Origin of the sequence: Enterococcus sp. 10F3_DIV0382 (genome assembly GCF_002140245.1) — a bacterium.
Taxonomy (GTDB): Bacteria; Bacillota; Bacilli; order Lactobacillales; family Enterococcaceae; genus Enterococcus_B; species Enterococcus_B lactis.
Map to the genome: position 1 here is coordinate 106,612 of NZ_NGMF01000002.1, position 115,343 is coordinate 221,954.

The window sequence follows — 115,343 nt, forward strand, 5'->3', positions numbered from 1 at the left end:
ATATTGATGGAGAAGATGTATCGAAGTTAAGTAAAGAAGAATTGCGAGAAGTCCGTCGTCATAAAATCAATATGGTTTTCCAAAACTTCGGTCTGTTTCCACACCGAACGATCTTGGAAAATACAGAATACGGGTTAGAAGTCCGTGGTATACCTAAAGAAGAACGACAAGAAAAAGCAGAAAAAGCATTAGAAAATTCTAGTCTGCTTTCATTTAAAGACCAATATCCTAATCAGTTATCTGGTGGGATGCAGCAACGGGTCGGCTTAGCCAGAGCTTTAGCGAACGATCCTGAGATCTTGCTGATGGACGAAGCGTTCTCGGCTCTTGATCCGCTGATCCGACGAGAAATGCAAGACGAATTACTGGACTTGCAAGCCAATGTTCAAAAAACGATTATTTTCATTACCCATGATTTGAATGAAGCTTTACGGATTGGGGACAGAATCGCGTTAATGAAAGACGGCGAAATCATGCAGATCGGAACAGGTGAAGAAATATTGACCAATCCAGCAAATGATTACGTACGTGAATTTGTGGAAGAAGTCGATCGTTCCAAAGTGCTTACTGCTCAAAACATCATGGTACCTGCATTGACGACGAATATCGAATCTGATGGACCAAATGTCGCATTGACAAGGATGCGTAATGAAGAAGTCAGCATGCTGATGGCTGTTGACCGAAAGAGACACCTGAAAGGAATCATTACTGCAGATCAGGCGTTAGAAGCTAGGAAGCAAAAACGTCCATTGATCGACTTCTTAGATGAAAATGTGACGGTGATCGGAAAAGACATGGTTGTAAGTGATATTTTCAATATTATTTATGATTCACCGACTCCGCTTGCAGTTGTAGAGGATGGAAAATTAAAAGGTGTCGTCATCCGAGGTAGTGTGATTGAAGCATTAGCAGAAACAAGCGAGGTGAGTGAACATGAATAATCTATTAAACTATCAATTACCAGTGGCAAACTGGGTAGAAAATATCACAGAATGGTTTACGACAACTTTTTCTGGCCTATTTTCATTTTTACAAACGATCGGACAGGCAGTGATGACGGGGATTACAAATTTACTGTTAGTGATTCCAGCGCCTTTGTTTATCTTGTTATTGACGATAGCAGCTTTCTTTATCTCTAAGAAACGTCCAGGACTTACGTTGTTCACGTTGATTGGTCTATGGTTTATTTATAACCAAGGTCTATGGAATGACTTGATGAATACTGTCACACTTGTTCTTTTATCTAGTGTGATCTCAATCATCATAGGTGTACCGTTAGGGATCTTGATGGCAAAAAGCAGTAAAGCTCAAAGCATCATCAAGCCGATCCTTGACTTTATGCAGACGATGCCAGGATTCGTTTATTTGATTCCAGCAGTTGCATTTTTCGGTATTGGGATGGTGCCAGGGGTATTTGCCTCAGTCATCTTTGCTTTGCCACCAACCGTTCGCTTTACGAATTTAGGGATTCGACAAGTACCGAAAGAGTTGGTAGAAGCTTCTGATTCATTCGGGAGCACAAGTCGTCAAAAACTATTCAAACTAGAATTGCCTTTAGCTAAAAGTACGATCATGGCAGGGATCAATCAAACAACGATGCTGTCACTTTCAATGGTCGTTATTGCCTCTATGATCGGTGCACCCGGCTTAGGACGGGGAGTATTGTCCGCTTTACAAAGAGCACAAGTCGGGAATGGATTTGTCAACGGGGTTGCATTAGTTATCTTAGCGATCATCATTGACCGTTTTACGCAGCATTTGAATCAGCCAAACAATAAGAAAGTTGCAGGAGCTGCAACACAAAAAAGTAAAAAACGTCAAGGATTGATCATTGGTGCTGTAGTAGTAGTGATCTTAGGTGCGATTGGTATAGGAAGTTTTTCTTCTGCCAAAGAAACAAAACGTATCAACTTGTCTTATGTCGAATGGGATACAGAAGTTGCTTCAACAAATGTAGTCGGTGAAGTATTGAAACAAATGGGCTATGATGTAACGATGACACCGCTAGATAATTCAATCATGTGGAAATCTGTTTCAAATGGCGAGTCAGATGCCATGGTTTCAGCTTGGCTACCTAAAACTCACGGTTCACAGTATGCACAATATAAAGATCAAGTCGAAGACCTAGGTGCCAATTTGACAGGAGCAAAAGTCGGTTTAGCAGTACCAGCCTACATGGATGTAAATTCGATCGATGAGTTAACCGATCAGGCAGGTAAGAAAATTATAGGAATTGAGCCAGGAGCTGGGGTAGTTACGGCTGCTGAAAACACAATCAAAAAATATGACAACTTGAAAGACTGGAAAGTCGAGACATCTTCTTCAGGAGCAATGACCGTTGCACTAGGACAAGCAATCAAAAAACACGAACCAATTGTAGTTACAGGATGGACACCTCATTGGATGTTTGCCAAATATGATCTGAAATACTTGGAAGATCCTGAAAACGGAATGGGAAGCGAAGAGCAGATCCATACGATGGTTCGAAAAGGATTGAAAGAAGACCAGCCAGAAGCTTATAAAGTATTAGACAAATTCCATTGGTCAGAAAAAGATATGGAAAAAGTCATGTTGGAAATCAACAATGGAAAAGATCCACAGCAAGCAGCAAAAGACTGGATCAAAGAGAACCAAGAATTAGTCGAAAGCTGGAAAAAATAAAAAAGGCGGAAACAAAATAAATGGAGCTTCCAAAATTGGATCAAAAATCCAGTTTTGGAAGCTCCATATTCGTCTGTCTCTTTTTTTGTCTATAAAAAAGAGAATGCGCAGTTCATCTTCGAAACGTCCGAAGACGCCGACAAACTACCATTCTCGTGGGTTTGGCACCCAATGGGCCGTGAGGGGCTCGAACCCGCGACCCGCTGATTAAGAGTCAGCTGCTCTACCAACTGAGCTAACGGCCCATACAAAAAGTACTTAATAATAGTAGCACTAAGAATTTTAAAATGCAAGACTACATTTAAAGAAAATCAGAAAAATCTTTACTTCCTTATAGGAAATCATTCATAGATTATTCACATTTGCTCGTTACTATATAAGCATACCAACAAACAAAGTTCTTGCAAGAGAACAAACCCTAACACTTTTTTCATTTTTTACTCCTTTCCCGCCGTCTCCCCGGCGGGTCTCCTGTTCTTAACGATAAAAGACAAGAAGGCTTGGCCTTCTTGTTTTTTTGCTTTTATAAAATTCCATTAATTAAATCATCTAGTTAAAACAACTAGATTGAATGTTTATTATAACTCTGGTATCATGTTAATGAAATGAAAAAGGAGCGGTTACGATGGAAAAAATGCGTCAGCAATTAATGGAGTGGGGAAAAGAACTGGAAACATTTCGTCTGCCTCACTGGGAAGAGCTCCCCGACCTAGAACTTTATATGGATCAAGTCAGAACGTTAGTTGATCGTTATCTTTCACCTGTGATACAAGGAGAAAAGCATCCATTGCTGACCTCCTCTATGGTAAACAACTACGTTAAACTGGGATTGATACCAGCACCAGTTAAAAAAAGATACAACAAAGAACATGTAGCATTTTTACTTGCAATCACTACATTGAAACAAGTATTGACTATTCCTGAAATCAAAGAAGGAATATTGTTCCAAGGAAAAACAGTGGGGATTCGTGAAGCTTATAATCTATTCTGTGATGAACAAGAAGCAGCTGTATGGATGGTCAGCCAATTAGCACAGGGCAAATCCCATCCCAAAAAATTCGACCAAGCGACCCCTGTAGAATATATTGCTGTAAGAGCAGCAACTTTATCGTTTGCAATGAAACTTCTTGCGGAAAAAACGATTGTTCTAGAATCCGAATACTTAAAAGAGGAGAAAACAAATGAAAAATGATAAAATCGCGATTTTAGTAGATTCTGGTACGGACGTGCCAGAAGAATTGATAAAAAAATATGAGATGTACATGATTCCTTTGAAAATTATTTATAAAGATCAGGTATATACAGATAAAATAGATATTACACCTGAAGAAATCTATCAACGTTTGCCAGAGGAAATTCCAGGTACATCTTTGCCTGACGGCGAGTCGATCGCAGAAATCTTTGAGCAAATCAAAAAAGATGGTTATGAAAAAGTACTTGCGGTAACGATTTCCAGCGGATTGAGCGGGACGTATAACGTAGTTCGTTTGATTGCAGAACAGCAAGAAGAATTGGAAGCGTATGTACTAGATACGAAAAATATCGGTATTGGTGCGGGTTTTTCTGCAATACAAGCAGCGAAATGGTTAGAAGAAGGTGTCGAGTGGAATCAGCTGATCAGTAATTTGAATGAATTAGTCGAAAGAACAAAAGTTTTCTTTAATGTTGCGACATTGGAATATCTCCAAAAAGGTGGACGGATTGGTTTGGTTGCTTCTATTTTAGGAACCGCTTTAAAGCTTAACCCAATCATCTCCTGTAATGATGAAGGAATCTATTACACAGTAGGAAAAGCTAGAGGACGTAAAAAAAGTTTGGATAAGACGGTTGCTTACGTCAAAGAAAAAATCGGCAATGCCAAGGTTTTTAACTTAGCCGTGGCCCACGGTGATGCGAAAGAAGAAGCGATTGAAATGGAAGCGAGGCTCAAAAGAGAGTTCCCGCAAGCAAACCAAATCTACTTTGGTCAAATTTCTCCGGCATTAGTAGTCCATACTGGTCCGGGATTATTAGGTGTCGGCGTACAAGTTTTAGAAGGATAAATCAAAAAAGGAAAACAGTGAGTTTAAAATCAGTGTTTTCCTTTTTTTATTGAAGTTAGAACAAAAAAAGAAAGTATTTTGCACTCCCATGTTAATTTTCTCTTTTGTTTTATAGGCAAAGATGAAACAAAACCAGAAATACGGTATAATGAAAAGGTGTGACAATAATATATAAGAGGTGGCTCTTTATGAAAAAAGTTTTAGTTGTCGATGATGAGAAGCCGATTTCGGATATCGTCAAATTCAATTTAGCCAAAGAAGGCTATGATGTTTATACTGCATATGATGGGGAAGAAGCCTTGGAAAAAGTTGCTGAGGTAGAACCTGATTTGATTTTACTTGATTTGATGCTACCTAAAATGGACGGCTTAGAAGTGGCTCGTGAGGTACGCAAAACTTATGATATGCCGATCATTATGGTAACAGCCAAAGATTCTGAAATTGATAAAGTCCTAGGCTTAGAGTTAGGCGCCGATGATTACGTGACCAAGCCATTTTCCAACCGAGAATTAGTTGCACGTGTCAAAGCAAATCTTCGTCGTGGTGCCACGGCTGCGAAGGAACCAGAAGAGGCAGCACCTGCTGAATTGACGATTGGTGATTTGACGATCCATCCAGAAGCTTACATGGTGACGAAACGAGGAGAAACAATCGAGTTAACACATCGCGAATTCGAACTACTCTTTTACTTGGCGAAGCACCTTGGACAAGTGATGACAAGAGAACATTTATTACAAACGGTTTGGGGTTATGATTATTTTGGAGATGTACGAACAGTGGATGTAACTGTACGTCGTTTACGTGAAAAGATCGAAGATAATCCAAGCCATCCAAATTATTTAGTGACACGTCGTGGTGTCGGTTACTATTTGCGTAACCCAGAACAGGAGTAATTGGATGAAAAGAAAAGTCCGCTTTTTTCGATCAGTCAATTTTAAGATCGCTATTACCTTTATTCTGATTTTATTGATCTCGATCGAAATTATTGGTGCCTACTTTATACGTGGTTTAGAACGTTCCACGATCAATACATTTATTAAAGATATGAATCAAACGGTGGAATCATTAGCAACAACAATCAGTCCGGAATTGAATCGAAAAGATAATGCAGATGATGAAGAGGTAAATGCGAATATCAAGAGATTTATTGAAAACAGTGCGACTAGCGATATCATCGAAATACGGGTCGTTGACGAAAAAGGGATCATCCGAGGAACAACCGATGTCAATGAACAAAGCGCTGTGGGAAAGAAAAATGATTATGTCGATATCAATGATTTCACAACTAAACGGTATGTTGCTTTAGATAACGACGATAAACGGGTGAATATCAATGTTCAACCGATCCTGTCCCCGACCGGCGATGCCGTTATCGGGGCTCTTTACGTCAAAAGTAATATCGAACAAAAATATTCGGAAATCAATAATACAGCAGTCATTTTCTTTACTGCCTCACTGATTGCTGCGTTTATTTCAATGATCGTCTCCGTTTTAGTGGCTCGTTCGATTACTCAGCCAATCGGTGAAATGAGAGAACAAGCCATTCGAATCGCTAGAGGAGACTACAGCCGGAAAGTCAAAGTGCATGGACAAGATGAACTAGGGCAGTTGGCTGATACCTTCAATCAGTTAGCTGAACGTATCGAAGAAGCTCAAGATACAATGGAGGCTGAACGCAATCGGTTGGATAGTGTGCTGTCTCATATGACAGACGGCGTCATCGCGACAGATCGCAGGGGGAAAGTCATTACAATTAATGATATGGCTGTTTCCTTGCTAGATGTCAAAAATGAGGAAGCAATTGGACAATCGATTTTGACACTTTTGGATATCGAAGAAGAATATACCTTGCGTAAATTATTAGAAGATCCAAACGAAATGGTACTTGACCGTTCAACCAGTACATTGGAGAGCGATCAGATGATCTTACGAGTAGACTTTTCCATGATCCGTCGTGAATCAGGTTTTATCAGCGGATTAGTAGCTGTCTTGCATGATGTGACAGAACAAGAAAAAACAGAACGGGAACGCCGTGAATTCGTTTCTAATGTTTCCCATGAGCTTCGTACACCACTGACAAGCATGCGCAGTTATATCGAAGCATTGAGCGAAGGTGCATGGAAAGATGAAGAAGTAGCGCCAAATTTTTTGAAAGTAACATTGGATGAAACAGATCGGATGATTCGAATGATCAATGATCTCCTGAATCTATCTCGCATGGATACAGGAAATACCCAGCTTCAATTAGAGTATGTCAATTTTAACGAGTTAGTGAATTTTGTTCTTGACCGTTTTGATATGATGGTGGGAAACCAAGAAAAAAATTATAAGATCCGTCGTGAATTCACGCAAAGAGATCTTTGGGTCGAAGTAGATACAGATAAAATCATCCAAGTAGTCGATAATATCATGAATAACGCGATCAAGTATTCACCAGATGGGGGAACAATCACTTGTCGCTTATTAGAAACGCATAATAACGTGATTTTAAGTATTACCGACCAAGGATTGGGGATTCCTAAAAAAGATCTGAACCGTGTGTTCGAACGATTTTATCGAGTAGATAAAGCACGTGCAAGAGCACAAGGTGGGACAGGACTTGGATTAGCTATTTCTAGAGAAGTAATCAAGGCGCACCGAGGCGCTATTTGGGCAGAGAGCAAGGAAGGAAAAGGATCGACTTTTTATATCTCGCTGCCATACGAACCTTATGAGGAGGAATGGTGGGAATGAGAATTTCTGAAAAAGTCGTTCGCGTAGGACTTATTTTGATGGTTGCATTAAGTTTATATTTCTCTTATGCCATCTGGCTGAGTCCAGCAGGGAAAAGTTCGATCAGCGTCGATGAGACAAACACTCAAATGATCGAGTCTCAAAGCAATCGGAAAACTTCTGAAGTTTTTCTTCCGCTTCATGTCACATGGCACCATTCGGGAATGATTCAAGAAACCAACAGTGAAAATCTCGTGTACCGATTGCAATTGATCATCGATAAAGCAAGATTCGGGAAGCTTTCTGAAGTCGTTTCGGGAGATGAATCACAATTCGAACAAGTGAAAAATCTGTCATCTGGTTTCGAGTTGGCCTATAATGCGCCTTTTTTGCTAAGAGAATATAAGGAAGCATTTGATTTAGATGTAGACGTCTCGAATTTGGCAAAAGAAAGCGAAAATATGTATTTTACTAGAATACAATTCGATCAAGGAAACAAAAAAATCCGATTTTTGAATTATTCGAACCACCTTGTATATGAAGCGAATATTTCATTGAATTGGGAGGATATCAACAAAGAATTAACAGCAAACGACACGAAATGGACAGAAATGTCAACAGAACCGTCGACGATCGACACCCAATATGCTACGAAACATTCAATCAAGTTGAAAAAGTATAGCTATATCCTTTCGCAGCAACCCTATACACTTTTTAGAAATGCTTTTTTCCAGAAACCAGATAGCGTGAAGAATAATGATGAAAGCAATGAATTGATTTTTTACGGTGGGAATGAAACGATGTCTATCCATTCGGAAACGCAAGTAGTTGATTTTCGAGGAGAGCTGCCAGAGAAAAAAGAAAATGCTAGTGTATTTTCTGAAAGTTTTCCCTATATTAGCAAATTAGGCAGTTCTTTAGGGAATCTCAGATATTTTGACCGCAGTGACAATACCATCGATTACCGGATCTTCGTGGAAGGCTTCCCGGTTTTTGGGACGGACAGCAGAGGACAAATTGGTGTGGAAGTTGGCGGTGAAACGAACGGTTCGGTGCAAGTGAATATCCAAACCAGTTTGAATACGATTCAAGTACCGATACCTTCAGATGAAGAAGTAGAACTTGCAAGTACGAATGAAATCATCCAGCAGCTGGAAGCTAAGGGAGCAGATAGCAACAAGATTGGTTCAGTAATCGTTGGCTATACATGGCAAAATGTTAAAGAAACGAATCGCGTCGTTGATCTCTTACCTGAATGGTATGTGAAATATAAAGATAACTGGTATTCAGCTAACGACCTTCTGGAAAAATTACCTGGATTGGAGGCGAATTAATTGGATTTTAAAAAAATCGAATGGATATTTTTCGTCGCTTTTTTAGGGTTGAATGTGTTTTTATTCAGCAGTTATCATGATGCGGTATACCAAGAAAACAATGTTATTCGTTCTGATCAGACTGAATCAATCCAAAAACGTCTGGCTAGTGACGATATCACTTATACGGGGAAGATTTCTTCTGAGAGCAAGCAAGGCTATTATCTTAGCGCGGAACAGACCAATCTTAGCACTTCATTAGCAAATTATCGCAAGGCTGGTAAAAGCGGATTGTTGGAAAGTGGCGTGTTTTTAGACGGCGATGTTTTGACAAAATCCTTATCCAGCTCAGAAGCTGAAAAGAACGTGATTGATCCAGATAAGATCCGCAGTTCTTTGGAAGATTTTTTAGCTAACAAAGACAATATTTTGTTCGGTAATGAGTATGTGTATACGAAAAACTTTTCTCATTTAGAAGAAGAACCACTAGAAATCCAAGCAAGCCAAGAGTATGAAGGTATTCCGTTCAATGATGATACAGCAAAAATCGTTCTTTCTTTAGAAAAAAACGATAACGATTATAGTATCACGAAATACATGCAGACGCATTTATCTGATATCGAACAGCTGCGTGAAAAGACGGAACTGTATACAGAAGAGGAAGCAATCAATACATTGTACATCAATAACAAAATACCAAGAGGATCAAAAATCTTATGGCGTCAACTAGCTTATTCCTGTATTCTGAAAGTCCGGGAAAAAAATGTGTATGTTCCTGTTTGGCATGTAGCGATTGAAACAAGTGATAAAGTGGTTCAAATCGAGAGCGTCAACGCTTTCAGCAATACGATCGTGACAAACAACACTGTACCAAAAGTGGAAGATCAATAAAAAAGCGAGTATAATGAAAAAAGTTTACAAAGTAAGAAGGGAAGTAGGAGTCAAATGGCTGAAGAAAAACCAGCTTTTAAAATCAGTATCCTAGCAAGTGGAAGTTCGGGTAATTCACTTTATATCGAAAGTGAAAAAAAACGGCTTTTGGTCGATGCAGGACTTAGCGGTAAAAAAATCACTTCCTTGATGGCTCAAATTGATCGGACACCGGACCAATTAGATGGAATACTTGTGACGCATGAACATCGAGACCATATACATGGTGTAGGTGTCTTAGCTCGTAAGTATCATTTGGATGTTTTTGCCAATCAGCAGACTTGGGAAGCGATGAAGCCACTGATTGGGAATGTACCAGTGGAACAAAAACATCTATTTGAGATGGGAAAAGTAAGAACATTCGGCGATATCGATATTGAGAGTTTCGGCGTCTCCCATGACGCAGCAGCTCCGCAATTTTATCGTTTCCATAAAGAAAACCATTCATTCGTCATGTTGACGGATACCGGATACTGCAGTGATTACATGCGAGGTGTCATTGAAAATGCCGATGGTTATTTGATGGAAAGTAACCATGATCTTGAGATGTTACGCATGGGACCTTATCCGTGGAATCTAAAACAGCGTATTTTAGGAGATAGAGGGCATCTTTCCAACGAAGATGGTGCACTTGTCATGACTGATGTGATCGGTAATCGGACCAAACGAATCTATCTTGGTCATCTTAGCAAGGAAAACAATATGAAAGAACTTGCTCATTTAACGATGGAAACTGTTTTGAAAGAAAAAGATTTTGGTGTTGGACATGATTTTGAAATCTATGATACAGATCCAGATGAAGCAACTGAGCTATTTTCGATTTAAACAGTGTAGTCAATAAAAAATAAAAACAGAAGATAAAATCAATCAGTGTTGGTTTTATCTTCTGTTTTTATTTTTTCAGATCATTGACAAAACAATCGTATTATCGGCTGACTACACTGATGTGCTGTTTTTCATGTGGTTTATCCAGTATCTCATCTACTAATGCAATCGCGTAATCTGCCATGCTGATCGTACTGTCGCCAGCAGCGTTTCTTTTTAAATAATCATCACTTAATAAATAAGTGCCTGTACGCTTGCCGTGTGGATCAAATAAAGAAGCTGGACTGATATAAGTCCACTGTAGATTTTTAGATTGTTTCAATTTTAACAATCCTTCGTACATATTGAAAGCTGTTGGATAGAAGGGTGCATTTTTAGGTACTTGGTCAATCATACGAGTCGTCTTTTCTGTATCTAAGAATAACGAAGAGGCACCCCCAACGACAATTAAGCGTGTATCGGTTCCTTCAAGTATCTCAATCAAATGGGACAAAGAAGTTTGATGCATTTCTTCTTTTCCTTTAGGAGCGTTGAAAGCATCAACGACAACATCAAAAGATGCAAGGTCAGTAGCTGTCAACTCAAATAAATCCTTTTGTATAAACGGAACATCTGATGGTAATTTTTCTGGATGACGCACAATTGCCGTCACATCTAAATCTCTGGATAATGCTTCGTCTAAAATAAATGAACCTGCATGACCAGTAGCGCCAATGATTGCGATTTTCATAAAAAAACCCCCTTTTTTATTCCTGTCCATTGTAAGAGGTTACTGGATATTCGTCAAAGCGTCCGTTTTTTGAAAAGCTTAGTGCGCATTCCTTTCATGGTTCGTGATCATTGGGTATAGTTAAATTAAGAAAACTAGTTGATCAAATAGAAGATGAAGGAGATAAGAAATGAAAGAGTGGTTAGATCGTGCCTTTTTACCAATGGTAACATCTGTTGTGAATCTTAGACCCTTAACTGCTTTACGTAATGGAATGACTTATACGATCCCGATAATTATAGTTGGCTCACTGTTTTTCTTATTTGCTCATTTTCCTGTAGATTACATCGCTCGGTGGATAGATAAAACAGGATTTTCTATGTATTTTACACAAGTATACCAGGCTACATTTGACGTGATAGCCTTTTGGATCGTTTTTGCTATTGCGTATGCTTATGCAAAAGAAGAAAACATCGATCGCTTGCCAGTCGGGATGACAGCCTTGTCTGCTTACCTACTACTTATTCAGCCACTTAATGTTCAGGTAGAGATAGATAATATTTGGACAGGCGGTGAAGGGATACTAGGAGCAGTTGCTACTGGGCTCCTCATTGGATGGGGCTATGCACGTTTAGCAAGATTTGCGAAAGGGTGGAGGCAAAATGGGAAGATTCCTGAAAATGTTTGGCAGTCTTTTACTTCATTGATTCCAATACTTGCTATAGTCACTTTTACGCTTATAGGTTCAGCGGTTTTTCAACAGTTGTTCGGGATGACTGTCATTCAAGGAATATGGACGTACGTCCAACTTCCGATCCAATCGTTGATAGACACGTTATTCGGTGTGCTTTTATTAGGTTTTTTTGTCCCGTTTTTATGGCTATTTGGTCTTCATGGATCTGCGATGGTCAATGGGTTGGTTAGTCCGATCTTACAAGCAAACTCATTAGCAAATGCAGAAATCTTAGCCTCTGGAAAAGAATTGACTGTGGCAAATGGCGGGCATATCGTTACTCAGCAATTTCTTGATCAATTCATGACTGTTACCGGAGCAGGTTTGACGTTAGGGGCTGTATTTTTTATGACGTTTTTTGCGAAATCCAGGAAATACCGAGAATTAGGAAAACTTTCACTTTTACCAGCCTTTTTCAATATCAATGAATCGATTATTTTTTCCACACCGATCGTGATGAACCCGATGATGGCTGCTCCTTTTATTTTCGCGCCGATCCTCTCAGGATTGATTACCTATTCCGCTTTATATTTTGGATTCGTTCCTTTATTTACAGCGGTCCAAGTTCCTTGGACAACACCGCCGATCCTCTCGGGTTTTTTAGTAGGCGGAGTGCCTGCAGCGATTTTACAAGGTATCGTGCTGGCAATTAGTTTTTTCATTTATTTCCCATTTTTGAAAAAAATAGATTCTGCAAACTTCAAAAAGGAAAGACAGACAAAAAATGATGGAACAGCAGAAAAGATTATCGACTAAAAAAACAAAAATACTCCTGTCGCTTTAGATTGGAAAAATCACCAATCTAGGATGACAGGAGTATTTCTAATCATGTTTATACCAGTCCTTTTTGGACAGCTAATTGAACAAGAACAACTAATGTGTTCATTCCTACGTGTGTGATCATCGATGTCCAGATCCGACCAGTCGCTTTGTACTCTAGGCTGAAGAAGAAACCTAAGAAAAAGTAAATTAGCAAATGACCGTCATTATGAGCAAACGCAAACAGCAAAGAGCTGACCACTGCCCCAACCCAAAAATTTGAATACCGACTGATGATCCCTAGTATGCTGCGGCGGAATACGAATTCTTCCATGATTGGTCCGGCAACAGTTGTCGCCAAAATAAAAGCAGGTGCTTCCATGATCATCTGGATGATATTTTGTGTATTCTCAGAAGGGGTTGCTTCGCCAAACAATATAGATTCCAACATGACAGCGATGCTTTGCAGAATCAATGCGACAAAGATTCCAACTAATCCATAAATAACGATCTTTGGAACAGAAGCTTTTTTTACTGCTGATTCGATTGCTAACGGTTCACGTTGCTTAAAATAAAAAATAGCTAGGATAACTGCGCCCAGTATATACATGACTGCAGTTGCTGTGATCAATTCAGACGTAGATTTTACAAGTCCTATCGAAGCTAAGATCAAGGGTGAGATAAAAATTAGACCATAGCAAAAAATGCTGAGGAAACTATATTTTTTTAAAGACATGTAATTCCTCCTTTAAGGGATAACAAGCATGCAAGGCAAGCTTTTATCGGTTGATTTTAATTATATCATAATTTCAATAAACAACTGTCAGAATAAAATTTCTTTTCTTTGATTTAAAAGCTTGCAAAAAAGAGGGAGAATGAGTATTATTAAAAATGTAGGTTAGCACTCGAAGGTTAAGAGTGCTAACGGATTAAAAAAAGAGTTATCGGAGGGATTTATCGTGTTAAAACCATTAGGTGATCGCGTCATTATCGAAGTCGCAAAAGAAGAAGAAAAAACTGTCGGAGGAATCGTTTTAGCTTCTGCAGCTAAAGAGAAACCCCAAACTGGGACAGTCGTTGCAGTCGGTGAGGGCCGTTTGTTGGAAAACGGTGAAAAAGTTCCTGCCGCTGTGAAAGCAGGCGACCAAGTTATGTTCGAAAAATACGCCGGTACAGAAGTAAAATACGAAGGAAAAGAATATCTGATCGTCGCAGGAAAAGATATCATGGCGATTGTTGAGTAAATTTTGAAGATAGAAAAAATAATCAAAAATAATCGATGAGGTGAATCAATCATGGCAAAAGAATTGAAATTTGCAGAAGACGCACGCGCAGCTATGTTACGCGGGGTAGATAAATTAGCAGATACAGTGAAAGTAACATTAGGACCTAAAGGCCGAAATGTCGTACTAGAAAAATCTTACGGCTCTCCATTGATCACAAATGATGGTGTGACGATCGCAAAAGAAATCGAGTTAGAAGATCATTTTGAAAACATGGGTGCAAAACTTGTATCAGAAGTAGCATCAAAAACAAATGATATTGCCGGTGACGGAACAACGACAGCAACTGTTTTGACACAAGCAATCGTTCGCGAAGGTTTAAAAAATGTAACTGCAGGTGCTAATCCTCTAGGCATTCGCCGCGGGATCGAATTGGCAACAAAAGCCGCAGTGGAAGAGTTGCATAATATCTCAACTGTTGTTGATTCAAAAGAAGCCATTGCACAAGTAGCAGCTGTTTCTTCAGGTTCTGATAAAGTTGGACATTTGATTGCTGATGCAATGGAAAAAGTTGGAAACGACGGTGTCATCACAATTGAAGAATCAAAAGGAATCGAAACAGAACTAGATGTTGTAGAAGGTATGCAATTTGATCGTGGTTACTTATCACAATATATGGTAACAGATAACGACAAAATGGAAGCTGTTCTAGAAAACCCATATATCTTGATTACAGACAAAAAAATCTCTAACATCCAAGACATTCTGCCATTGTTAGAACAAATCTTGCAACAATCACGTCCATTATTGATCATTGCTGACGATGTAGATGGCGAAGCATTACCAACGCTTGTTTTGAACAAGATCCGCGGAACATTCAATGTAGTAGCTGTAAAAGCTCCTGGCTTCGGTGATCGTCGTAAAGCAATGCTTGAAGATATCGCTATTTTGACAGGTGGTACAGTAATTACTGACGATCTAGGTCTAGAATTAAAAGATGCAACAATCGAAAACTTAGGAAATGCGTCTAAAGTTGTTGTAGATAAAGACAATACAACGATCGTAGAAGGTTCAGGAGAAAAAGAAGCCATCGAAGCGCGTGTGCAATTAATCAAAAACCAAATTGCTGAAACAACTTCTGATTTTGATCGCGAAAAATTACAAGAACGCTTAGCTAAATTAGCAGGCGGTGTAGCTGTTGTTAAAGTCGGTGCAGCTACTGAAACAGAATTAAAAGAATTGAAATTACGTATTGAAGATGCATTGAATGCTACACGTGCCGCAGTAGAAGAAGGAATGGTCTCAGGCGGTGGTACAGCTCTAGTGAATGTTATCAGCAAAGTTTCTGCTGTAGAAGCAGAAGGAGACGTGGCAACAGGTATCAAGATTGTTGTTCGTGCCTTGGAAGAACCAATTCGTCAAATCGCTGAAAACGCTGGTTATGAAGGATCAGTGATTGTTGATAAATTGAAGAACGTAGAACTAGGTACTGGATTCAACGCTGCTACTGGAGAATGGGTAAACATGGTTGAAGCAGGTATCGTAGACCCAACTAAAGTAACACGTTCTGCCTTGCAAAATGCCGCTTCCGTTTCTGCCTTGTTATTAACAACAGAAGCAGTCGTTGCAGATAAACCAGAACCAGCAGCACCAGCAGCTCCTGCAATGGATCCATCAATGATGGGCGGTATGATGTAAGAAAAGCACCTTGCTTATCTAGCGTAGCCCATTATTTGAGGAAGATAGATAAAAAAGTAGAAAAGGAAGCAAAATATTTCCTTTTCTACTTTTTTTGTATATCCATTCATAATAATTGTTATTTAAAGGGTATCATTTGCTTTTGCGAGTAGTTGGAAACTATACTATTTATAAAGGATCATGCATATTTTTTGAATTTGCATAGTTATTTATTTTATCTGCTAAAAACAGATAGCCAGATAGGAATAACTATGCTATATTTATAATATCATTATAATGTATTCGTATTCAAAACGGGGCTTCGGTAACAATAAAAACAGGAGGAGAAAAAATGAATGGATTAATGAGTTGGATGGAGAAGTATATTTTGCCAGTTGCAACGAAAATCGGGTCGGAGAAACACTTGGTTGCATTGAGGGATGCTTTTATTGGTACGATGCCAGCTACGATGGCAGGAGCAATTGCTGTTTTACTGAACGCATTTATGCGGGATTTTCCGAATACGTATCTAGGTGAAGGGAATGCGATCACGACATTTTTTACCCCAGTCATTGGCGTAAATGGATTGATCTGGAATGGTACTTTAGCTATTATGGCAGTGGTCTTTGCCTTATCACTAGGAGCGAATCTAGCGAAAGCCTATGAGGTCGATCCTGTCTCAGGAAGTATTGTTTCTCTGGTTGCGTTTATTATTGGCTTACCCGATGCAGCAACAGCGGTGTTGACATTGCCCGAGAAGCTTTCGCAAGACGCAGCAGATTTGATTACTTCTGCAGGTGGTGTGATTGCTGGAACGCCAGACGGAGGACAAACGTTATCAGTAGGCGCATGGGGCTATTTTAATTTTGGTAAATATATGGGTGGGTCTGGTTTGTTCACTGCTATGATCTTTGGATTTATTTCTGTCATTATTTTTGCGATTCTGATCAAGAAAAAGATCATCATACGGATGCCGGATGCTGTGCCACCTGCTGTAGCAAGAGCTTTTGCGGCGATTATTCCTGCATTAGTTTCTTTATACGTCGTTGGTGTGATTAATTATATCTTTAGACAAACAGCTGGTGAGCCGCTGATTGACTGGATTTCTGAAGCCATACAATCTCCTTTGATGAACTTGTCACAAGGTTATGGAGCGGTCTTTATCATTGTTCTTCTTGTGCATGTTCTTTGGTTTTTTGGTCTTCACGGCACAAATATCATGTCACCTGTTTTGCAGACCTTATATGGTACCGCGATGGTCGAAAACACGAATGCCTTTCAAAATAATGAGCCCATCCCTTTCAAATGGGTGGCAGGTTCTTTTGAAGCTTTTGTCTGGCCGGGAGGAGCTGGAGTCACGCTGGTGTTGATAGTTATGATTTTATTTTTATCTAAACGGGCAGATTATAAAACGGTAGGAAAGTTAGGGATTGCACCAGGAATCTTCAATATCAATGAACCAGTGATGTTTGGTCTTCCTGTTGTGTTGAATCCGCTGTTGATGATTCCGTTCATCTTGGCACCTCTTGCGACTGCAACGATCGCCTATTTTGCCACGATGGCCGGGCTTGTTCGTCCGGTTGTAGTAAATGTGATTTGGGTCATGCCAACGATTATCAGTGGATTTTTAGCTACTGCGGGAGATTGGCGAGCCATCGTTTTAACAATCGTTAATTTAATAGTAGCTGCTTTAATCTGGGCGCCATTTATTTTAGCAGCAAACCGCTTAGATCCAAATTTAGGTGAACCAGAGGAATAGAATTTTTCTATTGCAAAACAAATTCCTTGATATGAGACGCGTTTCATACACTATACTCAAAGTATCAAAAGGAGGGCTTGCAATGAATACCTATGTAGAGATAACAGATGGCACAACGAACAAATATTTTTATGCGTTTGTCGAGTTTAAGGGATCCATATTAACGTTGTACAGTTTTCAAGGGCTGAATAAGAATATAGTAAAAGAAATACCAATGAATGAAATCGAAACGTTGACAAAAGATATATATTGGGGTGGACAGCGGATCAGTTTTTCTCATGATGGAAAAATGTATCAGTTTTTTGAATGCGGTCCAGCTGTGGTAGACTATTTACAAGAAAATCTTTTTGTATAGGTGGCGAAGCAGCAGTGGCAAATATTCGAGATATCGCAAAGCTCACAGGTTATTCAGTTTCTACTATTTCACGTGTGATCAATGGACATCCATATGTAGATGAGGAAAAAAGGAAAGAAATACTTGCGGTCATGAAAGAAGTCGATTATATCCCTAATGCAAAAGCCAGACAGTTGAGTTATGGAAAAACGAAAAGTATCGGAGTAATCTTGCCTTATACCAACCATCCGTACTTTGATCAGCTGATCAGTGGGATCATTGAAGAGGCGTTTGACTATGATTACAAAGTGACGCTTTTACCGACGGGTTATCAGAAAGAAAAAGAGCGAAGCTATCTTGAAGAATTTGCAGCTAAAGCGTTTGATGGATTGATCATCACATCTCGTGCCAATACACTAGAAGATTTGCTAGATTATCAAAAATATGGTCCTCTAGTTTTTTGTGAAGAAATCAAGGAAAAACAGGCAAGTTGCGTCTTTATTGATCGAGAACAATCGATTACAGAAGGTCTTTCTTATTTGAAGCAGCAAGGGGTAAAACGATTGGGCATCACATTGGGGCGAAGTGGCAGGCTGAGTTATAATTCAAAGATTACTTTGCAACTATGTCGTCGACTTTTTCCGTTTTTTGATGAGTCACTTGTTTTTTGGGATTGCATAGATGCAGAGAAAGGAAAACAAGCAGGTATCTTTTTTAAAGACCATAGAGTTGATGGGGTCTTTACAAATTCGGATATGGTCGCAGCAGGCATCTTGCAAAGCTATCTGCAAGATAAGGTACCAGTGGTGATTGGACGCGATAATTTGCTGATCAGCGAGCTTCTTGGCTTTCCAACGATTGATCACCATCTGGAAGCTTGCGGAGAAATGGCTTTTCAATTGTTTCTTACAGAAAAAAAGGATAAAGTGAAAATACCTTACACGTTTATTCAGCGCTGAATTTTGGCAAAACACTTGTAAAAAATGAATCAGACACCAAATGTTAGTATAAAAAATCTAACTTTGGTGTCTGATGTTTTGTTGTTCGGTCGTTTTTGTCGGATCATGTAAACTGTTATGCCTTTTTTTGGATGATTTCATTTAATGCTTTTGCTGCACCATGACCACTTCGTTCGTCATAATATGCAGTGAATCGTTCATCGGCTTCGTACATCATCCCTAATCCTTTATGCGCTTCCGGCTGATATTCAGACCAGCTGTAAGATAACCACTTTTTATGAGCTTGAAAGATGCGATCTGCTAAGTTTTCATCTGTAGGAGCTTGTAAATAAAGAGTGAGATCAGCTAAAATCTGCTTTTCAACAGTTTGCATTTCTTCATACGTTTCTTTATCCATATTCATCCATTTTTCGTTGGATGCTGTAACCTTTTCTTCCCCGTATTTTTGTCGAATCTCTTGTCCATAAGTTTCTTCATTTTCTTTCAATTTTTGTTGTTTGAACCCTTCAAATTTTTCTTTATCACTCATTTTTCTTCCTCCTTCGTATCTATCAAGTGTTTGTTGGACAGTTGCCAAGAGGATGTCGATTTGTGCCCGTTTTTCTAGAAGCATCTGCTGATGTTCGATTAAAGCTTTCTGGTGGTCAAAATGCGGATTATCTAAGATTTCTTGAATATCCTCCAACTTGAATGCCAACATTCGATAAAATAAGATATGTTGCAGACGATCGACTTCTTTTTTGCCATAAATCCGATAACCTGAGGAATTGATCCTAGCTGGCTTTAGCAGTCCAATCTCATCATAAAAGCGCAAGGTTCTCGGACTGACTCCTGATATCTCTGACATTTTCTTTATCGTGTATTCCATTATTTTTCCTCCTGACAAATGTAAGCATAATCCTTTACGTAACGAGAAGGTCAAGAAAAAAGTGTATTTTTTTCTCATAAAATTATGTTATACTATTAAGTGATAAAAGGTAAATCCTTTTGTTTTTAAAGGTTCAATTGTAACCGATTCCTTAATGTTGGGAACAACGGGGAATATATGGGATTGAATCTAAATCGACTATATAGAAAAGAGGAATGAGATGAAGCTAATCGAAACACCTGTGAATAGTAATTTAAATATTAAGACATTTTATCCTAAAGTAGTAGAATTCTTTTTTGGGAATACGGCCATTAATTATTACAAATTATTTTCGTTAGATCGGACACAGTTGCTGCTAGTGGACACATATGACAAAAAGCAAGTTGTGATGATCAATACGAAGAAAAAAATCACAAGGCAAGAAATCGACTATGCGATTCATCACGTTTTAAAAATGACACGGGAAGATGTCAAAGTCCATATAGGAGTGAAACAGGAGCTGGAACGTGCCGGAATACAATTCAAACGTCCAAATAAAGATATTGTAGTTGTTGAACAAAAAAATACGATGGATTGATGTCCTAACGACTAATCATCTTTATACTAAATCGCTCCATCTTTATGATGTATACAGTAAAAAAGAGGTTGCGAAAAAGCTGTTCTGCATCAAGTAATAAGAACAGCCAAACAAAAATAGTTCGTCATATTTTTTGTTTGGTTGGGCTTATTACCACAGATGCAAGCTTTTGAGCACCGTTTAAGGAAGAGGTTGTGAAAACAGCGTTTTGACCTGTGTATTAGAGAAACAAACGGAAAAATAGTTCCTCATATTGTGCCGTTTGTTGAGCTAATACCGAGGAGTTGGCAGGAGAACACCGTTTATTTGGGAAAAGGGACTGTGACAGACTTTTGTCGCAGCCCTTTTTTGCAATCCAATTATACGAACAATTGTGGTTTAATTGACGGCAGCTTTTTTCTTTCAGTTTTTTTTAAAAGCAAGTGAAACTTCTTATTTTCATGAGTTTTTTTCAATTCAAGGTACAACTTGACATAATCTGTCTTTCCTTCCAAAAAATTCACTACATAATAACTTCTATCCGTTTCTTTGGGCATAAGATGTACAGAAGAGACAATCAGAAAATCAATGGGTTGTATTTCTTCATAGGATAATTCCTTCAGTTCGATAAAGGACAAGTCTTTTAAAAAATTCTTGATATCTTGGGTAAAAAAATAATTCGTTTCCATCACTAAAGAAACTTGTAACTTAGTTGAATTTTCATTGTCCTCGCAACATTGCAAAGTCAGCCATGCAAATATTTCAGCTAAATCGTTGCAGCAAATAGAAAGCCATTGATAATTATGTCGCCGCCCCATCTTATTCAAGAAGAAGGTAAAATGCTCTTTTAAATAGTAATAACTTGATGACTTCTTTTTATGAAAATAATTCATTAGAAAGAAGAGTGTCGGAACACGCTTTGGAAAAAGATAATAACAAAAAAGAATATTAAATAAATGAAGGTGAACAATTTGATTGTGTTGAAAAACACGGTCATCAGGAAAAATCTCAGTTTGCCAATAATTGTCAAGTTCTTTCAATAATGAAGAAAGCAACTGTCCTTTTTTGTCGAATATGTCTAAAGCTTCATTAAGAGTAGGATTCTCATATTGAAAGGTCGGTGCATAAAACACCATAAATTGTGCAAAACGAAATTCACTATCTTGATGAGAGGAGGGAATAGAAAAATGTTCACCAAAAAGGCATTTTATTCGATGATCATTACTAAAAACTGCTTCGCTATAGCGAGGGTCATCCTCTACATAGTGACCTTGTGCAATCCGCTGAGTGGTAATCCCAGCAAAAAGACAAACTTCTTTTTTTCCTACGAAACTCCAATTTAAAGATGTATGCTTAGTAAGTTCAGCCAATTTTTTTAATAACTCAGATTTTGAGACGTAAAAAGCATAATCTTCATTTCCACGAGAAGCTGCCCAAAGAATATTGAATAATATCAAGCGAATCAAGCGTTCGTCTCCTTTGAAAGATAATTGACTGCGATTAAAAATGACATCGAATTCCTGTACATAATCGGCTAATGACTGCAGATGCCGCATAGCAGAAGCACGACTAATGAAATTTTCTTGGCAGAATTCCATCAGATTTTTCTCTGGATAGAAAAGAGAAGATTTGATTGCGCGATAAGGGAGGCTCTGCTGGATAAGATAGGAATAATAATAATCATAGTTTAAATCAGTTGGCAGGTTCTGGTTGATCTTGTTTTTTGACAATAATTTGAATCCAGAAAAGCAAAAGTCATCAAATTCATTCTCCATTTCATTCAATATATTTTTTACGACACTAGAAGATAAATCAAGTTTTTTACTGATTTCTTTGATAGTTAATTCATGTTGCTCCTCCAATAGATGAAAAATTGCTAACTTGCGGCGTTCTTTCTGGGTAAACACAATATTGAAAAACATAGGACCTCCTTTTTGATTGCTTATTTCTTTAATTAATTAAAAATACAAATATTTTATAAACTATTATTCAACTCCAGATCATTTCTAGATACCTCTTCATTTTTCTTTATATCCGCTTAAATTATATTTTTCTCATTTTTTTGGTTTTATTTCCTTTTTATTGTCTCAAATTTGAACGATAAATACAATTTATTTGAGAAAACACTTCCATTGTTTATAGATTAATGTTTTTTTATTAAGTTGATTGCTACCTTTTATTATGTATTTAATGGATGTTTACGGTATTTTTTTTGTTATTATATTTTTTAGCACCCTCTTTCTAATGTGTTTGCAATCTTATTTTAATTAAGTTAAATTTTAGTTATCGGATAAAAGATGAGAACGACTATATCGGAGCTTTTTGAAAAAATCTCACTAATATTCAAGAAGGGGAAGAGAGGAAATGAAAAAAACGAAAACTGTCTCGCATTATGGCAGTGTAGTTTTTATGGTTGCTGTCCTATTTTTATCGCAACTTGCGGGACTGTCGCAGATCACTTTTGCCAAGACTGAGTCTGAAAAAGTAGTAGCTGATGAACATGCGAATATTGTGATCGATTACGAAATGGATGAGGAACTGAAGCAGATACAATGGAGTATGACATATGAGAAGCATGCAAAAGATGAAGCTGAATATCAAATGCAATTTAAGCTGGAAATAGTTGAACACGAAGGATTATTACTTAGAGAAAGCATTCAGGAAATCGAACGTACCTTTGGAAAAGTAGGACCAGTTGATGAGGAATGGTACTACGCAGGTGATTTTTCTTCGGAGAATGAGAGAATTGAAATCATTTTTAAAAGCCACATAGTAGAAGAGTATAATCAATATCATCTAAAAATCACGCCAAGGCTAATGAAACAAACAGAGGATGAATTAGTAGAAGTCTTGATCGGAGACCAAGAAGAATATACTGTCGTGGTAACTTTACCAGAAAATATCACAGCATCTGAAACACAAGAAACAAGTGAGCCTTCTCCAGAGATTTCTAAAGAAGTAGAATCAGCAGAAATCCCAATAGACGATTCAATAGAAGAATCAAAAGCAGAAGCGGAAGAAGTCGGAGTCTATGCAGCTCCTAATATGTCAGATCCTACTCTAAATGGGGCCTACGATGATGCGATTCCGCTAAATAGTTTGTTTACGATCCCTGACTATTTAACGATTGTACGAAATGTTCCAAATTTTGTGGACAATAACAAAAGTATCCAGATGACGCCAAATCATATTTTAACTGCACTTTACAATCGAGGACATATGGTTTCAAAGAGTCAAAATACGATCAGATTTTCAAACTTGATAAGAGATATCCGGTTCACTAGCTATATGTATTTTGATACGGACACAGAAGGGATCTCCTTTTTCTTACATGATGGGAATCCTACGAGTTTGTTATACAGCCGACGAGGAATCCACAACAAATATGATCCCACTGTGGTTATGAACCATGACGCAAAAGCACTGGGTGCCTATAAACATAAAGATCCTATTGGTCTATTTGACATTGATCGGCACATGGCAAATGCAATGGTCCTTGAGTTCGATAATCAAGTATCTACAGGTCCATTAGGAAATCGAGATAAATTTGGAGATCAAGGTCTTTCTGGTGCACATATTGCAGTGGCTCCTTCCGATAGTCCTGCTACCAAAACTCTTATAAAAGATTTTGAAACAAATAATGCCTTTGTGACAGGTAGTTGGTGGCAATTGGATGTCAACATTACTCCAACAGGGATCCTTCGCTTTTTGATGACAGATTTACGAGACGGCGGATATGGAACAACAACAGGCGAGATCAATATCAATGACTATTTTTCCAATCTCCAATCAAAAAATCTTTATTGGGGATTTGCTGCGACGGCAACTTATACTAAAGATAATTACACGACATTGTTTATGACAGAGCCAAATTTTGATATTCAAGGTGAACTAGTCCATGAGATAACGATGCAAGGACAAGGGGGAGCAGAAAATGTGAGTGGTCAGACAGTTGCTGCGGATACAGAGTTGGAACATACGGTTACTTTTTACAACGAAGAGGGAGACGGTAGTATATTCCTTACTCCTAGTAATGATAATGGTCTCTCGATTTTAACTTCTGATCTGGAAGAAAGTAAATCGAACCCTTTCAAATTTACGGATATGGTCCCGATAAGTGAGTATCAGCCTTATTTTACTTATCAAACTATAAGTAATAATGACGAGATCATAGAGCATCGAGTAAATGCGATGTATGATGACTCTCTACAACGCTTTTATCCAATAGAAACTATCGAGATAGAAGTAGGTACAGTATTGAAGTTGAATTATAAAACAAAAGTAAAAGCAGAATTCCCTGGGTATGAGGATCATGATGTCTATGAACGAGTATCCTTCAGGGGAAGAAGTCTTTCTCCAACAGGCAGTTACTATGATACACAGGTGGAACAAGCCGTTCAATATGCGATCCAGCGTGAGCCCAATACCCCACCGGAATTAGCGAATCTAAGAACGGTAGATGGACAAATGGCTGAGAAAACTACGTTTACTGATTTCAAAGAGCGATTTCGTTTTGCTTTTGATTATGGTGACGGTGATTTGGACCGTTTGTATTATAGTGTGTGGATCAATGGAGAAGTTCTTACCGAAAATCAAATGCTCCTCAATGCACGAGAAGAACTTCAAACACTTAGATCAGCAGCATTCACGATCGACATAAAAGATCTAGAGGGGGTCTTTCAACGAGGTGAAAATACGATTACTGTAACGCTCACTGATAATCGTATTGATGAACCGCTTATTTTGGAAGAGAGTTTTCAGGTGGAAGGTTATCTGGGATTTGAATTCGTGACAGAAGAATACAGCTGGAAGTATGCTCGATCACAATTGCCAATGAACAGACAAGCACAAGCACGTGAAGAAAGGATGCGTGTTGTTACTAGAAACACATTGAATACATCGGATTCATATAAAGTAACCGTATCTGCTGAAGAACTAAATCATGTGGATATGCAACATGCGATTAGTGAAGGGTATCTTGTGTTCAAAAATGAAATGGGAGAAATCGCACTTTCTGCTTTAACACTGGAAATTGATAAGGTTTATGAATTTTCACAAGAAGAAGGCTTGTTACTGCGCCTAAACAGTCAAGATAGAACAGGAGTATATTCTGGAACGATCACGTGGAAAATTGAAGATGTGTTATAGCAAGAAGCTAGCTTTGAAAGGGGGGGATCGTATGGCTGGCTAGATACTAGAAAAAAAGTGGAAAGGAGAAAACAATGAAATCAAAAAACCGATACTGGATGATTTCTGTTCTTCTTCTACTCCTGTTCTCGTTATCGATGCCAGTGGTGAATGCTGCTACCCAAGCTGGTGAAACGCATGCAGTCATAGAAATCAATGAACGGGAGATAGGAAAGCAGACTGAAAAGGGAGAAGAAAAACAGAAAAGCAGTTTTCCAGAGGCAAATGAAGCAAAGGCAGGATTGATTTCATTTGTTGGGACGCTGTTGATTATCGGCGTTATTTTAGTCTATCGTCATCAAATACGTGGAGGCGAAAAACATGAAAAATAGATTTTCGCTAGCGTTATGGAGTGCATTATTCATAGGAATGTTTAGCTGTTCTTCTGCTGTTCACGGACAGACCGAGGGTGCGACTTCTCTGAAAATCGTTCCTTTGAATGAACAATTTCCACGGATGTTATACATTGATGATTTACTGTTCGTATCGCGCTATACAGATGAACACAATCAAATCCATCGAGAGAGCAACGATTTATCGATTACCTTTCTTGATTCTCGAAAAGAGAGCACAGAATGGCAACTACAACTGAAAACAGAAGACTTCCGTTGTAAAAAAGATGGCCATCTTTTGACTGCCGATTATCAATTAGGCAGAGGAATGTTCAGCGGAAAGAACGAAGAAGCTGTCAAAGGATTGGAAGCTTTCGAATATGATCACCAAGATGCAGGAAAAGAGTATCGTACGATCATCCAGTCAACAGGAAACAAAGAACGTGGAATCGTTACATATACGATTCCTGGCGAGCAGTCAACACTCACTTTTCCTGAGGGGACATCTAGTGGTCATTACTACTCGAAACATTATTGGCGATTTGTGAATGCAGAATTTTGATGAGAAAAAAAGGAGGACAAAAAATGAAAAAATTAGTAGGGGTTTTAAGTACAAGTGCGATGTTATTTACATGTTTTGCACCAACAGTCATGGCAGCAGAATTTGGTGAACCAATGGATGGAACGACTAGAGTGGAGATTACTGACTTTTTAGTAGTGGATGATCTTCCAACTTACCCAGGGATTTTTACACTCGATGATGTTCCTGATATCGATTTTGGTGAACATACGGTGGCGCAAATCAGCGCAAATACAACTGTCAATGGTACTTTTGATGGCGCATTGCAAGCTTCCGATTTTCGTCCGCTAGAAGCCAGCAAAACAGAAGCTTTAGAATTGATCAGCGAATACACTGGTGTTGAAGATACAACAGAGCTGACAGCAGCTTGGGAGAATGCTGTAGTTGCGGGAGACTGGGTATTGACAGTCAGTGCAACAAACTTAACAGATGATATTGCTTCTGCTCTTACGATCAATGGAGAAAATGTATTAGAATCTGCAACAACTCTTCCGATATCTTATGTTTCCGGTACATTTGATCATATAAATGAGCTCACATCAGAAGCGCCAACACTAACAGTCAAAGCGAATACACCGGTTGGAGAGTATACTGGTACAGTTACTTACACAGCAGTGGATTCGATCTAACAGCAGTATTTCAAGTAAAATAATTTGTTTTACTTGTAAACAACCGCAAAAGGATGGAGCGGATAAGCTAACTCCATCCTTTTTACATAAAATGGAGGGATGAAAAGTGAGACGACATTTAGTATTGGTTTTGATAACTTTATTAATACAGCTAGTTTTTCCTGGAATCGTCGTTTTTGCTGATGAAAATCATGGAGCAGACTATAGTGTCCATCCTATTTTACCGGACAATCAGCGAGAAGGACGTTCATTCTTTGATTTACGAGTAGAACCTGGAACAAAACAGACATTACAGATCCAGATCAATAATTTTTCTGATCAGGAGCAAACGTATTTTATCAATGTCAATACAGCTCAGACAAACGGAAACATAGTGATTGACTACGGACAAAATGAATTACCAGAGGAGTCAATCGTTCAGCAACCCATCTGCACATTGGTCGATTATCCAAAAGAAGCAGTGATCCCAGGGAATAAAGCAGGAGTCGTTACTTTAGAAGTACAAGCACCTGATACTTCCTTTGATGGAATCTTATTAGGCGGGATCCAAGTGAAAAAAGATTTTTCAGCTGAAAAAGAAGAAAGTAATCAGCCTTTTTTTAGCCAATACGCTTATGTGGTTGGGTTGATGATGAGCGCAAATGACAAGGAAGTTGTGCCGGATCTGAAGTTGAATGAGGTACGTTCCGAAGTGATCACCAACAATGCTGGTGTGGTTGCTGTGCTAGAAAATCCTCAACCAATCAATATCAAGGGAGTGACCGTTGAAGCAACTGTTCATTCAAAAGGACAGGAAGAACCGATAATGACACGAAAAATCGAAAATGGTGGTATTGCTCCTGAATCAGTTTTTGCTATGCCTATTTATCATGGGGAAGCTGGAAATACGAAACCTTTAGAATCGGGGGATTATCAACTTTTAGTCGAAGCACAAGATGAGACAGGGCAAAAGTGGTTGCTGACAAAAGACTTTACGATTACGAAAGAACAAGCAAACTCAGTCAATCATGAGGTTTTTACTGTAGAAAATAATACAAATTCTTTGTTGTATATCATTATCGGGGCCCTAGCAGCGGTTCTTTTAGTCGGTGGTTTCTATGTATATCGCAGAGGAAAGAAATTCCGCAGAAGGTGATTCATATCGAATATTAAGTGAAATCTGGTTTATAAGAAGTAGCAAAATTAAGAGTAGGGGCTGTGACAAAAGTCTTGTCGCAGCCCTTTTTTCCGGATAAACGGTGCTCAAAAGCTTGCATCTGCGGTAATAAGCCCAACCAAACGAAAAATAGGAGGAGCTATTTTTGTTTGGCTGTTCTTATTACTTGATGCAGGACAGCTTTTTCACAACCTCTTTTTCAGAAAATAATGAAGATTTCTTTTCCTATCAATTTTTTTTGTTATAATGGGTAGGAAATGAAAACTTGCCAAGAGGAGTAATACAACATGAATAATACTTACCCAGACGACAGTTTGACGCTGCATACGGATCTATATCAAATCAATATGATGCAGACATACTGGGAATTAGGTCGAGCTGATTTACATGCTGTTTTTGAATGTTATTTTCGAGAAATGCCTTTTAGCCACGGGTACGCGGTTTTTGCAGGATTGGAACGGTTAGTCAATTATTTAGAGAATCTGACGTTTAGTGATTCCGATATTGCTTACTTACGTGGCTTAGAAGTCTATCCTGAGGGTTTTTTGGAGTATTTACAAAATTTTGAATTTAAAGCAACGGTTCGTTCTGCTCGTGAAGGTGAATTAGTTTTTGCAAATGAACCATTGATCCAAGTGGAAGGTCCTTTGGCACATTGTCAGTTAGTAGAAACAGCACTGTTGAATATGGTCAATTTCCAAACGTTGATCGCGACAAAAGCAGCTCGCATCAAATCTGTGATCGGAGAAGATCCGCTCTTGGAATTTGGGACTAGACGAGCGCAAGAATTGGATGCGGCAGTTTGGGGAACTAGAGCGGCATATATCGGCGGAGCAGATGCAACAAGCAATGTACGTGCTGGAAAGATATTTGGGATACCAGCTAGTGGGACTCATGCGCATTCGTTAGTCCAATCTTATGGAAATGATTATGAAGCATTTATGGCGTATGCTAAAACCCATAAAGACTGTGTGTTCTTAGTCGATACTTATGATACGTTGAAATCAGGTGTGCCAAGTGCAATCCGCGTAGCAAAAGAATTAGGTGATAAAATCAACTTCCAAGGCGTACGTATCGACAGTGGAGATATGGCCTATATATCTAAGCGTGTTCGGGAACAATTAGATGCAGCTGGATTTACGGAAGCAAAAATTTATGCTTCGAATGACTTAGATGAAGCAACGATTTTGAATTTAAAGATGCAAAAAGCTAAAATTGATGTATGGGGTGTCGGAACAAAACTGATCACCGCTTATGATCAGCCAGCCCTTGGTGCAGTATTCAAACTAGTATCAATCGAAGATAGCGAAGGAAATATGGTGGATACGATCAAGTTATCAAGCAATGCGGAAAAAGTGACAACTCCAGGAAAAAAACAAGTATGGCGTATTACTCGAAACGCTGATGGGAAATCTGAAGGAGACTATGTCACATTATGGGATGAGGATCCTCGAGAAGAAGAAGCTATCTTTATGTTTCATCCAGTGCATACGTTTATCAATAAAACTGTTCGGGATTTTACCGCTCGCCCCGTTTTACAAGATATCTTTATCGAAGGAAAAAGAGTATACGAACTACCCGTGCTAAACGAAATCAAAGAATATACAAAAGAAAATCTAGATTCACTGTGGGAAGAGTACAAACGAGACTTGAATCCGCAAAAATATCCGGTCGATCTATCTACTGAATGCTGGAACCATAAAATGGCTACGATGGAACGAATGAAAAAAAGTGTAGCAGAACTTCATACAGAAGCATAGGAGGAGAATAAATGAGCCTGCAAACAGAAATCATCCATGAATTAGGTGTCAAACCAACAATTGATCCAACAGAAGAAATTCGTAAAAGTATTGATTTTATGAAAGCTTATTTGAAAAAATATCCGTTTCTTAAAACCTTTGTATTAGGTATTAGCGGTGGTCAAGATTCTACTTTAGCAGGTCGTTTGGCGCAACTAACGATGGAAGAAATGCGTGAAGAAACGAAAGATGAAAGCTATCAATTTATCGCTGTTCGTCTTCCTTATGGTGAACAAGCAGATGAAGAAGATGCAAAAGCTGCTCTTGACTTTATCCAGCCCGATGTTAGTCTGCGAGTAAATATCAAACCTGCTGTTGATGCACAAGTACAAGTATTAAGTGAAGCAGGTGTGGAAATCAGCGATTTTAACAAAGGAAATATCAAAGCACGACAACGAATGATTACACAATATGCCGTAGCCGGAGAAAGAGCAGGAGCTGTATTAGGGACAGATCATGCTGCAGAAAACATCACTGGTTTTTTCACGAAATTTGGTGATGGAGGAGCCGATATCTTACCATTGTTCCGTTTGAACAAACGGCAAGGGAAACAATTGCTTCAAGCATTGAATGCACCGGAAAAGCTATACACAAAAATTCCGACTGCAGATCTTGAAGATGGAAAACCAATGATTGCGGATGAAGTCGCACTAGGTGTTACGTATAACGAAATCGATGATTATCTAGAAGGAAAAGAAGTTCCCGCTCAAGCACAAGAAAAAATCGAAGCGTGGTGGAACAAGACGCAGCATAAACGTCATTTGCCAATTTCTGTTTTGGATGATTTTTGGAAATAACAATAAAATAAAAAAACAGCCGTCCCTTCATAGGGATTGGCTGTTTTTGCTTTATAAAATAGAAAAGAAAACTATCAGCTGTAGTAAACTTTTAATTTGATATCTTGGTCGTAATTACCGAATCCTTTACCAAATAAAGTACAGCCACCTACATGTTCGGCATCTTCTTTCACTTCGATTCGCAAATGCCAAGTATCTTGATCTTTAGGGATGTCGTTGATCGTGATGTCTGACAAAGGTTCCCCATTCATATTTGTCAAATGTTTGGTGATTCGGATCGTCTTCAGCAAGCCGTATTGATTAAGATTATCTGGATACCAATCAGGCGTATATTTCCCGCGGATATCAGCAAAATCTCCAGGGCTCGTCCATGTTCCTAGCTCTACGCCATTTAGGCTGAAAGTGATATCGGAAGGCCAATTGTCATTTGAAAAAGGAAATTCAGAAGAAATTTCCACAGAAACTTCCAACATTTCTAATGTATCCTCTGCATTCAAAAAATTAGGTGACTGATACTCGACAAACCCGCTGGTAAACCAGAGGATACGAGCATCCATCCTTCGAGGATCCACAAAATAGCGTGGTTCATCCACTTTTCCGATAAAGTCATGGATCGTCGCTAAACCACATGTCGGTTCAATTGCATAATTCGTATAGTGACCAATAGGTATCGATGTTTCTTTCGTGTCAAAAGCATTGAATATTTTTTCTGGGAAACTGATATCTATTTTATCGACACGAAGGCTCGAAATTTTTTGTTGTCCTATTTTCTCTGTTTTGATGATGTTCGCTTCTTCTAACTTTTTCACGTGCATCGTCGTGATCGCGCTGCTTACTCCAAGTTCTTTTGCCAAATCTTTGACATTCATCTTCTTTTTGGAAAGCAACTGAATGATCCTGATTCTTGTCTTGCTAGCTAATGCTTCATATACCGGTAAGGATTCTTCGTTTATTTGTAGTTGCATATATATCACCGCTTAAAAGGTTTTTCTTCTATATTAACATATTTATTAATGAAAGCTATATTGAATTATTTGATTTAATCGTAATTAATATTTACATTAATTATAATGGGGGAAAATAAATAGATTTAACATTTTTATTATTGACAACGCTTTCAACGGGGTGTATTATTCATGTATAAATTAAAGGAGGTCAGTTATGGAAGCCACAATGTTGATTAGTAGTGTCAAGCGTGTAGGCAAAGTTGATCCGCGGTTGTATAGTTCATTTATTGAACATATGGGACGAGCGGTATATGAAGGGATTTATCAGCCAGATCATCCATCAGCTAATGAAAGTGGATTTCGCCAAGACGTCATTCACTTAGTAAAAGAATTGAACATTCCCATGATTAGATATCCTGGTGGAAATTTTGTGTCAGGATTTCGTTGGGAAGACAGTATTGGTCCCATAGCAAGTAGACCCAAAAGGTTGGATTTAGCTTGGCGGACAATTGAAACGAATGAAGTTGGGATTCATGAATTTTATAACTGGTGTCAGCATGTAGGGGCCGAAATCAATATGGCTGTCAATCTGGGTACTCGTGGGGTAGATGCAGCTCGTAATTTAGTCGAATATTGTAATTTTCCTAAAGGAACTTATTGGAGTGATTTAAGGTGTTCGAATGGTCAAGAGAGCCCTTTTGGAATTAAGACATGGTGTTTAGGGAATGAAATGGACGGTCCTTGGCAGATTGGTCATAAAACAGCAGAAGAATATGGACGGTTAGCAGCGGAAACGGCTAAGGCGATGAAACTCGTAGATGATTCAATTGAGGTGGTTTTATGCGGAAGTTCTAATCGGCAAATGCCTACATTTGGTGATTGGGAGTTAACAGTCCTTGATCAAGCATATGATCAAATAGATTATTTGTCTCTTCATCAATATTATGGCAACCAAAAAAATGATCTTTCTCATTATCTTGCACGTTCCTTGGACATGGATCGGTTCATTTCTGAAGTGACAGCGATGTGCGATACAATCAAGGCGAAGAAACATAGTAAGAAGCAGATCAACCTGTCCTTTGATGAATGGAATATTTGGTATCATTCAGCGGAACAAGATGAGCAAGCAGCGCCTTGGCAGATTGCTCCTCCTTTACTAGAAGATAACTATAATTTTGAAGATGCATTACTATTAGGCTGTCTATTAATCACTTTATTGAAACATGCAGACAGAGTAAAGATAGCTTGTCTTGCTCAATTGGTAAATGTTATTGCACCAATCAGGACAGAAACAAACGGAGAAGCTTGGAGACAGACGATTTATTATCCATTTATGCAAGCTGCTATGTATGGACAAGGAGAGGTGTTAAGCCCACAAATTCATTCAGTAAACTATGCGACGGAAGATTTTGAAGAAGTGCCGTATTTAGAAAGTGTAGCAGTAATAAATGACAAAGAACTTGTCATATTTGCAGTTAACCGTGGAGAAGAAGAAATGAATCTAACTGTTCGCTTGTCTGAATTATCAGTAGCAGGAGTGATTGATTTTTCTGAAATGAGTGGGTTTGATACGAAAGCAACCAATCTTCCTAAAAGTGAACAAGTAAAACCAAGTCATTCAACGAATGTAAAAGCTGAAGATGGGAAAATCAATTGTTTGTTGAAACCGCTATCTTGGAATGTAGTCAGATGTTATTTATCAGATGAAGGAGGAACAAAAAATGAAAGGTAAAAAATGGTTAATTGGCTCTTTATTGGTAGTTGCAACAGGTATTTTAGGTGCTTGTGGTGGCGGAAGTTCAGCAGAATCTGATTCTGATAAAGAAGTGACTTTGACTTTTTGGAATGGGTTTACTGCATCTGATGGGGAAATATTGCAAGAAATCGTTAATGAATTTAATAAAACAAATGATAAAAACATCAAAATTGAAATGGATATCATGACTTGGGCCAATTTGAATGAAAAACTTCCTACAGCGATTTCTTCTAAAAAGGCACCTGACTTTATTGCATTAAATTATCCAGATTTTGCACAGTATGTAGAAAACGGAGCGGTACAACCATTAGACGATTTCTGGGAATATGATGGAGTAGATAAATCTGATTTTAAAGAAACGGCTGTTGAATTAGGTCAAGTAGAAGGTAAACAGTATTTTGTCCCCATGCAGGTACAAGGAATGTATATGTATTGGAATAATGATTTGTTTAAACAAGCTGGTTTAGACACTGAACAACCACCTACTACTTGGGAAGAATTGACAGAAATGGCACCACAATTAACTGATAGTAGTAAAAATGTATCAGGTTTTGTCTTCAATAAGGATGGAACTGCACCATTATATAACTGGATGTTAGCAAATGGCGGTAAATTAGTGAACGATGATTATACTAAGTCTGAATTTGCCTCTCCTGAGAACCTTAAAACGTTAAAAGCGATCCAAAAAATGATTCATGTAGACAAGACTGGCCCAGAATCGATTTCTGGCGCCGAAATGGACAATTTAATGAATGCTGGTCAACTAGCCATTGAAATCAATGGGCCATGGTTAAATAACGGATTGAAAGCAAACGAGATTGATTATAATGTGACTACCTTACCACAAGGGAGTGACTCGGACAAAAAAACAGCTATTTTAGATGGCGTAGGATATGCCATTCCGGCAAGTACAGATAATAATAAAAAAGAAGCTATCTATGAGTTTTTGAAATATTGGAATACAACTGAAATTGGTAAAAAATGGAGTATCGAAAATGGGTTTCCTGCCTACTTGGATTCAGTAGCAAAAGATGAAGAAGTCAAAAATGATCCTATTGTTTCTGAATTATCGAAACAAATGGACTATGCAGAGCCATATTTACCAGGTTTTACCCAAATCTCTGCGATTAATAACGATATCATCAACCCATTGATTGAAAAATTATTAGCGGGAGAAGACCCTGAGAAACTCATGAACGATGCAGATGATGCCATCAATCAATTATTGCAAAAATAGTACAGACCTTTATATAGGATAGACTGTTAACAAGATACAGATATCTGAATGATCGACGTAGTGTTTGCAGATAGGTGTTATTGCAGAAATCACAGCGATCGTTCGGATATCTTATTCAGATTCGATTAAACCAAGCTCGTATATTTTATCAAAATGAAAGATGAGGTGGACTATATGAACGGATTCACCAAATATTGGAATCGCCCTGAACGTGCTGCGTATTTGTTTTTGACTCCATCTTTTTTAGTTTTATTATTATTTACTGTCATACCGCTTTTAGGAACATTTGCTATTAGTTTTACAGATTTGAATATTTTCTTTACATCAAGAAATTTTGTAAGTTTTGAAAATTTCACACGTATATTTAGTGATGAACGAGCAGTTAATTCGTTGATTCATTCTTTATATTTTACCGTACTTGAAACGCCAACACAAATTATTGTTGGTTTATTAGCAGCAGTAGCATTATCTAAAAATACCAGATTCAATCGGTTTTGTCGTTCAACGTTTTACATTCCAGTTATTTGCTCATTGACGTCAATTGCGATTATTTTTTCTATGTTACTTGATCCGAATGTAGGGGCGATTCCTTACTTGTTTTCACAAGTCGGCTTGCCGATTCCTCAATTTTTTCGCGATCCAACTCTTGCCATGCCAACTGTAGCCATCATGACTGTTTGGAAGAATTTTGGTGTTACTATGACGATTCTCTTGACTGCTATTCAGGGAATCTCTCCCTCTTTGTATGAATCTGCTCAAATGGATGGTGCAACAAATCGGCAGCAGTTTTTTAACATTACACTACCTCAGATCGTTCCCTCCTTAGGTTTTTGTGTTTTAACGAATCTGATTGGTTCGATGCAAGTGTTTGACCAAGTATATGTTGCAACCGCTGGTGGCCCACAATTTAAGACAGAAACAGCTGTTCAATATATTTACAGTCGAGGATTTACAGCACCTTATGAATTGGGCTATGCATCAGCATTGTCTTCGGTTTTGTTTATCATTGTTGCAACTATAGCTATCTCCACTAATGTGTACATGTCACGGAAAGAAAAACAAATGAAATAGGAGGGAACTCTGTATGGCACCAGAAAGCTCGATTACAGTTACTGTGAATAAGAGGAAAGCAGTTAGTGGTAAAAAAATCATTCGAACGATTAGTATGCTAATTATATTGTTTGTTATTGCTTTTCCTTTTTTGTGGCTGATTATTTCTTCTTTTAAACACGAAAAAGACATTATCTCATTTCCGCCTAGAATATTTGCAGACAGCTATACCCTAGATAACTATATTAAGGTTTGGACAACGATCCCTTTATTAGATTACATCAAAAATACAGTAATTTTTGCTGGAGGGACAGTGATTACTTCTGTATTCTTTGATTCTCTTGCGGGGTACGCATTTGCTCGTATGCGTTTCAAAGGGAAATCAGTTTTGTTCTATTTCGTTTTACTGACAATGATGATCCCATTCCAAGTCTTCATGATTCCTCTATTTATTGAAGTCAATTTGCTTGGCATGCTTGATACTTATGCAGGTTTAATCATTCCTCGTATGACAACTGCATTTGGTATCTTCATGATGCGCTCCTTTTTTATCACTTTACCAGATTCTTTGGAAGAGGCAGCACGCATTGATGGACTAAGTGAGTTTAATATTTTTTTGAAAATCATGTTGCCATTGAGCAAACCTACTCTTTTATCATTAGGGATTTTCACGCTGATGAATAGTTGGAATGACTTGCTTTATCCATTGATATTGACAAGTAGTTCAAAAATGAGAACTTTACCAGCAGGGCTAGCTTTATTTACGGGGCAGAACATTTCTTTCTATGGACCTGTAATGGCTGGAACGGTTATTTCAATGTTGCCATTACTAGTGGTTTATATTTTTGCACAGAAATATTTTGTTCAAGGAACAGCTATGTCTGGAATGAAAGAGTGAGGAAGATGAAAATAGTTGAGACAAAATTTTATGGACAGTTGATTGTGGTTTCTGATTACATCTTATTAGGAATTCTCTGGGTAATCGTGTGTTTGCCGGTTATTACTATCGTGCCTGCTACATGTGCTGTTTTTTATGTAATGGCGCAATGGAAAGGTAAGGAATCAGGACACATCATTTATTTTTTCTTTCAAGGAATGAAGCAACATTTTGGTAAGAACTTGTTCCTTAGTATGTTAACGACCGTTATTTATTTTCTTGTTAATCAATTATTAGAAGAACAGACAATCGGACTTTCAATTAGTGGATATGTAGTTTCACTTATTTATTCCATGTTTCTTTTATCCTGGGTATATGTGATTTCTGAAAATAAAGATACTTCGTTTCTACAAATTTTTGAACAAAGTACATGGAAAGTATTTTTTGATTTTTTGAGAAATATTCTTTGTTGCGCTTTGTTATTAGGTTTTGTACTACTCATATTTCTTTTTCCTCCGTTTATTTTTATCTTTGCTGGTGGCGTTTGGAAACTTGTATCTATTATCTTGACTATAGGAAATGAAAGGTAGGGAAAGCTGTTGGACGAAGAAATAAAAGTAAAAATCAGAGAGGATTTTACAGTAGGAGAGATCAGTTCTCGGCTGTTTGGCTCATTTGTTGAACATATGGGAAGTGTCGTCTATACAGGGATTTATGAACCGAGCCATGAAACAGCTGATGGTGACGGGTTTAGACAAGATGTCCTCTCTTATGTAAAGGAATTGGAATTAGGTGTCATTCGCTATCCTGGAGGGAACTTTACATCTGGTTATGATTGGTTGGATACTATAGGTAGGAAAGAACGGCGACCAAAAAAGATTGATTTAGCATGGCGAGGTATAGAACCAAATTCTTTTGGAATCCACGAATTTTTTAAATGGATCAGTCATGTACAAGCGGAACCGATATTCACAGTGAATTTAGGAACAAAAGGAATCGATGAAGCAAAAAATTTAGTAGAATATTGTAATTTTCCAAAAGGAACCTTCTGGAGTGATTTGAGAATAAAAAACGGGCAAAAAAAACCTTTTGGCGTTAAATTATGGTGTTTAGGGAATGAGCTAGATGGGCCATGGCAAGTGGGTGCTAAGAGTGCTTATGAATATGGTAGGTTAGCAAATGAAGCCTCGAAAGTCATGAAGTTAGTAGATGATTCAATTGAAACAATCTTAGTTGGAAGCTCTACGCCACGTTTACCATCGTACCCTGAATGGGATCGTATCGCATTAGAAGAAGCATATGAGAACGTAGATTATTTAGCTTTGCATAACTATATTGACAAGTATGATGAAGAAGACTTGACTAAACCTCCTAAAAATGAGCGTGATGATACAGCGACATACCTGGCAAAAGCTTATCGATTCGATCGTCAAATTGAAGAGATCGTTGCTACTTGTGATTATGTAAAAGGATATTTGAGAAGTGAGAAAACAATGTATCTAGCGTTCGATGAATGGAACGTACATGCCCAACCGGAAAAAAGACACAGGGATTTTGAAATCGGTAGTCCCATTGATTGGTGTTACTTTACTATGGAGGATACATTATTATTTGGTTCATTAGGATTGGCTATTTTACGACATGCAGATCGCGTAAAGATTAGTTGTCAATCATTGTTAGTAAACACAATACCTTTAATACTAACAGATGCTAAAGGCCAAGCATGGAAGAATCCAACTTACTATGTGATGCAACACTTATCGAAATATGCTAAAGGTCAAGTATTGGAACAACAAATCATTTGCCCTGTTTATGATTGTGAAAAGATAAAAAAAGTTCCTTATGTAGACAGTGTGGTCGTAGATAACGGCAATCAACTGACTATTTTCTTGATTAATCGCACTAATGAACAACAAAATGTAACGATTGAACATGATTTTAATTTGCTAGATCAAGGAGAGCACTACACATTGACCAGTAGTGATCTATTGGACAAAAATACACGTGAAGAACCAGAAAAGATAAAACCTGAAATAAACTATTTTTCAATAGAAAAACATGACGAGTTAAATGTAGGGATAGAAAAATACTCTTGGAATGTAATTAGAATAAAGAAAATGTGAGGAAATTTGTTATGATGAAGACACTTTATAATAATCCTATCGTTCAGCAACGGGCAGATCCTTGGGTATATAAACATACAGATGGTTATTATTATTTTACAGGATCGGTTCCCGGCTACCAAGTGATTGAATTAAGAAGGGCAAAGTCACTGAATGAATTAGAACATGCTGAAAGCCTGATTGTATGGCAGGCTCATGAAGAAGGACCGATGAGTGAATTGATCTGGGCACCTGAAGTCCATTATATCAATGGAAAATGGTACATTTACTTTGCTGCAAGCAATCATAAAACCATACGTGATGAATCCCATCATCACCGCATGTTCGTACTTGAAAATCAGCATATGGATCCAATGAATACAGATTGGATAGAAAAGGGACAAATAAAAACGAAAAGGGAAACTTTCAGTTTAGATGGAACAACTTTCTCTTCTCAGGGAAAGCTATATTACGTGTGGGCTCAACAAGATCCTGAAATTGCTGGGAATTCTAATCTTTATCTATCCGAAATGGCTAATCCTTGGACGTTAAAGGGAGAGCAACTCCTCCTTTCTATACCTGAGTATGAATGGGAAAAACGGGGTTTTTCAGTAAATGAAGGTCCAGCAGTCCTTACTCGTAATGGGAAAATATTCATTACGTATTCTGGTAGTGCAACGGATGAAAACTATGCCATGGGTCTGCTGTGGGCTGATGAGCACAAGAATCTTTTATTAAATGAATCATGGCATAAATTATCGGAGCCAGTATTCGTTTCTTCTGAAAAAAATAAGCAATTTGGGCCTGGTCACAACTCGTTTACGATTTCAGAAGATGGATGCTTTGATATTTTGATTTATCATGCTCGACCAGAGAAGAACCAAAAAGGGGATCCATTAGACAATCCCAATCGGCACGCGAACGCGCAATGCTTTACGTGGAATGAGCAAGGATTTCCAGAATTTGGTGAACCTGTACCGTATGACTTATGAGAACAATAAACCTTGATTTTTGCTTGAATAAACCTTACAGACTCGTTATGATATATGTACGTACAAATAAAAAGGGGCAAGGTAAATGGCAAAATATCAAGACATTGCAGATGAGATAAAACAAAAGATCCTTCATGAGGAATACGAAGTAAATACAACCATTCCTTCAGAATTCAAGCTGCAAGAAATATATGCCGTCAGCAGACATACGATTCGGCAAGCAATCGCTGTGTTGGTAAATGAGGGCTATCTGCGTAAAGAAAAAGGATCGGGCACATATGTAGATGACAGCTATAAGAAAGAAAAAACACCATTGAACAGAACAAAAACGATCGGTGTCATCACCACATATCTCTCTGATTATATTTTTCCGTCGATTATCCGAGGAATCGAAAACGAATTACGAGAATCTGGGTATTCATTGCTTTTAGCCAGTACGAATAACGATCACGAATTGGAGAAAGAGTGTTTGAAGAAAATGATTGCTTATGGAGTAGATGGTTTAATCGTTGAGCCTACGAAAAGTAATCAGTATAACCCAAACTTAGCACTTTATGTTGCTTTGAGAGAAAAAGGCATTCCGATGGTGATGATCAATGCTGCTTATGAAGAGTTAAATGCCTCTTATATTTGTTTAGATGATGTGAAAGTCGGTTTTATGGCAGCAGAATATTTGATAAAAAAAGGACATCAACGTCTGTTGTTCATCACAAAAATCGACGATCTTCAAGGAAAATACAGGATGAAAGGTTTTATCAGCGCGTGTGAACAGTATAATGTGCGATTTTTGACAAAAGATATCATTACTTTCACCACGGAAACACGAGAAACAATTGCTGAAAAAACAGTACAACGGTTGAAAGAAGAACAAGCTTTAGATGGCATCATTTGCTATAACGATCAAATAGCTAGTTTATTGCTAGATAAGTTGACAGAAAATGGCTATCATATTCCAGATGACCTATCGATCGTAGGAACAGACGATTCTTCTTTAAGCCATTTAGGAAATAAAAAATTGACAACATTGACTCATCCAAAAGAAAAGTTGGGACAAGATGCCGCACGGTGGATCGTCACAACGATTGAAAAAGGACAGGCACAGCCGAATATTCTTTATGAGCCTGTACTAGTTGAACGGGAAACAGTAAAAGAAAACGAAAAATAAGAGACGGGTTTTTACCGCCTCTTATTTTTTATATCAATTTGGGGCTGTGACAAAAATCATCAAACATGAGAAACTGTTTTTTGAACTTGGTCCTTGTGACTCGAAACTAAGCGGTTCCTTCTTATTTCTTGAAGCTGACCACTTCTGTCACGATCACTTTAAGAATGATGGATAGAAATACGTTTAGGATAAGTTTTTTTAGATGCACTTTGTTCGATTCCCTCTAAAGATTTCCCACGAGTCTCCGGTACGATCTCTTGAATAAATAAAACTCCTAAAAAGCAGATGATCCCAAAAATACCAAAAACGATTTCTTGAGACATAGAAGCAGTCATCACAGGAAAAAACAAGCCGACTAGGAAAGAACCAATCCAATTAAAAGAAGAGGCTAGGCCAGATGCTCGCCCGCGGACAGCTAATGGGAATATTTCGCCTACGATTACCCATGTCAGTGGAGCCCATGTGCAAGAATAAAATGCGACATAAATACATAAAAACAAGAGAATTAACAACGAATTTGTATGAGCATCCAGTACAGTTCCTAAAACAGCTGGTAGGATGAAAGAAAGTCCCATCACGCTACCGCCTATTTTCAATAAAGTTCGCCGATTGAACTTGTCTGCAATAACCAAAAAGAGCAAAGAACCAGCAACTAAAATGATTCCTTGGATGATCGGCCACATCAATGCATCGCTCGCTGCATGCCCAGTCGCTTTTTCTACGATCAGCGGAATATAGTAAAAAATAGCATTAGCTCCTTGAAATTGCTGGAATACTGCTACACCAATACCGGCAATAACTAACGAACGATACTTTTCTAAAAACAAAGTATGCCAAGAAGTTACGGTTGTCTTTTCTTGTTTGACATTCAGCTGGATTTGTTCGAATTCCTGTTCAGCTTCGTATTCTCTCCTTCTAGAATTTCGAGAAGGCGGCTGATCAGATTTTGTAAGCAATCTCATTCTATAACTTATGTACGTACAAAACAAGCGTTTTTTATTATATTCTTGAAAATAACCACTTGACATGTACGTACAAAAGTATACAATAATCATTGTAAGCGCTACTAAAAAAGACGGTTTGATCAGGTTTGACGAGAAGGAGGGAGTTAAATCATTATGAAGGAAGTAAATGCGCAAAGTATGTTAGATGTCATAGATGGTCGTACATCTTTAGGAATTGAGTTTGGATCAACTAGAATCAAAGCTGTATTGATTGATTCATCTTTTACTCCTATTGCCGCTGGTAGTTATGAGTGGGAAAACAAACTAGAAAATGGTATCTGGACCTATTCATTAGAAGATATTTGGAAAGGACTGCGCGTCAGTTACCGAAAAATGGCAGCAGAAGTATTCGAAATCTATGGCGAGAATCTTACAACGATCGGGTCGATTGGGTTCAGTGCAATGATGCACGGTTATCTAGCTTTTGATAGCAAGGAACAGTTACTAGTACCATTTCGTACTTGGCGGAATACAATCACTGAAGAAGCAGAACGAATATTAACGGAAAAATTCCAATACAATATTCCGCAGAGATGGAGTATCGCTCATTTGTATCAAGCTATCTTGAATAAAGAAGAACATGTGAGAGAAATTAATTTTTTGACAACGCTTGCAGGATATGTTCATTGGCAGCTTACTGGTGAGAAAGTACTAGGCGTAGGAGATGCATCAGGCATGTTTCCTATCGATCCTTCAACGAAAACCTATCATCAAGAAATGAAAAATATTTTTGGTCAGTTAGTCGAAAAAGAGCATGTAGCGATTGATTTGGATCACATTTTGCCTAAAGTTCTAGTAGCAGGAAAAGAAGCTGGCAAGTTAAGCGAATCAGGGGCTTATCTGATTGACCCTACGGGAAACCTGAAGCCAGGAATCCCGATTTGTCCGCCAGAAGGAGATGCAGGAACCGGTATGGTCGCTACGAATAGTGTAGCCAAACGCACAGGGAACATTTCGGCTGGTACTTCCGCCTTCGCTATGATCGTATTAGAAAAAGAACTAGAAAATGTCCATCCGGAAATCGACATGGTCACTACACCTTCAGGAGAACTAGTAGGCATGGTTCATACGAATAACTGCTCTTCGGATATCAATGCTTGGGTCAGTATTTTTGAAGAATTTACCAATTCTTTGGGTATGGAGATAAGCAGAGATAAATTATTCACGGTATTATTCAATAAAGCGCTAGAAGGCGATACGGATTGCGGGGGATTACTTTCTTATGGTTATTTTTCCGGTGAAAACATTACAGGAGTAAATGAAGGAAGGCCATTATTTGTACGTACACCAGGTAGCCGTTTTGATTTAGCGAATTTCATGCGAATCCATTTAGCCAGTGCTTTTGGCGCAATGAGAATCGGAATGGATATATTGAAATCTGAGGATGTCCAAATTGATCGTTTAGTGGGGCATGGGGGGATTTTTAAAACACCAGAAGCTGGACAGCGGATTCTAGCATCTGCTATGGAGGCACCAGTTACAGTGATGGACACAGCCGGAGAAGGTGGAGCGTGGGGGATCGCGTTATTAGCAGCCTATATGATAGATCAGCATGGGAAATCTTTAGAAAACTTCTTGGCAGAAGACGTGTTTGGACAAGACCAAGGAATCACCATCACACCTTCAGCAGAAGAAATAGCAGGCTATCAGATATTTATGAGTCGTTACCGTGAGGGGATCGACATTGAAAAAACAGCGATTCATCAATTGCAAGAAAAAGGAGTGATAGAAAATGCTGGAACAACTGAAAGAAGAAGTATACCAAGCAAATCTTGACTTGCCTAAACACGGACTTGTCAAATATACATGGGGAAATGTGAGCGCTTTTGATCCTGAAACACGATATTTCGTTATCAAACCTAGCGGGGTCAGTTATGAAGAGATGACAGCAGACGACATGGTCGTTGTGGACTTGGACAATCATATCATTGAAGGTAAACTCAATCCCTCTTCGGATACGCCTACTCATGCTGTTTTATATCGTTCATTTCCTCAAATCGGAGGAATCGTCCATACTCACTCGACATGGGCGACGATCTGGGCACAAGCAGGATTGGATGTTCCTGCGATGGGGACGACGCATGCAGATACTTTTTATGGATCGGTACCTTGTGCTCGATTTTTGACACAACAGGAAATCGACAGCGGGTACGAATATGAAACAGGAAAAGTTATCATAGAAACATTCAAAGAACGCAAAATTGATCCCTTAGCAATTCCAGGGGTACTTTTACACGGACACGGTCCATTTACTTGGGGGAAAGATGCGCAAAGTGCAGTAATGAACGCAGTCGTACTAGATGAAGTATGCAAGATGAATTTATTTACCAGACAGCTTAATTCATTTTCAGAAGAGCTGCCTCAACGGATTTTAGATAAACATTATTTACGAAAACACGGAAAAAATGCGTATTACGGACAACACAAATAAAAGGAGTGGCTAATTATGTTGAATATTGGAGAAAAAGAATTTTGGTTTGTTGTAGGATCACAGCATTTATATGGGGAAGAAGCACTGCGAGAAGTAAAGAAACATGCACAAGAAATGGTTGATGAATTGAATGAAAACGGCCAATTGCCTTATCCTATCCGCCTTCAAGAATTAGCAGTTACCGCTGACACGATCACAAAAATCATGAAAGAGGTCAATTATCGAGAAGAAGTAGCAGGTGTGATCACTTGGATGCATACTTTCTCACCAGCAAAAATGTGGATCCGTGGGACAAAGCTTCTACAAAAACCATTGCTTCATTTAGCTACGCAATATAACGAAAGCATTCCTTGGAAAACGATCGATATGGATTTCATGAATTTAAATCAATCCGCTCATGGTGACCGCGAATATGGGTTCATCAATGCTCGATTAAATAAACAAAATAAAATCGTCGTTGGCTACTGGAAACGACCTGAGATTCAAAAAGAGATTGCTGATTGGATGGATGTTGCAGTAGCCTATAATGAAAGTTTTGGAATAAAAGTGGCTCGTTTTGGTGACAACATGAGAAACGTGGGTGTCACAGAAGGAGACAAAGTGGAAGCACAGATTCAATTTGGTTGGACTGTTGATTATTTTGGTATCGGAGATCTTGTACAAGTAATCGATCGCGTATCAGACGAAGAAGTCGAACAATTATTTGAAGAGTACAAGGAATTGTATACCTTCGACTATGGTGATTATGAAGAAAAGACATGGGAAGAACATGTAAAAGTACAAGCTCAGCAGGAAATCGGTATTCGCCGTTTCTTAGAAGAAGGAGGCTATAACGCTTTTACGACTAATTTTGAAGACCTTTATGGAATGAAACAACTGCCTGGACTAGCTGTACAACGTTTGATGGCAGAAGGATACGGTTTTGCTGGGGAAGGCGACTGGAAAACTGCAGCGATTGATCGGTTGCTGAAAATCATGGCTCGAGGAAAAGATACAGGATTCATGGAAGATTATACTTACGAGCTAGCTAGTGGCCAAGAAGCAATCTTGGAATCCCATATGATGGAAGTAGATCCGACGCTTGCTGCGACGAAACCAAGAATCGTTGTTTCTCCTTTATCAATGGGAGATAGAGAAGATCCGGCGCGTCTTGTATTTGATGGGAAAGCAGGAGAAGGGGTAGTCGTATCGATGGCAGACTTCGGTACGCATTATAAACTGCTGATCAATGAAGTAGAAGCCTTTGAACCCACAACTGAAGCACCTAATTTGCCTGTTGCACGTGTGCTATGGAAAACTAAACCGAATTTCCATGAAGGTGTCCATTCATGGATTCAGGCAGGTGGCGGTCATCATACCGTTGTCTCGCTAAATCTAACAACAGATCAAATTGAAACATGGGCAAAATTAGTTGAGTTGGAAACCGTTGTTATTAGATAAAAAGAGGTTGTGAAAAAGCCGCTTAGTTTTAAGAAAAAAGAAGAGATTGACGAAATTTGCTTTTCAACTTTTTTGAAATTTTGTCTTATTATCAATGTTAGCTAACTGAACACCATTTATCAAGAAATCTCACCCACAATATTTTGCTCTCAAAAATAAGGCTTATGGCAGTAACTTGCCATGGCCTTATTTTTATCGCTAAGCCTACTCTGCTCTAGCTGCTATTTTTGCTTCTAGGAAGTCAAATGGTAAACAGTTGTCTAATTGCAGTAATTTCGAGATACTTGTTAGTAAGGAGGGGGTTTTATGTATCACGTTCATTTGATTGATGCTATTCCAGAACAAGAGATAGAAAAGTTACAAGGGGAATATTTCAAAATAATAGATGATTTGCCAGCCGAAGGAATAGTCATTCGTAGTACGAAAGTGAAAGATGAATGGCTTACACCAGATTTGCTAGCAATTTCAAGAGCTGGTGTTGGGGTGAACACGATCAACGTTGAAAAAGCTTCTGAAAACGGGACGATCGTCATGAATACACCAGGCGTAAATGCTAATGCAGTAAAAGAGCTTGTTTTGTGCTGTTTGCTCTTATCTTCCCGTCCGATAATCGAAGCAAGTCGTATGGTACAAACACTAACAGGTCCTAATATTTTAGAACAGGCAGAAAACAAAAGAAGTACTTATGTGGGACGAGAATTGCAAGGCAAAACCATCGGTCTTCTTGGTCTTGGCGCGATAGGCACAAAAGTAGCGCTAAGTTGCTATGGCTTAGGGATGGATGTCTTGGGTTATTCTATCCGCGATGCCCAGTTGGATTATGTTCGGCAAGCAGATTTAGAAACAGTTCTTTCTACCTCGGATTACATCGTAGTCATGCTGCCGTTGACAGAAGATACAAAAGGATTGATCAATCAGGCGAATATAGAAAAAATGAAAAAAGATGCTGTACTTATCAATGTAGGAAGAAGTGAAATCGTTGATAAATATGCTGTTATGCAAGCATTGGAAAAACAACATCTGGCCAAATACGTGACTGATTTCCCAGAAGAAGAGTTCTTAGAAAATGACCGTATACTTATGTTGCCTCATCTAGGGGGATCGACTCAGGAAGCTTTGGCAGACAGCGGACGTTTGGCAGTTGAAGCCTTAAAAGATTATCTTTTGTTCGGTACGGTTAGAGAAGCGGTCAATTATCCATCCGCACGAATGTTTTTCCAAGCGCCGTTTCGATTCACTATATTTTATCAAAAGAAAGCCAATATATTAGCAGAGATATTTTCTCTGCTGAATAAGAACGAGCTAGTGATCGCAGATATATCGCGTAATCATAAGAATGAGCATGTCTACATATTGATTGACATAGACAGTACTGATTTTGAACAGCTCAATCAAGTGAAACAACAGCTAGAAAAAATTTCTGGAGTACGAAAAGTCCGCTTATTAAAGAAACCAGAAAGGTCATAAAGAAAGAGAATATTTGGATTTCATTAATTCTTCTTTTCGTTCTTTACTTTCGAATTTCGTACAACTAAAATAAGAGAAACAACATTCTTTTGTTGATAGAAATGAAGGAGCAAGCATTTGAAAAGATATATAAGCAGACTTTCAACCAAACAGAAAAAGATTTTAAAAGGAACAGTAGCGATCATCAATATCTTTTTTCTTGTTGTTTTTAGTAATTTATTTTTGCAGTGGTGTCAAAATGATCTATCCGTAGACCTTGCGTTGAAATTTGCTTTTTCTTGGCATACGGAAAAATTCTTCTTAGCCTGTTTCGTCTTGCTGATTATTCTTATTTTTCTGATTGCACTAGCAGGATCTGTCCCTTTAGGTTCCCTTACGTATGTCGTAGCCATCGGTGTATTAGGTTTTGCAAATTATATGAAAATGAGTTATCGGCAAGAACCGATTTATCCAGACGATTTGAAGATGATCACTGAAATCGGATTGCTGAAAGATATGACCGGCACTATGCTGTTTACAGTGATCTTAGCTGCCGCAGGAACCGTGCTAGGATTGTTCTGCTGGTACATGTTTCGAAGCCTGAAAAAAGGAAGGCGATTCCAATTGATCCGATTAACGACACTGCTTGTGGCAATTGGACTGCTAGGGTATATCAGTAATTTCAACAATCCCGATAATTTGTTGCGAAAAGCATATAATAAAACGGCACTATGGATACCTTACAGCCAGAAAATGAACTACTATAACACTGGTTTTATCGGTGGGTTTTTGTACAATCTGAAGGTAGAACCAATGGATGAACCTGAAGGATATTCGAAAGCAAAGATCAAAGAAATCACTGAAAAATACCAGAAGATAGCCGATGAAAAAAATAAAGCTGTAGAGGAAGAGTCGCCGAACATCGTGTTCGTAATGAGTGAAAGTTTCTCAGATCCTAGTCGATTAAACGGCGTAGAAGTATCTGGTGAGCCATTGGCAGATTATTATGAAGTAGCTGATCAAACATATAGTGGCAATATGCTTTCTCAAAACTATGGCGGTGGAACAGCAAATATCGAATTCGAAGCATTGACTGGTTTTTCTATGGCGTTGTTTAATGCGCAACTCACCACTCCTTACACGATGCTAGTGCCAAAAATGGATCAGCTTCCTTCTATCGTTTCAGCGTTAAACGCACAATCATACCAGACGACAGCGATCCATCCATACAATACTTCGATGTATAAAAGAGAGGATGTTTATCAGACATTAGGATTTGACCAGTTCATCAGCGAGCGTACGATGACCTACACGGATACGATAGAGAATAATCCATATATTTCTGATGAGTCAGCTTACAAAGAAGTAATGACACTTCTCAAGGAAGAAAAAACACCTCAGTTCATTCATTTAGTCACGATGCAGACACATATGCCTTACAATGGAAAGTATGATAGACTGGGCTATTCTGCAGAGATTTCAGATGGAAGTGGGACGCTTGACTTAGAGAATTATCTGCAAGATATTTCCTATAGCAGCACGGCACTGAAGCAATTCACGGAAGAACTGAAGAATCTTTCTAGAAGGACTCTAGTTGTTTTTTGGGGGGATCATCTGCCAGGGATCTATTCAGATACCATCCAAGCCAAAAATGATAAACAAACATTGCATGAAACACAATTCTTGATGTTTGACAGTAAAGGAAAATTAGAAAAGAAAACGACTCAAGATGCAATAACCAGTCCTTTTTATTTTGCAGCGAATCTAATGGAACAGACGAATCAGACAACGAATGGTTTTTATCAGCTGCTTTTATCATTAGAACAAGAACTTCCGGCGTTTGAACGAGAACTGTACTATCAAAACGGACAGTGGTATAAAGAAGCGCAATTCAATCGCTCGCAACAAGAGATTTACGACGAATATCAATTGATCCAATATGACATTGTCGCAGGGAAACAATATAGTTTAGCAGATGGTTTCTTTGAGCACGAATAAGAATGGCGAGCTGTATAGAAACCATTAAATTTTTTCAAGTACTTGTCATTTGAGGATAAAAACAAGTAGAATAAATAATAACAACAATGGAGAAAGTAGGAAAACAAATATGTTACCGAATATTGGCTATTATGTGCAGTCCATCGATCAAATCGTCAAGGAAACCGAAGCAATCGGAGAAGGAATGCATCCGAAATATGAAGTGATCAGAAACGCAATCGATGAAGGAAAACAAGTGAACTGGACAGATCGACTCTTGAAGAGACCGTCCAGTTATTTGAAGAAGGAACAAAAAAATATCGGGCAATGCTTAAGAAAGTCAGTACATTGCGCCCACCAGCAAAAGCAATGGGCATTCATAAAAATTTTGAAAAAGCTTATCTTTCATATGTAGCAGGCTGTGAAGAAATGATTCAAAGTATTGATCTTGAGTCAGGGGTAGATAAAGATTTATTCAATACATCTGAAGCAAAACAAGACCAAGCGACTGACCAATTGACAGCTGCCATCCAAAAAATGACTAATTTGTTATTGAAAAAATAAAAGAAAAATTTGATGACAATAAAAACTAGAGTTATCTAATATAAATGTAATATTGTCTTTATGATAGAGTGAACAAAATCCTTTATGATAAGAACATACCTATAACCAACAACCTTGTACTTACTCAAAATTGAGTAAATACTCCTTTTCCGCAGAGTCTAACCAACTCGGCGGTTTTTTTATTTATAGAAAAGGACATCAGAACAGACGAAAAAGTCTTGCGCTGATGTCCTTTTCAGATAGTATGGAAGGTTGATTAGTTTTCTACATTCCGTACATATTGTTCAAAGTAGTTCTGTAAATCGGCTTTGAGTTTCTGATATTCCTCTTCGCTATACTCTTTATCTTCGATTTTCCCATCAAAGAAAGGAATATTCAGTTCTTCCCGCAACCTGTCTAATACGTCTTGCTGATTCATTTTATTCTCCTTTTCTTGCTAACGATCAAAATAAACACAGACACATTCTGGTGCATAGACATCTTTTTGCAATAATTCCAGTAATCCTGTTTCAGGATGACGGCGGTATAATGTCAGATTATCGGTATTCTGATTAGCACATACGACAAAACCATTGCTTGGATCTAGTGCGAAATCGCGAGGGAAATCGCCTTCTGTTGAGATGATTTGTTTATTTTGGATGTGAGAACCATCTTCGGAAACTGCGAATACGGCAATCGAGTTGTGTCCCCGATTAGAAGCGTAAAGGAACTTGCCATCATTGGAAATGCGAATAGCAGCCCCTCCATTTTCACCGTCGAATTCTTCTGGCAAGGTCGATATTTTCTGTAATTCTTCAAAATCACCTGTTTCTTTATCATAAGAAAGCACTCGGACTGTGCTGTCTAATTCACCAAATAAATAGGCGAATTGTCCATTCGGATGAAAGACGAGATGGCGAGGGCCTGTTCCTGGCTCTGCAGTGAAGGTAGTTACAAGATTCAATTTGCCGTTTTCGGACACATCATAAGTATACACACGATCTGTACCAAGATCACACACGACTAATCGTTGGTCAGGAGTCAGATCCGTATAATGGACATGCGCATGATCTTGGTTTTTATGAGGGCCTGTCGCTTCTTGATGGAATACTGAATCCGCTGCTTTCAGCTCGCCATCTCCTAATAGGTGATAGACATTTACTTCGCCTTTATGGTAGTTGGCCCCATAGAGCAATTGCCGTGTTTCATCAACCGCTACATAACATAAAGGAGCCCCAGACTCTGTTACCGCATTCAAAAAATGAAAATCCTTGTCGTACGCACCGGCACCACCTAATCCGTCTACACTGGTAACCGTGTAAAGATTGCCAGCTTTGCTTTTTGCTAGGTAAGTAGGGCTGTTCTCTTCAACAGCCAATGAAAGACTGGATAATTCTTCTTTTTCTGTATCAAGATCGATCGTATAGATTCCTTTGCTTTCGCGGCGTGTATAGGTTCCTAAAATTATCTTTTCGATCATATGAGCTGATTCCTCCTAATGGTAATGAAATAGTTTTCGTTTTTATTCTATCACATAATTATTCCCCACGGCTAAAGAATGAGAATGTGTTATACTGTTTTTGAAAGCAAGTAAAGGAGAGAGTGCGATGATTCAGGCAACGATTACAGAAATTGGAACAGAAGCAATAAACAAGGAAGAACCGATGCTGATTTTGTTCGATAAAACAGCAACAGCTGCCTTGCGAAAATATTCGGTGATTCAAGAGGTGTCGAAAGACGAACCTTTTTCTTTGAAAGCAGGCGGAACGATTACTTTTGATGATCAGTCGTATACGATCGATTATGTCGGTCCGATGGCCAATGGAAATTTAGAGACGGTAGCTCACGTATCATTGATTTTTGATACCTGTCCAGAAGAAGGACAAATTGCAAACGGAATCTATCTCCATCCGCATGAACTGCCTGCTATTGGTTTGGGAAGCCAAATTATTTATAACTAACAGGAGGACTTATGGAAGGGAAAAATAAGAAGAACAGACCGGTGTCTTGGTTTTGGCGCTGGTTTTTAAATAATCAAGTGGTCACAGCTTTACTTGTTGTATTGTTAATATTGCTGATCGTCTTTTTATTTACAAAAGTTTCTTATTTGTTTGCACCGATCTGGCAATTTTTAGCAATCGTAGGACTACCTATTATTCTGGCAGGCATCTTGTATTACTTGATGAATCCGGTAGTTGATTACTTTGAGAAGCGAAAAGTACCAAGGCTCTATAGTATCATTGGGCTGTTTGTTTTGGTCGTTGCATTAATCGTATGGGGAAGCGTAGTGATCATACCTAAGATCCAGGAACAAACAGTCAGCTTTATCAGTAACTTTCCTCAATACGTTGATACGATCGATAACAAATTGACCGAGATCTTGAGAGACCCGCTGTTCAACCAATTTCGTGAACAGTTAGAAACAGCAGGTGATAAGTTCATGAATTCAGCAGGTGATATGATCCAAGACATATCTAAGAGTACAGTTCAGAGTCTTGGGAGTTTTGTTGGTGCGGTAGCGACTATTTTAGTAGCTTTGCTGACGATGCCGTTTATCTTATTTTATTTATTGAAAGATGGTAAGCGATTAGCCCCTTATTTCGTCAAGTTTTTACCAACGCGCATGCAAAAACCGACGTTGAATGTGCTGAGTGAAATGAATAGTCAAGTTTCTTCATATATAAGAGGGCAACTAACTGTGGCTTTTGCTGTGGCAATCATGTTTATGATTGGTTTTGCAATCATTGGTCTAGAATATGCTGTCACGTTGGGGATCATTGCAGGGTTCTTAAATCTGATCCCATACTTAGGTTCATTTTTAGCAATGATTCCAGCCATCTTTTTAGCTATTGTGGCAGGTCCATTCATGATCATCAAGGTACTAATCGTTTTTGCAGTAGAACAGACAATAGAAGGACGCTTGATCTCTCCGTTAGTATTGGGAAATCAGTTAGCAATCCATCCAGTAACGATCTTATTAGTTCTGCTGACGTCAGGGAAATTGTTTGGGATCGTTGGTGTGATCTTAGGGATTCCTGTTTATGCAGCAGCTAAAGTAGTGATTACTCATGTTTTTGAATGGTACACAACGATTTCTTCTCTTTATGAAGAAAATCCGTTGAAAAAGCAGAAAGAATAACAAAAAGAGACAGAGGAAAATTTCCAAAGCACAAATGTTGCTTTGAAGATTTTTCCCTCTGTCTCTTTTATATACATTTACCTCAATTTTAAAATGATTTACCTAAAGCAGCAGCTTTATCTAATGCATTTTGCATCAACTCATCTGCACGGTCAGGGTCATAATCGATTCCTTCGATGAATAGTTGATCTACTTGATTGATGCCTACAAAGTTCAAAATACCTTTTACATATTGAGAGGCAAAGTCTTGTCCGTTGTATACACCGCCGTTAGATTGGATGTGCAGCGCTTTTTTACCTGTCACTAATCCTTCTGGCCCGTTTTCTGTATAGCGGAACGTTTTTCCAGCTACATTGACAGTATCGAACCAAGCTTTTAATTTTGTTGGGATATTTAGATTCCATAAGGCGTTTGCGATAACGATTTTATCAGCAGCAAGGAACTGCTCTGTCAATTCATTGAAACGAGCGATTTTTTGTTGTTGACTTTCTGATAAGGAAGTGAATTCTGCACCAGCACGTAATGCTTCCCAACCTGATAATAATTCTTCATCGATTTCTGGAATATCATCGCGATAAAGTTCCAAAACAGTCACTTCATCATCTGGATGAGTTTCTTTATAACTTGTTAAAAAAGACGTCAACGCCTTAACTGTACGTGATTCTTCTGCAGTTAGGGGATGACCTTTGACTACTAAAACAGATGCCATATGCTTACCTTCTCCTTTTATTGCTATGATTGTTATAACTATGACTAACAAAATCAGTTTACTCGAAAAAGAAAAGGCTATCAAGTCATATTGATAAGGTTGAAGAATAAATAACTAAAAAAGACAGGATATAAAAGAGGTTGTGACACGATTTTTGTCACAGCCTCTTTTGAATCTAACAAGCAATGTTCAAGCAACGCTTGACTGAAGAGCTTCCATCCCACCAATGATATAAACAGCACGAAATCCGCTAGCAGTAAGTTGATCGGCTAATGCTTCTGATCGTCTGCCTGTATAGCTTAGAATATAATAAAGTTTTTTTGGATCTAGATTTTTTAATTGTCTTGGCAAGATAGCAGCGGGGATAGAAAGCGAGTGGCTTAAGTGTTTTTTTGTGTAATCTAAAGTATTTCTTGTATCTAAAACGATGCTGTCAGCATCGAGCGGCAATTTATTGAAGTCTTGGACACTAATTGATTGGGCCATTTATCTCATCCTTTGTTTAGTATGTGGCTATTTTAATGGGCAGCTCTCATTAATTCAAATGGAAGGATTCCTCTTATCACTTTTTTAATGTATCGGATAATAATGAAAAAAAACTATGCAAATGTCTTGCGAAACAGGTGGGAGGTGTTATAATGACATAGCGTCATATGACAATGTGTCATCTTAGAAGAAAGGAGGATCCATATGCCGACACAGACATTTTTCCATTTGCCGAAAGAAAAACAAAAAAGGTTAATTGAAGCGGCGAGAATCGAGTTTTCTAGAGTACCTTTGAAAGAAGCCTCGATTGCTAATATCGTCAAATTAGCGGATATCCCTAGAGGCAGTTTCTATCAGTATTTTGAAGATAAAGAGGATCTTTATTTTTATTACTTTGAGACAATGAGACGTGACAGCTCTAAAGATATGTTGCAACTAATGAAAGAATCCGATGGTGATCTATTCAAAGGATTCGAATCCTATTTTTCTAAAATGATTTATGAGATTTTGGAAGGTGAGAATGCTTCTTTTTATCGTAACTTGTTTATGAACATGGATTACCGTGCCTCAAGAAAAGTCGCTCCTCATACGAGTCGCCAAAAATCGCCTCACGATCCACATAAAGAACACAAACAAGATGCAAAAGAGTTGCTTGAATTGATTGATCGGACGAAGCTGAAAGTAAAAAATGATCATGAATTGGAATTACTGATCCAATTAGTGATGAATACTGTATTTACAACAATTGCGCATTCGTATCGCTTATTTTCAACATCTGAAGATTACTCAGTAGAGCAAGCAATCAGTGAATTCAATTTGAAACTTTCTTGGCTGAAAAACGGAGTATATAAATAGAAAGAAGGGAACTAGATGCTAAAAATCGTAAAACGGATCTCCTTGACTTCAGCAATTGCAGCTGCAGTTTTCATGGTGATCCAAGTACTGGCAGATTTATATTTGCCGACACTTACCTCCAATATCATTGATAAAGGGGTAGCGCAAGGAGATGTCGATTATATTTGGCATACAGGTTTTGTGATGATCGGTTTTTCTTTGATCAGTATCTTAGCTGCTATTGCAAATACATTTTTTGCTACTCGAGAATCACAGAAACTGGGTAAGCAATTGCGTACGGATGTCTATAAAAAATCAGAGAGCCTGACAAAAGATGCGTTTGACAAATATGGAACGGCCTCTTTGATCACAAGAACAACCAATGATGTGACTCAAATCCAAATGGTCACACAAATGTTTTTACGTATGATGATCAATGCACCAATCACGCTGATTGGCGCAAGCATACTTGCTTATCAAAAAGATCATCAGTTGACAAAAATCTTCTTAGTCGTCATCCCAGTAATGATTATTTTGATTGGTGGAATCATGTATTTTGCTGTTCCATTATTCAAAAGCATGCAAAAGAAAACTGACCGTTTGAACTTGGTATTTCGAGAAGGGTTGACAGGTGTCAGAGTCATCCGCGCATTCGATAAGACACGCTTTGAAGAAAATCGTTTTGATTTAGCGAATAAAGATTATACAAATACAGCAATCAAAGTTAATACGATTGTCGCATTGATGATGCCGATGATGACATTGATCATGAGCGGTACAAACGTAGCAATCACTTGGTTTGGTGGACACTACATAGCAGATATGACCTTGGAAGTCGGTAATCTGATTGCATTTATGACTTATGCGATGCAGATCTTGATCAGCTTTATGATGCTTTCCGCTATTTTTATCATGGTACCTCGTGCACAAGCTTCAGCTGATCGTATTAATGAGGTGTTGGATGAAAAAATCGGTATCCATGACCCTGAAAATCCTAAAACCGTTTCTTTTGCTGGAAAAGAAGCAACATTGGCCTTCAATCATGTCAATTATCGATATCATGGAGCAGAAAAACTTGCATTGGAAGATATTGATTTTCAAGCTAAGTCAGGCGAAATCGTCGCAATCATAGGAGGAACTGGTTCAGGTAAAACGACCTTAGTCAATTTGATCCCCCGATTATATGACATCGAATCTGGTTCGATCCAAATAAACGGAACGGACATCAGTGAAATGACTCAATATAATTTGCGGGAGCTAATGGGCTTTGTTCCTCAAAAAGCAGTTCTTTTCTCTGGAACGATCCGAGACAATATGCAGTATGGTAAGCCGGATGCAACAGATGAAATGATTTGGAAAGCGTTAGAAATCGCACAAGCTAAAGATTTTGTTTCAGAGATGGAAGATGGATTAGATAGCCATGTGGAACAAGGAGGAGGAAACTTCTCCGGCGGACAAAGACAGCGTCTAGCAATTGCACGAGCATTAGTCAAAACAGCAGACATTTATGTGTTTGATGATTCCTTCTCAGCATTGGATTTCAAAACGGATGCCAATCTTCGCCAAGCATTGAAAACGAATATGAAAGAAAGTATCACGGTTTTAGTTGCTCAACGAGTAAGTACAGTAATGGATGCAGATATGATCCTTGTGCTAGATGAAGGAAAACTAGTTGGCAAGGGAACACATGAAGAACTATTGGCAACAAATGAAACTTATCAAGAAATCGTTCATTCACAACTAAGAGAGGAGGACTTAGCATGAGTAAAACAAACACACGTCCCTCTCACGGACCAGCAGGCGGTCCAGGACACAGCGGACCTGGCAGGAATCTCGGTGTAAAAGGGGAAAAGCCTAAAAATTTCTGGGGAACAGTACGCCGATTGTTTGGCTATATGTCTAAACGTATGGTTGCAATCATCGCTGTATTTGTACTAGCAATAGCAGCCGTGATTTTCCAAATCCAAACACCAAAAGTTTTGGGGAAAGCAACTACAGAAATATTCAAAGGTGTAATGGCTGGCGCGCAACAGATGCAACAAGGGCAACAAGTAACAAAATTTCCGATAGATTTTGATAAAATTGCGCAAATCATTGCAACCGTAATCGTGATGTATTTGATCTCAGCTGTATTCAACTTTTTACAGCAGTTTATTATGACACGTGTTTCACAGCGGACAGTTTATGAGTTGCGTCATGACTTGGAAGCCAAAATGAATCGTGTACCGATTTCCTATTATGATACACATACAAATGGCGATATCATGTCTCGAGCAATCAATGATATGGATAACATCGCAAGCACGCTGCAACAAAATTTGACTCAATTTGTAACTAGTGCAGTCACATTGATCGGGGTCATCGTGATGATGCTTTCAATCAGCTGGCAATTAACGTTAGTCGCGTTATTGATGATCCCTTTAAGCTTGATCATCGTTATGGTCGTTGCGCCAAGATCACAAGTGTTTTTCGCAGATCAGCAAAAAAGTTTAGGTTTATTGAATAACCAAGTAGAAGAAACATATGGTGGTCATACGATCGTTAAAACATTCAATCATACTGAAAAAGATCAGGAAGTATTTGAAAAAGAAAATCAGAATCTGTATGCCGCTGGTTGGAAAGCTCAATTTATTTCGGCAATCATCATGCCGTTGATGAATTTCGTTAAAAATCTAGGCTATGTGTTCGTCGCTGTACTAGGCGGAGTAAAAGTTGCAAATGGGAACATGACATTAGGGGATGTTCAAGCATTCTTGCAATATACGACACAGTTCTCTCAACCAATCACTCAACTTGCAAGTTTGATGAACACTATCCAATCAACGGTTGCTTCAGCCGAACGGGTATTTGAAGTGTTGGATGAAGAAGAGATGTCCAATGAAAAATCTGGCCTTCCAGAAGAAAAAGATACACCATACAAAGTTCGTTTTGAAAATGTTCAATTCGGCTACACACCAGATAACTTGCTAATGACTGATTTCAACTTGGATGTCAAACCTGGTGAGATGGTCGCTATTGTAGGGCCAACCGGTGCAGGAAAGACGACACTGATCAACCTTCTTGAACGGTTCTACGATGTTTCTGGAGGCAGTATTCGTTACGATGGTGTAGATACCCGTGACCTTTCACGTGATGAATTGCGCGCACAGTTTTCAATGGTACTGCAAGATACGTGGCTGTTTACAGGAAGTATCTATGACAATATCAAATATGGGAACGACGATGCAACAGATGAACAAGTCATTGAAGCTGCTAAAGCCGCTCACGTAGATGATTTTGTTCGTAAATTGCCAGAAGGATATAACACTGTATTAAACGAGGATGCAAGCAATATTTCGCAAGGGCAACGTCAGCTGATCACTATTGCGCGGGCATTCTTAGCAAATCCGGATGTCCTGATCCTTGATGAAGCAACATCTAGTGTAGATACACGAACAGAAATACTGATTCAAAAAGCGATGAACCGCCTATTGGAAAACCGAACAAGTTTTGTTGTCGCTCACCGCTTGTCTACAATACGCGATGCAGACAACATTATTGTGATGAATCATGGTTCGATCGTAGAAACTGGAAACCACGATACATTGATGGAAAAAGACGGATTCTATGCAGATCTTTATAACAGTCAGTTTTCTGAAGAAGAAGCTTCATAGAAACGTACAAATTTATTATTTTTCTTTACCGCATGAAGCACATTTCAAGAAAATGAGTTTCATGTGGTTTTTTACTCATTTATTTACAAAAAACAAGTAAAATGCGAAGTTTCTCACACTTTTTTTAACAAAAACAAAGTTATTGCTTGAAAGAAGAAGAATCCATCGTTAAAATAAAGCTTGACGTAGAGGGGAGCAAGAAATATGAGAGATTTTCAATTGGGGGCTGCCACCTATTTAAAAAGTGTAGCCATTCGGGTGAAAGACCGAGATAAAATGATTGATTTTTACAAGAACGTTGTTGGCTTTGATTTGAAAAGAGAAGAAAACGAATTAGCCATTTTAGGAACAGAAGAAGCTGGAAGTGAAATGTTGCTGCTGGAAGAAAGTCCTAGAGCGAATGATCACATGGGGAAGATCAAAAAGCTGAACCGTTTCTCATTGATTATCCCTAGCACAGAAGAACTGGCAGATATTCTTTGCCGTATTCGTAAAATGAATTATCCAATCAAAGAAGCTTTAGAAGATCATGGACGTATGGGGATTTTACTCGTAGACCCAGAAGAGAATGAATTAGAAATTTACCATGAAGAGAATAAGAATGACCAAAGAGAAGTTCCAGAGACGATGGATCAAGAAGCGTTGTTAAGAAAATCTGAAGAAAAATTCAGTAAACTATCAGCAGGATCTTATTTTGAAAAAATCCATTTAAATGTTACTGATTTAGCAAAAGAACGCCAATTTCTTAATCGTGTCCTTGGTTTGAAGGTACATAATGAAGAAGAGGGCATCCATGTATTGAATGAAGGAGACTTCCATGTTGGATTGACAGAAGCAAGTGGTGGTGCCATCGATTTGCCTACAGATGAAGTGATTGGACTTGATTTTCTGAAATTCATGATTGATACTGAAAGCATGGAAGGACTGATTGCTCACTTGCAGCAATTATCAGTCGATTTCTTCTTGGACAAAAAGCATACAGTACTCACAATCTATGATGCCATAGGAATCGAATGGTGGTTCGTCAGTGAGCCAAAAGAAAAGAATAAAACTGACATTCGATGCGACGCTTAACTTTTTCTTTCTTAACGATTGTCGCATGTCTCGTCATTTTATGAACGGTCATACTATCACTTGTTCTAGAGATAGAAAGAGCAAACAGTATACCGAATGAAACTGCGTGGTTTTCCGCGCAGTTTTTTTGTGTAAAAAGGTTGATTCCTCATAGATTAAGCTTTAAGCTTGGACTGTAAGAATCTGACAGAAAAGCAGGAGAAAAAGATGTACCCACAAACGAAACAGCTTATTTTGAAAAAAATGGAAGAAGGATTTTATCCAGGTGTAGCAGCCGCCTTCATCAAAGAAAATCAAGTAGAATCATTTACAGCTGGCTTTGCCCAAGTCGTTCCTGAAAAACAGCCGATGACAGAAGATCTGTTGTTTGATGCAGCATCACTGACGAAAGTCGTTGCAACCACTTCATTAGTTTTGCGTCTATTAGAAGATGGAAAAATAGAACTCGATCAACCACTGCATAAATATCTTTCTGAATTCGAAAATCAGACAATCACTTTGCGTCATTTACTGACACATACTTCTGATATCAAAACATGGATACCAAACAGAGATGAGCTATCTCAGGAAGAATTGATTGCCGCTTATTTGAAGCTAGAACCAGGTGAGCAACTAGGAAAAGAAGTAAAATATACAGATGCCGGAACGATTCTTCTTGGATTGATGCTGGAAAAAATTTACCAAGAAACTGCAGTGGAAATCTTTCAAGAACAAGTATTGGAACCATTAGAAATGATGAACAGCTTATTTCTTCCTTTTCCTTCCAAAAAAATCGTTCCCACAGAACAACTGCCTTCGGGTGAGGTTTTGCGTGGACAAACTCATGATCCGAAAGCAAGAGTTTTAGCTGAACATGCAGGAAATGCTGGGCTCTTTATCGATTTGAACGACAGCATTACTTTTGTCCAAATGTATTTGAACAAGGGAAAAATCAGTAATGGTCGGTTTTTAGAAGAAGAAACGATTGATTCTTTGCTACAAGATCAAACTCCAGAAAGAAATGGCTATCGTTCTCTAGGGTGGGATTTAAAAAAAGATGTAGGAGACGGTCATGCGATTCTTTTTCATACTGGTTATACAGGTACGTTTTTCTTGATTGATATAAAAACACAAGAGGCGTTGATATTTTTGTCTAATCGCGTACATCCTGTCGATCATCGTGCGGAGTATCTCATATGTCGAGATGAAATTGTTGAAAATTTTTTGAAAGAGAAAGCGGTATTACAGAAATAATGCTATAATAGCTATGAAAAATGAGAGGAGTTTGAATTATGCAAGAACCTATGTTTTTAAAACCAGTTTTTCAAGAAAAAATTTGGGGAGGAAGCCGCTTACGTTCAGTCTTCGGTTTTGATATCCCTAACGATAAAATCGGAGAAGATTGGGCGATCAGTGCGCATCCTCATGGTGTCAGTGTAGTAGAAAATGGCGAATTCAAAGGGAAAAGATTAGATGAACTATGGTCAGAACACAAGGAATTGTTTGGCCATCCTTCAGAACAAGTGTTTCCATTATTGATCAAGATCTTAGATGCAGAAGATGATCTATCTGTACAAGTACATCCAGATGATGCCTATGGGATGAAACATGAAGGTGAATTAGGAAAAACTGAGTGCTGGTATATCATCGATGCTGAACCTGGTGCAGAAATCATCTACGGTCATCATGCAAAGACAAGAGAAGAACTAGCTGAGATGATCAAAAATGGGCGCTGGGATGATCTTTTGAAGAAAGTACCAGTTAAAAAAGGTGATTTCTTTTATGTACCAAGCGGAACGATCCATGCTATTGGTAAAGGGATCATGATTTTAGAAACACAACAAAGCTCCGATACGACCTATCGCGTGTATGACTACGACAGAAAAGATGCGCAAGGACAAACAAGAGAGCTGCATATCCAACAATCGATCGATGTAACAACTGTCCCTGCCAAAACACCAGAACTACAAATCAAAGAAGTTCGAAAAGGGAATTCATCGATCGTCACTTATTTAGAAACTGAGTTTTTCAATGTATATGAGTGGGATATTAAAGGAATCGCATCTTTCAAAAAACAAGCCCCTTATACGTTGATGACAGTGATTGAAGGAGCAGGAGACCTTGTTGTTGACGGAAAAACATATCCATTAGAAAAAGGAACAAGCTGTATCATTCCAAGTGGCGTTTCTGAGTGGACGGTCCAAGGTGAACTAGCAATCATTGCGTCTGAACCAGGCAAATAGTTCCCAGATAGCTGAAAGCGGCAGACGGTTTTCGTTTGCTGCTTTTTCTACATAAAATCCGTCTATCAATAAATAGAAGTATGGTGAAAAAGATGGAATACAAATGGAAAGCAAACAGCAACAGTCGAGTGTTTACGAAACAACTGAGAAAAGCCGGACACCACTTGAATGAGATGATCATGCCAAACCTAAGTCTGTTTATTGCTTGGGGAATCTTGTCATTAGTAATGAAAGGTGTGTCTGGCGATTTGCACGCCACGTTGGAAGAGGTATGCCACTGGATGATTCAACTGCTTTTACCAATCTTGATCAGCTATTCAGGCGGAAAATCGGTAGGGGGACAAAAAGGAGCAGTCGCGGGCGCAATCGCTTCTTTAGGGTTGATTGCTCGTTCCGATGCCCCGCAAATCGTAGGAGCGATGATTATAGGGCCGCTTGCCGGCATCTCGTATGAACAATTTGTTTCTAGATTTCATGCGAAATTCAAAGGTGGTTATGAAATGCTTGTCAGCAACTTACTAGTAGGGCTGATTGGTAGTATTATTTGTATAATTGGAATCGTTTTTATTGAGCCAGCTTTAAATAGTTTCCACCTGTTGCTTGTCTCCGTCGTGTCTTGGCTAGTCAAAATGAATCTGTTGCCGCTTGTCAGTTTGATCCTAGAACCTCTAAAAGTACTATTTTTTAATAATGCAATCAACCATGGTGTGTTGACACCTTTAGGAATCGAATTCTCACAAACAGTCGGGTACTCTTACCTGTTTTTGATGGAGGCAAATCCGGGACCTGGTTTAGGGATCTTACTTGCTATCCTTTGTTTTGCAGAAAAACAGGAAAAAGTAAATGCGAGTGGAGCATTGATGATCCATGCGATTGGCGGGATTCACGAAATCTATTTTCCATTTGTCTTGCTGCGACCGTATCTATTTTTAGCTGTAATGGTTGGTGGAGCAAGTGGCACGTTGATATTCCAATGGTTAGATGCGGGATTAGCTACTCCTGTATCGCCCGGGTCACTACTCGTGATTTTTGCCAATACGCCTTATCCGCAACTAGCTGGGGTAAGTATAGGGATAGCAATCAGTACATTTGTGACCTTCATTTGTGCAACGCTGCTATTGAAATTACCGAAAAAAGAAGAAGGAGACAACACGGTCAAAGAAAGGGGAGAAATTTTGGAACTATCTACCATTCATTCTGTCGTTTTTGCGTGTGACTCAGGCATGGGATCAAGCGCTATGGGAGCTGCCCTGCTGAAGAAAAAATTAGCAGCGGAAAAAATTGATCTCGCTGTTGGATACAGCTCTGTCTATGAATTGAACAATCAAGTAAATCAGCTTGTTATCGTCCAACATGAATTAGCGGATCTTGCAAGAGAAAAAGTACCTCAAAGTCAAATTTTCGTATTGAATCACTTTTTGGAAACAGATATCTTGCTGTCACGAATAAAAAAAGCAATCCACGAACCAAATTGGAAAGAAAAAAAAGAGAGAGTAGAAGTAATAGAACAGAAAAAGTCGCCCGTCAACGTTGTGTTTTTGTATAAAAATAATAGACGTGGTTCACAAACCATGGGCATGGCGATTTTAAGTCAATTAGCAAAAAAAGAGAAAAAACAGTTTGTTATCTTAAAGGAACCAATCGAACAGCTCAAAATCCAAGAAGAAACGATTTATATCGCCCAAAGAGAACTAGCTGTAAATGAACAGCTAAAAGAAAAGATCCCTCAGCTAGTCCTAGTGGAACATTGGGTAGCTACGAATGAATACGAAAAACTTGTGAAGGGAGAAAAATAAGATGTACTTATCGCCCAGAGAAAAACAATTATTAGCAGAATTTCTCAGCAGTCCCTCACCTGTGACTATCCAAAAAATGATGAATTTATTGAAAGTCAGCAAGCGGACCATTTACCGCGAATTAGATAATCTTGAAGTCTCATTGAAATCGGTAAATGCTTCGTTGAAAAAAGTAGCAAGAGGTTCGTTTGTCATTGAGGCATCGGAAGAAGTAATGGAGCAATTAAAAGAAAATACAGAGGGGAAAAGCGATGATTTGCCTACTGCTAAACGCCAACACGCAATTTTAGCCGAGTTGTTACTAACGTCAGAACCGTTGAGTCTTGCTCATTTTATGGAATTATACCGCATCAGTAATACCACTTTTTATGCGGATATCAAACAGTTGGAAGAAAGTATCCGCCAACTGCCTTTGGAAATCATTCGGAACCAAGGATATGAGATCGTAGGGCCGGAAAAATACCGTCGGCTTCTAACAGCGAATGTATTAGAATTAGAAATCAATGAATATGAACTTTTTCATAGTATTCCTTTTGATTCATCGCTGAATTACTTTTTTCGATTCGTTGATCCGCAACATCTGTCTCTTGCACGCCAAGTAGTCGGGGAAGAATTGATCCAAAAAAAGACTAATCTAAGTGATAGAAAACTTGAACATTTGGTTTTGATGCTGACATTGACGATGGATCGTGTAACGAAAAATCATTTACTGACAAATGAGACGTATAATGGTCTGGCAAACAAAGAATTGCTTCAGACCGCTAAACGATTATTCTCACGGATTGCTTCTGAGACAAAACAACTTTACCCAGTAAATGAGATCGTCTTTTTTGCAGGATTATTAAATGACTTCACGAACTCATTTGATCAGAATTTCTTTGAAGAAACGTTCGATACACAGCTTGCTTATTTAGTAAAACAACTGATTCAAGAAGTAAGTGAAGAGACGAATGTCCATTTTTATGAAGATGAAACCTTGTACAAAATGCTTTTGACCCATTTGTCTGGTGTGTTTTCAAGAGCCGTTTTACAAGAAGAGACACTGACTAATCCGATTTTAGAAAAAATCATGGTTCAATATGAGGAAATTGCCAATGCAATCCGCAAAGCAGTAGAGCGGATTTTTCAAGAAAAGAAATTATCAGAAGAAGAGATCGCATATATGGTCCTTCATTTTGCAAATTCATTGGAAAGAAGCCCGAAAGAAAGCGATATCAGTATCGCAGGATTCTCACCAAGCGGCTTAGCTTCTACTAGCATGTTGGAACTGCGTTTGAAACGGTATTTTCCTTTCATTCAACAGATTCATTTCTATCGGATCGCTGATTTGAAAAAAATTGATTTACAAGAAGAATATGATATTGTTATTTCTACATCTATTCTACCAGGATATGATGGAAAATATATTTTAGTCTCCCCGCTACTGCTAGAAGATGAAGTCAAGCAGCTAAAAGAAGCTTTTTCGCATATTGAGAAGAAAAAAAGACAAAAGAATACGTATAACAGCAATAACGAGTGGATGCTAGAAGATACTTATGAGGAAACGATGCATTTCATGGAGCAAATCAATCAATTACTTGATCGTTTCTTTATTCAAGAACTAGATAATCCTAATACGGTCTCTGAAACGATTCGCAGTTTATTTCCTTATTTTCCTGAAGGACTAGTAACAGATGAAGAGGTGGTCCATCGCCGACTGCTTAAGCGATATGAACAAGTACCTATCGGAATTCCTCATACAAATATGGGGTTATTCCATACATCCAGCTCATTGGTTTCTAAACCGATCTTTTGTATTTTCAATTTGAAACAACCGTTGACAATTGACGGGATGGATAGACAGCCAGTCGATTTGTCCCGTATGTTAGTTATGCTGGCGCCTTCGCCAATCCAAGAAAAAGACGGGATTCTTTTAGGAAAGATCAGTGGAGCAATCATCATGAACGATTTGAACACCGAGATCTTCCGCTCAGGAAATAAAGAAATCGTTTATCAATTGTTAGCGAAAATCCTGATTGAAGAAATAAAGAAATGAGGGTGAAAAGATGATCCAGCTACCAGCAGAAAAAATATTGCTCGATCAATCCTATCAAAATTGGAAAGAAGCGTTGACCGAGATCGGCCAGTGGATGACCCAACAAGGGGGAATCAAACCGGCATATATCCAATCAATGATCGAAAGACAAGAAAAAGCGAGTGTCTATATCGGGAATTTCGTAGCCTTGCCACATGGGACTGACAAAGATGAAGAAGTAGTAGAAGAAGGGATCTATTTAGTCCAAGTACCTGATGGTGTGGACTTTGGAACAAAAGAGGAACCAAAAATCGCGACACTCTTATTTGTAGTGGCTTTAAAAAAAGAACATCAGTTAGCTGTGCTACAAGATTTAGCCTTTTTTTGTTCAGACATCGACCAAGTAATGGCACTCAGTGATGCGGAAACCATTGAAGAAGTCCAAATGATTTTTGAACATGGACATATATAACCAATGTTCTCAGTAAAAAAGATGCCTTGCATCAAGTAATAACTTCAACCAAGTGAAAAATAGGAGACGGTGACAAGATTTTTGTCACCGCTCCTATTATTTTTGTGTTTTAATAACTCTTTTTTATATAGATAGCGCACATACCTATGAATAATAGAACAATACTCCATGTACCAAGTGTCAAGATACCATTCATGAAAGTAACCTGTTCTGAAGCTAGTGGAGAGAAAATATCTCCTCCTACGATCACATTTTGAAAATCAACATAAGAAGTTGGCAAGTAATGACTGATTGATTCTATCCATCCAATCGAAGAAAACAAGCGATACTCTGCTAAGAAAAGACAAAGAAGTGTACCTAAAAGATTGACTAGAGAATGTTCAAATAAAGCAGATAGAAGAAAACTGATCGTACTTAAAAAGAACACCCACAACAACAAGAACAGAAAACTCTGGAAAAGATATGCATACATCGGAAGGATTCGTATCTCCTGACCAATGATCGTTCCTACAGGATAACGGAAGTCGCCCAAACCATTTTTGATTACTACTAGTATAGAGACGAACAAAAATGGAATCACGAGACTTAGCATAGCTGCACCATAATAAACGGTGAAACGGATGCTATGTTTCTTTACCATACTATCCGGTAATAGATTGACTAGAGAGATTACCTGCTTTCTTTTTTCATAAGAGATGATCGAGGAAAGAAACAAGGCGGTTATACATAAAATCAAAAAACTAGAAATCATTCCTGAAAAAATATTTTCGTAGTAATTCGCTAAAGGGAGGTGCGCTGGCAAGTCAAAAATTGAATATCTTTGGATCTGATGTTCTTTCATATAACGGAGCAACTCTACACGTTTTTGTTGTTCAATGATTGGAAGTCCTTGTCTTTGACCAGAAATCAGCCGGCCCAGTATATCTTTTTCATAATGATAAGTTGCTTCGACCATTTCCTGGACATTCCCTGTGTTTTTTGCACGTAAAATTGCTTCGATCAGTTTGTTGCTTTTCTCTAAACTTTCCACAAATTCTTTCTCATTCTCATCTTCTTTCAACGTTTCAATCAAACGTTGCGTCTCTTCATAGTTATGATTCAGTTCATCGAATTCTGTATAAGCAAGTTCATGATCAAAAAAAAGTGGGAATGCAAAGAGCACGATCAACAATAGAGGGAATAAATAGTTTACTTTGTTTTTTAGTAAGAGATTGCGTTCAAATGTAAATAAAGTCATAGTTACACCTCATACAATTGACGATAAATAGCTAAAATCTCTTCCATATTTGAGGATTCTGTGACGATTTCTCCATTTTTTAGAAAACATGCTTTAGAACAAATCGATTGGATATTCGCGATAGCGTGGGAAGAAAGAAGAATCGTCTTCCCCTCTTCCTGCCATTGTCTGATCAGCCTATTCAAGATATCCATACTTCCTGGGTCTAACCCGTTCAACGGTTCATCGAATAACATGACAGATGAATCACTGATCAAGTAAGTAGCAAGCAAGACATGTTGTTTCATTCCTAGAGACATTTTTCCAATCGGCAAAGTAAGGTACTCAGTCATCTTCAATCGTTGGAAAACAGTTTGGCATTCTACTTTGCTCTGCCAATAGTATTTGATCAAAGTCAAATAATCAACAGCCGTTAGATAGTCGGATAACTGATTCGTTGATTCTAGAAAAAAGAAAGACCGGCGATAATCTGTATAAGCAGTAGGAGAGATGTTGTGAAGGGACAATTGATCATAAGTTGTTGGCAGCAGTTGGGCAATGCCATTCAGCAAAGTTGTTTTGCCAAATCCGTTCGGGGCAATCAAAGCAGCTACTTCTCCTGATTCTACTAAAAGATCCAATTGTCGAATCACACGTTTTTTACCACGTTTCATGTTCATGTTTTTGATCAGTAATGTCATAGATAGGTCTCCAATATAAATTTTAATATCATAATAAAACAAAAAGCATCCAAATAAAATGCTGACAAAAGTTATTATTTACATATTATAAAAAAGTTAAAATAACATGTTTATTTAAAAGTAAAGTTTGCTGATCCCAAAATTTTTTTATTTTGCTGATATCCTCAAACCTTTGGCACAAAGTTTCGTGCCAAAGTACGACTATTTCTCTTTTTAGTAAGCGAATACAATTAGAGTATCAAAAGGAGAGAGGAAGAGACAAAATGGAACGGATGATTCCCAAAAACAACATTTCGCTAAAAGCGAGGGTACAAAAATTAGGCAGTACCTTATCAAGCATGGTCATGCCAAACATTGGAGCACTGATTGCTTGGGGTGTGTTAACGGCTTTATTTATCCCAGATGGGTATTTGCCAAATGAAGCTTTCGCTACCATGGTAAGCCCGATGCTAACTTATCTGATTCCTTTATTGATCGGCTATACTGGCGGAAAAGTAATTGCTGGTGACCGCGGATCAGTTGTGGGAGCAATTGCAACGATGGGTGTGATTGTCGGAACAGATATTCCAATGATGCTAGGTGCGATGATCATGGGACCTCTTGGTGGATATGCTATCAAGAAATTTGATCAGCTGTTCCAAAAACGGATCAAATCCGGTTTTGAAATGTTGGTCAATAATTTTTCAGCAGGTCTTATCGGTTTTGGATTAGCGTTATTAGGTTTTTCTGCGATTGGTCCAGTTGTCGATACATTGACTCAAGCAATGGCAAAAGGTGTAGAGATCATTTTATCTGCCCATTTGATTCCATTGACAAGTATTTTTATTGAACCAGCAAAAATCTTATTTTTGAATAATGCAATCAATCATGGGATTTTGACACCATTAGGAACTGAACAAGTAGCAGATGTAGGAAAATCTATTCTATTCTTGCTTGAAGCAAATCCTGGTCCAGGACTTGGCGTATTACTTGCTTTTACTTTGTTTGGCAAAGGAGCAGCAAAATCTTCAGCACCAGGTGCTATGATCATCCACTTTTTAGGTGGGATCCATGAAATCTATTTTCCTTACGTCATGATGAAACCGTTATTATTCTTATCAGTTATAGGCGGAGGAATGTCAGGAAGTTTCATTTTCCAATTGATGGATGCTGGACTAAGAGCGCCAGCTTCTCCAGGATCAATCATTGCGATTCTAGCGATGACACCGTTCAATTCTTACCTTCCTGTTATTTTGGGCGTGATTGTTGCCGCAGCTGTTTCATTCGGTATTTCTGCAGTGATTTTGAAAGCGGATGCGAAAGATACAAATGAAGACTTTGAAAAGTCTGTGCAAGAGACAAAAGTAGCTAAACAAGCATCTAAAGGTTCCCAAGGTATTCCTCAAGGAACTGCGCTATCTGGCGTACAAAAAATCATTTTTGCTTGTGATGCAGGGATGGGATCAAGTGCGATGGGCGCTTCGATTTTGAGAAAAAAAGTACAGGAAGCAGACTTGCCTCAAACGGTGACTAACCAAGCAATCAGCCAACTGACAGATGACTCGAATACATTGATCGTTACTCAGGTCGAACTACAAGAAAGAGCAAAACAAAAAGCACCGAACGCGCGTTTTGTTTCAGTAGAAAACTTTTTGAATTCACCTCGATATGATGAAATCATTCAAGAATTGAGCAGCAAACAGGAACCATCAACTTCTGAAACTAAGAACGAGCCAACAGAAGAGTTTCTTTCAGCAAACATCAAACAAATCAAAGAGATTCTACTTGTCCACGATGATCGTTCGGGATCAGCAACAATGGGAATGACTGTGCTCAAAGATATATTAGACAAGAACCATTTAACTATCCCGTTACGAAAAGTCAACATCCAGGAGTTAAAAGGGGAGCCTGATTCACTGATCGTAGCCAAAGAAAGTTTAGCAGAAAAAGCACAGATGGCTGCACCGCAATCCATTCATTTATCGGTTAATAGCATGGTCAACCCACAAAAATTTGAATCAATTGCACAATATTTGAAACAGACAGCTTAAGGGAGGAAAACAGCATGCAAAGTTTGCCATTCGACATGATCGAACTCAATCGATCATTTAAAACCAAAGAAGAAGCGATCCGCTATTGCGGTCAAAAGCTTGTAGAAGCAGGATGCGTTGATGAGGAATATATCGATGCCATGGTAGAAAGAGACAACATGTTATCTGTTTACATGGGGAATTTTATCGCGATTCCTCATGGAACAGATGAAGCAAAAAAATATGTGAAAAAATCCGGCATTTGTGTCGTACAGGTGCCAGACGGTGTCAATTTTGGTACGGAAGAAGAAGAAAAGATTGCGACTGTTTTGTTCGGTATAGCAGGAGTCGGCGATGAGCATCTGCAACTTGTACAGCAAATCGCACTTTATTGCAGTGATATGGACAATGTTGTCCAACTAGCAGACGCGCTCAGCAAAGAAGAAGTAACGGAAAATCTAGCAATTGCTTAAGGAGAGAGAAAAATGAGAGCAGTACATTTTGGTGCAGGAAATATCGGTCGAGGATTTATTGGAGAAATTTTGGCAACTAATGGATTTGAGATTACTTTCGTAGATGTGAATCACACGATCATTGATGCTTTAAATGAAAGAAAAGAATACGAAATCGAATTAGCAGATGAATCAAAAGAAAGAATCACTGTGAAAAATGTCAAAGGAATCAACAATCAAACAAATCCAGAAAAAGTAATCCAAGAAATCGCTGAAGCAGATTTAGTCACTACCGCCATTGGCCCGAATATCTTACCTTTTATTGCCGAGTTGATTGCAAAAGGTATCCAAGCAAGAGAAATGGAAGGAAACACAACACCTTTAGATGTCATTGCCTGTGAAAACATGATTGGTGGTTCAGCATTTCTAGAAAAAGAAGTGTATAAATATCTTCCAGAAACATCATTTACTGACAAATATATCGGCTTTCCAAATGCAGCAGTCGATCGAATCGTCCCATTACAACACCATGAAGATCCTTTATTCGTCCAAGTAGAACCTTTCAAGGAATGGGTCATTGACGATAGCCAAAGAAAAAATAAAGAAATCCAATTAAAAGGGGTTTTATATGTAGATGATCTAGAACCATATATCGAACGCAAACTATTTAGTGTCAATACTGGTCATGCGACTGTCGCTTATACAGGTGCCTTGTTAGGTTACCAGACCATTGATGAAGCAATGCAAGATGCGTTAGTTGTAGCACAATTAAAATCAGTTCTGCAGGAAACAGGAAGTTTGCTGATTGCCAAATGGGGGTTTGATTCAGAGCAGCATCATGCGTATATTGAAAAAATCATCCATCGTTTCCAAAACAAATATATCTCTGATGCGATCACACGTGTCGCTCGGACACCATTACGTAAGTTAGGTTATCAAGAACGGTTTACACGGCCAATGAGAGAACTGCAAGAACATAACTTGACTTGTCCACATTTGACGGCAACAATGGGTATTATTTTTAATTATTATGATCCTGAAGATGAACAAAGCCGTCAACTGCATGAAATGAAGATCCATGAAAACTTAGAACAATTGATCCAAGAAGTCACAGGAATCAATGATCCGAAAACAATCGGGAATATCAAGCAAAACGTGAACCGTTATGCCAAGCAAGTCGCTTAAAATAGGATACGAAAAAGGGGAATGTGACGCAACTTTTGTCACATTCCCCTTTTTCGAATAACTAGGCTGTTTGTCCTTCAAGATAGGGCAGGTCCAACTCTTCACCGTAACGTTGTTCTAAAGCTAGGCGGATCAAGCGAGCTGCTAATTTCTCATTTCTTGCAAGGATAGGTCCATGGAAATAAGAACCGAAGACATTTCGGTAAATGACACCTTCGGATTGATCTTCCCCATTGTTCCCTTGACCTTGTACCACTTTCCCCAAAGGCCGTTCACCTTCACCTAAGAAAGTCCGACCATTGTGGTTTTCAAATCCATAATAAGTTTCATTGAATTCTTCATTATGGATGACAATGTCACCGATAAACCGGTTGTTTTCCTGACTTAATGTGTAGTGATCCAGGGCACTGATACCTTGGATCTTTTCTCCGTTGGCTCCCATGTAGTAGTGACCCAGTAATTGATAACCACCGCAAATGGCTAACATGACACCATCATTTTCGATATAGTTGATCAAAGAATCTTTCTTTTTCTGGATGTCTTTTGAAATGATCAGTTGCTCAAAGTCTTGACCACCGCCAAAGAAAACCAAGTCATATTTATTAGCATCAAAAGGTTCATGTATACTAACGATCTCCGTATGGCAAGAAACCCCCATTTTTTCTGCTACATATTTCAACATCAAAAGGTTTCCGTTATCACCATATGTGTTCATCAAATTTCCATAAAGGTGGGCGATATTGAGTTCATAATTAGCCATGATTCATTCCTCCTTTGATAAATCCTTGAGCCGCTAGTTCTTTACGTAGCTGCAATACAGCAGTGTAAGTAGCTAAGATATAGACATGTTCAGTTGGCAATTCTTTGATTTTTTCGATTACTTCTGGTAATTCTTTTGTTTCTGTCAATTTATTTTCTGGAATCCCGGCAACTTTCAGACGTAAAGTCATATCTGTATGACGGTCTCCTCCAGAAATAACAGCAGGGATATCCATATCGGCAAAGTTTTCAAAATTACCATCCCAAATCCAGCTGACATCGATTCCGTCTGCGTAATTGGCATTCAATAAAGCCACTAAAGAAAATGGATAAGGAGCTAGACCAATCATATCGATCACTTGATTGATGCCTACAGGATTTTTGACAAGTACTAATGTACATTTCTTTCCATTGATATTGATGACTTCTTGTCGGCCGAACACTTTCTCGTCATATCCTAAACCTTGTTTGATTTTATCAGGATCGACATTGAAGTACTCCGCCACTGCAGTAGCTGCTAAAGCGTTGTAGACGTTATACATACCACCAACTTCGATTCCATATTCATGACCATCGATCACAAAATCTGCTGAAACATTATCCATCCGTACCATATCAGTCAATCGGTAATCCAGTTCAGGACGTTTGAAGTCACAATTTGGACAGTAATATTTTCCTAAGTTTGCATAAGTGATCATTTTATAATGCAAGATGTGATGACAATTTGGACACAAGACACCATCTGTATTGTAATGCGCCATTTGTTCACGATCTTCTTCATGGTCAAAGCCATAATATTTTCTAGGATTAACTGTTTCGATCGAATTGAAGATCGGTGAATCACCGTTACTGATAATCGTTGCATTTGGTGACTTTGCGGCACCGTCTACAATCATTTTATAGGTCGTATAAATTTCTCCATACCGATCCATTTGATCACGGAAAATATTTGTAAATAAAAATAGTTCTGGTTTCATGTATTCTGTGACTTTGCTCAAACTTGCTTCATCTATTTCTAGGACAGCAAATTTTTTCTGTCCTTTTTTTGGTTTTGCCTGCAAGAAAGTCGATACAATTCCTTGTACCATATTCGCACCAGTAGGATTGGTTAGAACTTCATCGAATTGCTGGCGCAAAATATTGACTGTTAAAGCGGTAGTCAATGTTTTACCATTTGTTCCGGTAACAACGACGACTTGGTAGTCTTTTGCCAAGCTATCCAATATATGTGGATCGACTTTCAGCGCTAGTTTACCTGGTAAACTTGATCCGCCTTTAAAAAAAGTTTTTAATGCCCATTGCGACGTTTTCCCAACTGCAATCGCAAAATGACTGCGTATTCCCATTATGTAACCTCCAAAAACGATTTGCTGACGAATAAATTCAACTAATCATACCATATGTTGAAAAAAAGGTTAAATTGCTTTTCTTATTCTTAAGAAAAGGTTACGGCTAAAAGTGCATGAAATCGGACAAAACCGCATGATTTAACAAAAAAACAGCTTGAAACAAAATGATTGTTTCAAGCTGCTGTGATTTTATTCCTCCTCATCGGTCTTTTCATTATTAACCAATAATGATTTTCTCACTTGGATATTCATAGCCCAGATCTCGGGTTTCTTTTGGTACGAACAGCATCAATGTATACAGCATTCCAATCCGCCCAATAAACATCAGGGCAGCAATCGTGATTTTCCCTACAACAGACAAGTCGCCGGTAATCCCTAAGGACAAACCAGTTGTTCCAAAAGCAGAAGTTACTTCGACGATGATCGAGATCAGTGTTTGTTCCTCTGTAGCAGATAAAAAAACGATACAAAAGAAACACATACCAAGAGAAAGCATAAAGACAACGACTGACTTTCGCACATCATCTTGATCGATTCTCCGTCCAAAAATATTGATATTATCTTCACTCTTGAGGAAGGAGTATAGATACAAACCGATGATCGCTACAGTAGTTGTTCGTATCCCGCCTCCTACAGAACTAGGACTGCATCCGATAAACATCAGTAAAGAAAAAATAATCAGTGTCGTGATCTGAAAATCACTCAAATCGTGAATCTGGAGACCGGCATTACGAGTCGTAATCGAATAAAACATCGAATTGATCCATTTGACACTCATACTGGAATCTTGGAATAAATGGTCCTTTTCCAATAGATAAATTAAGATAGTTCCCGAAACAAACAAGATGACAAAAGCCAACACAGCCAATTTGGTAAACAAGGAAAAACGAAATGGAAGCTTTGCACTGGAACGTTTATATAATAGCCACTCCCGACACTCCATCAATACAGGAAAACCAATTCCGCCGACAAAAATCAAAAACATGATTAGGATTAAGAAAAAATAGTCATGTGCAAAGGGCTTGATGGAATCCCCAGTGACGTCAAATCCAGAGTTCGTGACAGCCGATATCGCCTGATAAAAACCGTAAAAAACGGCATCACGCCAACGATCAAAATAGCCTCTGTAATAAAAATAAATAGAAAAGAATGTCCCAAAAAGTAATTGAAACCAGATTAAAATAGCAAAAGTAATCCGGATCAGTCGGACGATACCAGACAAACGCGGTTGATTCATATCCGTCATGATCAGCTGCCGCTGTTTCAATGTGATTCGTCGTTTAGAAAAAATGACAAAAGCAGTAGAAATCATCATGATCCCCAAACCACCAACTTGAAATAATATTTCCAGCAGTATAATGCCGTTATCATTGAACACAGAATTGATATCAAAAGTCGATAGTCCAGTCACGCTCACTGTACTGATTGCCATGAACAGCATGTCCACAAAAGAAACATGGCTATCTGGTTCGCGAAAAATCGGCAGATAAAATAGAACGAGTGATAAGACCGTCATCAATATATAATAAAAAACGATGATTTGGATCGATGAGAAATGATTAGCAGCAAACTTCTGTCCTCGCCGTTGCAGCCTTCGAAAGAATAAATCAACATGCACAGTACTATCCTCCTGACAATAGTCGTTTCTACCAGTATACAAGGGGAATCAGGAATACTCAAAGAAATTATTGAACAGATAACAATACAGCTTTCGATTAAAATAGAAATGGCTTATAATAAAGCAAATCCTAGAAAAAAGAAGGAGGAGGAATAACAAATTGATCAATGCCCAACAAATCGTAGAAAAAATGAAAAATCAAAAAATAAATTATGATACAGTTCTAAAAAAAATGATCATGCAATGGGAGAAAGAAGAAGTAAAGCCTAAGATATTAATACATACATGCTGTGCTCCTTGCAGTACGCACACGTTGGAATTCATGTCTCAATATGCAGATATCACGTTATTTTTTTCAAATTCGAATATCCATCCTAAAAGTGAGTATTTGCGGAGGTTACATGAACAAAAACGATTTGTAGACCAATTTAATGAGAAAACTGACCATCATGTAGCGCTGATTGTTGATGAATACCGTCCAAGTGAATTCACCAAAATGGTTTTAACAAACCATCTTGAAGACGAAAAAGAAGGTGGTGCTCGCTGCAGTGCATGCTTCAATATGCGATTAGATCTTGTTGCGCAAAAAGCGCAAGAACTAGGATACGATTACTTTGGAAGTGCCCTGACGATCTCACCAAAGAAAAATGCAGCCTTGATCAATCAAATCGGAATGGATATCCAAAAGATTTACGGGACACAATATTTGCCAAGTGATTTCAAGAAAAACAAAGGCTATGAACGCTCTTTGCAAATGTGCAAAGAGTATGATATCTATCGCCAATGTTATTGTGGTTGCGTGTTCGCTGCCAAGCAGCAAGGATGTGATCTGAAAGAAATCAATCGGGAAGCAAAAGCTTACTTAAAAACATCGACCGTAGTTTTTGATGAAAATTAAAGAAATCTTTCGGAAAAACGTAAGAAAAAAATAAAGAATTTATGGTAGAAATAAGGTAGACTGTATAATTTGTCCGTAGTAAAGTAAGAAAACAAGAATAAATTTCAATGAAGGAAGAGATAAGATGCGAAAAGTAGCACCTATTTTGAAGCCAATCGCTGTATTAACAATCTCGACGATTGTCGCGACTACTACAGGTATTGTGAATAGTTCCAGCTACCGTGCACCCAGTTCAAGTTCTAGTACTGTAGAAGAAACAACACCAACTACTTCAGTCTCGACATCTGAACCAACAACAACGGAAAGTTTGAATGAAACCACTACGACAAGTACATGGGACGACACAACAACTAGTTCGTCGTATGATGAGACATATACAACTGACAGCTCAAGCGAAACAAGCAATACGGTACCAGATGGCACTTCATCGGATTCAACCAATCCAAGTACAAGTCCGGATACAAGTGCTAGCTCCGAAACGATACCAAGCAGTACGACTGTAGATGATAACACGCAAAATGATGATGCAGCACGTACAGCACAGCAAAACCAAGATTCAGGAAATACCCAAACGTATAACCAACAAGCAGGTGATTCTCAATGACATTTTTACTAGACCTTATCAATGGGGTGCATAAATTCCTTGGCTATTTAGACATCAGTCCTAAATATCTTAACCGTGGATATACGATTTTAAGTGTGATCCCCACGCTTTATTTATTGAGAATTGTTTATGGACTTTGGCAAAACCAAAACTATCTTCAATTTTTCTTATATGGACTTGCATTTCTAGTGCTTGTTTATTTTACTGTTTTAAATGTATTTTATTACTTTTTAGATAAAAACACGAAAGCCGATGTCACACAGCTTTTTGTGAAGTATTTGCCTGATGAAGCGTTCAACATCCAGACAGAAGAAACAATCAATAATGGAAATTCGATCGATAAAGTGAATACACAAGAGGTCATGGTTTCTTATGACGAAGATTACCAATTGAAATTAGCCGAGAATATGCGGTACTTGATTGGAAATGGTGAGATCAAAATAAATGAACTCGGTCGCATGGATGGATTTCTTGTCGATAGAAATACGTTGTATCCTTATTACTATGTCAAGAAAACAGGAGAGAAAGAGTATGTTCTAAATATTGGACGAAGCTACTCGGACATGGAAAAAGTAGGGACCATTCGGCTGAGCTCAACAGAAGACACATTAGAACCTGTCGGATTGTTCATCGTTGGCGGTGATTTTGTCAAAGACGGGTTGCGTTATCATGAGCCTTATCGCCTGAAATTAATTGCAAAAAAAGCACAATCACAAGAAGAACAAGTTGTTTATAGTCGGAGCCAAAGAAGAAGACATTCATAAGGGGATGTGACATGACTTTTGTCATGCCCCTTTTTTATATAACGAGAAAAATAGAACGAACACGTCACTTATTCTTTCCTTTCATTTATAAACATTGTAGAATAAAGAGAGTACAATGAAATATCGTAAAAAAATGTAATAAATAACGAGGAAATATAAGTAGGAGGTAAGCTGTGAAAGAATTTTTGAAAAATTGGGGGATTCTGATCCTTGTATTAGCGGCTATTTTATTAGCTAGAGTGTACGTGTTTACACCAGTCACTGTAAACGGACATTCGATGGACCCTACATTAAGTGATGGACAACGACTGATTTCATCTAAAATCTCGAACTATGAACGAATGGACATCATTACTACGAAGGAACCAGGGGATGAAGAACGAATGATCGTTAAACGAATCATTGGTATGCCTGGGGACACAGTTAAGATGGAAAATGACCAGTTGACCATTAATGGCAAAAAGTATGATGAGCCTTATCTAGATAAGTTCAAAAAAGAATTTTCAGAAGATAAGTTACAAGGAGAGTATGCTTATAGTTCAGGGTTCCAAGCACAAGCAGAAAGTGCCTCTACCTTTACGAGCGATTTTGAATATACTGTGCCAAAAGGAAAGTATCTTGTTCTGGGTGATAACCGTTTGATTTCAAAAGACAGCCGAATGTTTGGGTTAGTCGACAAAGATATGATCCAAGGCAAAGTTGTTTTCCGCTACTGGCCTCTTTCCGAAATCAAAATCATTTGATGAAAAAATAAAAAGAAGAGGTTGTGACAGAAGTGGTCAGCTTCAAGAAATAAGAAACTGCTTTTGGAACACCGTTTAAACGAAAAAAGAAGCTGTGACATATTTTTGTCACAGCTTCTTTTTAAGCTTTTTGGCTGATGGATAGGAAAAGCGAAGCGTTTTTGTTCATAAATAGCTTTTCTCCACGATGAAAAGTATGACTAGCAGTAGAGACAAAGCCAGTTTTTTTCAATCGATCGTTCAATTCTTCTTGGATAAAGCCATTATGGACTTTCGGATGACTGATTTGTTCATTCTTGTCAAAATCTACAATAATCAGTTGACCGCCAGGAGCTAAAAGTTCGAAAAGTTTCATGAGAATAGTCTTCGTATCAGGAATGTGCAAAAGTACGAGTGATAGAAGGATCACATCTGCTTGGATAGCAGGAAATTCGACAGAAGCATCAGCGTGGATCGTTCGGACATTTTTCAGATCTGCTGCTTGGATCTTTTCTTCTACCATTTTCAACATAGTTTCTGAAGCATCGGCAATGATCAGTTCTTTGAATCTTTCCGCAAGCGGTAAACTCACAAGCCCAGTTCCGCCTCCGTAATCCAGCAGGACTTTTTGGTGGCTGTCGCGCGGTAGATAAGTTGTTAGTTCTTCGCGAATAATCTTGGCTAATGCTTGACGGTCAGGGGAATCATAATGATTAGCGATGGAATCAAAAATATTTTTTGTCATCAAATAGCTCCTTACATAAAACTTTGGAATTTTAACTTATTATAGCACGTGAAAAGAAAGAAAACATGCTATACTCAATTCAAAAAGAAAGTATTTAGCAGATGTACTTATTTTTATAAATCCTAAGAATTTTCAAGGACAGAAATTTTTCTAGAAAGATAAGATAAATGGATCGCCTTATTTAGTTCTTGTCAAAAAATTGGAACAAAAGTAAGCAAGGGATTTGAACGATAATCTGTGCTTGATGAAAATTCTCACTGTAAAAAATGTTGAAAATCAAGTATAATACCATAGGAACAAACTGGAAGGTGAAAAAGAGCATGGCACAACTATTTTTTAAGTATGGCGCAATGAATAGCGGCAAGACAATCGAGATCCTAAAAGTCGCACATAATTATGAAGAACAAAATAAACCAGTTGTCTTGATGACAAGCGGTATTGATACGAGAGATGGTTTAGGCGTTGTTTCAAGCCGAATCGGACTGAAACGTGAAGCAATGCCGATATTTGAAGAAACAGACGTATTTGACGTGATTCAGAACATGGAAAGCAAACCCTATTGTGTGCTGATCGATGAAGCGCAGTTCTTAAAAAAGAAACATGTCATTGCTTTTACGAGAATCGTGGATGAATTGGATATTCCGGTTATGGCGTTTGGTTTGAAAAATGATTTTCGAAACGAGTTATTTGAAGGATCAAAATATTTATTGCTTTACGCAGACAAGATTGAAGAAATGAAAACGATCTGTTGGTTCTGCCACAAAAAAGCAATCATGAATTTACATTATATTGATGGGAAACCTGTTTATGAAGGCGATCAAGTGCAAATTGGCGGAAATGAAGCTTATTACCCCGTTTGTCGAAAACATTACTTTCATCCATCAATGATTACAGAAGGAGAATAAGCATGTACGATCAATTACAATCAATTGAAGACCGTTATGAAGAGCTTGGAGAACTTTTAAGTGACCCAGAAGTGATTTCTGATACAAAGCGCTTTATGCAGCTTTCAAAAGAAGAAGCAAACACGCGCGAAACAGTCGAAGTTTATCGTCGTTATAAAGAAGTAGTACAAGGGATCACCGATACAGAAGAACTGCTTGGTGAAAAACTGGATGATGAAATGGCTGAACTAGCAAAAGAAGAATTATCTGAGTTAAAAAAAGAAAAAGAAGTCTTAGAAGAAAAAATCAAGATCTTGCTTTTACCAAAAGATCCAAATGACGATAAAAATATCATCATGGAAATCCGCGGAGCAGCAGGTGGAGACGAAGCAGCCTTATTCGCGGGTGATCTTTTCAATATGTACCAAAAGTATGCTGAAGCACAAGGTTGGAAAACAGAAGTGATGGAAGCAAATGTTACCGGGATCGGTGGATACAAAGAAGTGATTATGATGATTACCGGAGAGAATGTTTATTCGAAATTAAAATATGAAAGTGGTGCACATCGTGTCCAACGTGTTCCTTCAACTGAATCGCAAGGGCGTATCCATACTTCCACAGCGACAGTTGTCGTGATGCCAGAAGCTGAAGAAGTAGAGATCGATATTGAAGACAAAGATATCCGCACAGATATCTATCATGCTTCAGGTGCTGGCGGACAGCACGTCAATAAAACAGCATCTGCGGTACGTTTGACTCACTTACCAACAGGGATCGTCGTTGCTATGCAGGATGAACGTTCTCAGATCAAGAACCGTGAAAAAGCAATGAAGATCTTGCGTGCTCGTGTGTATGATAAGATCCAACAAGAAGCACAAAGTGAATATGATGCCAATCGAAAATCAGCAGTCGGAACTGGGGATCGTTCAGAACGGATTCGGACGTATAATTTCCCACAAAATCGCGTGACTGATCACCGTATCGGATTAACTATCCAAAAATTAGATCAGATTTTAGCAGGGAAATTGGATGAAATCGTTGATGCATTGATCATGTATGATCAAACATCAAAACTGGAAGCTATGCAAAATGGGTAAAATGACCTATCGAGGAGTCCTGTCACGGGCTTCTTCTTTTTTAGAGGATCATGGAAAAGAAGCATACAGTATCCAATTTTTATTTTTGGAACGAAAACAATGGAAAAAACTTGATTGGCTCCTTCATATGAACGAAGAGATTTCAGAAGAAGAACAACAGTTGATCGAAACAGATCTGCGACTTCTGCTTGCAGATCATCCGCCTCAGTATTTGCTAGGATATGCAGATTTTTATGATCATCGGTTGAAGGTAACCGAAGCAACACTGATTCCTCGACCAGAAACAGAAGAGTTAGTGGAGTGGTGTTTAGACGAAACGCCTGATGTACCATTGGAAGTGATAGATATCGGGACAGGGACTGGGGCGATTGCTATTAGTTTGAAAGCAGCAAGAAAAAATTGGCATGTATCTGCCGTAGATCTTTCTGAAGAAGCATTAGAAGTCGCGAAAGAAAATGCTCAGCACGAAGGAACGAAAATCAGTTTTTACCATGGGAATACATTGGAACCAGTACAGGATCGGCGATTTGATGTGATTATTTCTAATCCGCCGTACATCAGTCGGAATGAATGGGAACTGATGGATGAAAGTGTCCGGTCATTCGAACCTAAGATGGCCCTTTTTGCGGAGAACGATGGATTAGCTGTTTATGAAAAAATAGCAGTTGAAGCACCAAGCGTACTAAAACCAAATGGAAAGATTTTTTTAGAAATCGGATTTCGCCAAGGTGAAGCAGTAAAAAAAATATTCCAGCAAGCATTTCCAGATAAAAAAGTGGCGATAAAAAAGGATCTTTTTGGTAATGAACGAATGATCCAAGTCTACAGTTGAAGCTGTGGATGAAAAAATTTTTATTTGTTTTTTTATTATAAAAAAACACTAATTTGACAAGGATGTAAACGACTTTTTGGCTTATCAACAAGTTTATCCACTATTGACAAACGAATGATCCACAGCCAGTGGAAAACTTGAGGATAAAGTTGGATAAAACAAGAACGTATGAAAAAGGGGTTGTGGATAAACTGTGGAAACGAAACGTTATGATGAAACTGAATTAAAAGAGGCAGCCAAAGCACTGAAAGCAGGAGAACTTGTTGCTTTTCCTACTGAAACAGTGTATGGATTGGGCGCCAATGCTCTATTGCCAAATACTGTCAAGAAAGTGTTTTCTGTAAAAGGAAGACCTCAAGACAATCCATTGATCGTCCATGTCGCCTCTTTTGAACAAGTAAAAGAGTATGTGGACAACTTTCATCCAGAAACAGAGAAGATTGTGAAGAACTTCTGGCCTGGACCACTAACTTTGATATTTAAAATCAAAAAAGATACCTTGCCCTCAGTTGTAACAGGAGGATTATCCACAGCTGCATTTCGTATGCCGGATAACAAAAAAACACTAGAAGTAATCGAACTTTCAGGGGTTCCGCTTGTCGGTCCAAGTGCAAATACGTCGGGAAAACCAAGTCCGACAACTGCAGATCATGTATTCCATGATCTACAAGGAAAAATTACCGGGATCATTGATGATGGAGCTACGCGAATTGGAGTAGAATCCACTGTTCTTGATTTAAGTGATCCAACAGCCATGCCTATGATCTTACGACCAGGTGCAGTAACGAAAGAACAAATCGAAGCAGTCATCGAATCTCCTGTTGCTATTGATCAGCATCTTGTAAAAGAAAATGAAACACCAAAAGCGCCTGGGATGAAATACAAGCACTACTCACCCGATACACGTGTTCTGATGGTCAGAGAGGGCGATTGGTCAACTGCAGTTCAATGGGCAAAAAATAAGAAGATCCGTGTAGGTGTCATAGCAAGCCCCGAAATTTCGGATCAAGTGCGGACAGATACTGCAGCTGTTTATATGTATAACGACAACTCAGTAGAAGCGGCGGCTAAAGGATTGTTTGCAGGTCTAAGAGGATTAGATGAACCAACACTTGGGTTAGATTTGATTTTTGTACAAGTATATCCAGAAACTGGATTGGGGAATGCTTATATGAATCGCTTGAAAAAAGCAGCTGGACAAAATTATTTTGAAAAATGATCAATTGGTTATTGCCGCATTCTTTTAGTATGATACAATGCTATCAAGTAAATCTTCTATCAGTGAACGAAAAACGAAGTGTAAATAGAAGAGATACGAATATTTGGCAATTTGTTTTTGATGGGAAAAATAAAATTGTAGGAAAATAAAAAGGAGCTGTTGTTTGTGGTAGATTACAAAACGTTTGACCCTGATCTTTGGGCTGCGATCGCCAAAGAAGAAGAAAGACAAGAACATAATTTGGAGCTGATTGCCTCTGAAAACTTTGTCTCCGAAGCAGTGATGGCTGCGCAAGGAAGTATTTTGACAAATAAATACGCAGAAGGTTATCCAGGGCATCGCTATTATGGAGGATGTGAATTTGTCGACATCGTTGAAAATTTAGCGATTGACCGTGCAAAAGAATTATTCGGAGCGAAATTTGCGAACGTCCAACCTCACTCCGGCTCTCAAGCCAACACGGCTGCTTATCTCGCTTTGGTAGAACCAGGGGACACGATCTTAGGAATGGATCTTTCCGCAGGCGGACATCTAACACATGGATCACCAGTCAACTTCAGTGGCAAAACCTATCACTTTGTTGCTTACGGTGTTGATCCGACAACAGAAGTTATTGATTATAATGTGGTACGTATTTTAGCTAGAAAACATCAACCAAAATTGATTGTAGCAGGTGCCAGTGCTTACGGACGAACGATCGACTTTGCGAAATTCAGAGAAATCGCAGATGAAGTAGGCGCAAAACTGATGGTAGATATGGCACATATCGCAGGATTAGTAGCAGCAGGACTTCATCCTAATCCAGTTCCTTATGCAGATATCACAACGACTACCACTCACAAAACATTGCGCGGACCTCGAGGCGGCATGATTTTGACAAACGATGAAACATTAGCGAAAAAAATCAATAGTGCGGTCTTCCCTGGTATTCAAGGCGGACCTCTAGAGCATGTGATTGCTGGGAAGGCAGCGGCATTCAAAGAAGCACTAGATCCTGCATTTAAAGAATATAGTGAACAAATCATTGCCAATGCAAAAGCAATGGTCAAAGTATTCAATCAAGCAATCGGAACAAGAGTCATTTCAGGAGCGACAGATAATCATCTGATGCTGATCGATGTTCGTGAGTTAGGTATAAATGGAAAAGAAGCAGAGAGTATTTTGGACAGTGTGAATATCACGGTAAATAAAAACTCGATTCCTTTTGAAACGCTAAGTCCATTCAAAACAAGCGGCATCCGAATCGGTACACCAGCAATCACTACTCGCGGGCTTAAAGAAGAAGATGCTGTAAAAGTGGCTGAATTAGTTGTTAAAGCATTACAAGCAAAAGGCGACAATGCTCAATTAGACGAAGTCAAAACAGGTGTACGCGAATTAACTGAAAAATTTCCATTGCATAAAAAATAAAAATTTAAATTCCATATAATACAATAATACAGAAAAGTTCAATACCGGACTTTTCTGTTTTTTTCTATTTTATTTTTTTATGGAAAACGGATTCTTTGACAATATTGATGATGCTCTCTAGTATATGAGGTGTAATTTTAGTCTTCACATTAAATCTCAGGGAGGAAAAGTCATGACTGATCGTATCTCGTTAGAAAAGGAAGCCATAGCATTCAGTGATGCAAATGCACCTCATCCGCGAATCTATGAACTAGCACCGGAAGAAGGAAGAGCATTACTGGAAGAAGTACAAGAATCACCTGTGAACAAATATTCCGTTGATATTGAAGACTTGATGGTAGATACTGGCGAATGGGGAAAAATCAATATTCGTTTTGTACGACCGGAAGGAAATATAGATAAATTACCAGTTATTTTTTATATCCATGGAGCTGGTTGGGTCTTTGGCAGTACTCAAACCCATGATAAATTGATCAGAGAACTTTCGGTCCGCACGAATTCTGTCGTTGTCTTTCCAGAATATAGTCGATCACCTGAAGCGAAATATCCAATAGCAATTGAACAAAATTATGCTGTGTTGCAACAGCTGAATAAATTAGCCAAGTCAAAAAATCTGGATCTCGAGAATCTAATCGTTGCAGGAGATTCAGTTGGTGGTAACATGGCTACAGTCATGACGATCTTAACAAAAGAACGAAAAGGGCTCCCAATATCTAAACAATTGCTGTATTATCCAGTTACCAACGCTGATTTTGATACAGATTCCTATCATGAATTCGGAGAAAACTATTTTTTGACAAGAGAAGGAATGAGATGGTTTTGGGATCAATACACGACGAATGAGGAAGAGCGTGCTGAGATCACAGCTTCGCCTTTGAGAGCAGAACTGAATGAACTAAAAGATCTACCTCCGGCAATGATTTTGACAGGAGAAGCGGATATATTAAGAGAGGAAGGCGAGGCTTATGCACGCAAACTTCGTGATGCAGGGGTTCCTGTTACACAAGTACGCTTCCAAGGAATCATCCATGATTTCGTCATGGTAAATGCTATGGATCAGACAAAGGCAACGCGTGCAGCAATGGCATTATCTACTTCTTGGATCATGGAAAAAGAATAAGCTTTGCTTGTCAGCAGGAAAACTTCTTTTCAAAAAAGGATTTTCTTAGGAAAAATGGCGAGTTTGACTAGTCAATCACTTGATTTTGTTTTACAATTAAAAAGAAACGACAGAACAAAGGAGAGCTTAAAAAAAATGGGCAAATTTCAAGTGATCGATCATCCATTGATTCAACACAAACTAACTATTATTCGGGACAAAAACTGCGGAACAAAGGTTTTTCGTGAAGTAGTCGATGAAATCGCTATGTTGATGGCATATGAAGTATCACGGGATATGCCGTTGGAAGACATCGTGATCGAAACACCGATCACTGAAACAACACAAAAAACGTTGTCCGGTAAAAAAGTAGCGATTATTCCAATCTTGCGTGCAGGTATCGGAATGGTTGATGGTATCTTGGAATTGATTCCAGCTGCTAAAGTGGGCCATATCGGTCTTTATCGAGATGAAGAAACATTTGAGCCACATGAATATTTCGTCAAACTTCCAGAAGACATTGATGCACGTCAGTTGTTCGTAGTAGATCCAATGTTGGCAACAGGTGGATCAGCAATCATGGCAATCGATGCATTGAAAGAACGTGGCGCGTCGAACATCAAATTTGTTTGTTTGGTAGCAGCACCTGAGGGAGTAAAAGCTTTGCAAGAAGCGCATCCTGATATTGATATCTATACAGCTTCTCTAGATGAAAAATTGAATGAACATGGTTATATCGTTCCTGGACTAGGGGATGCGGGTGACCGTTTGTTTGGTACAAAATAAGTAAAATGAAAAAGGATGTGACACAACTTTTGTCACATCCTTTTTTGGTCATTTTTAATGTTTGAGGCAGAGCAGCTTTTTCACAGCTTTCGTTTGTATATAAAAAAACCATCCCAAAAATGCAGAGATGGTCAAATTCAAATCTTTTTAAGTTCTTTGTAGTTAACGATTACTACACCTTTGCTTTGCGTCATCAAGTTCGCATTTTCTGCAGTTTCATCAATCTCAACAACAGCGGAATTTTTCAATTGTTTTGAAATCGTTCCAGTTTGCGGCTTGCCGTGAATCGTGAACATTACGTGAGTATTGATCTTGAATTTTTCACCAATTTCCGATGGTACGATAGTTGTATCAAATTTTCCAAAAGTTGCCATTTTCATAAAACCTGCCTTTCACATCAATTATACCACGTTTTATGAAAAATATCATGAAATTAAACTAATTTTCCATCGAACTCTTTACAATCAGCCAAATAGAGTATATAATTTCTTTTGGATAAGGCCAGCTTAGCTCAGTTGGTAGAGCAACGCACTCGTAACGCGTAGGTCGTAGGTTCGATCCCTATAGCTGGCATAAAGCAAAAGACAGATACCCTGGTTGGGTATCTGTCTTTTTTCTTTATGTCTGTGTGATTTAAAAACCACTAAAAATGGCGTATACTTTGTGTATAGAATGTAGTGGGGAGAAATATATTTCTGGGAGGAAATCGTGATGTCTAAAAGTGAAGAAATAGAAAACATGGTACTAAAATTATATGATCTCGTTTTAAATCCAGAGATCAATGAAAAGGAACGTATACTTCTGATAGAAGCAAAAACAGGCTTAGAAAAAGGTCAGTATTATCCTAAAGTCATGAATAATTTGGAACGTAGTTTACGTCCGTTAGCAATCAAGGGAGAATTGTCTAAAGCAGTCTCACCGTTTTATATGGAGATATCAACAATAGGAAAATTTGAAAAAGAATTAGGTCGAGGAATGGCTTCGGCATCGATTACTTTTGGGCATTTATAAAAATGGATTATTCATCTCAATGAATTAAAAAGTAGCGTCAATCACAGAATACAGGCTAGGTTCGTTTATTTGAACAAAGTCTGTATTTTTTATATTGTGTTTTATTCTTTATTTAATATAAAAACAGCTGTTATAAAATAATAATGCTAATTAAAAGAATATTTTATGCCTGTCTCTTATACACATCTAGATGTGTATAAGAGACAGAGTTAGAATAGGGGAGATAGAAAAAATGAAAAAGTGTAGAAATATTATTTTATCAATGTTATTTATTATTACTAATATAACATCACTGATTCCTGTTCATGTCTATGCGGACGCAGGCAGAGATATCAGCAGTAACGTCACTTCGTTGACCGTGGACCCAACGAATATTACAGATGGAGGAAACATAAAAGTAAAATTCTCGTTTGACGAAAAAAAACAAGATATCCAGCCAGGTGATTATCTTTGGATCAATTGGCCAAGTGAAGGAAATATTCGCGGTGAAGGATTCCAGAAAGAAATCCCATTAATGATTGAAAATAAAAATGTTGGAACTTTAACGGTCAGAAAAGATTCTGCACAGGTTGTATTTAATGAAAATATTAAAAACATAGACTCAGTAGAAGGGTGGGGGCAATTTGAGATCCAGGCCAGAAACGTAACCGATACTGGTGAAGAAAATACGGGGCCATTCACCGTGATGAGTGGTGACAAAACGGCTACTGTAAATGTGACAAAGCCAGCTTCTGGTTCTTCTTCTAGCGTTTTTTATTATAAAACAGGAGACATGCTTCCTGAAGATACTGAGCACATTCGATGGTTTTTGAATATTAACAATGACGACACTTACGTTGAACAACCAGTTAAAATCAGTGATGAAATCCAAAGTGGACAAAGATTAGATCCAAGTACGTTTGAAATTAATCAAATACACTTAGGTGAACAGAAAGTTTACAGAGGAGAAGAGGGAATCCAACAATTTTTACAAGATTTCCCCGGTGCTACATTTGATTTTTCAGTAAATGATAATTACATTGAAATAACTATACCAAAAAACTTTGTCAATCTTAGGAAAATAATGGTGAGTTATAAGACGATTATAGAAACCCCAGAACAAACAAGTTTTGAGAATCATTCGAAAGCTTGGTTTAAAGAAGTTAATAAACCTGCTGTTGATGGAGAAGGTTTCAATCATACGGTTAAAAATATTTCAGCTTCTGGTGGAGTCAACGGTACAGTTAGAGGCGAATTGAAGATTTTCAAATATATCAATGGCACAGAGATTGGTATCCCAAATGTGACTTTCGAATTAAGACGAGCAGATGAACAGCCTATTCAAGGACAGTCTAGTATCCTGTTGACTTCGAATGAACAGGGAGAAGTTAGTATCAAAGGTCTGCAAGTAGGAGATTATGTTGTAAAAGAAAAAGAAGCACCCAATTGGATTGATTTTGATCCACTAAGTTCAAATGAACTCAAATTCTCCATAAATGAAAATGATACAGAGGGAGTCAGTTTACCTATTTATAACAAGAAAAAGGTTACGAACATCACAGCAACTAAAATTTGGAACGGTGGAACCACTCCCAGACCAAGTATTTATTTTAAATTATTCAGAGAAAGTACAAACAATTGGGAACCAGTTCCTGATGCAGAAACAAAGCGATTAGATAATGGAATAACTTCAGTGACTTGGGAAGATATCCAACAGTATGATGATAGTGGAAACGAATATACGTTTAAAGTGCAAGAAGTAGACCAAAACGGAAATGATTACGTCCCTTCAGGTTATCAAAAAATTGAAAACGGGCTAGTCGTTACAAATGAGAATAGAGAAGTCATTTCGGTCTCAGGACAAAAAACATGGGAAGACAATGAGAATCAAGACGGTAAACGACCGACAACGATCACAGTGAATCTATTAGCCGACGGTCAACCAATCCAACATAAAGAAGTAAGTGAAAAAGATGATTGGCACTATCGTTTCACAAATCTGCCAAAATACAAAGACGGGCAAGAAATCATCTATACTGTAACGGAAGACAATGTACCAGAATACAGTACGACAATTGACGGGTATAACATCAAAAACAGTTATACACCGGGCAAAACAAATATATCTATACTAGGTAGCCATATAACACCGTGGAAAAATTTTCCAGAGAAGACAGAGAGAGAGAAAATTAGAAATCTATTCTCTCAAAAATTGCAAATATTTGCTCATACAGGAGAATCTAGCGAACAAAGAACCAATTATAAAAGAACCAATTATATTAGTAAGAGAGCTGTACCTAAACAGATAACAAATAAATCAAAAAACATTCTTCCTAAAACAAGTAGTAAAAAATCTAGTTTTGCTGTAATCATTGGTTTATTGATAGTAACTATCTGTACAGGGATATTCTTACAAAAATATAAAAAAGTTTAGATAGAATAATTTTTGTTATTCAGAATATAATATTTTTTGTTAAATATGACTGAAAGCAAAAGGATAAAATTCCGCTTTATAATCAAAAAGAGCATGGGACAAAAGTAAAGAACACTTTTGTCTCACGCTCTAAACACGTATAAACGGCGGAAGCAGAAGCCACTCCTTCGGAAATAAGCTGAAATTCACAAAAATTTGAAAAGCAATTTTCGTAAATTTCTTCTTATCTCTTGGAGTTAAACGCTTCTGTCCTAGCCTCTTTTCGTAGAATCAATAAATATGGATTTGGCTAACTATGGAAGAATACTCTAGTTTTCAGCGTTCATACTAGTTGTTACATTGTTTGATTGGCTAAAAGAATTTCTGATATATTTTGTGCTAAATAAAGAAAAAGACGCTTGAATTGGGAATTAAGAAAACTACTCTATCATTACAAATTTTCATAAACTGGCAGATGTTCTAAGTAAACAAGTATCTTTTCAAAGTCGGAAAAATCCATGATCAACGTAGTGGTATTGATATTTGGATGAAAGCCTACGGTATCTTGACGATCAATAGCAGAATCGATCACGACTTGGATTTTTTTCTCTGTGTCGTGCATCAATGCTAATGGAGTCACTGTACCTGCTGGAATTCCTAGAAGGTCAGGAAGCTGTTCTTCAGAAACAAAAGATAAGCGCTTTTCTTTTAATTGTTCAGCTAGTTGTTTTAAATCGGCATGCTTTTCATCAGGCAAGATGACAAGATAGATTTTTTTTCCTTTTCTTGATTTCAATAATAGATTTTTTACTTGCGGACCAGGTAGGGAAAAAGGGATATTTTTGACTGACGTAATCGCAGGATGATCAACTTTTTGAAAAGAGATACCTAGTTTTCTTAGTAGTTCATAAGCTTCTTGTTCGGTTGCACGATTCATCGCGCATCACCCTCCTTTTTTTATTAGTGTATCATAAAAAAGAGTTGACAAGAGTTGACAAATGAAAAATAATCATGTAAATTACACGTAAAGTTAAAACAAATGACATCGAAAAGAAGAGTAGCAGTTAGGTGTTTTTAGAGAGTCTCTGGTTGGTGGAAAGAGACAACAGTTAACCGTGAAACACATCTTGGAGTCGATTTTCTGAAGCGTATAGTAGGAAAATCCGGGGAGCCCGTTACAGCTGCGGTCGTTGCTAGATGACCAGGTAAGGCTGGCTTTTCCGTGAGGAGCCGGTAAAAAAAGGTGGAACCACGTGATTAACGTCCTTTGATCTTCGGATCAAAGGACGTTTTGTTTTCATCTGATTTGCAACGACTGTGTGAGGTTTTTTCTGCAAGGAAAAAATAAACAGAGGTGGAACCACGTATAATACGTCCTCTTGGCATTTGCCAAGAGGATTTTTTTATTTTAAAGGAGGAAAAGAAGATGGAGTATTTAATTGAAGTTATGCCGCAATTATTAGTAGGAGCACTCACAACATTGAAATTATTTTTATTTACCTTGATTGGCTCGTTGCCATTAGGGATTATTTTAGCACTAGGATTGTCCTTGCATTTTAAGCCGCTACGCTACTTTCTTCAAACATATGTATGGATCATGCGGGGAACGCCACTATTGTTACAGCTGATTTTTGTTTTTTATGGTTTGCCGACGATTGGGATCGTTTTTGATCGATTCGAAGCAGCGCTCATTGCTTTTATCTTGAACTATGCCGCTTATTTTGCAGAGATCTTCCGTGGAGGGATACAATCGATTCCTCAAGGTCAATATGAAGCAGCGCAAGTTTTGCAATTAAGTCCCTTCCAAACGGTAACGAAAATCGTCATCCCGCAAGTGACAAAGATTGTTTTACCTTCTGTAGGTAATGAAGTTATCAACTTGGTCAAAGATTCTTCCTTGATCTATATATTAGGTTTGGGTGATGTAATGCGTGCCGGGAAAATCGCGATGGAACGCGACGCGACTTTACTGCCTTTGCTAGGAGTGGCAATCATCTATCTTACATTGACTGGTATTCTAACAATCGTAATGAAACAAGTTGAAGGAAAATTAAATTATTACCGCTAACTGATAGGAGGAAGAAGTATGATTGAATTGAAGAAAGTGAACAAAGCATTTGGTGAAAAAGAAATAATCAAAGATTTGGATCTAATCATTCCAGATGGGAAAACATTAGCTATCGTAGGTCCTTCCGGTGGCGGTAAAACCACACTTTTACGTATCTTGGCTGGCTTAGAAAGCTCTGACAGCGGAGAATTTTATTTAGACGGTGTACCGTTCAATCCATTCGAACTTAAAATGAAAGAACAAGTTGTAGGAGTCGTATTCCAAGACTTCCAGCTATTTCCACATCTGAATATTTTTGAAAACATTACCTTAGCACCGAAAATGGTATTGAAACAGACAAAAGAAGAATACACCAAAAAAGCAGAAGAATTAGCGGCTTCATTAGGGATTAGCGATTTATTGAATAACTATCCTTATCAGCTTTCTGGCGGACAAAAACAACGGGTAGCGATTGCTAGAGCATTGGCCATGAATCCACGGGTATTGGCTTATGATGAACCAACGAGTGCTTTAGACCCTGAGTTGCGTCAGCAAGTCGAGCGTTTGATCCTATCATTGAAAGAAGACGGGGTAACCCAAATCATTGTCACCCATGATCTCGTATTTGCAGAAAATGTCGGTGATCAACTATTAAAAGTTTCCCCAATTCATTAAGAAAGGAAGAAGATAGAGATGAAAAAAATCAGTTTTCTATTCGCTTTGCTCGTAGGTCTTCTTCTTTTTGCAGGCTGTTCGAATAAAAAGGCTTCAGCAGATAATTGGGCGGCTATCAACGAAGAGAAAAAAATCGTTATAGGTTTGGACGATACATTTGTTCCTATGGGATTTAGAGATAAAGATGGGAAGCTTACAGGATTCGATATTGATTTAGCCAAAGCAGTCTTTGAACAATATGGGATTACGGTAGACTTTCAGCCTATTGACTGGTCGATGAAGGAATTTGAACTGAACAATGGAACAATCGACTTGATCTGGAATGGCTATTCCAAGACACCGGCAAGAGAAAAGAAAGTGCAGTTTACAAAACCTTATATGGAAAATGATCAAGTGCTGATCACACCTAAAGAATCAGGAATCACAAGCTTTGAGCAAATGAAAAATAAGAGATTAGGTGCGCAAAATGGGTCATCTGGTTATGATGTATTTACGAAACAACCAGAAGTGTTAAAAGAGAGAGTCAAAAACCAAGATGCTGTTTTGTACGATAGTTTTAATGAAGCACTGATTGATCTGAAAAGCGGACGGATTGATGGTTTGCTGATGGATAAAGTATATGCGGACTATTATTTGAAACAAAGAAACGAACTAGAAGACTTCAACATGACAAAAGGCTCTTACGAAAGTGAGGATTTTGCGGTTGGTGTGCGTAAGTCAGATGATACGTTAGTGAAGAAAATAAATGAAGCATTTGATCGATTAGAAAAAACAGGGGAATTCCAAAAAATCTCCAATAAATGGTTTGGTGAAGATGTCACGCCGAGAAATTAACAAATAGGGGACTGTGACAAAAGACGTGTCCCAGTCCCTTTTTCCGAATAAACAGTGTTCTCCTGCCAACTCTTCGGTCACAAGTCACGATATTCAACAAACATGAGAAACTGTTTTTTGAAATTGCTCCTTGTGACTCGGAGCTGAACGGCAGGCTCACAACCTCTTAGTAAACGGTGTTCAATCAGCTGACCCTCGGCATTAGCTCAACAAACGGCAAAATATGAGGAACTATTTTTCCGTTTGTTTCTCTAATACTCAGATCAGAACGCTGATTTCACAACCTCTTCCTTAAACGGTGTTCAAAAGCCAGTTTCTCGGTATTAAGTCCAATTTATGCAAAAATGTAGAAAGCCATTTCCACAAAATTTTTCTTAATACTCGAAACTAAGCGACTTTTTCACAACCTCTTTCTTAAACGGTGTTCAATCAGCTGACCCTCGGTATTAGCTCAACAAACGGCAAAATATGAGGAACTATTTTTCCGTTTGTTTCTCTAATACTCAGGACAAAGCGCTGATTTCACAACCTCTTATACACGGTGTTCCAGAAGTACCTTCTTCGAAAAATAAGCCGAAATTTCACAAAAATTTGAGAAGCAATTTTCGTAAATTCCTTCTTATTTCTTGAAGCTGACCACTTCTTTCACAACTTCCTTTACATAATTTTATTTTGTTGTGGAAGGGGTTTCGTGTTATTCTAAAAGAGGAACGATTGAAGGTTATAGGAAAGGAAGAGATGAATGGAACACAAAGAACTTACCTCATTTCCAAAAGATTTTCTGTGGGGCTCTGCATCTGCAGCGTATCAAGTAGAAGGAGCTTGGCAAGAAGATGGGAAAGGCGAATCAGTCTGGGATCGATTTGTTCGGATTCCAGGAAAGACATTTAAAGGAACAAACGGTGATCTGGCAGTAGACCACTATCATCGTTATAAAGAAGATATTGCTTTAATGAAAGAACAAGGTCTGAAAGCTTACCGCTTCTCTGTAGCTTGGACACGGATTTTTCCTAATGGAAGAGGAGAAGTCAATCAAGCAGGGCTCGCTTTTTATGAGAGATTGATCGACGAATTGATCGAAAACGGTATCGAGCCTATGTTGACTTTGTATCATTGGGATCTTCCACAAGCATTGCAAGATGAATATAATGGTTGGGAATCACGTCAAATCATTGAAGATTTCACTAATTATGCAGAAACATTATTTGAGGCATTCCGCGGGAAAGTACATTACTGGATTAGTTTGAATGAACAAAATATCTTTACTTCATTAGGCTATTTATTAGCAGCACATCCGCCAGGCGTGACGGATCCAAAACGAATGTATGAAGTCAACCATATCGCAAATCTAGCAAATGCATCTGTCATCAACAAATTCCATGAGTTAGAAATGCCTGGAAAAATCGGACCAAGCTTTGCGTATACGCCAAATTATCCAATCGACAGTAATCCTGAAAATGTTCTGGCAGCCGAAAATGCAGAAGATCTGATGGCCAATTATTGGATGGATGTCTACATGTGGGGTAAATATCCTATTGCTGCTATGAGATTCTTAGAAGAAAAAGGATGGGCGCCAACGATTGTAGCTGGCGATGCAGAATTGCTAGAATCAGCCAAGCCAGATTTCCTTGGGATCAATTACTATCAAACAGCGACGAATGCATTCAATCCATTAGATGGAGTTGGAGCAGGAAAAATGAATACGACTGGGAAAAAAGGTTCATCAGAAGAAACAGGGGTTCCTGGAATGTATAAAAAAGTTGAGAATCCATTTGTCGAACGAACAAATTGGGACTGGGAGATCGACCCAGAAGGCTTAAGGATCGGATTGCGTCGTATCACAAGCCGTTACCGCATGCCGGTACTGATCACGGAAAATGGCTTAGGAGAATATGACAAGTTGACAGAAGACAAACAAATCCATGACGACTATCGAATCCATTACTTACAAAGCCATGTCAAAGCAATCAAAGAAGCAATTTCGGATGGCGCAGAAGTATTAGGCTATTGTACATGGTCTTATACAGATTTGCTGAGTTGGCTGAACGGTTATCAAAAGCGATATGGATTTGTATATGTCGATCAAGATGAAACACAAGAAGGATCTTTGGAACGATATAAGAAAGACAGTTATTACTGGTACCAAAAACTGATTGAAGAAAATGGAGAGAACCTTTAGTTCTCATGCTTAAAACAAGAAGGTACGGCTGGATATGGCCGTGCCTTTTTTTGATAAAATCATTTAGAAATTAAGAAAAACTGTAAAATAAGCTGAAAAATGAAAGAAAGCGTCAGTTCTTTCAAACAAAACTTTAGTTCCCTTGCTTTTTTTTGTATAATGAAACTTGATGAAATGAGGGATAATAAATGGCACAAAAGAAACGGCCTACTAAGAAAAGGAAAAAGACGAAAAAAACGAAAAAGCAAAAACAGCAGCAAGAACAAATGCTGACGATTGGTGTTGGATTTTCCTTGATTCTATTTGCTGTATTCGGCTTTTTAAAATTAGGTTTTTTAGGAATATTGATTGCAAACGGCTTTCGGATCATTGCAGGAAATACTTACCAAATCCTCTGTCTTTTATTAGCCGTATTAGGATTTTGGATTGTCATTAAGAATACAGAGTTTTCAATTGGCAAAAACCGACGCTGGTTTGGCGGTATACTCTTTTATTTCGGTATCTTATTATTGCTACATGCCCATTTATTCGGCAAACTCCATACTGGGGAACCAAATATCATGGGGACGACATGGGACTTATTGGCTAGCGATATAAAACAAAGTCAAGTAGATAATAACGTTGGCGGAGGGATGATCGGAGCAATTCTTTATCATTTCACTTATTTCTTGATTGCACAGCCTGGAAGTTATTTAGTAGCCATTCTATTACTGGCGGGTGGAGCATTCTTGTTCAGTAATTTGGAAGGCTATCAGCTGCTGAATGGTATCCAATCAATTGGAGAACGGGTACAGGAATTATTGGAAGGTGATCCTGCCAAGCAAGCTCAAAAGCAAGCGGCAAAGGAAGAAAGAATGAAACAGCGTGCAGAAGCGAAAGAAGCGAGACGCTTAGCGGCACAAGAAGCAGCAGAAAAAGAAGCAGTAGAATATGAGAAGAAAAAAGCTGTGAACCAGCAAAGGAAAAATACTCCTGATGAATGGCAGGAACAAGAAAATGCCGAACCTGAGCAGTTAAGTTTTGTTCCAATTGACAGTTTTCAAGAAAATATCCATCCTGCGAATCTAGAAAAACCAGTCCCAGATACACCAAAACAGACCAATACAGCAGAAGGTTATGCTAATGAGTTGCCAGAGGATGACGGTACCTCATTAGAATTTGAGATCGAAGCAGAACAGGAAAATCAAGATTATGAATTGCCGACAGTTGACTTGCTTGATTCTATACCAACTGTGGATCAAAGTGATGAGTATAAAAAAATTGAAAAAAATATCGGTGTATTGGAACAAACTTTCCAAAGTTTCGGTGTGGATGCTAAGGTCGTCAAAGCTAGTTTAGGCCCATCCGTCACAAAATTCGAAGTCCAACCAGCTGTAGGGGTAAAAGTAAGTAAAATCGTGAACTTAACAGATGATATCGCACTTGCTTTAGCAGCGAAAGATGTTCGGATGGAAGCGCCGATCCCAGGTAAATCACTGATTGGTATTGAAGTACCAAATGGAAAGATCAGTATGGTTTCCTTTAGAGAAATCATCGAAGCTCAGCCAAACCATCCAGATAAATTACTGGAAGTACCCTTAGGACGTGATGTTTCTGGACGAGTACAAACGGCTGATCTTTCGAAAATGCCTCACTTACTTGTAGCTGGTTCGACTGGTAGTGGGAAGTCAGTAGCAATCAATGGGATCATTACAAGTATATTGATGCGTGCTAAGCCCCATGAAGTAAAACTGATGATGATCGATCCGAAAATGGTTGAATTAAATATGTACAACGGGATACCTCATCTGTTGACGCCGGTCGTAACGAACCCTAGAAAAGCGGCACAAGCCTTACAAAAAGTAGTACAAGAAATGGAAGAACGATATGAAAAATTTGCGGCAACTGGTGTAAGAAATATTTCTGGTTACAATGAATTTGTTCAGCAGAAAAACTTAGAAAACGGAACGAAACATCCAACCTTACCATTCATCGTAGTAATCGTAGATGAATTAGCTGACTTGATGATGGTAGCTAGCAACGAAGTCGAAGATGCGATTATTCGTTTAGCGCAAATGGCTCGGGCAGCGGGCATCCACATGATCCTAGCTACTCAACGTCCAAGTGTGGATGTTATCACAGGGATCATCAAAGCAAATGTACCTTCTAGAATGGCATTTGCTGTATCAAGTGGTACAGATTCTCGGACGATCATCGACTCTAATGGAGCAGAAAAGCTCTTAGGGCGAGGAGATATGCTGTTCTTGCCAATGGGTGAGAATAAACCTATCCGTGTGCAAGGAGCGTTCATCTCTGACCATGAAGTGGAGCGGATCGTTCAATTTGTTACAGATCAGCAAGAAGCTCATTATGAAGAGAAAATGATGCCGACAGATGAAGTTGAAACGGCAGGTGCCCCAGAACAGCCACAAGATGAGCTGTTTGAGGAAGCAAAAGCACTTGTTGTTGAAATGCAAACAGCAAGTATCTCCCTTCTCCAAAGAAGATTTCGAATCGGTTACAACCGAGCCGCTCGACTCGTAGATGAACTGGAAGCTCATGGAGTTGTTGGCCCATCAGAAGGAAGTAAGCCTCGGAAAGTATTCATTGATCAAGAGGAAACATCAGAACCACTGCCGGAAGATAATGATATGTAAAACTTGTTCAATGAACGGTTGAAAAACGAATAACTATATAAAAAAGACAAGACATGATGATACCAAGAGAAAAAATGGCTTTTTTCCCATCTTTTCTAATACGGTACGATGTTTTGTCTTTTTTGATTTTTATGAGATGAAAGTTCTATTCGATTTATTTGTGAAGTATTGCATTAACTAAACGAATCATGTATAGTATGTAGCGAAACTTTGAGAAAAAGAGGGAAAATACTTTGGAAAAACAATCCATCTATGGCTTGACGAATGAAGAATTAATCAATTGGTTTATAGAAAACGGTGAGAAAAAATTCCGAGCTGCCCAAGTTTGGGAATGGTTGTATCAAAAACGTGTAAGTAACTTCACAGAAATGACGAATCTATCAAAACAATTGATAGAAAAATTATCGGCACATTTTATCATCAATCCTCTGAAACAAATGGTCGTCCAAGAAGCTTCGGACGGTACAGTAAAATATTTGTTTGAACTTCCTGATAAAAATATGATCGAGACCGTACTAATGAGACAAGAATACGGCTTGTCCGTTTGCGTGACCACACAAGTAGGATGTAATATCGGCTGTACATTTTGTGCAAGCGGGTTGCTTAAAAAGAACCGTGATTTGACCGCTGGAGAAATCGTCGCGCAGATCATGATGGTTCAACATTATTTTGATGAGCGCAATCTTGGCGAACGTGTTTCCCATGTCGTCGTAATGGGAATCGGTGAGCCATTTGATAATTACGACAATGTAATGGACTTTTTGCATATTATTAATGATGCCAAAGGATTGGCGATTGGTGCGCGACATATTACAGTTTCTACTAGTGGCTTAGCACACAAAATCAAGGAATTCGCTAATAACGGCTTGCAAGTAAATCTGGCTATTTCCTTGCACGCGCCGAATAATGAGGTGCGAACATCGATTATGCGGATCAATCGAAGTTTCCCAATTGAGAAATTGATGGAAGCTGTGGATGAGTATTTAGAGAAAACAAACCGTCGAATCACGTTTGAATATATCATGTTGAATCAAGTAAATGATAGACCAGAGCATGCGCAACAATTAGCAGATCTATTAAAAGATAAGAAAAAGTTAGCATATGTCAACTTGATTCCATATAATCCAGTCAGTGAACATGATCAATATTCTCGCAGTCCAAAAGCTGATGTATTGAGATTTTATGATGTATTGAAGAAAAACGGCGTAAACTGTGTGATACGTAAAGAACATGGTACAGATATTGATGCAGCTTGCGGACAATTGCGAAGCAAGCAAATGAAAAAAACAGCTGCCAAATAATCGTAGCCTGCTTTGTTTTTTCAATTACCATAAAAGGAGCAGTTTTATTAATTAAGGAACTGTCCAACTTAAATAAGTGAAAAGATTCTATAGCGAAAGTTATAAAGCGTTTTTTGACAAGAAAAGCCCTCATCAAGCAAAGAAATGTCGTCAATTTGATGACAGCCTGCTTGATGGGGGTTTTAGCAATTATTTAACTGATTTTCTTATATCCTTGCTGGCTTTCTTGTGTAGCATGATAAGTTTCTACGTCAAGAATGGCCTGTTTAAATTTTTCTCGGGAGATTTCATAAGGCACGTGTTTGATATCATTTGTGGTCATGGCTTTATCTAAGATTGCTTCTAAATCGGTCGTGATATTGAGATTCATGTCGGTTAACGATACTGGAAGTTGTTTTTTTCATAAACACATAGATTTTATCAAACAAATCGAACTGCTGATCCATCATCAATAAGGTCAGTACACCATAACTGACAGATGCTCCGTGAAGGTATCCCTCCATTTTTTTTAGAGGTCGTACTGCAATAGAATATGTGTACCTTATCAGAAATAGTATTTCTGGAGTTTTTTTTGCTTTATAAGCAGGGCAGCCGATTAGTTTGCTAGAGAAATAATTGACTGCTAAAGAATTTGAGCGAGAACATTTCGTTTTTTCAAAAGGACTGTTAGAATAAGCAAGAACAAGGGGGAAGACGTATGATAATCAGTGAATTTGACCGTAATAATCCAGTATTGAAAGACCAGCTTTCTGATTTACTGAGACTGACTTGGCCGGAAGAATATGGAGACAGCTCGGCAGAAGAAGTAGAAGAAATGATGAATCCAGAACGAATCGCGGTAGCAGCGGTAGACCAAGATGAGTTAGTAGGATTTATTGGTGCAATCCCTCAATACGGTATCACAGGTTGGGAATTGCATCCATTAGTTGTAGAAAGCTCTCGACGAAAGAACCAAATAGGTACTCGATTAGTCAATTACTTAGAAAAAGAAGTAGCTTCCAGAGGAGGAATAACGATTTATTTAGGTACGGATGATTTAGACCATGGAACAACGTTAAGTCAAACGGACCTGTATGAGCATACGTTTGATAAAGTGGCTTCCATCCAGAACCTTCGTGAACATCCGTATGAGTTCTATGAAAAATTAGGTTATAAAATCGTAGGTGTCTTACCAAATGCAAATGGTTGGGACAAACCGGATATTTGGATGGCAAAAACGATTATTCCTCGACCAGATTCTCAATAATAAAAAGAGGTTGTGAAATCAGCGTCCTGACCTGAGTATTAGAGAAACAAACGGAAAAATAGTTCCTCATATTTTGCCATTTGTTGAGCTAATACCGAGGGTCAGCTGATTGAACACCGTTTACCCAGAGGTCGGGAACTTGCCGTTTCACTCTGAGTCACAAGGAGTAATTTCAAAAAACAGCTTCTCATGTTTGATGACTATTGTGACTTGTGACCGAGGAGTTGGCAGGAGAACACCGTTTATTCGGATAAGGAACTGTGAAAAGACTTTTGTCACAGTTCCTTTTTTTTATTCTTTTTTATCTTTGTATGGCAATAATAGACAATATAACAAAAATTATTTAATGGTTACTGGAAGGCAATAGAAAACCTTGTACAAAGCTATTTTTTTCTGAAAAATTCCTTGAAACCTCACGAAAAAATCATTATTTTATGTAAAAGACAAAAAAAAAGTGTTGATTTTTTAATAATTATTCATTAAACTCTTAAACAACTTCAGAAAATATTAATTATTCTGAAAATTCCAATAAAGGGGTACGTAAAATGAAAAAGAAATTTACATTTGGTTTGGTTGCGGTATGCGGCCTTGTACTTGCTGGATGTTATGGCGGCAGTTCAGCCACAAGCAGTAGTTCAGCAAAAAGCGGTTCTGCAGATGGAGGAGGCGTATTTAACTTAGTCGTGCCTCAAGAAATGCCTACAGCTGACTTATCAGTTGCAACAGATACAATCAGTTTTACAGCATTGAATAACGTTTATGAAGGAATTTACCGTCTTGATGAAGACAGCAAACCACAGCCGGCAGGAGCTAGCGAGTTGGCAGAAGTCAGTGAAGACGGATTAACTTACAAAATCAAATTACGAGAAGATGCAAAATGGTCAAACGGTGATCCTGTTACAGCAGCGGATTATGTTTATGGCTGGCAACGAACAGTAGACCCAGCTACAGCTTCTGAATATGCTTACCTGTATGCGCCAGTTGAAAACGCAGAAGACATCACAGCTGGAAAGAAAGATAAATCAGAACTAGGGATCAAAGCAGTTGGCGACTATGAATTAGAAATCAAATTGACGAAACAAACACCATATTTCCAATACCTGCTTGCTTTCCCATCATTTTTCCCACAAAAACAATCCGTAGTGGAAGAAAATGGGGATGCCTATGCATCTGCAAGTGATAAAGCTGTTTATAATGGACCATTCACATTAGAAGATTTCGATGGACCAGGAACAGATACAGAATGGACTTATAAGAAAAATGACCATTACTGGGACAAAGACACAGTAAAACTTTCTGAAATCAAAGTCAGTGTAGTAAAAGAATCTTCTACTGCGTTGAACTTATTCAAAGATGGCCAAGCAGATGATGTGATCTTGTCTGGTGAATTAGCACAGCAAAACGCAAACGATCCAGCTTATACTTCTGTTAAAGAAGCACGGACAAGCTATATCGAATTCAACCAACGTGAAAAGAATTCACCATTCAACAATGTGAACCTAAGAAAAGCTATTTCTTATTCAATCGATCGTGAAGCTTTAGTAAAACAAGTACTAGGTGACGGATCAGTTGTCTCTACAGGATTGATCCCATCAGATATGGTAAAAAGTCCAACAACGAACGAAGACTTTGCAAAAGAAGCTGGAAAATTAGTTTCTTATGACAAAGATAAGGCAAAAGAATATTGGGAAAAAGCGAAAAAAGAATTGGGCGTTGATTCTTTAGAATTTGATTTGATGGCTTCTGATGATGATTCATCGAAAAAAGTAATCGAATATGTTCAAAACTCAATCCAAGAAAACTTGGATGGCGTAACAGTCAAACCAACACCTGTTCCATTCTCTGTGCGTCTTGACCGCTCAACTTCGGGTGACTTTGACGCAGTACTAGGCGGATGGGCTGCTGACTATGCAGACCCAAGCAGCTTTACTGATTTGTTTGTCACAGGTAATTCATACAACCGTGGTCGTTGGAGCAATGCAGAATATGACGAAGCAGTTAAAGCAGCTTCATCAACAGATGCTGGCGATGAACAAGCCCGTTGGGATGATTTCCAAAAAGCAATCAAGATCATCTCTGATGATATGGGTGTCGTTCCGGTGTACCAAAAAGCAGAAGGTCACCTAGTGAATGAAAAAATCAAAGGTATCGTTCACCATGCTGCAGGCGCTTCATGGGATTACAAATGGACATACGTTGAAGAATAATCGTTAATACCGTGAGCATGAGAAAAAACGAGGCTGCGGCAAATGTCGCAACCTCGTTCTCATATTCACTTATCCTAACAAAGAAAAAAGCATGAAAATAGCAGAAAGAGCAATTAGTATTCCGGCAATGATCAGCCAAAAGCTGTACATACCGTAGCTGGCAGTCGAGAGCGAGGAAAATTCTGGTTTTTTCTTTCGGTTCCTTGTTCGTGCAAGATGGACCGATCGCTGAAAATGATCGAAGAAACCCGAAGAAAAGACCCATAAAAAACCGCCGATAATCAGAAACGGCAATGACCATAAGAATAGATCATTAGATAATTGAATGAGTGTAAAGGAATGGTTGATGACGTTTTTTATTAAAATAACCAGAATCAGTAGAAAAGCTACTGCGTAGGGGATAGATTTTTTTTTCATTTGATTGCTCCTTTATTTTTGCTTCATTATCTAATAATGTAGCGAAACATCTGTCAGAAGTCAAAAGCTAGGGGGAAACATTAGTGAATAGTTATATCAAATATGTATTAAAACGTGTCTTTTTCATGATCATCACGCTTTGGTTAATTGCAACAATCACCTTTTTCTTGATGCAATTGCTGCCGGGCACGCCATATACGAATCAGGAACGTTTGAGTCCTGAAACAATCGAGATGCTAAATAAACAAGTCGGTTTGGATAAACCAGTTATCGTACAATATGGGATTTATCTTTCTAATTTGCTTCAAGGAGATTTTGGAATTTCCTTCCAATTTAAAAACCAGCCAGTCGCACATTTGTTAGCTGGAAGAATCGGACCGTCTTTGCAATTAGGGTTACAGGCAATTATCTTTGGAACAGTCCTAGGAACGATTTTAGGAACGATTTCTGCCATGAAGCAAAATACATGGGCAGATACATCTTCTACACTTGTAGCAATATTAGGTCGTTCCATTCCAAACTTTGTATTTGCTGTTTTACTACAATATATCTTTGCAATCAAATTACAAGTTTTACCAATCGCAAAATGGGATGGATTTGTGTACACGATCTTGCCGACAATTGCATTGGCCATGTCGCCGCTTGCTGATTCTGCTCGATTTATCCGGACGGAAATGGTGGAAGTACTGCATAGTGATTACGTGGAATTAGCAAAAGCAAAAGGATTGAGCCGTTGGGAAATCGCCTTTAAACATGGTCTTCGAAATAGTTTGATCCCATTGATGACTTTATTAGGACCCTTGGCTGTCGCATTGATGACCGGATCACTGGTGGTAGAAAATATCTTTGCTATTCCTGGTATCGGTGAACAATTCGTTAAGTCGATCACAACAAATGATTATCCTACGATCATGGCTGTAACGATTCTTTACTCATTTATGTTGATTTTTGTTATTTTGATCGTTGATCTGCTGTACGGTCTAGTTGATCCAAGAATTCGTGTTTCAGAAGGGAGCCGAGGATAAATGGAAATGACACCCAAGCGTTATGAAACAGTCGCAGATATTCCTGCGGATGAGTTTCTTCCATTACAAAAAAATACCGAAGAAGAACGTGAGCAGATTACTGCACCTTCTTTGAATTTTATCCAAGATTCATGGCGCCGTTTAAAGAAAAACAAAGCTGCCGTTATTTCAATGTTTTTACTGTTGGTCATCATTTTGATCTCTGTGGTCACGATCTTTGTTTCGCCACATGATCCAACTGCCCAAAACGTGGCTTATATCAATTTGCCTCCTCGTATTCCGGGAATCAATATCGATGGATTGAATGGAAAAGCAATGGTCGGCGGAGAACTGGTTGATAAATATGCTCAAGCAAACGTTCCTTCAAACGTAAGTTTCTTTTTAGGAACAGACGGTTTGGGCCGTGATGTATTAAGCCGTTTATTTATGGGAACGAGAATCTCGTTGCTGATCGCATTTATTGCTGCATTACTAGATGTAACGATTGGGGTAGCTTACGGGTTAATATCTGGTTTGTTAGGCGGACGTGTCGATAATGCGATGCAACGTTTTTTGGAAATCTTGTCAGGAATTCCAAACCTCGTTGTCATGATTTTGATGTTGGTCGTCTTCGAACCAGGAATTTTTTCCATCGTGGCTGCTATGGCCATCACAAACTGGATACCAATGGCACGTATCGTTCGTGCACAAACAATGAAATTAAAAGATCAAGAATATGTTCTAGCTGGATTGACATTAGGTGAGTCAAGAATGAAAATTGCATTCAAACATATTTTGCCGAATATCTCCAGTGTCATTATTATTCAAATGATGTTTAGCATCCCATCTGCTATTTTCTTCGAAGCCTTTTTAAGTTTTATCGGTTTAGGTCTTACGCCTCCGTCAGCTTCATTAGGAACGATGTTGAGCGAAGGGTACAAGACATTCCTGTATCTGCCTTATCTATTATGGATTCCGGCAGTAACTTTATCGGTTATCATGATTGGCTTTAACTTACTTGCTGATGGATTGCGTGATGCCTTTGATCCTAAAATGAAAGAGTGAGGACGATGACGAAAATTTTAGAAGTGAAAGACTTAGAAATCTCTTTTGATACGTATGCTGGAAAGGTACGAGCGATTCGCGGTGTCAATTTTCATTTGAATAAAGGAGAAACATTGGCGATCGTTGGGGAATCTGGAAGCGGAAAATCAGTGACAACCAGAAGCATCATGCGCTTGCTGTCGAGCAATGCCAATATAGATGCTGGGCAAATCCTTTTTAAAGGTAAAGACATCGTTGAAAAGACAGAAAGAGAGATGCAAAAAATCCGCGGAAAAGAAATAGCAATGATTTTCCAAGATCCAATGACCTCTTTAGATCCAACGATGCCTATTGGGAAACAAGTTGCTGAGTCACTTAGAAAGCATAATAAAGTTTCGAAAAAAGAGGGACAAAAAGCTGCGTTAGAACTGCTTAAATTAGTTGGTATACCTGAAGCTGAGAAACGTATCAATAGTTATCCCCATCAGTTTTCAGGAGGTCAACGCCAACGGATCGTGATTGCGATCGCACTGGTATGTTATCCGGAAATTCTGATTGCTGATGAACCTACAACAGCACTTGATGTGACTATCCAAGCACAAATATTGGAACTACTGAAAGAAATTCAGACAAAAATCGATACATCAATCATCTTTATCACTCATGACCTTGGTGTAGTAGCGAACGTTGCTGACCGTGTAGCTGTTATGTATGGGGGAAGAATCGTTGAAGTTGGAACATCCGAAGAAATTTTCTACAACCCGCAACATCCCTATACTTGGGGACTGCTTGGGTCAATGCCGACATTAGACAGTGCGAACGACCGATTGTATGCCATTCCTGGTTCTCCACCGGATTTACTGAATCCACCAAAAGGAGACGCATTCTACCCAAGAAATGAATTCGCGATGAAAATCGATGCAGAACAAGAACCGCCATTTTTTGAACTATCAAAAACACACAAGGCAGCAACTTGGCTACTTGCTCCACAAGCGCCTAAAGTGACGCCGCCAGGAGAAATCCAACGTCGCTGGGCTATTTTTAAAGAGAAACAAAAACATACTTATGGTCAAGGAGGAATTGCTGATGCCAAATAAACTACTTGAAGTTAAAGGACTGAAACAGTATTTCAATGTAGGAAAAAAGAATGAAGTACATGCTGTAAATGACATCAGCTTTCACATCTATGAAGGAGAAACATTTGGTTTAGTAGGCGAATCTGGAAGCGGAAAATCCACTACTGGCCGAACGATCATTCGTTTGAATGAACCTACTGACGGTGAGATATTATTCGACGGTCAAGATGTAACGAAGATCAAAGACAAAAAAGGATTGACGAAATTCCGACATGATGTTCAGATGATCTTTCAAGATCCATACGCTTCGTTGAATCCTCGGATGAAAGTCAGAGATATCATTGCGGAAGGAATTGATGTCAATGGGTTAGCTAAATCACCAGAGGAACGTGCCAAAAAAGTCGATGATCTATTAAGAACCGTTGGATTGAATCCGAGCCACGGCACTCGTTATCCCCATGAATTTTCAGGCGGACAGCGCCAGCGTATTGGTATTGCACGAGCATTAGCAGTAAAACCGCGATTTATCATTTGCGATGAACCGATTTCTGCATTAGATGTTTCCATCCAAGCCCAAGTTGTCAATTTATTGCAAGATCTCCAACGAGAACATCAATTGACCTATCTATTTATTGCGCATGATTTATCAATGGTTAAACATATCAGCGACCGAATCGGTGTAATGCATAACGGTTTGTTATTAGAAATGGGAAAAAGTGATGAAATCTATAATCACGGTGTCCATCCTTATACAGAAAGTTTGTTATCTGCTATTCCTCTGCCAGATCCAGATCATGAGAGAAAGCGCAGAAGAATCAAATATCAACCCGAACCAGATGACGGACAAGTACGTCAGCTTCGTGAAATCGCACCAGAACATTTTGTCTATGCAACTGAGCAGGAAGTCCCATATTACGCAAAAAAATTAAAACGACAAAAGGAATCTCTTCTGGTTGCTAACTAGGAGGGACATAGATGCTAAAAGCTTTTAAATTCCGTATGTATCCGACAGAAGAACAAAAACAGCAATTGATCCGTACTTTTGGCTGTGTTCGATTTACCTATAACCATTTGCTGAAAGAACGGCAGAAAAGTTGGCAACAAACAGGAGTGGTCGATTTTTCGCTCACGCCTGCTACGTTAAAAAAAGAATACCCATTCTTAAAAGAGGTAGACAGTCTTGCTTTAGCAAATGCACAGCTTAATTTGGACCGAGCTTTTCGCAATTATTTCAAGGGACGTGCCAGCTTCCCAAAGCTTAAAACGAAAAAAAGTATGTGGCAATCTTATACGACGAATAATCAAACTCATACGGTCTATCTGAAAAACGGCCACTTAAAATTACCAAAACAAAAAGAACTAATCAAGATAAACCAGCACCGTCCAGTCGAAGGCACGATTCGTTCCGCTACGATTTCTGCTCGATATAATGAAGAGTTCTATGTCGCACTACTTTGTGATGTTTCATCAATAAAAAAAGAATCGTCAGCTAAATGGATTGGGATTGCCTATCATCCAAAAACATTGATCGAAACATCGCATCCCATAGAAGTAACTTTACCAAAATTTGACCAGACAGAAGAAAAACTTCAGCATGCACAGCGGAAATTAAGCGTAAAAGTCCGCTCCGCTCACCATAGAAAGACCAGGTTAGATCAGGCAAGCAATTATCAGAAACAAAAGAGAAAAGTAATGGATCTTTATCTGAAACAAAAGAACCAGCGAGAAGATTATCTTGAACAATTATCTGGGAAATTGGTCAAACAATATGACTACTTATTTGTAGAATCTTTTCCAAAAGAAGATGCACATGCTGATTTTTCTATTCATGACTGGCATAAATTAATAACAAAATTGCGTTATAAGTCCCAATGGTATAATAAAAAATTTCTTTTGATCAATACCGACGGAGCAGAAGAAAGCAATTTTGTAAGAAAGAGCCAAGTGTTAGAACAACTAGGCAGGCATTCGGTCATTAAGGAATAAAAAATGAATGAAACTGACAGGAGCGTTAGGGTTCGCCTTGTTAATAAAAAGTCTGATTGACTTTTGTTTCTAGGAATTTTCTTTTGAAGAAAAGCTCACTAATTATGACAAACCAATAAAACAATAGCAGAAAAAATTCGTACGAGTTTTTTCTGCTATTGTTATTTTTTTATTCGAAGAATTTTACTGATATGCCAAAGTATGGAGCGAAAAACGCAAAACACAAAGAGCGGCTTTCCATTTATCTTGAGTGTTCAGAACGGAGCCCTTTCTTCACAATCCTTACTCATGATGTCCCGGCTTGAGCTGATAGATTTTTGAAGGGCGACCGATTCCTACAGGACGTTCGCCAATCTCGTCGAAATATTGGAGCATAGCTTTCTTAAAATTGGAATGATCGATCGTTTTATAATCGATTCCTAAGAACTTTGCAAATACTTTTCGAGCTTCTGTAATCGTGAAATCTTTACCTAAAACTTGCAAAACTTGCGGTTCGTGTTCCATTTTATTGACTACACGGTTGAATGCTTTCAAAATGATTTGACTATGGTCAAAAGCTAAAGTATCTTTGCCAGAAGACTCTCCAGTGACTAAGTCAAGTGAGATAGCCACTTCTCCGCTCGATAAATTGATCTTGTTGCCGTGACGTTCCAATGTGAACCAGCGTACTTCCTTAGCATCATCTCCGGCGATCAGCGGTTCTTCTCCAATGAAAGCTAAGTAGCTGACTGTGACGACCCAACCGCGCGGATCTCGATTAGGCGTGCTGAATGTATGCAGTTGTTCAATGTTTTCTTTAGAGATAACTACACCAGTTTCTTCCTTTGTTTCTCTTAAGACACTTTCTCCAGTTGACTCATCCTTTTGAACAAAACCACCAGGTAATGCCCATGAATTTCGATAAGGATGCCCTTTTCTTTGGATCAGCAATACTTTCAGCTGATCTTCTTCTTTGTTATAGCACATCAGTACGATATCGACAGTCAAAGAGGGCTTGTCATATTCTGGACGTTCCTGTTTTTGATACCAGTTAAGAAAATCTTCTTCACTTGCTTCATGTTCATAATATAATTTTTCTTCTTCTTTAGAAGCAAATCGGTTCATCAGACCACCTCCGTTGACATTAAAAGTACTTTTTACCTTATTGTAGCAGACTCTGAAAAAAAACCAAGGATTTACTTGAAAAATCCTTGGTTCTTCCTTAAATATGAAAAATAAATGGAAGTACTAGATTGAATAAAAAGAAAAGCAGATAAAACGGCAATACTTTATACCGCTCTTCACGAACGGCAAAGAAGCCGCAAATAACGATATATGCGTCAATGACAAAACGTAAAAGCCATGCGACTGTCATGAAACTGTTCAAATGCCCATGAAGGTTAAAATAACCATACATACGAATATAAAAATAGCTGAATATCAAATGTGCTAATGAAAGAAAAGCAATACTAAGTGTAAAAAAAAGATGTTTCTTCTGCATGATCGTTCCAGTCCCTTACTAAAATAGATAGTCTTTATTATACCACGAGTCAGGAAAGAAATAAAAAGCCGTTTCCGACTAAACATGAAATAAGATGAAAAATAGCATTTATTCCCTCTGTCCTTCCTTTTGAAGGAGGGAGTCATCGTAGAGAACAAGTCATTTATCCAGACTTTTTCATTTTGAAAAAAAGCTAACAGCATGCTTTTTTTATGGTATACTAGCAAGGAAACGAATTCGCATCATGCGATAAAGGAGGAAGAGCCCCGTGGCAGAAAAGGAAACTTTTTATATCACTACGCCAATCTATTATCCAAGCGGCAAACTTCATATCGGCAACTCATATACTACGATTGCATGTGACGCAATTGCTCGTTATAAACGGTTGATGGGCTTTGATGTGTTTTATCTCACTGGAGTGGATGAACATGGTCAAAAAATCGAAACAAAAGCAGAAGAATTAGGTGTAAAACCGCAAGAATACGTAGATAAAATGGCGGCTGATGTCAAAAAATTATGGAAAACGCTTGATATCAGTTATGACAAATTCATTCGTACGACAGATGATTACCATAAAGCAGCTGTTCAAAAAATATTTGATCGTTTATTAGAACAGGGAGATATTTACTTAGGTGAATATGAAGGCTGGTACTCTGTTTCTGACGAAGAATTCTTTACAGAAACACAACTTGCAGAAGTGTACAAAGATGATGAAGGTAATGTGATCGGCGGTAAAGCGCCAAGCGGACACGAAGTAGAATTGGTAAAAGAAGAATCTTACTTCTTCCGCATGAGCAAATACGCAGATCGTCTGTTGGAATACTATGAAGAACATCCCGAATTCATCCAACCAGAATCTCGTAAAAATGAAATGATCAACAACTTTATCAAACCAGGATTAGAAGATCTTGCAGTTTCACGAACAACCTTTACTTGGGGGGTACCAGTCAAGAGTGATCCGAAACATGTGGTGTACGTATGGATCGATGCATTGTCCAATTACATCACTGCACTAGGCTACGGGTCCGAGGATGAAAGTCTATTCGAAAAATACTGGCCTGCAGATGTTCAGATGGTCGGTAAAGAAATCGTTCGCTTCCATACGATTTATTGGCCAATCATGCTGATGGCTCTTGATTTGCCTCTACCTAAAAAAGTATTTGGTCATGGCTGGTTATTGATGAAAGATGGAAAAATGTCTAAATCAAAAGGAAATGTCGTTTATCCTGAAATGCTTGTGGAACGTTATGGTTTAGATGCACTCCGTTATTATTTGCTTCGTGCTGTGCCATTTGGGTCAGATGGCGTCTTTACACCAGAAGATTTTGTTTCTCGTGTCAATTATGATCTGGCAAATGATCTAGGGAACTTATTGAATCGTACGATTGCTATGATCAACAAATATTGTGATGGTCTCGTTCCTGATTATGCCTCACTTGTCACTCCATTTGACAGTGAACTGTCTACGACGGCTGCTAACGTTGTCGGACGTTACCATGATGCAATGGAAAAAATGGAATTCAATACAGCGTTAGCTGAAATCTGGGTGCTGATTTCTCGTGCAAACAAATACATTGACGAAACAGAACCATGGGTATTAGCAAAAGACGAAGAAAAGAAAGCTGAATTGAATAGTGTCATGATCCATTTAGCTGAATCCTTGCGTATCGCCGCGATTTTACTTCAACCAATCATGACAGAAACGCCAGAGAAGATCTTCAATCAACTAGGATTGGACTCTGAAACGATGAATCTTGAAGGATTGCATTTTGGCGAATTCCCTTCAGGAACAAAAGTAGTTGCAAAAGGTACACCAATCTTCCCACGTTTGGATATGGAAGAAGAAGTTGCTTTTATCCAAGAAAAAATGTCTGAAGGTACTCAAACAAACGAAGATACAGTCAAATGGGATCCAGAAGAAACAGAACTTGTTTCAACGAAAGAAAAACAAATCAAATTTGATGTATTTGAAAAAGTAGAACTAAAAGTAGCAGAAGTCATCAACTGCCAAAAAGTAGAAGGGGCAGATAAGTTGTTGCAATTCCGACTAGATGCTGGAGACAGCCAAGATCGTCAAATTTTGTCAGGAATCGCTGAATTCTATCCTGATCCAAGCGAACTGATTGGGAAAAAAGTAGTGATCGTCGCAAATCTGAAACCACGAAAGATGCGTGGACAGATCAGTCAAGGAATGATCCTTTCCGCAGAAGCACCAGATGGCTCTTTACAAGTGATTGAAGCACCAAAATCCATGCCGAATGGCTCAGAGATCGCATAAAATCATAAGAAAAACTCGCAAGACAATGCTGCTTGCGAGTTTTTTTTATTCCTGTCAATTGCCCCAATGGTGATTATGGAAGCCAATCATATAATAAAGACACATATAACCATATAAACTGTATCCTATAAAAAGAAGGACGAGCTTTACCCACCGATGGAATCTGCAGCTTCCTAAAAACAAAAGAAAAAGTGGCTGCGAATAGTTGAATAAAATATTTGTGATCCTTTCATCTGTCTGCCAATTAAGAAAAAGGCTAATAGGAATCGTAAAGACAGAAAGAAGCAACATAATGATAAGTGGACGGGCGGTTTTTAATTGATTCATCTGGATACTCCTTTTTATTTTATTGTCTCTTACATCCAAGGATTTTGAAAGCAATAATTTGTTTACATCTACTAATAGTATTCAAAATAAAGAAAACAATCATCGAGGTCAAAATCGATGATTGTTTTCTTTATTTTGTAAAAATCCTATTATTTGATTTTATGATAACCTTTTATTTTTGTCTTCAAACGGCTTGGCAAGAGAGCAGTAAGCAGTGCAAATGGAATCGAAAAGACGTACCAGAAAATCGTTCTTCCAATACCATAACGCTGATACAGTTTCGTCAACATCACATGAAGCAAGATCAATCCTAAAAGCAAGGCACCAGCTGAAAACCAATGATTATTCCAATGCATGATTTCACGAAGTGCCATCACTCCGAAGGGATAAAAATAAAAATAGATTCCTACTAAGGTCATCCGCCAATTCTTTGTAAATGTTCCAATGTTCAACAAAAAGAAAATCGCTGAAAGCAAAATACCGATAGGTGGGAATAGCCCCACTAGAAAGGAATACAACATCCCCCACAAAATCATCACGGGACCTTTGATCAATGCAACAATTGCGATGAACACCGTCAGCAATATCAATTTTTGTGATAATGTCGCAATGGTCAATAATCCAAATAAAATCAACGTGAACCAATGCCAACGGGACTGCTGCTGTTCTTTACGAGAAAAATCGATTCGGTTGGATAAATAATCTGCTAATTTCGGATAAGAACGCTTAAAATCCATAAACTGTTCCTCCTTCGTGGAAAAGGTAGGTTTAGTATACGCAAAATAAAGAGGAAATACATCCGTCTTAAGAGGGAGTTTTTCATTGAAAGTGGAGAAAAAAGAATGGTAAATTAAAATATTCTCAGTTATACTGAAAATTATACCAAATTTCAAAGAAGAAAGAGGATGGGAATGAAAGGCAAACTAAAACGAGAAATCAATCTGTTTGGCGCATTAGCTACCGTTATGGGAACCGTGATCGGCGCAGGGGTCTTCTTTAAAACCGCTGCTGTTACTGCAAGCACGCAGTCTACAAGTTTGACATTACTAGCTTGGCTTTTGGGTGGTTTCTTAACGATCTGTGCTGGATTGACAGTGGCTGAATTAGCTACAGCGATCCCAGAAACTGGTGGAGCTGTCAAATATATTGAAGCAGCTTATGGAAAGCTGCCCAGCTTTTTATTAGGGTGGGCGCAAAGCTTGATTTATTTCCCCGCTAATATTGCTGCATTATCGATTATCTTTGCGACACAATTGACGAACTTATTACAATTATCTACCGACTATCTTTTGTTGATTGCAGTGATTACCGCTGTTTCTGTGACAGGATTGAATTTATTAGGAACAAAAGTCGGTGCGTCTGTACAATCAGTGACGCTGATTGTTAAATTGATACCAATTGCCGTGATTGTCGTATGGGGATTATTGACACCAGGACAAGGAACTGTTCAGCTATTTCCAATCGAAGCTGGAAAAGAGGTTACTTTTGTCGAAGGCTTGAGCAGTGCGTTGCTAGCAACATTGTTTGCTTATGACGGTTGGTTAGGCGTCGGCGCAATGGCTGGTGAAATGAAACGGCCGGAAAAAGATTTGCCTAAAGCGATTATACTAGGGCTGAGTTTTGTCACTGTCGTTTATTTATTGATCAATTTTGTTTTCTTGAAAACTCTGCCGATTGATCATCTTGCCGGTAATTTGAACGCAGCTTCTGAAGCATCAGACGTCATTTTTGGAGAAATCGGCGGAAAACTGGTCACTATTGGGATTTTGATTTCGGTATACGGGGCATTGAATGGGTATACCTTAACTGGGATTCGTGTGCCTTATGCGATGGCTTTGGAAGACGAGCTACCTTTCAGCAAACAGCTGACAAAGCTTTCAAAGAAATTTACGGTACCTTATGTTCCTGCGATTTTCCAGTTAGCAGTAGCTTGTATTATGATGAGCCTTGGTTCTTTCGACTTTTTAACCGACATGTTGATTTTTGTGATGTGGCTATTCAGTTTACTGATTTTTATCGGTGTCTTTATTTTAAGAAAAAAAGCGCCGGAATTGCCACGCCCATATAAAGTACCACTTTATCCAATCGTTCCGATTATTGCGATTCTCGGTGCTATTTTCATTTTAGGTATGACGATGATGACGCAAACGAAATTAGCATTGATCGGTATAGGTGTTACCTTGATTGGTATTCCAGTCTATTATCAAAAAAAGAAAAAACGCTCAGAAGAGTAAAATATTTCAACAACAGACAGAAAAAGTACGAACTAAGTCCTCTGGATCTTCGTGCTTTTTCTATTTCAACAAAACAAGTTCTTCTATTTTGATTTTTGCTACTTCTGCAAGCAGTGCTTATGTGCTAAAGTAAGAATGAAAAGGAGAGATAAACATGATATTTGATTCTCATACCCATTTAAATGCTGAGCAGTTCAATGAAGATATTCCAGAAACGATTCAGCGAGCACAAGAAATGGGGGTAACGAAAATGGCGGTCGTGGGCTTCGATACGCCAACGATTGAAAAGTCTTTGCAATTAAGCCATGACTATCCAAATATTTACAGTATTATCGGCTGGCATCCGACAGAGGCTGGCAGTTATACGAAAGAAATCGAAAATAAATTACAAGAACAATTGACTTTGCCAAAGGTTGTAGCATTAGGGGAAATTGGCTTGGATTATCATTGGATGGAAGACCCGAAAGAAGTCCAAGATAAAGTATTTCGCAGACAGATTGCTATCGCAAAAGAAATGAACCTTCCAATCAGTATCCATACTAGAGAAGCACTTGAAGACACGTATCAAATCCTAAAAGAAGAAGATGTTCGAGATATTGGTGGAATCATGCATAGTTTCAGCGGTGATTATGAATGGGCAAAACGATTTCTTGACTTAGGGATGCATATATCATTTAGCGGTGTCGTCACTTTCAAAAAAGCATTAGACGTCCA

The 115,343-nt window shown here is 38.4% G+C and carries 102 protein-coding genes, 2 tRNA genes, 4 pseudogenes and 1 other annotated feature (2 of these 109 only partly in view); of the genes and pseudogenes, 82 read left to right on the forward strand and 26 right to left on the reverse strand.

From position 1 onward, the window contains the following. Positions 1–941, forward strand: the 3' portion of a protein-coding gene (locus tag A5849_RS11080; RefSeq protein WP_002310029.1) for a glycine betaine/L-proline ABC transporter ATP-binding protein. It extends 253 nt beyond the left edge of the window; only the last 941 of its 1,194 coding nucleotides appear in the window; the start codon falls outside the window, past its left edge; it ends in the stop codon at positions 939–941. Then, positions 934–2,661 carry an ABC transporter permease/substrate binding protein gene (locus tag A5849_RS11085; protein ID WP_086310105.1) on the forward strand — a complete coding sequence of 576 codons (1,728 nt, stop codon included), beginning with the start codon at positions 934–936 and terminating at the stop codon, positions 2,659–2,661. Before A5849_RS11080 ends, A5849_RS11085 begins: the two co-directional genes overlap by 8 nt. Positions 2,662–2,833: 172 nt before the next feature. Here A5849_RS11085 and A5849_RS11090 read toward each other — a convergent pair. Further along, positions 2,834–2,906: transfer RNA gene (locus tag A5849_RS11090), tRNA-Lys, on the reverse strand. Positions 2,907–3,286: 380 nt separating this feature from the next. Between A5849_RS11090 and A5849_RS11095 the strand changes: the two genes are divergently transcribed. From A5849_RS11095 to A5849_RS11125, 7 genes are all read left to right on the forward strand, one after another. Beyond that, a complete protein-coding gene (locus tag A5849_RS11095) occupies positions 3,287–3,853 on the forward strand; it encodes a DUF1836 domain-containing protein (RefSeq protein ID WP_002310031.1) in 567 nt (188 codons plus the stop codon). Continuing rightward, positions 3,843–4,703: a DegV family protein gene (locus tag A5849_RS11100; protein ID WP_002310032.1), complete on the forward strand. Its 861-nt coding sequence runs from the start codon at positions 3,843–3,845 to the stop codon at positions 4,701–4,703. The genes A5849_RS11095 and A5849_RS11100 overlap by 11 nt, the downstream gene beginning before the upstream one ends. Before the next feature lie 188 nt (positions 4,704–4,891). After that, the gene (gene yycF / locus A5849_RS11105; RefSeq protein WP_002288850.1) at positions 4,892–5,596 is read left to right on the forward strand and encodes a response regulator YycF; all 705 of its coding nucleotides are present in this window, start codon (positions 4,892–4,894) and stop codon (positions 5,594–5,596) included. Positions 5,597–5,600: 4 nt separating this feature from the next. Continuing rightward, entirely contained in the window at positions 5,601–7,436 is a 1,836-nt protein-coding gene (walK, locus tag A5849_RS11110; protein WP_002310033.1) for a cell wall metabolism sensor histidine kinase WalK, read from the forward strand. Further along, positions 7,433–8,749: a YycH family regulatory protein gene (locus tag A5849_RS11115; RefSeq protein WP_002310035.1), complete on the forward strand. Its 1,317-nt coding sequence runs from the start codon at positions 7,433–7,435 to the stop codon at positions 8,747–8,749. The genes walK and A5849_RS11115 overlap by 4 nt, the downstream gene beginning before the upstream one ends. After that, positions 8,750–9,619 (forward strand): two-component system regulatory protein YycI, encoded by an 870-nt coding sequence (locus A5849_RS11120; RefSeq protein ID WP_002310036.1) that lies wholly within the window; start codon positions 8,750–8,752, stop codon positions 9,617–9,619. A 54-nt stretch (positions 9,620–9,673) separates the two neighbouring features. Beyond that, complete coding sequence (locus A5849_RS11125; protein WP_002345536.1) at positions 9,674–10,483, forward strand: MBL fold metallo-hydrolase; 810 nt, start codon at positions 9,674–9,676, stop codon at positions 10,481–10,483. A 100-nt stretch (positions 10,484–10,583) separates the two neighbouring features. Here the strand turns inward: A5849_RS11125 and A5849_RS11130 are convergent, their stop codons facing one another. Continuing rightward, complete coding sequence (locus A5849_RS11130) at positions 10,584–11,213, reverse strand: NAD(P)-dependent oxidoreductase (protein ID WP_086310106.1); 630 nt, start codon at positions 11,211–11,213, stop codon at positions 10,584–10,586. 169 nt (positions 11,214–11,382) lie between these two features. Here A5849_RS11130 and A5849_RS11135 point away from each other — a divergent pair, with 169 nt between their 5' ends. Continuing rightward, a complete protein-coding gene (locus A5849_RS11135) occupies positions 11,383–12,681 on the forward strand; it encodes a PTS sugar transporter subunit IIC (RefSeq protein ID WP_002310040.1) in 1,299 nt (432 codons plus the stop codon). 76 nt (positions 12,682–12,757) lie between these two features. Here the strand turns inward: A5849_RS11135 and A5849_RS11140 are convergent, their stop codons facing one another. Continuing rightward, positions 12,758–13,420, reverse strand: coding sequence for a CPBP family intramembrane glutamic endopeptidase (locus A5849_RS11140; protein WP_002310041.1), 663 nt, complete (start codon positions 13,418–13,420; stop codon positions 12,758–12,760). A 223-nt stretch (positions 13,421–13,643) separates the two neighbouring features. Here A5849_RS11140 and groES point away from each other — a divergent pair, with 223 nt between their 5' ends. The 5 genes from groES (at position 13,644) to A5849_RS11165 (ending at position 18,636) form a co-directional block, all read left to right on the forward strand. Then, positions 13,644–13,928, forward strand: a complete 285-nt coding sequence (gene groES / locus A5849_RS11145) for a co-chaperone GroES (RefSeq protein WP_002288862.1) — start codon at positions 13,644–13,646, stop codon at positions 13,926–13,928. A 51-nt stretch (positions 13,929–13,979) separates the two neighbouring features. After that, on the forward strand, positions 13,980–15,605 hold the full coding sequence (gene groL / locus A5849_RS11150) for a chaperonin GroEL (RefSeq protein WP_002290607.1): 1,626 nt from the start codon (positions 13,980–13,982) through the stop codon (positions 15,603–15,605). Between the two features lie 331 nt (positions 15,606–15,936). Then, positions 15,937–17,343, forward strand: coding sequence for a PTS sugar transporter subunit IIC (locus A5849_RS11155; protein ID WP_002314119.1), 1,407 nt, complete (start codon positions 15,937–15,939; stop codon positions 17,341–17,343). Positions 17,344–17,425: 82 nt separating this feature from the next. After that, positions 17,426–17,698, forward strand: a complete 273-nt coding sequence (locus A5849_RS11160; protein WP_002310043.1) for a hypothetical protein — start codon at positions 17,426–17,428, stop codon at positions 17,696–17,698. Between the two features lie 14 nt (positions 17,699–17,712). Beyond that, complete coding sequence (locus A5849_RS11165; RefSeq protein ID WP_002316811.1) at positions 17,713–18,636, forward strand: LacI family DNA-binding transcriptional regulator; 924 nt, start codon at positions 17,713–17,715, stop codon at positions 18,634–18,636. A gap of 115 nt (positions 18,637–18,751) precedes the next feature. Here the strand turns inward: A5849_RS11165 and A5849_RS11170 are convergent, their stop codons facing one another. Then, the gene (locus A5849_RS11170; protein ID WP_002345535.1) at positions 18,752–19,504 is read right to left on the reverse strand and encodes a MerR family transcriptional regulator; all 753 of its coding nucleotides are present in this window, start codon (positions 19,502–19,504) and stop codon (positions 18,752–18,754) included. 220 nt (positions 19,505–19,724) lie between these two features. Between A5849_RS11170 and A5849_RS11175 the strand changes: the two genes are divergently transcribed. Continuing rightward, the gene (locus tag A5849_RS11175; RefSeq protein ID WP_002310047.1) at positions 19,725–20,081 is read left to right on the forward strand and encodes a DUF1827 family protein; all 357 of its coding nucleotides are present in this window, start codon (positions 19,725–19,727) and stop codon (positions 20,079–20,081) included. A gap of 359 nt (positions 20,082–20,440) precedes the next feature. On the opposite strand, the gene A5849_RS11180 is transcribed toward A5849_RS11175, so the two are convergent. Next, entirely contained in the window at positions 20,441–21,982 is a 1,542-nt protein-coding gene (locus tag A5849_RS11180; protein ID WP_086310107.1) for a helix-turn-helix domain-containing protein, read from the reverse strand. 442 nt (positions 21,983–22,424) lie between these two features. On the opposite strand from A5849_RS11180, the gene A5849_RS11185 reads away from it, so the two are divergent. The 7 genes from A5849_RS11185 to nadE all read left to right on the forward strand — a co-directional run bounded on the left by A5849_RS11185 (position 22,425) and on the right by nadE (position 30,540). Continuing rightward, positions 22,425–25,208, forward strand: coding sequence for a hypothetical protein (locus tag A5849_RS11185; RefSeq protein WP_086310108.1), 2,784 nt, complete (start codon positions 22,425–22,427; stop codon positions 25,206–25,208). A gap of 74 nt (positions 25,209–25,282) precedes the next feature. Next, on the forward strand, positions 25,283–25,579 hold the full coding sequence (locus A5849_RS11190) for a hypothetical protein (RefSeq protein ID WP_002310050.1): 297 nt from the start codon (positions 25,283–25,285) through the stop codon (positions 25,577–25,579). Then, positions 25,569–26,141, forward strand: a complete 573-nt coding sequence (locus A5849_RS11195; RefSeq protein ID WP_002316807.1) for a hypothetical protein — start codon at positions 25,569–25,571, stop codon at positions 26,139–26,141. Before A5849_RS11190 ends, A5849_RS11195 begins: the two co-directional genes overlap by 11 nt. 23 nt (positions 26,142–26,164) lie before the next feature. Beyond that, positions 26,165–26,788 carry a hypothetical protein gene (locus A5849_RS11200; protein WP_002320369.1) on the forward strand — a complete coding sequence of 208 codons (624 nt, stop codon included), beginning with the start codon at positions 26,165–26,167 and terminating at the stop codon, positions 26,786–26,788. Between the two features lie 106 nt (positions 26,789–26,894). Beyond that, on the forward strand, positions 26,895–27,923 hold the full coding sequence (locus A5849_RS11205) for a WxL protein peptidoglycan domain-containing protein (RefSeq protein ID WP_002346284.1): 1,029 nt from the start codon (positions 26,895–26,897) through the stop codon (positions 27,921–27,923). 308 nt (positions 27,924–28,231) lie between these two features. Beyond that, entirely contained in the window at positions 28,232–29,704 is a 1,473-nt protein-coding gene (locus A5849_RS11215; protein WP_002310055.1) for a nicotinate phosphoribosyltransferase, read from the forward strand. Positions 29,705–29,715: 11 nt separating this feature from the next. After that, complete coding sequence (gene nadE, locus A5849_RS11220) at positions 29,716–30,540, forward strand: ammonia-dependent NAD(+) synthetase (protein ID WP_002310056.1); 825 nt, start codon at positions 29,716–29,718, stop codon at positions 30,538–30,540. Positions 30,541–30,614: 74 nt separating this feature from the next. Here nadE and A5849_RS11225 read toward each other — a convergent pair whose 3' ends face one another. Continuing rightward, a complete protein-coding gene (locus A5849_RS11225; RefSeq protein WP_002310057.1) occupies positions 30,615–31,505 on the reverse strand; it encodes a transcriptional regulator in 891 nt (296 codons plus the stop codon). A gap of 196 nt (positions 31,506–31,701) precedes the next feature. Between A5849_RS11225 and A5849_RS11230 the strand changes: the two genes are divergently transcribed. The 8 genes from A5849_RS11230 (at position 31,702) to A5849_RS11265 (ending at position 40,666) form a co-directional block, all read left to right on the forward strand. Then, positions 31,702–33,219 (forward strand): alpha-N-arabinofuranosidase, encoded by a 1,518-nt coding sequence (locus tag A5849_RS11230; protein WP_086310109.1) that lies wholly within the window; start codon positions 31,702–31,704, stop codon positions 33,217–33,219. Next, on the forward strand, positions 33,191–34,480 hold the full coding sequence (locus tag A5849_RS11235) for an ABC transporter substrate-binding protein (RefSeq protein ID WP_002310059.1): 1,290 nt from the start codon (positions 33,191–33,193) through the stop codon (positions 34,478–34,480). Before A5849_RS11230 ends, A5849_RS11235 begins: the two co-directional genes overlap by 29 nt. Before the next feature lie 174 nt (positions 34,481–34,654). After that, positions 34,655–35,551: a carbohydrate ABC transporter permease gene (locus A5849_RS11240; RefSeq protein ID WP_002335207.1), complete on the forward strand. Its 897-nt coding sequence runs from the start codon at positions 34,655–34,657 to the stop codon at positions 35,549–35,551. A gap of 13 nt (positions 35,552–35,564) precedes the next feature. Next, a complete protein-coding gene (locus A5849_RS11245; RefSeq protein WP_002310062.1) occupies positions 35,565–36,428 on the forward strand; it encodes a carbohydrate ABC transporter permease in 864 nt (287 codons plus the stop codon). Between the two features lie 5 nt (positions 36,429–36,433). Further along, positions 36,434–36,997 (forward strand): YesL family protein, encoded by a 564-nt coding sequence (locus A5849_RS11250; RefSeq protein ID WP_002316806.1) that lies wholly within the window; start codon positions 36,434–36,436, stop codon positions 36,995–36,997. 21 nt (positions 36,998–37,018) lie between these two features. After that, positions 37,019–38,530, forward strand: a complete 1,512-nt coding sequence (locus A5849_RS11255) for an alpha-N-arabinofuranosidase (RefSeq protein WP_171794410.1) — start codon at positions 37,019–37,021, stop codon at positions 38,528–38,530. Positions 38,531–38,541: 11 nt separating this feature from the next. Further along, positions 38,542–39,501 (forward strand): family 43 glycosylhydrolase, encoded by a 960-nt coding sequence (locus A5849_RS11260; protein WP_002320376.1) that lies wholly within the window; start codon positions 38,542–38,544, stop codon positions 39,499–39,501. 85 nt (positions 39,502–39,586) lie between these two features. Then, the gene (locus A5849_RS11265) at positions 39,587–40,666 is read left to right on the forward strand and encodes a GntR family transcriptional regulator (protein WP_002314107.1); all 1,080 of its coding nucleotides are present in this window, start codon (positions 39,587–39,589) and stop codon (positions 40,664–40,666) included. 158 nt (positions 40,667–40,824) lie between these two features. Here A5849_RS11265 and A5849_RS11270 read toward each other — a convergent pair. Continuing rightward, positions 40,825–41,574, reverse strand: a pseudogene (locus tag A5849_RS11270) (MFS transporter); the annotation flags it as partial. 210 nt (positions 41,575–41,784) lie between these two features. Between A5849_RS11270 and A5849_RS11275 the strand changes: the two are divergent. From A5849_RS11275 to A5849_RS11290, 4 genes are all read left to right on the forward strand, one after another. Continuing rightward, complete coding sequence (locus tag A5849_RS11275) at positions 41,785–43,446, forward strand: xylulokinase (protein ID WP_002310069.1); 1,662 nt, start codon at positions 41,785–41,787, stop codon at positions 43,444–43,446. Then, a complete protein-coding gene (locus tag A5849_RS11280; protein WP_002320379.1) occupies positions 43,403–44,101 on the forward strand; it encodes an L-ribulose-5-phosphate 4-epimerase in 699 nt (232 codons plus the stop codon). Before A5849_RS11275 ends, A5849_RS11280 begins: the two co-directional genes overlap by 44 nt. Positions 44,102–44,116: 15 nt before the next feature. After that, positions 44,117–45,541, forward strand: a complete 1,425-nt coding sequence (gene araA / locus A5849_RS11285) for an L-arabinose isomerase (protein WP_002291462.1) — start codon at positions 44,117–44,119, stop codon at positions 45,539–45,541. A gap of 306 nt (positions 45,542–45,847) precedes the next feature. Next, positions 45,848–47,008, forward strand: a complete 1,161-nt coding sequence (locus tag A5849_RS11290; protein ID WP_086310110.1) for an NAD(P)-dependent oxidoreductase — start codon at positions 45,848–45,850, stop codon at positions 47,006–47,008. Here A5849_RS11290 and A5849_RS15235 read toward each other — a convergent pair. Beyond that, positions 47,003–47,125, reverse strand: coding sequence for a hypothetical protein (locus A5849_RS15235; RefSeq protein WP_002316803.1), 123 nt, complete (start codon positions 47,123–47,125; stop codon positions 47,003–47,005). The genes A5849_RS11290 and A5849_RS15235 overlap by 6 nt on opposite strands. On the opposite strand from A5849_RS15235, the gene A5849_RS11300 reads away from it, so the two are divergent. Together A5849_RS11300 and A5849_RS11305 are read left to right on the forward strand one after the other, a co-directional pair. Continuing rightward, positions 47,126–48,985 (forward strand): LTA synthase family protein, encoded by a 1,860-nt coding sequence (locus A5849_RS11300; protein WP_086310111.1) that lies wholly within the window; start codon positions 47,126–47,128, stop codon positions 48,983–48,985. 109 nt (positions 48,986–49,094) lie between these two features. After that, positions 49,095–49,528, forward strand: a pseudogene (locus A5849_RS11305) (hypothetical protein). A gap of 256 nt (positions 49,529–49,784) precedes the next feature. On the opposite strand, the gene A5849_RS14975 reads toward A5849_RS11305, so the two are convergent. Together A5849_RS14975 and A5849_RS11315 are read right to left on the reverse strand one after the other, a co-directional pair. Beyond that, positions 49,785–49,946, reverse strand: a complete 162-nt coding sequence (locus A5849_RS14975; RefSeq protein WP_002310079.1) for a hypothetical protein — start codon at positions 49,944–49,946, stop codon at positions 49,785–49,787. A gap of 18 nt (positions 49,947–49,964) precedes the next feature. Further along, positions 49,965–50,987 (reverse strand): lactonase family protein, encoded by a 1,023-nt coding sequence (locus tag A5849_RS11315; protein ID WP_002310080.1) that lies wholly within the window; start codon positions 50,985–50,987, stop codon positions 49,965–49,967. Positions 50,988–51,114: 127 nt separating this feature from the next. On the opposite strand from A5849_RS11315, the gene A5849_RS11320 reads away from it, so the two are divergent. Together A5849_RS11320 and A5849_RS11325 are read left to right on the forward strand one after the other, a co-directional pair. Then, the gene (locus tag A5849_RS11320; protein ID WP_002291472.1) at positions 51,115–51,468 is read left to right on the forward strand and encodes a PTS glucitol/sorbitol transporter subunit IIA; all 354 of its coding nucleotides are present in this window, start codon (positions 51,115–51,117) and stop codon (positions 51,466–51,468) included. 11 nt (positions 51,469–51,479) lie between these two features. Beyond that, complete coding sequence (locus A5849_RS11325) at positions 51,480–52,646, forward strand: AI-2E family transporter (protein ID WP_002291475.1); 1,167 nt, start codon at positions 51,480–51,482, stop codon at positions 52,644–52,646. Between the two features lie 88 nt (positions 52,647–52,734). Here the strand turns inward: A5849_RS11325 and A5849_RS11330 are convergent, their stop codons facing one another. Both A5849_RS11330 and A5849_RS11335 read right to left on the reverse strand, forming a co-directional pair. Further along, positions 52,735–53,355, reverse strand: a complete 621-nt coding sequence (locus A5849_RS11330) for an NAD(P)H-dependent oxidoreductase (RefSeq protein ID WP_002310081.1) — start codon at positions 53,353–53,355, stop codon at positions 52,735–52,737. 189 nt (positions 53,356–53,544) lie between these two features. Next, positions 53,545–53,841, reverse strand: a complete 297-nt coding sequence (locus A5849_RS11335) for a rhodanese-like domain-containing protein (RefSeq protein WP_002291478.1) — start codon at positions 53,839–53,841, stop codon at positions 53,545–53,547. A gap of 204 nt (positions 53,842–54,045) precedes the next feature. Between A5849_RS11335 and A5849_RS11340 the strand changes: the two genes are divergently transcribed. From A5849_RS11340 to A5849_RS11380, 9 genes are all read left to right on the forward strand, one after another. Beyond that, positions 54,046–54,696, forward strand: a complete 651-nt coding sequence (locus tag A5849_RS11340) for a TetR/AcrR family transcriptional regulator (protein WP_002310082.1) — start codon at positions 54,046–54,048, stop codon at positions 54,694–54,696. A gap of 15 nt (positions 54,697–54,711) precedes the next feature. Then, positions 54,712–56,439, forward strand: a complete 1,728-nt coding sequence (locus A5849_RS11345; protein WP_002314103.1) for an ABC transporter ATP-binding protein — start codon at positions 54,712–54,714, stop codon at positions 56,437–56,439. Beyond that, the gene (locus tag A5849_RS11350) at positions 56,436–58,328 is read left to right on the forward strand and encodes an ABC transporter ATP-binding protein (RefSeq protein WP_086310112.1); all 1,893 of its coding nucleotides are present in this window, start codon (positions 56,436–56,438) and stop codon (positions 58,326–58,328) included. Before A5849_RS11345 ends, A5849_RS11350 begins: the two co-directional genes overlap by 4 nt. 204 nt (positions 58,329–58,532) lie before the next feature. Then, entirely contained in the window at positions 58,533–59,402 is an 870-nt protein-coding gene (locus A5849_RS11355) for a VOC family protein (protein WP_002310085.1), read from the forward strand. Between the two features lie 207 nt (positions 59,403–59,609). Continuing rightward, positions 59,610–60,635 carry a serine hydrolase gene (locus A5849_RS11360; RefSeq protein WP_002310087.1) on the forward strand — a complete coding sequence of 342 codons (1,026 nt, stop codon included), beginning with the start codon at positions 59,610–59,612 and terminating at the stop codon, positions 60,633–60,635. A gap of 38 nt (positions 60,636–60,673) precedes the next feature. After that, positions 60,674–61,624 (forward strand): mannose-6-phosphate isomerase, class I, encoded by a 951-nt coding sequence (gene manA, locus A5849_RS11365; RefSeq protein ID WP_002310090.1) that lies wholly within the window; start codon positions 60,674–60,676, stop codon positions 61,622–61,624. A gap of 92 nt (positions 61,625–61,716) precedes the next feature. After that, positions 61,717–63,420 carry a PTS transporter subunit EIIC gene (locus A5849_RS11370; protein WP_002320382.1) on the forward strand — a complete coding sequence of 568 codons (1,704 nt, stop codon included), beginning with the start codon at positions 61,717–61,719 and terminating at the stop codon, positions 63,418–63,420. A 1-nt stretch (position 63,421) separates the two neighbouring features. After that, positions 63,422–65,455, forward strand: coding sequence for a BglG family transcription antiterminator (locus tag A5849_RS11375; RefSeq protein WP_086310113.1), 2,034 nt, complete (start codon positions 63,422–63,424; stop codon positions 65,453–65,455). Positions 65,456–65,465: 10 nt separating this feature from the next. Then, entirely contained in the window at positions 65,466–65,906 is a 441-nt protein-coding gene (locus A5849_RS11380; protein ID WP_002287254.1) for a PTS sugar transporter subunit IIA, read from the forward strand. Between the two features lie 109 nt (positions 65,907–66,015). Here A5849_RS11380 and A5849_RS11385 read toward each other — a convergent pair whose 3' ends face one another. Together A5849_RS11385 and A5849_RS11390 are read right to left on the reverse strand one after the other, a co-directional pair. Beyond that, a complete protein-coding gene (locus A5849_RS11385) occupies positions 66,016–67,143 on the reverse strand; it encodes an ABC transporter permease (protein ID WP_002348284.1) in 1,128 nt (375 codons plus the stop codon). Between the two features lie 2 nt (positions 67,144–67,145). After that, positions 67,146–67,823, reverse strand: coding sequence for an ABC transporter ATP-binding protein (locus A5849_RS11390; protein WP_061086265.1), 678 nt, complete (start codon positions 67,821–67,823; stop codon positions 67,146–67,148). Positions 67,824–68,086: 263 nt separating this feature from the next. On the opposite strand from A5849_RS11390, the gene A5849_RS11395 reads away from it, so the two are divergent. Genes A5849_RS11395 through A5849_RS11405 form a run of 3 tightly spaced genes read left to right on the forward strand, consistent with a single transcriptional unit; the run spans position 68,087 to position 71,469 of the window. After that, positions 68,087–69,853 carry a PTS mannitol-specific transporter subunit IIBC gene (locus A5849_RS11395; RefSeq protein ID WP_002348283.1) on the forward strand — a complete coding sequence of 589 codons (1,767 nt, stop codon included), beginning with the start codon at positions 68,087–68,089 and terminating at the stop codon, positions 69,851–69,853. A 14-nt stretch (positions 69,854–69,867) separates the two neighbouring features. Beyond that, positions 69,868–70,305, forward strand: a complete 438-nt coding sequence (locus tag A5849_RS11400; RefSeq protein ID WP_002291499.1) for a PTS sugar transporter subunit IIA — start codon at positions 69,868–69,870, stop codon at positions 70,303–70,305. Between the two features lie 12 nt (positions 70,306–70,317). Then, on the forward strand, positions 70,318–71,469 hold the full coding sequence (locus A5849_RS11405; RefSeq protein ID WP_002310100.1) for a mannitol-1-phosphate 5-dehydrogenase: 1,152 nt from the start codon (positions 70,318–70,320) through the stop codon (positions 71,467–71,469). A 61-nt stretch (positions 71,470–71,530) separates the two neighbouring features. On the opposite strand, the gene A5849_RS11410 is transcribed toward A5849_RS11405, so the two are convergent. The 3 genes from A5849_RS11410 to A5849_RS11420 form a co-directional block, all read right to left on the reverse strand. Then, positions 71,531–72,229, reverse strand: coding sequence for a type 1 glutamine amidotransferase (locus A5849_RS11410; protein WP_086310114.1), 699 nt, complete (start codon positions 72,227–72,229; stop codon positions 71,531–71,533). Then, positions 72,222–73,574 (reverse strand): Mur ligase family protein, encoded by a 1,353-nt coding sequence (locus tag A5849_RS11415; protein ID WP_002310102.1) that lies wholly within the window; start codon positions 73,572–73,574, stop codon positions 72,222–72,224. Before A5849_RS11415 ends, A5849_RS11410 begins: the two co-directional genes overlap by 8 nt. 220 nt (positions 73,575–73,794) lie before the next feature. After that, the gene (locus A5849_RS11420) at positions 73,795–75,195 is read right to left on the reverse strand and encodes a TrkH family potassium uptake protein (protein WP_086310115.1); all 1,401 of its coding nucleotides are present in this window, start codon (positions 75,193–75,195) and stop codon (positions 73,795–73,797) included. A 160-nt stretch (positions 75,196–75,355) separates the two neighbouring features. Here A5849_RS11420 and A5849_RS11425 point away from each other — a divergent pair, with 160 nt between their 5' ends. The 4 genes from A5849_RS11425 (at position 75,356) to lepB (ending at position 78,204) form a co-directional block, all read left to right on the forward strand. Then, positions 75,356–76,093, forward strand: coding sequence for an epoxyqueuosine reductase QueH (locus tag A5849_RS11425; protein ID WP_002310105.1), 738 nt, complete (start codon positions 75,356–75,358; stop codon positions 76,091–76,093). Between the two features lie 124 nt (positions 76,094–76,217). Then, entirely contained in the window at positions 76,218–76,697 is a 480-nt protein-coding gene (locus A5849_RS11430) for a hypothetical protein (protein ID WP_002310106.1), read from the forward strand. Further along, entirely contained in the window at positions 76,694–77,461 is a 768-nt protein-coding gene (locus A5849_RS11435; protein ID WP_002310109.1) for a DUF6681 family protein, read from the forward strand. The genes A5849_RS11430 and A5849_RS11435 overlap by 4 nt, the downstream gene beginning before the upstream one ends. Positions 77,462–77,634: 173 nt before the next feature. Further along, entirely contained in the window at positions 77,635–78,204 is a 570-nt protein-coding gene (lepB, locus tag A5849_RS11440; protein ID WP_002316795.1) for a signal peptidase I, read from the forward strand. A gap of 121 nt (positions 78,205–78,325) precedes the next feature. Here lepB and A5849_RS11445 read toward each other — a convergent pair whose 3' ends face one another. Then, complete coding sequence (locus A5849_RS11445; protein ID WP_002314093.1) at positions 78,326–78,928, reverse strand: class I SAM-dependent methyltransferase; 603 nt, start codon at positions 78,926–78,928, stop codon at positions 78,326–78,328. A gap of 320 nt (positions 78,929–79,248) precedes the next feature. Between A5849_RS11445 and A5849_RS11450 the strand changes: the two genes are divergently transcribed. The 7 genes from A5849_RS11450 (at position 79,249) to upp (ending at position 86,255) form a co-directional block, all read left to right on the forward strand. Continuing rightward, entirely contained in the window at positions 79,249–79,833 is a 585-nt protein-coding gene (locus A5849_RS11450; RefSeq protein WP_002291517.1) for a thymidine kinase, read from the forward strand. Between the two features lie 2 nt (positions 79,834–79,835). Beyond that, positions 79,836–80,909: a peptide chain release factor 1 gene (gene prfA / locus A5849_RS11455; protein ID WP_002291519.1), complete on the forward strand. Its 1,074-nt coding sequence runs from the start codon at positions 79,836–79,838 to the stop codon at positions 80,907–80,909. After that, complete coding sequence (gene prmC, locus A5849_RS11460; protein WP_086310116.1) at positions 80,902–81,741, forward strand: peptide chain release factor N(5)-glutamine methyltransferase; 840 nt, start codon at positions 80,902–80,904, stop codon at positions 81,739–81,741. Before prfA ends, prmC begins: the two co-directional genes overlap by 8 nt. Positions 81,742–81,934: 193 nt before the next feature. Further along, complete coding sequence (locus A5849_RS11465) at positions 81,935–82,960, forward strand: L-threonylcarbamoyladenylate synthase (RefSeq protein WP_002320384.1); 1,026 nt, start codon at positions 81,935–81,937, stop codon at positions 82,958–82,960. Positions 82,961–83,125: 165 nt separating this feature from the next. Then, positions 83,126–84,370 carry a serine hydroxymethyltransferase gene (glyA, locus tag A5849_RS11470; RefSeq protein WP_002310116.1) on the forward strand — a complete coding sequence of 415 codons (1,245 nt, stop codon included), beginning with the start codon at positions 83,126–83,128 and terminating at the stop codon, positions 84,368–84,370. A 172-nt stretch (positions 84,371–84,542) separates the two neighbouring features. After that, positions 84,543–85,490, forward strand: a complete 948-nt coding sequence (locus tag A5849_RS11475; RefSeq protein WP_033643524.1) for an alpha/beta hydrolase — start codon at positions 84,543–84,545, stop codon at positions 85,488–85,490. Positions 85,491–85,625: 135 nt separating this feature from the next. Further along, positions 85,626–86,255 carry a uracil phosphoribosyltransferase gene (upp, locus tag A5849_RS11480; RefSeq protein ID WP_002291540.1) on the forward strand — a complete coding sequence of 210 codons (630 nt, stop codon included), beginning with the start codon at positions 85,626–85,628 and terminating at the stop codon, positions 86,253–86,255. Between the two features lie 137 nt (positions 86,256–86,392). Here upp and A5849_RS11485 read toward each other — a convergent pair whose 3' ends face one another. Then, the gene (locus tag A5849_RS11485) at positions 86,393–86,635 is read right to left on the reverse strand and encodes a hypothetical protein (protein WP_002291542.1); all 243 of its coding nucleotides are present in this window, start codon (positions 86,633–86,635) and stop codon (positions 86,393–86,395) included. Between the two features lie 120 nt (positions 86,636–86,755). Between A5849_RS11485 and A5849_RS11490 the strand changes: the two genes are divergently transcribed. From A5849_RS11490 to acm, 3 genes are all read left to right on the forward strand, one after another. Then, a tRNA-Thr gene (locus A5849_RS11490) sits at positions 86,756–86,828 on the forward strand. Positions 86,829–86,966: 138 nt separating this feature from the next. Continuing rightward, entirely contained in the window at positions 86,967–87,266 is a 300-nt protein-coding gene (locus A5849_RS11495; protein ID WP_002310121.1) for a bacteriocin immunity protein, read from the forward strand. Between the two features lie 232 nt (positions 87,267–87,498). After that, positions 87,499–89,679 carry a collagen-binding MSCRAMM adhesin Acm gene (gene acm / locus A5849_RS11500; protein WP_162897339.1) on the forward strand — a complete coding sequence of 727 codons (2,181 nt, stop codon included), beginning with the start codon at positions 87,499–87,501 and terminating at the stop codon, positions 89,677–89,679. Positions 89,680–90,109: 430 nt separating this feature from the next. Here the strand turns inward: acm and A5849_RS11505 are convergent, their stop codons facing one another. After that, entirely contained in the window at positions 90,110–90,595 is a 486-nt protein-coding gene (locus A5849_RS11505) for a prolyl-tRNA synthetase associated domain-containing protein (RefSeq protein ID WP_002310123.1), read from the reverse strand. A gap of 99 nt (positions 90,596–90,694) precedes the next feature. Next, positions 90,695–91,040 (forward strand) — a binding site (T-box leader). 44 nt (positions 91,041–91,084) lie between these two features. Here A5849_RS11505 and A5849_RS11510 point away from each other — a divergent pair. From A5849_RS11510 to A5849_RS15350, 7 genes and pseudogenes are all read left to right on the forward strand, one after another. Further along, positions 91,085–91,726, forward strand: coding sequence for an amino acid ABC transporter permease (locus A5849_RS11510; protein WP_002293344.1), 642 nt, complete (start codon positions 91,085–91,087; stop codon positions 91,724–91,726). 18 nt (positions 91,727–91,744) lie between these two features. Beyond that, positions 91,745–92,380 carry an amino acid ABC transporter ATP-binding protein gene (locus A5849_RS11515; protein WP_002314089.1) on the forward strand — a complete coding sequence of 212 codons (636 nt, stop codon included), beginning with the start codon at positions 91,745–91,747 and terminating at the stop codon, positions 92,378–92,380. Positions 92,381–92,398: 18 nt separating this feature from the next. Then, complete coding sequence (locus tag A5849_RS11520) at positions 92,399–93,214, forward strand: amino acid ABC transporter substrate-binding protein (RefSeq protein ID WP_002310125.1); 816 nt, start codon at positions 92,399–92,401, stop codon at positions 93,212–93,214. Between the two features lie 742 nt (positions 93,215–93,956). After that, the gene (locus A5849_RS11525; RefSeq protein WP_002310127.1) at positions 93,957–95,393 is read left to right on the forward strand and encodes a glycoside hydrolase family 1 protein; all 1,437 of its coding nucleotides are present in this window, start codon (positions 93,957–93,959) and stop codon (positions 95,391–95,393) included. A 188-nt stretch (positions 95,394–95,581) separates the two neighbouring features. Beyond that, complete coding sequence (locus A5849_RS11530; RefSeq protein ID WP_086310117.1) at positions 95,582–98,029, forward strand: DNA translocase FtsK; 2,448 nt, start codon at positions 95,582–95,584, stop codon at positions 98,027–98,029. A 233-nt stretch (positions 98,030–98,262) separates the two neighbouring features. Next, entirely contained in the window at positions 98,263–99,330 is a 1,068-nt protein-coding gene (rlmN, locus tag A5849_RS11535) for a 23S rRNA (adenine(2503)-C(2))-methyltransferase RlmN (protein ID WP_002293564.1), read from the forward strand. Beyond that, positions 99,320–99,527: pseudogene (locus A5849_RS15350) on the forward strand (hypothetical protein). Before rlmN ends, A5849_RS15350 begins: the two are co-directional and overlap by 11 nt. On the opposite strand, the pseudogene A5849_RS11545 reads toward A5849_RS15350, so the two are convergent. Continuing rightward, positions 99,524–99,870: pseudogene (locus tag A5849_RS11545) on the reverse strand (glycerol dehydrogenase); the annotation flags it as partial. The pseudogenes A5849_RS15350 and A5849_RS11545 sit on opposite strands and share 4 nt — an antisense overlap. Positions 99,871–100,027: 157 nt before the next feature. Here A5849_RS11545 and aac(6') point away from each other — a divergent pair. Further along, complete coding sequence (gene aac(6'), locus A5849_RS11550) at positions 100,028–100,576, forward strand: aminoglycoside N-acetyltransferase AAC(6')-Ii (protein ID WP_002293989.1); 549 nt, start codon at positions 100,028–100,030, stop codon at positions 100,574–100,576. A 545-nt stretch (positions 100,577–101,121) separates the two neighbouring features. Beyond that, positions 101,122–102,783, forward strand: coding sequence for a peptide ABC transporter substrate-binding protein (locus A5849_RS11560; protein WP_002289796.1), 1,662 nt, complete (start codon positions 101,122–101,124; stop codon positions 102,781–102,783). 69 nt (positions 102,784–102,852) lie between these two features. On the opposite strand, the gene A5849_RS11565 is transcribed toward A5849_RS11560, so the two are convergent. Continuing rightward, entirely contained in the window at positions 102,853–103,200 is a 348-nt protein-coding gene (locus A5849_RS11565; protein WP_002316786.1) for a DUF3899 domain-containing protein, read from the reverse strand. 83 nt (positions 103,201–103,283) lie between these two features. Here A5849_RS11565 and opp3b point away from each other — a divergent pair, with 83 nt between their 5' ends. From opp3b to A5849_RS11590, 5 genes are read left to right on the forward strand one after another with little or no spacing between them, the layout of a single operon-like run. Then, entirely contained in the window at positions 103,284–104,225 is a 942-nt protein-coding gene (gene opp3b, locus A5849_RS11570; protein ID WP_002293573.1) for an oligopeptide ABC transporter permease, read from the forward strand. Continuing rightward, the gene (locus tag A5849_RS11575; RefSeq protein ID WP_002293574.1) at positions 104,226–105,269 is read left to right on the forward strand and encodes an ABC transporter permease; all 1,044 of its coding nucleotides are present in this window, start codon (positions 104,226–104,228) and stop codon (positions 105,267–105,269) included. It begins immediately after the preceding gene. Between the two features lie 5 nt (positions 105,270–105,274). After that, positions 105,275–106,345: an ABC transporter ATP-binding protein gene (locus A5849_RS11580; protein ID WP_002310131.1), complete on the forward strand. Its 1,071-nt coding sequence runs from the start codon at positions 105,275–105,277 to the stop codon at positions 106,343–106,345. Then, on the forward strand, positions 106,335–107,288 hold the full coding sequence (locus A5849_RS11585; protein WP_002310132.1) for an ABC transporter ATP-binding protein: 954 nt from the start codon (positions 106,335–106,337) through the stop codon (positions 107,286–107,288). The genes A5849_RS11580 and A5849_RS11585 overlap by 11 nt, the downstream gene beginning before the upstream one ends. Before the next feature lie 11 nt (positions 107,289–107,299). Then, the gene (locus A5849_RS11590; protein ID WP_002320387.1) at positions 107,300–108,310 is read left to right on the forward strand and encodes an RNA-guided endonuclease TnpB family protein; all 1,011 of its coding nucleotides are present in this window, start codon (positions 107,300–107,302) and stop codon (positions 108,308–108,310) included. Between the two features lie 282 nt (positions 108,311–108,592). Here A5849_RS11590 and A5849_RS11595 read toward each other — a convergent pair whose 3' ends face one another. Both A5849_RS11595 and A5849_RS11600 read right to left on the reverse strand, forming a co-directional pair. Continuing rightward, on the reverse strand, positions 108,593–109,414 hold the full coding sequence (locus tag A5849_RS11595) for an NUDIX hydrolase (RefSeq protein WP_002293580.1): 822 nt from the start codon (positions 109,412–109,414) through the stop codon (positions 108,593–108,595). A 97-nt stretch (positions 109,415–109,511) separates the two neighbouring features. Continuing rightward, on the reverse strand, positions 109,512–109,790 hold the full coding sequence (locus tag A5849_RS11600) for a hypothetical protein (protein WP_002293582.1): 279 nt from the start codon (positions 109,788–109,790) through the stop codon (positions 109,512–109,514). 268 nt (positions 109,791–110,058) lie between these two features. On the opposite strand from A5849_RS11600, the gene metG reads away from it, so the two are divergent. Next, a complete protein-coding gene (gene metG / locus A5849_RS11610; protein WP_002289325.1) occupies positions 110,059–112,068 on the forward strand; it encodes a methionine--tRNA ligase in 2,010 nt (669 codons plus the stop codon). 54 nt (positions 112,069–112,122) lie between these two features. Here the strand turns inward: metG and A5849_RS11615 are convergent, their stop codons facing one another. Beyond that, positions 112,123–112,395, reverse strand: coding sequence for a hypothetical protein (locus tag A5849_RS11615; protein WP_061086260.1), 273 nt, complete (start codon positions 112,393–112,395; stop codon positions 112,123–112,125). 149 nt (positions 112,396–112,544) lie between these two features. Beyond that, on the reverse strand, positions 112,545–113,132 hold the full coding sequence (locus A5849_RS11620) for a hypothetical protein (RefSeq protein WP_002310140.1): 588 nt from the start codon (positions 113,130–113,132) through the stop codon (positions 112,545–112,547). 174 nt (positions 113,133–113,306) lie between these two features. Between A5849_RS11620 and A5849_RS11625 the strand changes: the two genes are divergently transcribed. Both A5849_RS11625 and A5849_RS11630 read left to right on the forward strand, forming a co-directional pair. Further along, positions 113,307–114,629, forward strand: coding sequence for an APC family permease (locus A5849_RS11625; RefSeq protein ID WP_002293587.1), 1,323 nt, complete (start codon positions 113,307–113,309; stop codon positions 114,627–114,629). A 154-nt stretch (positions 114,630–114,783) separates the two neighbouring features. Continuing rightward, positions 114,784–115,343, forward strand: the 5' portion of a protein-coding gene (locus A5849_RS11630) for a TatD family hydrolase (RefSeq protein WP_086310118.1). The gene runs 217 nt beyond the window's last position; the window shows 560 of its 777 coding nt (coding positions 1–560); its start codon is at positions 114,784–114,786; its stop codon lies beyond the right edge, outside the window.

Bases quoted from the DNA above. Each gene is read 5' to 3' on its own strand.
- A5849_RS11085 (WP_086310105.1), top strand. From the start codon at position 934: ATGAATAATCTATTAAACTATCAATTACCAGTGGCAAACTGGGTAGAA.
- A5849_RS11095 (WP_002310031.1), top strand. From the start codon at position 3,287: ATGGAAAAAATGCGTCAGCAATTAATGGAGTGGGGAAAAGAACTGGAA.
- A5849_RS11100 (WP_002310032.1), top strand. From the start codon at position 3,843: ATGAAAAATGATAAAATCGCGATTTTAGTAGATTCTGGTACGGACGTG.
- yycF (WP_002288850.1), top strand. From the start codon at position 4,892: ATGAAAAAAGTTTTAGTTGTCGATGATGAGAAGCCGATTTCGGATATC.
- walK (WP_002310033.1), top strand. From the start codon at position 5,601: ATGAAAAGAAAAGTCCGCTTTTTTCGATCAGTCAATTTTAAGATCGCT.
- A5849_RS11115 (WP_002310035.1), top strand. From the start codon at position 7,433: ATGAGAATTTCTGAAAAAGTCGTTCGCGTAGGACTTATTTTGATGGTT.
- A5849_RS11125 (WP_002345536.1), top strand. From the start codon at position 9,674: ATGGCTGAAGAAAAACCAGCTTTTAAAATCAGTATCCTAGCAAGTGGA.
- A5849_RS11130 (WP_086310106.1), bottom strand. From the start codon at position 11,213: ATGAAAATCGCAATCATTGGCGCTACTGGTCATGCAGGTTCATTTATT.
- A5849_RS11135 (WP_002310040.1), top strand. From the start codon at position 11,383: ATGAAAGAGTGGTTAGATCGTGCCTTTTTACCAATGGTAACATCTGTT.
- A5849_RS11140 (WP_002310041.1), bottom strand. From the start codon at position 13,420: ATGTCTTTAAAAAAATATAGTTTCCTCAGCATTTTTTGCTATGGTCTA.
- groL (WP_002290607.1), top strand. From the start codon at position 13,980: ATGGCAAAAGAATTGAAATTTGCAGAAGACGCACGCGCAGCTATGTTA.
- A5849_RS11155 (WP_002314119.1), top strand. From the start codon at position 15,937: ATGAATGGATTAATGAGTTGGATGGAGAAGTATATTTTGCCAGTTGCA.
- A5849_RS11160 (WP_002310043.1), top strand. From the start codon at position 17,426: ATGAATACCTATGTAGAGATAACAGATGGCACAACGAACAAATATTTT.
- A5849_RS11170 (WP_002345535.1), bottom strand. From the start codon at position 19,504: ATGGAATACACGATAAAGAAAATGTCAGAGATATCAGGAGTCAGTCCG.
- A5849_RS11175 (WP_002310047.1), top strand. From the start codon at position 19,725: ATGAAGCTAATCGAAACACCTGTGAATAGTAATTTAAATATTAAGACA.
- A5849_RS11180 (WP_086310107.1), bottom strand. From the start codon at position 21,982: ATGTTTTTCAATATTGTGTTTACCCAGAAAGAACGCCGCAAGTTAGCA.
- A5849_RS11185 (WP_086310108.1), top strand. From the start codon at position 22,425: ATGAAAAAAACGAAAACTGTCTCGCATTATGGCAGTGTAGTTTTTATG.
- A5849_RS11190 (WP_002310050.1), top strand. From the start codon at position 25,283: ATGAAATCAAAAAACCGATACTGGATGATTTCTGTTCTTCTTCTACTC.
- A5849_RS11195 (WP_002316807.1), top strand. From the start codon at position 25,569: ATGAAAAATAGATTTTCGCTAGCGTTATGGAGTGCATTATTCATAGGA.
- A5849_RS11200 (WP_002320369.1), top strand. From the start codon at position 26,165: ATGAAAAAATTAGTAGGGGTTTTAAGTACAAGTGCGATGTTATTTACA.
- A5849_RS11215 (WP_002310055.1), top strand. From the start codon at position 28,232: ATGAATAATACTTACCCAGACGACAGTTTGACGCTGCATACGGATCTA.
- nadE (WP_002310056.1), top strand. From the start codon at position 29,716: ATGAGCCTGCAAACAGAAATCATCCATGAATTAGGTGTCAAACCAACA.
- A5849_RS11225 (WP_002310057.1), bottom strand. From the start codon at position 31,505: ATGCAACTACAAATAAACGAAGAATCCTTACCGGTATATGAAGCATTA.
- A5849_RS11230 (WP_086310109.1), top strand. From the start codon at position 31,702: ATGGAAGCCACAATGTTGATTAGTAGTGTCAAGCGTGTAGGCAAAGTT.
- A5849_RS11235 (WP_002310059.1), top strand. From the start codon at position 33,191: ATGAAGGAGGAACAAAAAATGAAAGGTAAAAAATGGTTAATTGGCTCT.
- A5849_RS11240 (WP_002335207.1), top strand. From the start codon at position 34,655: ATGAACGGATTCACCAAATATTGGAATCGCCCTGAACGTGCTGCGTAT.
- A5849_RS11245 (WP_002310062.1), top strand. From the start codon at position 35,565: ATGGCACCAGAAAGCTCGATTACAGTTACTGTGAATAAGAGGAAAGCA.
- A5849_RS11250 (WP_002316806.1), top strand. From the start codon at position 36,434: ATGAAAATAGTTGAGACAAAATTTTATGGACAGTTGATTGTGGTTTCT.
- A5849_RS11260 (WP_002320376.1), top strand. From the start codon at position 38,542: ATGATGAAGACACTTTATAATAATCCTATCGTTCAGCAACGGGCAGAT.
- A5849_RS11265 (WP_002314107.1), top strand. From the start codon at position 39,587: ATGGCAAAATATCAAGACATTGCAGATGAGATAAAACAAAAGATCCTT.
- A5849_RS11275 (WP_002310069.1), top strand. From the start codon at position 41,785: ATGAAGGAAGTAAATGCGCAAAGTATGTTAGATGTCATAGATGGTCGT.
- A5849_RS11280 (WP_002320379.1), top strand. From the start codon at position 43,403: ATGCTGGAACAACTGAAAGAAGAAGTATACCAAGCAAATCTTGACTTG.
- araA (WP_002291462.1), top strand. From the start codon at position 44,117: ATGTTGAATATTGGAGAAAAAGAATTTTGGTTTGTTGTAGGATCACAG.
- A5849_RS11290 (WP_086310110.1), top strand. From the start codon at position 45,848: ATGTATCACGTTCATTTGATTGATGCTATTCCAGAACAAGAGATAGAA.
- A5849_RS15235 (WP_002316803.1), bottom strand. From the start codon at position 47,125: ATGCTTGCTCCTTCATTTCTATCAACAAAAGAATGTTGTTTCTCTTAT.
- A5849_RS14975 (WP_002310079.1), bottom strand. From the start codon at position 49,946: ATGAATCAGCAAGACGTATTAGACAGGTTGCGGGAAGAACTGAATATT.
- A5849_RS11315 (WP_002310080.1), bottom strand. From the start codon at position 50,987: ATGATCGAAAAGATAATTTTAGGAACCTATACACGCCGCGAAAGCAAA.
- A5849_RS11320 (WP_002291472.1), top strand. From the start codon at position 51,115: ATGATTCAGGCAACGATTACAGAAATTGGAACAGAAGCAATAAACAAG.
- A5849_RS11325 (WP_002291475.1), top strand. From the start codon at position 51,480: ATGGAAGGGAAAAATAAGAAGAACAGACCGGTGTCTTGGTTTTGGCGC.
- A5849_RS11330 (WP_002310081.1), bottom strand. From the start codon at position 53,355: ATGGCATCTGTTTTAGTAGTCAAAGGTCATCCCCTAACTGCAGAAGAA.
- A5849_RS11335 (WP_002291478.1), bottom strand. From the start codon at position 53,841: ATGGCCCAATCAATTAGTGTCCAAGACTTCAATAAATTGCCGCTCGAT.
- A5849_RS11340 (WP_002310082.1), top strand. From the start codon at position 54,046: ATGCCGACACAGACATTTTTCCATTTGCCGAAAGAAAAACAAAAAAGG.
- A5849_RS11345 (WP_002314103.1), top strand. From the start codon at position 54,712: ATGCTAAAAATCGTAAAACGGATCTCCTTGACTTCAGCAATTGCAGCT.
- A5849_RS11350 (WP_086310112.1), top strand. From the start codon at position 56,436: ATGAGTAAAACAAACACACGTCCCTCTCACGGACCAGCAGGCGGTCCA.
- A5849_RS11355 (WP_002310085.1), top strand. From the start codon at position 58,533: ATGAGAGATTTTCAATTGGGGGCTGCCACCTATTTAAAAAGTGTAGCC.
- A5849_RS11360 (WP_002310087.1), top strand. From the start codon at position 59,610: ATGTACCCACAAACGAAACAGCTTATTTTGAAAAAAATGGAAGAAGGA.
- manA (WP_002310090.1), top strand. From the start codon at position 60,674: ATGCAAGAACCTATGTTTTTAAAACCAGTTTTTCAAGAAAAAATTTGG.
- A5849_RS11370 (WP_002320382.1), top strand. From the start codon at position 61,717: ATGGAATACAAATGGAAAGCAAACAGCAACAGTCGAGTGTTTACGAAA.
- A5849_RS11375 (WP_086310113.1), top strand. From the start codon at position 63,422: ATGTACTTATCGCCCAGAGAAAAACAATTATTAGCAGAATTTCTCAGC.
- A5849_RS11380 (WP_002287254.1), top strand. From the start codon at position 65,466: ATGATCCAGCTACCAGCAGAAAAAATATTGCTCGATCAATCCTATCAA.
- A5849_RS11385 (WP_002348284.1), bottom strand. From the start codon at position 67,143: ATGACTTTATTTACATTTGAACGCAATCTCTTACTAAAAAACAAAGTA.
- A5849_RS11390 (WP_061086265.1), bottom strand. From the start codon at position 67,823: ATGACATTACTGATCAAAAACATGAACATGAAACGTGGTAAAAAACGT.
- A5849_RS11395 (WP_002348283.1), top strand. From the start codon at position 68,087: ATGGAACGGATGATTCCCAAAAACAACATTTCGCTAAAAGCGAGGGTA.
- A5849_RS11400 (WP_002291499.1), top strand. From the start codon at position 69,868: ATGCAAAGTTTGCCATTCGACATGATCGAACTCAATCGATCATTTAAA.
- A5849_RS11405 (WP_002310100.1), top strand. From the start codon at position 70,318: ATGAGAGCAGTACATTTTGGTGCAGGAAATATCGGTCGAGGATTTATT.
- A5849_RS11410 (WP_086310114.1), bottom strand. From the start codon at position 72,229: ATGGCTAATTATGAACTCAATATCGCCCACCTTTATGGAAATTTGATG.
- A5849_RS11415 (WP_002310102.1), bottom strand. From the start codon at position 73,574: ATGGGAATACGCAGTCATTTTGCGATTGCAGTTGGGAAAACGTCGCAA.
- A5849_RS11430 (WP_002310106.1), top strand. From the start codon at position 76,218: ATGCGAAAAGTAGCACCTATTTTGAAGCCAATCGCTGTATTAACAATC.
- A5849_RS11435 (WP_002310109.1), top strand. From the start codon at position 76,694: ATGACATTTTTACTAGACCTTATCAATGGGGTGCATAAATTCCTTGGC.
- A5849_RS11445 (WP_002314093.1), bottom strand. From the start codon at position 78,928: ATGACAAAAAATATTTTTGATTCCATCGCTAATCATTATGATTCCCCT.
- A5849_RS11450 (WP_002291517.1), top strand. From the start codon at position 79,249: ATGGCACAACTATTTTTTAAGTATGGCGCAATGAATAGCGGCAAGACA.
- prfA (WP_002291519.1), top strand. From the start codon at position 79,836: ATGTACGATCAATTACAATCAATTGAAGACCGTTATGAAGAGCTTGGA.
- prmC (WP_086310116.1), top strand. From the start codon at position 80,902: ATGGGTAAAATGACCTATCGAGGAGTCCTGTCACGGGCTTCTTCTTTT.
- A5849_RS11475 (WP_033643524.1), top strand. From the start codon at position 84,543: ATGACTGATCGTATCTCGTTAGAAAAGGAAGCCATAGCATTCAGTGAT.
- upp (WP_002291540.1), top strand. From the start codon at position 85,626: ATGGGCAAATTTCAAGTGATCGATCATCCATTGATTCAACACAAACTA.
- A5849_RS11485 (WP_002291542.1), bottom strand. From the start codon at position 86,635: ATGAAAATGGCAACTTTTGGAAAATTTGATACAACTATCGTACCATCG.
- A5849_RS11495 (WP_002310121.1), top strand. From the start codon at position 86,967: ATGTCTAAAAGTGAAGAAATAGAAAACATGGTACTAAAATTATATGAT.
- acm (WP_162897339.1), top strand. From the start codon at position 87,499: ATGAAAAAGTGTAGAAATATTATTTTATCAATGTTATTTATTATTACT.
- A5849_RS11505 (WP_002310123.1), bottom strand. From the start codon at position 90,595: ATGAATCGTGCAACCGAACAAGAAGCTTATGAACTACTAAGAAAACTA.
- A5849_RS11510 (WP_002293344.1), top strand. From the start codon at position 91,085: ATGGAGTATTTAATTGAAGTTATGCCGCAATTATTAGTAGGAGCACTC.
- A5849_RS11515 (WP_002314089.1), top strand. From the start codon at position 91,745: ATGATTGAATTGAAGAAAGTGAACAAAGCATTTGGTGAAAAAGAAATA.
- A5849_RS11520 (WP_002310125.1), top strand. From the start codon at position 92,399: ATGAAAAAAATCAGTTTTCTATTCGCTTTGCTCGTAGGTCTTCTTCTT.
- A5849_RS11525 (WP_002310127.1), top strand. From the start codon at position 93,957: ATGGAACACAAAGAACTTACCTCATTTCCAAAAGATTTTCTGTGGGGC.
- A5849_RS11530 (WP_086310117.1), top strand. From the start codon at position 95,582: ATGGCACAAAAGAAACGGCCTACTAAGAAAAGGAAAAAGACGAAAAAA.
- A5849_RS11560 (WP_002289796.1), top strand. From the start codon at position 101,122: ATGAAAAAGAAATTTACATTTGGTTTGGTTGCGGTATGCGGCCTTGTA.
- A5849_RS11565 (WP_002316786.1), bottom strand. From the start codon at position 103,200: ATGAAAAAAAAATCTATCCCCTACGCAGTAGCTTTTCTACTGATTCTG.
- A5849_RS11575 (WP_002293574.1), top strand. From the start codon at position 104,226: ATGGAAATGACACCCAAGCGTTATGAAACAGTCGCAGATATTCCTGCG.
- A5849_RS11580 (WP_002310131.1), top strand. From the start codon at position 105,275: ATGACGAAAATTTTAGAAGTGAAAGACTTAGAAATCTCTTTTGATACG.
- A5849_RS11585 (WP_002310132.1), top strand. From the start codon at position 106,335: ATGCCAAATAAACTACTTGAAGTTAAAGGACTGAAACAGTATTTCAAT.
- A5849_RS11590 (WP_002320387.1), top strand. From the start codon at position 107,300: ATGCTAAAAGCTTTTAAATTCCGTATGTATCCGACAGAAGAACAAAAA.
- A5849_RS11595 (WP_002293580.1), bottom strand. From the start codon at position 109,414: ATGAACCGATTTGCTTCTAAAGAAGAAGAAAAATTATATTATGAACAT.
- A5849_RS11600 (WP_002293582.1), bottom strand. From the start codon at position 109,790: ATGCAGAAGAAACATCTTTTTTTTACACTTAGTATTGCTTTTCTTTCA.
- A5849_RS11615 (WP_061086260.1), bottom strand. From the start codon at position 112,395: ATGAATCAATTAAAAACCGCCCGTCCACTTATCATTATGTTGCTTCTT.
- A5849_RS11620 (WP_002310140.1), bottom strand. From the start codon at position 113,132: ATGGATTTTAAGCGTTCTTATCCGAAATTAGCAGATTATTTATCCAAC.
- A5849_RS11625 (WP_002293587.1), top strand. From the start codon at position 113,307: ATGAAAGGCAAACTAAAACGAGAAATCAATCTGTTTGGCGCATTAGCT.